The following is a 115,343-nucleotide window of genomic DNA, read 5'->3' on the forward strand; positions in this document are numbered from 1 at the left end:
TAACGGTTTGATCTTTTATTAATATTCCTGTAAATTGAGAAAGAAGGTAGTCAAAATGACTGAGGAAACAACGAAGCGTCCGGAGCTAGGCTGTTCATTTTGCGGGAAGAAAGAATCTGAAGTGAAGAAGCTAATCGCAGGTCCTGGCGTTTATATTTGTAACAATTGCGTAAGTCAAGCGCAAAAGCAGTTATAATGATCTTTAAGCGATAGTTTGATCGTGTGAGGCGCTACTGTTGTGCCCGCTTTTTTCTTGGAATTTTTGTAAAATCACGAATGAATTCTCACATCTCCACGTAAAGCTGTTGAAGAATGGGCAGTATAATTATGGTGGAAATCGAAAGATTTGACGCGGGGTCACAATTCGGTGTAGTCTACATTATACAATAGAGGGGTGAATAACATGATCAAGTTCAACGATGAGAAAGGTCAGTTGAAGTGTTCTTTCTGCGGGAAAACACAAGACCAAGTCCGTAAGCTAGTTGCCGGACCTGGTGTCTATATATGTGACGAATGTATTGAATTATGTTCGGAGATCGTTGAAGAAGAACTAGGAACGGACGAAGAAGTTGAGTTTGAAACTGTTCCGAAACCACAAGAGATTGATGCAATCTTAGATGATTATGTCATCGGGCAAGAAGGCGCGAAGAAAGCGTTGTCAGTAGCTGTTTATAACCATTATAAGCGTGTGAATTCAACGGTTAGTACGAGCGGAGACGATGTTGAAATTTCAAAGAGTAACATCTGTCTAATTGGACCTACCGGTAGCGGTAAAACGCTTATGGCCCAAACGCTCGCACGTATTCTTAATGTGCCATTCGCAATTGCGGATGCAACGAGTCTTACTGAAGCAGGCTATGTAGGTGAGGATGTTGAGAACATCTTACTTAAACTAATTCAAGCTGCCGATTACGATGTAGAGAAAGCTGAGAAAGGCATTATCTATATCGATGAGATTGATAAAGTTGCGCGTAAATCTGAGAATCCTTCAATTACTCGTGACGTATCTGGTGAAGGCGTTCAGCAAGCACTCCTCAAGATTCTTGAAGGAACAACAGCTAGTGTTCCACCACAAGGTGGTAGAAAGCATCCACACCAAGAATTTATCCAAATTGACACGAGCAATGTACTGTTTATCGTGGGCGGTGCATTTGACGGAATTGACCAAGTGGTCAAGCGTCGTCTCGGTAAGAAAGTCATCGGATTTGGTTCTGAAGGTGATAGCGGAGAAATGACCGCTGATGATTATCTAGGCAAGTTATTGCCAGAAGATCTTCTTCGTTACGGGTTAATCCCAGAATTCATCGGTCGTTTACCGGTGATTTCAAGCCTTCGCATGCTTGATGAAAATGCACTCGTTGAAATTTTGACAAAGCCAAAGAATGCACTCGTTAAACAATTCCAACGCTTGTTAGAGATTGACAACGTGGAGTTGGAGTTTACGGAAGAGGCGCTTCGTGAAATTGCAAAGAAAGCCATTGAGCGTAAAACGGGAGCAAGAGGACTTCGTTCGATTATTGAGGCAATTATGCAAGACGTTATGTACGACTTACCGTCTCAAGACAATATCAGTCATTGCCAAATTACAGCAGACTGTGTATTGCACGATGCATCTCCAATCCTTACGACAAAGGACGGAGAAAGCATTACACTCGATCAAGTTCAACCGAAAGAAAGTGCTTAAACGAGAGATAACCTGCAGATTCTAATCTGCAGGTTTTTTTATTTGGATAGAGACAAACGTCCAGAGTCATACTACCGATAAATGAAGCCGTGCACGAATCAAAGTGATTGTGCTCATTTAGGAGGAGAACTATGAACTGGACGTCAATCTTCATGGTTGTACAAGTCTTTTTTGGGGTAGTTATCGGCTTGTACTTCTGGAATTTACTTAAGAATCAACGTACACAAAAAGTGAGTGTAGACCGAGAATCAAGAAAAGAAATGATGCAACTGCAAAAGCTTCGGTCGATCTCTCTTAATGAACCACTAGCTGAGAAAGTACGTCCCCAACGACTTGATGACATTATCGGACAAGACCAAGGTATTCTTTCTCTTGAAGCTGCACTTTGTGGTCCAAACCCGCAACACGTACTCATTTATGGGCCGCCGGGTGTCGGTAAGACGGCTGCAGCTAGGCTGGTGATGAATAAAGCGAAAGAAAATAGCCAATCGCCGTTTGCGAGTGAAGCACCATTTATAGAGCTTGATGGAACGACGGCGCGTTTTGATGAGCGTGGGATTGCAGATCCATTAATCGGTTCGGTTCATGATCCGATTTATCAAGGAGCGGGATCGATGGGGCAAGCTGGAATTCCACAACCGAAGCCAGGTGCAGTTACAAAAGCCCACGGAGGCATGTTGTTTATCGATGAAATTGGTGAGCTTCATTCAATTCAATTAAATAAGATGTTAAAAGTGTTAGAAGACCGCAAAGTCTTTCTAGAAAGTGCTTATTACAACGAAGAAAACATGAACATTCCTAGACACATTCATGATATTTTCCAAAATGGCTTGCCTGCTGACTTTCGGTTAATTGGGGCAACAACACGTACACCAGACGAAATTCCGCCTGCCATTCGTTCAAGGTGCTTAGAAGTATTTTTTAGACCGTTAAAACAAAAAGAATTGTCAACGGTGGCGAAAAAAGCGTCTGAGCGCTTAAAAATGACAATAAATGAGAAAAGTCTTGAGACGATCTCAACGTATGTCACAAACGGTCGTGAAGCGGTAAACACTGTGCAAATTGCAGCGGGACTTGCGACGACTGAGAACCGTGAAGAGATCTTTGTTGATGATATCGAATGGGTTGTACATGCAAGCCGATTGACGAGGCGCCCTGAGCGTATGATCCATAATAAGCCTGCGGTAGGGCGAGTAAACGGCTTAGCGGTTTACGGAGCGGACCTAGGTATGCTGTTAGAAATTGAAGCGACTGCGAGGGAAACAGACCCTGAAAAAGGAATGTTAACCGTTACAGGAATTGCTGAAGAAGAAAATGCCGGAAATCAAATGCGGTCAATTCGACGTAAAAGTATGGCAAGAAGTTCAGTGGATAACGTGATGACGGTGTTACGTCGGTTGAAAGTGCCGGTTGATAGTTATGATATTCACGTGAATTTCCCTGGTGGCACACCGATTGATGGTCCTTCAGCTGGAGCAGCAATTGCAACTGCAATCTATTCGGCGGTTCATCAATATAAAGTGAAAAATGATATTGCGATCACAGGTGAGCTAAGCATTTGGGGAACGTTAAAGCCTGTAGGAGGAGTGCCTTCTAAAGTGGCTGCTGCATTAGAAGCAGGCGCGAAGACAGCCTATATTCCAGTGGACAATGATGAAACCGTTTTACATCGTTTAGAAGGAATTAACGTCATCCCTCTCACATCGTTAGATGAATTATTCGATGCCGTTCTTTTAGTAACGGAGCAACCGAACAAAACAGAGAATGTCATTTGGGACGAAAATCAATCATCATCAATGTAAAAACGCATTAACTGTGCGCCTTCGTGGACACCTGATAGCCGTTAAGCTACAATGGGTATCATGAGATCAACTCCGTCTGTGTATATACTATTAGAGAAACTTTTGAATAGATGCGATCGTTGATGTGAAATGGGGGATGACGTTGACGTCTAGACAAACTGAAAGACGATCGATTCCGCTTTTACCATTGCGTGGAGTGCTCGTATTTCCAGGCATGGTGCTTCATTTAGATGTAGGGAGAGCGAAATCAGTACGAGCTTTAGAGCAAGTAATGGTAGAAGACCAAGAAATTATTCTTGCAAGCCAAGTGGATTTATCTGTAGATGAACCGGCGAAAGAAGACCTTTATGAAGTCGGAACGCTTGCATATGTTAAACAAATGGTAAAGATGCCGAACGGAACGACGAGAATTCTCGTCGAAGGCTTAAAGCGAGCGACAATTGAACAATTTAATGAAAACGATGAGTACTATGATGTTTCAATCACAATTCCTGAACAATCATCAGATGTTGACGATGAGAAGGCAACAGCTTTAATGAGAACGGTACTTAAACAGTTTGAAAACTATACGAAACTGTCTACGAAAGTATCTAAAGACACGTTAAAGTCCGTGCAAGACATTGATGACCCAGGATATTTTGCTGACTTGGTCGCTTCGCATTTGCCACTTCAAATTAAGCGCAAGCAGTCATTGCTTGAAGCGTTTAGTGTTGAAGCACGTCTTGAGAAGTTGCTTGAGATTCTTGAGAACGAGCGGGAAGTACTCGGTCTTGAAAAGAAAATCGGCCAACGTGTAAAAAAGTCGATGGAGAAAACGCAAAAAGAATACTATTTACGTGAGCAAATGAAAGCCATACAAAAGGAGCTCGGCGACAAAGACGGCAAAGGTGGGGAAGTTGAAGAGCTTCGCTCAAAAATCGAATCCCTTAACATGCCAGGAAATGTTGAAGAGAAAGCTTTAAAAGAAGTCGCTCGCTATGAACGCGTGCCAGCAAGTTCTGCTGAGAGTTCGGTGATTCGCAATTATATTGATTGGTTAACATCCATTCCTTGGTCAGAGAAAACAGAAGACCGTCTTGATCTTGCTCATGCTGAGAAAGTTTTAAATGAAGATCATTTTGGTTTGGAGAAAGTAAAGGAACGTGTTCTTGAACATTTAGCGGTTCAACAACTTACGAATTCTTTACGAGGACCGATTCTTTGTTTATCTGGACCTCCAGGAGTTGGTAAGACGTCACTCGCGAAATCCGTTGCGCGCTCCATTGAACGTGAATTCGTAAGAATTTCTCTTGGTGGTGTTCGTGATGAGGCGGAGATTCGTGGCCATCGTAGAACGTATGTCGGTGCGATGCCAGGGAAGATGATTCAAGGAATGAAAAAAGCAGGTGTCATGAACCCAGTATTCTTACTCGATGAAATTGATAAAATGGCGAGTGATTTTAGAGGAGACCCATCTTCTGCAATGCTCGAAGTGTTAGACCCCGAGCAGAACAACCAATTTGGTGATCATTACCTCGAAGAAACGTATGATCTTTCAAATGTCATGTTTATTACGACAGCAAATCAAATCGCAAAAATCCCTGCGCCATTACGAGACAGAATGGAAATGATTCACATCGCTGGGTATACAGAGCTTGAGAAACAAGCGATTGCAACGGATCATTTACTTCCTAAGCAAATCGAAGCTCACGGTTTAACGAAGCAAGACATTCAAATTCGTGAAGCTGCACTTTTGAAAGTCATTCGTTACTACACGCGTGAGGCTGGGGTCCGTAACTTAGAGCGTCAAATTGCAACACTTTGCCGTAAAGCAGCAAAAATGATCGTTGCGAAAGAAAAGAAGCGTGTCATCGTAACGGAAGGTCTTGTTACGGAGCTACTAGGGAAACCGAAGTATCGTTACGGGAAAGCAGAAGAAGAAGACCAAGTCGGTACTGCAACTGGACTTGCCTATACGACGGCTGGTGGCGACACGCTTGCGATTGAAGTATCGCTTGCTAATGGTAAAGGTGGTCTAACGCTCACAGGTAAGTTAGGCGATGTTATGAAAGAGTCCGCTCGTGCCGCATTTAGCTATATTCGTTCGAAAGCCGAAGAGTTTGGCATTGATGAGCGTTTTCACGAAAAGTATGACGTTCATATTCACGTTCCTGAAGGTGCAACCCCGAAAGATGGGCCTTCTGCAGGAATTACGATGGCAACTGCACTATTGTCTGCGCTAAGTAATCGTCCTGTATTAAAAGAAGTCGGTATGACGGGTGAGATGACACTTCGAGGTCGGGTATTACCGATTGGCGGTTTAAAGGAAAAATCAATGAGTGCTCATCGCGCAGGTCTTACGAAAATCATTTTCCCGAAGGATAATGAAAAAGACTTAGATGATGTTCCTGAAAGTATCCGAGAAACGGTAGAATTTGTGCCGGTCACTCATTTCGATGAAGTGATTGCTCATGCATTAGGTGGTGTAATTGATGAACGTGAGTAAAGCAGAATTAAAGATAAGTGCAGTTGGTCCAGATCAGTATCCAGAAGAGAATTGGCCAGAACTTGCTTTTGCCGGTCGTTCTAATGTCGGGAAGTCATCGTTTATTAACACGATTACGCAACGCAAAAAGCTTGCTTATACGTCGCAGCAACCAGGTAAAACGAAAACCTTAAACTTCTTTAATATTAATGACCTCTGTTATTTTGTAGATATTCCTGGATATGGCTATGCAAAAGTCTCGAAGAAAGAAAGAGCAGCTTGGGGACGAATGATTGAGGAATATATAACATCAAGAGAGCAATTAAAAGGTGTCGTCTTACTTATTGATGCAAGACATGATCCATCTGAAGACGATTTAAAAATGTATGATTGGCTAAAGCATTTTGAAATACCAATTATGCTCGTTCTAACAAAGATTGATAAAATCAATAAAACGAAGCGTACGAAACATATTAAAAATATCATTGAAATTATAGATATTGATGAAGATGATGTATACGTTCCGTTTTCATCAGAAACTGGTGACGGAAAAGACGAGGCGTGGAAACAAATCCGCAAACTCCTTAACGTGTAATAACAAAAAGAAAAACGCAAAGGTTATCAGATGATAATGTTTGCGTTTTTCTTTTGTACATGTTTTCTTTCAGATTCGGTACACTAATAAAAAATGTAACAACCGAGCACGTTATTTGCAGTTCAGTGCGTTGTATGTTGTAATGGAAAAGATAAAATATCAGGTGTTGTGTCAGAGCTTGTTCACATTTTGAGTGAACCGAGCGTTTTTGATGCGTGTTATAATAGATAGTAGATATTCTTAGTACGGAAATGAGCGTAGACTAAGCAGAGCGATTGGAAAAGTGGGGTGGAGACGGATATGCATATAATCGTTGCTAGCATCGACTACAAAAGGGCCCCTGTCGATTTGCGAGAACAATTTGCATTTGATGAAGAAGAATTACCAAAAGCGTTAAGCATGTTACGAGATATGAAGAGCATTTTAGAGTGCACGATTATTTCAACGTGTAACCGTACGGAAATTTATGCTGTCGTCGACCAACTTCATACAGGTAGACATTTCACAAAGAAATTTATCTCACAGTGGTTTGATGTACAGCCCGAACAATTTCAATCCGTATTAGACATTCGTGAAAATGATGAAGCGATTGAGCATTTACTCAAAGTTTCTACAGGTTTAGAATCGATGATTTTAGGTGAAACTCAGATTCTTGGACAAGTGAAAAGTAGCTTCTCGATTGCTCAAGAGAATGATGCTACAGGAACTGTGTTTAATCAGCTATTTAAACAAGCAATTACATTCGCAAAGCGAGCACATCGTGAGACGTCAATTAACGATAATCCGGCTTCTATTAGCTATGCCGCGGTTGAGTTAGCGAAACAAGTCTTTGGGGATTTTACGAATAAACACATTTTAATTCTCGGTGCTGGGAAAATGAGTGAACTTACAGCAAAACATTTAGAAGCAAACGGTGCGGCGAGCATTACCGTGATGAACCGGACATTCGAACGAGCAGAATCCCTTGCTTCGACAATGAAAGCAGAAGCAAAGCCGATTGAAGAACTTAATGCGTACCTTGAAGAAGTGGATATTCTCATTTCTTCGACGAGTGCAGATCAATATGTCCTCACACAAGAGATGGTAGCACCAATTATGGAACGACGTTCTAAGAAGCCTCTCTTTATGGTCGATATTGCTGTTCCAAGGGACTTAGATCCTGAACTTGGCAAGCTTGAACCAATTTATCTTTATGATATTGATGATTTAGAAGGCATCGTTGCGGCTAATATGGAAGATCGTAAAGAAGCTGCCATTCAAATTGAGGCGATGATGACGCTTGAGATTGAAACGTTCAAGAACTGGATTGATCAGCTTGGCGTTGTTCCTGTCATCTCAGCTCTACGTGACAAGGCTTTAATGATTCAAGCAGAAACAATGGAAAGCATCGAACGCAAAATGCCCGATTTAACAGATCGTGAACGTAAAGTCCTTTCAAAGCATACGAAGAGCATCGTGAATCAGCTTCTGAAGGAGCCGATTACGAGAGCGAAGGAAATGGCTGGAGAAGACGACCGAGAGCAATCATTGTCACTATTTATTGAGATTTTTGGTCTTTCCGATGAAGTCGCAGAATCAAAGGTTGAGCGATTACAAAGCAATCAATCTTCCTCTTTTGCGAATGGAAATGCGTTTATGTCTGACGGTGAAACGAGAGTGTTGCAAGAGCTCTTGCAGTATCGTTATGCTAAAGACATGTCTGTATAGATCTTTTTTGAGACAACCGGAAGGCTCTTTGCTTTCTGGTTGCTTTCATGTTGAACCACGGACTACTGTCCGTACTTAGGAGGATTTAATCGATGAGAAAGATTGTAATCGGTACGAGAAAGAGTAATTTAGCAGTGAATCAAGCGGAGTGGGTACTGAGTAAGTTGGAATCACTAGGTTTACCTTATGAATTTGAACTAAAGAAGATCGTAACAAAAGGTGATCGCATCTTAGACGTAACACTTTCTAAAGTAGGCGGAAAAGCGCTGTTTGTGAAAGAGATTGAGCAAGCGTTACGTGACGGTGAAGTCGATTTAGCCGTGCATAGTATGAAAGATGTTCCTTCTGTATTGCCAGAAGATTTTACGCTAGCTGCAATTAGTGATCGTGAAGATCCTCGTGACGCACTCATCTCAACGAGTGGTAAAACGCTTAACGAACTTCCTGAGGGTTCAATTATTGGAACGAGCAGCTTGCGTCGTCAATCACAAATCCTCGCAGTGAGACCAGATTTACACGTAAAATGGATTCGCGGTAACATTGAGACGAGACTTAGAAAATTAAAAGAAGAGAATTTTGATGCCATTATTTTAGCAGCTGCTGGATTATCACGGATGGGTTGGAGCGAAGAAATCGTTACAGAATTTCTTGATCCAAACCTTAGCATACCGGCCGTAGGTCAAGGGGCTCTTGGTCTTGAGTGCCGGGTCGACGATGAAGAAGTAAAAGAAGTTCTTCGTCACTTACACAACGAAGAAGTGGCAAAAACGGTATCAGCAGAGCGTTCATTCCTTCGAAATGTTGAAGGTAGCTGTACGGTTCCAGTTGCAGCTCATGCAACCTTACTTGATAACGATCAAGTGTCACTAACGGCATTGATTGCTTCAACGGACGGCAAAACGTTACTAAAAGATGAAGTCACAGGTAGTGATCCAGATCAAATCGGTAAAATCGCCGCGGCTAACCTCTTTGAACGTGGTGGGAAAGAAATTCTAGCTCAAGTGAGAGCGGAGCAAGAAGATTCTTGAAGCCGACGGTGATTGTCACGAGGTCACAAGGAGACGTCGGACCTGATCCTTTAATGCATGTACTGTATCAGAAAGGAATTGATGCAGTACACATTCCCCTCGTCCAGCAACGAGCGGTTCACGTCGATGTGACAGCAATTGAATTGGAACGCTATGACTGGATTATTTTTACGAGTGCGAATGCCGTGAAGTATTTTCATGAACACTATAAAGCTACACATTTCCCGTCTTCAGTGAAGGTTGCAACAGTCGGTAAGAAGACGACAGATGTAGCAAAGCAATATGACTACCCAGTTTTAATTAACCCTGAGCAAAGGTTTACTGCAGAAAGCTTGTACGAGGAATTAGAGCCGCGTGTTAAGAAGGGCGACCGAATTCTAATTCCAAACAGCAAACAATCTCGCGATCTTCTAGAGACCAGGCTAACTGGATTAGGAGCACGTGTAGACGTACACGCGTTTTATGAAACTATACCGAGTACGAATTTAACTCGAGATCAGCTTAGTATGCTGAACAACCCAATCTACCCCATTGTGTTTACGAGTCCAAGTGCGGTGAAGGCTTATCATAGCTTTGCAAGGGAAAAAACGAACAGTAAGCGCCAAGCTTTTGTCATCGGACCGATTACAAAACGAGAAGCAAGGCATTGTGAGTTTAAACAACTCATTGCACCGAGTGAATATACATTTCAACATTTAGCAGAAGCCATTAATCAATACTTATAACGAGGTGAAGCGCAATGTCTCAACAAGCATTTAACCGCCACCGTAGACTTCGTGGCAGTCACAGTATGCGTAACTTAGTACGAGAAACAAAGCTTTCGAAAGAAGACTTAATCTATCCCCTTTTTGTCGTGGAAGGTCAGAATTATAAAAAAGAAGTCCCCTCAATGCCAGGTGTGTTTCACTATTCTTTAGACTTATTAGATGATGAGATTGACCAGATCATCACTCTTGGCATTGAGTCGATCATTTTGTTCGGTGTGCCAAAGCATAAAGATGACGTAGGTACACAAGCTTATGCAGAAGAAGGGATTGTTCAGCAAGCGATTCGCCAAGTGAAGGCCAATCACCCGCAACTCGTCGTTATTGCCGACACATGTTTATGTCAGTACACAGATCACGGTCATTGTGGTGTGATCCAAGACGGAACGATTGAGAACGATCAATCACTTTCTCTTCTCGTTAAAACGGCGGTTTCTCAGGCGCGAGCAGGTGCAGATGTGATTGCTCCTTCGAACATGATGGACGGCTTTGTCGCATCAATTCGACACGGCTTAGATGAAGCTGGATTTAGCAACACGCCGATTATGTCTTACGCTGTAAAGTATGCGTCAGCATTTTACGGTCCGTTCCGTGATGCAGCTCACAGTACCCCTCAATTTGGTGATCGTAAAACGTATCAAATGGATCCTGCAAACCGAATGGAGGCGCTTCGTGAAGCCCGTTCAGACATTCAAGAAGGTGCAGACTTTTTAATTGTTAAACCAGCGCTCTCTTACCTAGATATTATGCGAGACGTTAAAAACGAAAGTTTACTTCCAGTGGTTGCCTACAACGTATCTGGTGAATATTCGATGATTAAAGCAGCCTCCGCAAATGGATGGGTTGACGAAAAAGAAACGGTTCAAGAGAAGTTAACGAGCATGAAGCGTGCAGGTGCAGATTTAATCATCACGTACTTTGCCAAAGATGTGGCAAACTGGATCAATGAAGACTTAGAAAGGGGACGTCACTAATGCGTACGTTTGACCAATCACAATCATTATTTCAACAAGCAAAGCCACTCATGCCAGGAGGTGTAAGCAGCCCTGTTCGTGCGTATAGTTCTGTAGGAATGGATCACGGTCTATACATGAAGAAAGGCTCAGGTGCTTACATTACAGACCAAGACGATAACACGTACATTGATTACGTATTGTCATGGGGACCGCTCATTTTAGGTCATGCAGATGAACAAGTCGTAGAACGTTTAAAAGAAACAACTGAACTTGGGACAAGCTTTGGTGCGTCCCACGAAATGGAAATCAAACTAGCGAACCTCGTCATTGACCGCGTACCGTCTGTTGAAATGGTACGTTTCGTAAACTCTGGTACAGAAGCAACGATGAGTGCATTGCGTCTTGCTAGAGGTTTTACTGGACGTAGTAAGATCGTCAAGATGGAAGGAAACTACCACGGTCACGGCGATTCATTGTTAATTAAAGCGGGTTCAGGTGTGGCTACACTCGGTTTACCAGATAGTCCAGGTGTTCCAGAAGGAACGGCATCAAACACATTAACGGTTCCTTATAACGATCTAGATAGCTTAAAGCTTGTTTTTGAAAAATACGGGGATGATATTGCAGCCGTTATTTTGGAGCCAGTTGCTGGGAATATGGGTGTTGTTCTTCCGGAAGACGGCTTTTTACAAGGTGTTCGTGACATAACAACAGAATACAGTAGTCTGTTGATCTTTGATGAAGTTATGTCAGGTTTTCGTACCGGTTACAACTGTGCACAAGGAAAGTTCGGTGTGACACCTGACCTTACAACGCTCGGAAAAGTCATCGGTGGTGGCTTACCAGTAGGTGCCTTTGGTGGACGTAAAGATGTGATGGAGCAAATCGCACCGAGTGGTCCGATTTACCAAGCAGGAACATTATCAGGCAATCCGCTTGCAATGACTGCAGGATATGAAACACTATCACAAGTAACAGAAGCTGATTATGAGACATTTGAACGCCAAGGAAAGCGCCTTGAAGAAGGAATCTCAGAAGCAGCCAAAATGTATGACATCCCACATACATTTAATCGTGCAGGCTCTATGGTCGGGTTGTTCTTTACAAACGAACACGTAAAAGACTTCCCATCTGCTAAAACAGCAGATCTTGATCTTTTCGCCACATATTTTAGAGAAATGATGCAAGAAGGGATTTCAATCGCACCTTCACAATTTGAAGGGATGTTCCTTAGCACAAAACACACAGATGACATGATTGAAGAAACGATCGAAGCCGCAAAACGCGTCTTTGAACGTATCAAAGGATAAAAAACGCAACCCGCCATGAGTCTAATCACTTGGCGGGTTTATTGATGAATGAGGGGTGTAAACGGTGTGGTTGAATAAGAGTAGATCTATTGATGAAAATCACATTTGATTTATAGCAAGTGAGTTTAGAAAATGGTTGGTTCGTATGAAAGAAGCCATTGAAAAACTTCTGTTTTGCTTCTAAGAAAACAAAAGTAAATAAAAAACGGATGTGAGATTACTGAAAAGAATGAATTTCGCATCGTTTTATAAGGATGCCGTGTGATTTTGTATGCGGCATCGCCTCCTTATAACGAATATCCCAGATTGGAACGGAAGGCGGTGACGCCTGCGGAAGGGCGAGTCGAGACCCCGCAAGGCGAAGCCTGAGGAGGCTCGAACGCTCCTCCGCGGCAAGCATCCGCCTGCAGTGGAATCATGGCACTAGTATAGATTATTAAAAAAGAAACGGATTCCTGATTTAATTCGACCTTTCGTTCGTTATTCTTGAATGGGATCGTATGAAGTGAGCGTCTTTTGCATAGACATTATTGTAGAGTAACTCGAATATTTTGCTGTTTGGATTCATACGTTGATAGCGTACGCAAAAAATCTGCACGTAAGCATCGAGGATAGTCTTCTATGGTTGTAGGTTTTTCAAACAACTCTATGATAAAGGGGGAACGGTCTGTGACCCAAGAACAGCCTTCTGCGCTAACATTTAATCTAGAGGAATCAGTCTGGCTTGATCAAGGAGAGAGGATTCAGACGATTTTGGGTCTGGAACTGGAGCCAGAGCTTCTCATCGAGGAAGATGAGCATCAGGTGAGCATTAAAGGTGGCTTGCATTTATTTGGGCAATATGTTCCGTTTGAGCAAGAAGAAGTGTTTCAAGATTATGATGGTGGCGGAAAGCCTCATCGAATTGATAGCGTCCGAACGACAGAAAATGGCGAACGGGAGTTAAAACATTTCTTCCCGATTGAAGTGTCGATTCCGCTTAATCGCATTCAAAGTGTGGATGAGATTTATGTTCAAGTGGATAGCTTTGATTATGATTTGCCTGAGCCTAGTTGTATCCAACTGGCGGCAGATGTGACGATTAGTGGGATGAAAGATTTGCAAGAAACACATCAAGCGGAGAAAACGATTGCCGATCCACCTGAACCATTTCCAACCTTTAGTCACGAAGTAAAAATTCCAGATACCGAAGCTGAAGCAACTCGTGAAGCGGATGAAGAGGTAGAGGAAGAAGAATATGATTTTGAAGAAGAGACTGAGGTAGAAGGAACGTATCGAGCTTATGAAGAGGAGTCGTATGATGATGACTCGGAATTAGAAACAGCGGCCGATGTTGATGAAGAGCTTGAAGATGATCATATCGTTTCTGAAGAGGAACATGAAGATACGTATGTTCATCAAGTAGAGCAAGAAGTAGACTCAGACACGTCGTTTCCAGTTCGCTTGCATCAACGAGAGGAAGAAGCGGATGATGCAACGAATGCGTTAAGTGAAGCGTATGAAGAAGCATTGGAAGATGAAAATGTTCATCTGACAGACGATGAAAACAGAGATGAAGTTGAAGAAGAAGATTATGAAGCTCCCAAAGCTGAAAAGTCAGTAAAAGAAAAGAAGCGAGAAAACGCACTGTATTTAACAGAGATGTTAGACAAAGGTGATCGGGAAACGTTCACGAAAATGAAAATGTGCATTATTCAAGAAAATGAGTCGCTTGATACGATTGCTGAACGCTACGGGTTGTCGGTACAACAACTTCTCCGTTGGAATAACATGGATTTAAATCATGTAGAAGCAGGAGAAATCATATACATCCCGGTGCAAGTGAAACATGATTGAGCCGAATTGGTCTGAAGCGGTTCGTGCGATTGCCAACGATAAGAGTGATTGGTCTTGGGTGAGTGAACGTGTGATTAAAGTCGACCACCCTGAAGGACCGATGGCAATGAAACGTTGGCAGCGCACCGTTTCAGAGCGCGATACGTTTTTGCATCACCTACGGTACGGTGAACGTGCTGGTATTCAAGGAATTATCCCCTCATGACGGGCACGAGAGGGGATTTTCCGATTTTTGAACATGAAGGTGCCGACTATTATCTTGAACCGTGGGTTGAGGAACAATTGCTAACATCTCCTCCATCTAAAGAGTTGCGATTGCTCGCGATCTTAGCGGCAAATCACAAGCTCTCCGAAAATGAGCAGGCCATTGAAGAAGAAGCGATGACTGAATACGCACAAGAAGTTGATCTGCTTTGGAATCAACAACGTTTAACGATGGAACAGATGGCAGATCAAATGGAACAAGTACGCTTTCTCTCCCCGTTTACGATGACTTTTCTCCATGCTGGTCCTTTTTTAGAGCGAATGTTTCAAGCAGGTAGAACTGGATTTCAGCAATGGGTACGTCACGTAAAAGACCAAGGCAGTTATCGGTTTGTATTTTGTCATGGTCAGCCTTCTCTTGACCACGGCATTATAGCATCAGATGGAAATGCGTGGTGGACAAATTGGGAAGAAAGCGGTCCGAATCATATGGCTTATGACTTGGCTTACTTTTACCAAGACATTGCAAGGAACCAACCATTTCATGCGTTAGACCAGCAAGCCATCTTCGGAACATATGAAGCATATGGTCCTGTTTGGAGAGAAGCAGATACGTCTTTGTTGAAGGCGTTAATGTTAACTCCAACCCCGGTCATTGAGTTTGTTGAGTTGTATCGAACGAATCCAAATCGCTATGCAGAACACCAGTGGACAGCGATGTTGGAAGTGAAGTTAAATACACTTCGCTATTTATCTGAGATGGTTCGTTTTAAAGAAGACCAAGAAGCAGCCATGAGGCAAAGTTCAACCTAAGCCTCATGACTGCTTTTTTTGTCGTGTATGAACGACGTTACTTTTGGAAATACCAGAACATACAGATCAAGATAATGAGAATGAATACATCGAAGAATGTAGGAAAAAACAACAATCGTAACAGTTGAAAGCAGATGATCGGTAACAAGATTTGTAAAGCGGCCGCTCGCCATTTGTATACCCAATGGGGACGCTTCTTTTTCCCGTATGGATAGTGGGGCGGGGGATCGTAATAACGTGGCAAAATAAACACCCCTTTTCGTTCTTACGGTCAGTATTGACGGATGTTAGAGCAGTCGGTACAATAACAGAAGATATTCTATTACATGCAAAGATTGGGAGTAGTATGCAGGAATCCTCATCCAGAGAGAGAACCCTTGGCTGAAAGGTTCTTTGACTAGGAGACGTGCAGAAGTCGCCCATGAGCATTCTTCTCTGAACAAGAGTAGGAGAAGACGTTAACTTACGTTATAGTTCTTAATGAGTGTATGAGTGATTTATCGTTCATAAACAAAGGTGGTACCGCGAACACTTCGTCCTTTGCCTAAGGAGAAGTGTTTTTTTTATTGAATTTAATAAGGAGGAAACACAATGGCGAACAATTTAGACACGAAATATGATCCGAAACAAACCGAATCGAAATGGTATCCGTATTGGATTAACAACGGCTACTTTGAAGCATCAAAAGAAGGAGAACATAAGGGTGAGCCTCACTCAATCGTAATTCCACCGCCAAACGTAACGGGACGGTTGCACCTTGGGCATGCTTGGGATGTCACGCTTCAAGACATTATCGCTAGACAAAAGCGAATGGAAGGTCGCGACATGTTATGGTTGCCAGGAATGGACCATGCAGGGATTGCAACGCAAGCAAAGGTAGAAGCGAAATTAAAAGAAGAAGGGCGCTCTAGGCGAGAATTAGGGCGTGAGAAGTTTCTTGATGTGTCTTGGCAATGGAAAGATGAGTATGCGGAGTTTATTCGTGAACAGTGGGCGACGCTCGGTTTGTCTCTTGATTACACGAAAGAACGCTTCACACTTGATGATGGCTTGTCTGACGCGGTCAAAGAAGTATTTGTTCGTCTTTACGAAAAAGGCTTGATTTATCGCGGGAAATACATTATTAACTGGGACCCAGCTGCACAAACTGCTTTGTCTGACATTGAAGTAGAATACAAAGAAGTTGAAGGCGCGTTTTATCATATGCGTTACCCGTTAAAAGACGAAGACGGGCATATTGAAGTAGCAACTACACGACCTGAGACGATGCTTGGTGATACAGCGGTTGCGGTTCACCCGAAAGACGAGCGTTATCAACATCTTATTGGAAAGACGGTAATTCTCCCGATTGTCGGACGTGAAATTCCAATTGTTGCTGATGAGTATGTTGATCGGGAATTTGGTTCAGGTGCTGTTAAGATTACACCAGCGCATGATCCGAATGACTTCGAAATTGGTAACCGTCATGAACTTCCGCGAGTGCTCGTCATGGATGAGGCAGGGAAGATGAACGAAAATGCTGGCGATTATCAAGGACTTGATCGTTTTGAGTGTCGTAAGAAAATCGTTGCTGATTTACAAGAATTTGGCGTGCTTTTTGACATTGAAACGCACGTTCACTCAGTTGGACATTCTGAACGTAGCGGTGCAGTGGTGGAGCCGTATTTATCAACGCAATGGTTTGTTGATATGAAACCACTTGCTAAAGAAGCGATTGCGCTTCAGTCAAAAGAAGACAAAGTAACATTCGTTCCTGAACGTTTTGAGCGTACGTATTTGCAGTGGCTCGACAACATTCGTGACTGGTGTATTTCTCGTCAATTGTGGTGGGGGCACCAAATTCCTGCTTGGTATCACAATGAAACAGGAGAATTGTACGTAGGGAAGGAAGCGCCAAAAGACCTTGAAAACTGGACGCAAGATGAAGACGTATTAGACACGTGGTTTAGCTCTGCATTGTGGCCGTTTTCAACGATGGGTTGGCCAAATACGGATGCGGATGACTTTAAACGATTCTACGACAAACGTTCTTGTTACAGGGTATGACATCATCTTCTTCTGGGTATCTCGAATGATTTTCCAAGGCATTGAATTTACAGGTGAGCGTCCATTTAAAGACGTGTTAATTCACGGACTTGTGCGTGATTCAGAAGGTCGTAAGATGAGTAAATCATTAGGCAATGGTGTCGATCCGATGGATGTTGTGGAGAAGTACGGAGCTGATGCGCTTCGATTCACACTTGCAACGGGAACGACACCAGGTAATGACTTGAAATTCCAATGGGACAAAGTTACAGCGAATTGGAACTTCGGGAATAAGATTTGGAATGCGTCTCGTTTTGCCCTTATGAATATGGAAGGGTTCAAAAAAGAAGATATCGATTTGAGCACTGTTACAGCGGCTCATGATCGTTGGATTTTAGCGAAACTACAAAAAACAATTTCGTCAGTTACGAGATTAATGGATCGCTATGAATTTGGTGAAGCGGGTAAACTTCTTTACAACTTTATTTGGGATGATGTGTGCGATTGGTATATCGAGATGGCCAAATTACCTCTTTACGGTGAAGATGAACAAGAGCAAAACACGACAAAGTCTGTTCTTGCACACGTTCTAGACCAAACGTTGCGCTTACTTCACCCATTTATGCCGTTCATCACAGAAGAGATTTGGCAACACTTACCGCATGAAGGTGAGTCAATTACGATTGCAGCGTGGCCACAAGTGAAGAGAAGTGGCAAGATGAGCAGGCGTTTTCAGATATGGAAATGTACCAAGCTGTCATCCGTACCATCCGTAACACTCGTCAAGAGATGGATGTTGCACCGAGAAAGCCAATTCCACTTCACATGAAGCCTACGACAACAGAAGCGAGTGAGCAACTTCTTCGTGGGAAACATTATCTTGAGCATTTCTGTAGTCCGGAAACGCTTGTGATCGATGAACATTTAAGTGAACCAGACCAGGCTGTATCACATGTGTTAACAGGGGTTGAGATCTACATTCCTCTCGCAGGCTTAATCGATGTAGAAGCAGAACTTGATCGATTAAAAGGCGAAAAGAAGAAGTTAGACGGTGAAGTTAAACGCTTAGAAGGTAAGTTATCGAATGAAAAATTCGTAAGCAACGCTCCTGATTCGATTGTTGAAGCAGAAAAAGAGAAGCTCACTGACTATCAAATGAAACGTGAAAAAGTAGACGAGCGACTAGAGGAAATTGCGAAACTCAAGTAATTAAAGGAGTCAACGTGTTTATGAACAATTTTTCAGAGGCTTTTGATTGGCTCTTGAGTCATCGCAATTACGGAATAAAACCAGGTCTTGAACGAATTGAGGCAGTGCTTGAACATCTCGGGCATCCCGAACGTGTTTTCAATAGCATTCATATTGGTGGTACGAACGGGAAAGGTTCGACTGTTACGTATGTGCGCCAAATCATGCAACAAGCTGGATACAACGTGGGGACATTTACGTCCCCTTACGTTGTGCAATTTGAAGAGCGAATTAGCATAAACGGAACCCCAATTTCTGAAGAAGAGTTTACAGTTGCTGCGATTTCAGTAAGAGAAGCACTTGAGCGAGTAAATCATCCTTACGGTCCGGCAACGGAATTTGAGATTTTGACGCTCATTGCGATGGTTCATTTTGCGAATGTTAAGGAGCTTGATCTGGTGATCTTTGAAGTTGGACTTGGGGGGCGACTTGATTCAACGAACATCATTCATCCGCTCGTCTCAGCCATCACAAATGTCGGACAAGATCATATGCACATTTTAGGCAATACAATTGAGGATATTGCGTTTGAGAAGGCTGGCATTATTAAACAAAACGTTCCAATCGTAACAACCGTTGTAAATGAAGAAGCACTTCGTGTTATTCGAAGAATAGCTCAAGAAAAAAAGGCACCGATCACTATTGTTCATGATGAGTTGAATGTACACATTGCCAAGCTAGATGAAGAAGGATCAACATTTAGTGTCATCACGAAGCAATCGACGTATTCTGAGCTTACCATTCGTATGCGCGGGGCTCATCAAGTCGATAATGCACTTCTTGCAATTCGAATTGTAGAAGAGCTCACATCATTCAATTATCTCGTAAATGAAGATGAGGTTCGTAAAGGATTAGAACTTGCGTTTTGGCCAGGTCGTTTAGAATTAGTCCGTTCCAATCCTAGAGTATTGCTAGACGGTGCGCACAATCCGGAAGGGATTGAACGCTTATCGTCGTATTTACAAACGATCGTTCAAGGTCGTAAGCTCCATTTGATTATAGCTATGACCATAGAGAAAGACATTCAACAAATGCTGGAGCCACTAATTGTGCTACAGCCTGCATCGGTGACGTTTACGTCTTTTAATCATGTGAGGGCAATGGATCCCGAAGTGATCATTGAACAAGTGCCATTTGATGCCCGTGCGGAAATGAATAACCATAAAGCTGTTCAAGAAATGTTACGAGAAGCAGATGATCAAGATGTGATCGTTGTTGTCGGTTCGTTGTTTTTAATTTCTGAAGTTCGAGCTTTTTTCTGAAATTCGCCGTCGAATGAGAAGGGATTTTTTCTTCGACGGCGAATTTTTATTTATAAGTGGTGTATGCTTAGGTTGTTTACAGAAAGAAAGGTTAGAAGCTTTGGTCGTTGTCTTCGTTTTATTCGTAATTGGACTAGTATTTGGTTCATTCTTTACAGTTGTTGCAACAAGGGTTCCAAATGACGAGTCGATCATCACCCCAAGATCTCATTGTCGCCATTGTTTGCACACTCTTCGGTGGAATGAGTTAATTCCGCTAGTTTCCTATGTATGGCAACGTGGGAAATGTACACAATGCAAAGCGATCATTTCAATCCGCTATCCCCTCATTGAATGTACGACCGCGATTTTGTTTGTCCTTGCGTTTGTTCTTCAGCAATCACTTCCTCACTTTATGTTTCTATTACTTCTCTTCTCACTATGTATTCTTGTTACCGTAACAGATCTTTACAAAATGATGATACCTAATCAGATTTTACTCCTATTCTTTTGTTATTTTCTTTTACATCGAAGTTTCTTGGACCCTTTTCCGTTTTTTGGAGATCCATTTATATTAGCCTTCCTCGTATTTGTTGGTTTGTGGGTAATTATGGTTCTTTCTAATGGAGGAATCGGTGGTGGGGATGTGAAGTTGTTTACGGTGCTTGCGATTGCACTCGGTAGTACCCATTTTCTGTTCATGTTCATGCTAGCAACGTTGTTCGGCTCGATATATGGTGTGCTCGTTATTAAAAAGCGGAAAACACCCTTTCCTTTTGCACCTTGGATTGCACTAGCAACTTTATTTACAGTTTCAATTCAAGGATTGTTTTTAGGTTATTAACGCTAATCATGTCGACAAAACAATCAAAGTGACTGACAGGAATCATCAACGTTTGATTTTCACCTATGATACGGTAAGCCTATTCTATTACCGACATGGGGGAATGTCACTTGGAACGAGAAAACAATCGCATGACATTCAAATTTCCACAAAATAATGACGATCAACGAACTTCAAAAGAGCAAGAACACAGTCAAGAAGAAACAAATGAAGTAGAAAAAGAACAACAAAAAGACGTGCAGGAACATCAAGATGGCTATGAAGAAGCAACAGAAACAAACAATGAAGTAACATTAGAAACAGACAGTAAAGAAGTAAATAAAACGGACGGTCAAAACAAAGAAGAAGATGTAGTAGAAAATCAGAGTGCCTTGCACAACGAGACGATTAACGTTCAAGAGAAGAGAAGAGAATGGGAGCAACTAGAAGGGAATCATTACGACACGGTGTCAATGAAAAAAGCACCAGGATTACCGTTTCATAAAAAAAGGAAATTCAATTTCCCGAAGAAAAGGAACAAAATGACGATTCCTTTTCAACATATTAAGATGACAGGGTTAATAGTATTAGCGCTCGCCATTGGTTCTCTGTTTGGGTTGCCGCTGTTGCAAGTTGTGACAACTTCTTCGCCAACAGATTCTGCAGAGCAATGGATGTTAAGTAACGAAGAAGAGTCAGCTCCTGTACAAGCAACGGAGCAATCAGTCAGTGATCAAGACGTTCAACTATCAATTGATGTCGTACAAGCTGGTGCGTTTTCAACAGCTGAAGCGGGACAAAGTTCACAACAACAACTTGAAAGTGAAGGCTATTCAAGTGTGCTACATGCCCCAGCATCAAGTGAACATGTGTTTTTATATGTAGCGGTCGCAGCTTCTGGACAAGCAGCAGAAGAATATTTACCAGCGTTTGAAGCTGACGGACTTGATGTTTTTGTAAAGTCGCTCGATCTTCAAAGCACAAATGCGGAAGAAGAACAACAACAAGCAGCAGAAGAAGTAAAGCAAATTATTGAACAAGCATTAACAAGTTCAGAGATTAATTCTTCAATGACAGAACAATCACAATCCGTACTCCAATCCAGTGAAGAAGGCACCGCGCTTTACGAATCGTTATCAGGCGCACTTGAGAATGCGGAGCAAGAAGACGCTTGGATGCAAACGGTCGTGAATTTCGATGGATGGCTTTCGAGTCTTTAAGCTGAGATAATAGAAAGAAAAAGGAGTACAAGATGAAGTTAATTCTTGCCTCGAAGTCACCAAGAAGAATTCAATTGCTTGAAGAGATGGGCTACGAATTTGAGATCCGTACGCGTAGTGTAAAAGAGTGTTTTGATGATAGATCTTCTTCAAACAAAAATGCTGTTCGGTTAGCGAAAGAAAAAGCTGTTGCCCAGCGAGATGCGTTAAAAGAAGATGAAGTGATTCTGACTGCTGATACGATAGTTGATGGTGGCAAAATGCTCGGGAAACCAAGAACGAAAGAAGAAGCAAAACAAATGTTACGCACATTGTCAGGCAGTACACACCGTGTTGTGACAGGTGTATACATTGGAAGCTTCTTGACACATGTGCAATTTAGTGTGGAGACGATTGTGCATTTCAAACCATTAACAGAAGTAGAAGTAAACCATTACACGAATACAAAAGAACCTTACGATAAAGCTGGGGCCTATGGAATAAATGGATATGCCGCGTTGTTCATTGATCGAATTGAAGGCGATTATTATAACGTAGTAGGACTCCCGCTTTCACGTGTATACAAGGAACTACAAACGTTTGGCATTGTACCAACGTGGGCACAAGACGAGTAAAAAAGAGGTGTTGTGTTGCATCTTCCTATCATGAACATACCGAATGACGAGCGCCCTCGTGAGCGCTTATTATTAGAAGGTGCTGATAAGCTTTCGAACGTAGAGTTGTTAGCAATCCTCCTTAGAACAGGTAGTCGACAAGAGTCAGTAATAGAACTTAGTCAAAGAATCTTAACGGCATTTGGTGGATTGTTACCATTGAAAGAAGCGACTTTGGAAGAGTTACAAGCGATCAAAGGGATCGGTCGGGTAAAAGCGATTGAAATCCGTGCAGTATTAGAACTTGGTAAACGAATTCATACGACGAGTGACAAAAGTCGTGCGATTATTAGTAGTCCAAATGACGCTGTAGATCTCGTGATGGAAGATTTGCGGTTTTTAAAGCAAGAGCATTTCGTTGCCATCTACTTAAATACGAAAAATCAAGTCATTCACAAACAGACGTTGTTCATTGGCTCACTTAATAGCAGCATCGTTCACCCTAGAGAAGTGTTTAAAGAAGCGATTCGCCGCTCTGCTGCATCGGTCATTGCCCTACACAATCATCCTTCGGGCGACCCTGAGCCGAGTGAAGAGGATAAAGCTGTCACAAGGCGACTGTTTGAATGTGGCCAATTGTTAGGAATTGAATTCCTTGATCACATCGTCATTGGTGATCATAAATACGTAAGTTTACGTGAATTGGAAGTTATCTAATATAACCCGCCCTTTTTGCTATCGAAAAGGGCGGGTTATTTGTTACGATAAAAAAGTATTCGCAAACAAAGTTGCAAAAGTCCTGTAAATGACCTTGCATAATGACAATGTTTGTGACGAATTGAGGAAATTTGCGAAAGCAATTTTTTCAACTATGTTTTTAGAGTAAAGTTGCGTATAATAAGTAAGGGAAATTTAGATCGTTTAATTGCTTTGCTTCGCGTTGAAGTGCTTTTTTTAGTGAAAATGTAACGGACTGAAAATAAAAAACGATTAAGTATAGTGAAGGTAATGAAGGGAGATACATAGATGTTTGGTGGTTTTTCAAAGGATTTAGGCATTGACTTAGGAACTGCAAATACACTCGTATACGTAAAAGGAAAAGGGGTTGTCGTCCGAGAACCTTCTGTTGTGGCAACAAGATCGGACAATCAACAAATTGAAGCGGTAGGAAACGACGCAAAGAATATGATCGGTCGTACGCCTGGGAATATTGTCGCAATTCGCCCAATGAAAGACGGTGTAATTGCTGATTTTGATACAACAGCAACGATGATGAAATATTTCATTCGACAAGCACAAAAGAATCGTTCAATCTTTACTCGTAAACCAAATGTCATGGTATGTGTGCCATCTGGAATTACGGCGGTTGAAAAGCGTGCCGTTGAAGATGCGACAAAACAAGCAGGTGCTCGCGAAGCATATACAATTGAAGAGCCGTTTGCAGCAGCAATTGGTGCGGACTTACCTGTTTGGGAACCAACAGGTAGTATGGTTGTAGACATCGGTGGAGGTACGACTGAAGTTGCCATTATTTCTTTAGGCGGTATTGTTACGAGCCAATCAATCCGTGTTGCAGGTGATGAGATGGATGAGTCGATCATCCAATACATTAAGAAATCATACAACCTGATGATTGGAGAGCGTACGGCTGAAGCACTTAAGATGGAAATCGGTTCTGCTGAAAAGCAAGAAGAGATGGAGTCAATGGATATTCGCGGTCGTGACCTTGTTACTGGACTTCCAAAAACGATCTCAATCGATGCAGATGAAGTAGCACAAGCATTAGAAGATACAATTACAACAATTATTGAGACTGTTAAATCAACACTAGAACGTACGCCACCTGAGCTTGCGGCAGACATTATGGACCGTGGAATTGTACTCACAGGAGGCGGGGCGCTTTTAGAAGGCTTAGATAAGCGTCTTGGTGAAGAGACAAACATGCCAGTCCTAGTGGCAGAAGAACCATTGGATTGCGTAGCGCTTGGAACAGGTCGAGCACTTGAGAATTTGCACTTGTTCAGATCAAGAGCAGGAATCACAGCTCGTTCTAACCGTAAATAGAACGAGTAACGCAATTGGTAATGCATTTCTAAGACTGAGACATTCGTCATATCGGCGGATGTCTACGTCTATTCAGGATTGATTGAAACAGTTACTATAGTGAACGGAGCATGAGTTTGCTCTAGTTGCGAGAGTAGAAGGTGTCTTGCATGCCCCATTTTTTTTCTAACAAACGATTAATTTTACTTATGGTCGGCATCATTATTCTCGTTATTTTAGTTGGTCTTACGATGAGAGAACGTGAGCAGGCGACCATTCCTGAACAAATCATGCGTGATTCTGTTGGTGTTGTACAATCTGTGTTTCAACGTCCGGCTTATTTTGTTCGGGATATTTATGATGATTTTGTTAATATCCTAAACGTTCATGAAGAAAATGAACGACTAAAAGGTCAATTGAATGACTATGCGATGTTACGTTCTGAAGTAGATGGATTACGCGAAGAGAACGATAGTTTAACAAGCCTTTATGAAGGCATGGAAAGTTTAAGTTCATTTGATACGATTCCAGCACTTGTCATTGATCGTCAGCCGGATCGATGGACAGAAACAATTGGTATTAACCGAGGGACGCAACACGGTGTCGAAACGGACATGGCGGTCATAACCGAAGAAGGTTTGATTGGTAGAGTTCAGTATACGAGTGCGTTCACATCACAAGTTCAACTATTGAGCGATGGAGAGCGAACAAATCGGGTGTCTGCTAAAGTGAGCTCGGAAGAAGGCGACCCGGCTGTCGGTTTTATTGAAGGTTGGGACGTGGACCAAGACCTTCTCGTTTTACAAAAAGTAGACTCTGAAAATGAATTAGAGCCAGGACAGTTTGTTAGTACTTCTGGGCTTGGTGGCCTCTTTCCTGCTGACTTACCGATTGGTGAGATTGTAGACGTTCAAGTCGATGAATACGGGTTAACACAAAATGCGTACATCGAGCCGTCTGCGGACTTTTTCCACTTGAATCACGTCCTAGTGATTGAACGTAATGTTGATAATATTGAAGGGATTCAAGAAGAGTTTCTACAACAAGAAGAGGAAGAAGATGAAAGCGAAGGGAGTGACGATTAATGCGTTACTTGCTTCCTGCTTTTGTGGCATTCTTCTTCATCATTGAAGGAACTTGGTTTCAAGTCTTCTTCCCGCCGTCTACGGAACAAGATTTACATTGGGTGCCACGATTTGCATTCGTTACGGTCATTTTAATCTCGATCTATCGTGGCTCACGTTCGGGGATCTTTTATGGAATGGGTCTTGGGCTGTTTCAAGATGTCGTTTATTCAACGGTCATTGGTATTTACACGTTTTCGTATGCACTCGTTGGCTATATGGCAGGTTTAATTTTCGTGCAGTCCAATCAAGACCATTTGTCGTATTGCTCATTGTTGTTGTGGCTGTGGCGTCGTTAGAATCATTAATCTATCTTATGTACACGTGGACTGGAATTGCTCAAGTGACATTTGAAGAGTTTGCTGCAACCCGTTTACTGCCCTCAGTTGTTTTAAATGGGGCGTTTGGGATATTACTCATACTCCCACTTCGGAAATTCTTCTTAATGCTCGAAGATCGCGATCGTCAGCAGGAGAACGTATAATAAATGTTGAATTAGTTACGGATGAACTCTGTAGTCTAATGGAAACTAGGTCGGGGTGAGACGGTGAAAACAAGCGTTCAAAAGCAAAACGTAACGATAAAAGGAACGAAGGACGGAATCATCATACACCTGAATGATCAATGCGGTTATGATGCGATGATTACTGAACTCAAATCGAAATTGACGGAAAACCATTCCGCTTTCGATCCTAATAAAGATGTATCGGTGCGTGTTCATTTAGGTAAGCGATACTTAGAACAAGAGCAGCAGCGTGAAATCCAACAAATCATTGAAGAGTCCGGAGCGATTGTTGTTGATGAGCTAATTAGCGAAGTGATGACAAAAAAAGAAGCTAAAAAGCAACAAGAACAACAAGAATTAACGACATTTACTCGACTCGTACGCTCTGGACAAGTACTTAGGGTGAAAGGTGACTTGCTTATCCTTGGAGATGTGAATCCTGGTGGAGCTGTAGAAGCTGCAGGAGACGTTTACGTTTTAGGTGCATTAAAAGGAATTGCAAGAGCGGGTATTGATGGCAATGAAAACGCGATCGTAGCGGCATCTGTGATGGTGCCGTCTCAAATTACGATTGCCGATCGGTTGTATCTTACCGAAGCCACACGTGCAGAGCGTTCAATAGAAATGAAGAAAACCGAACCGAAGTACGCGTGTATCGAACATCAAGAAGAAGACATTGTTTTTCACGCAATGAGCGGACTTGCTGCTTTTAGACGTGATCGCAAAAATGAAATGGATTAGGAGGATATGCTGTGGGAGAAGCAATTGTTATAACATCCGGGAAAGGCGGCGTTGGCAAAACAACAACGTCAGCAAATATTGGAACAGCATTGGCACTACAAGGAAAACAAGTGTGCCTCCTCGACACAGATATTGGACTACGTAATTTAGATGTTGTGATGGGGCTTGAGAATCGTATTATTTATGACCTTGTGGATGTGCTGGAAGGGAAATGTGAGGTGCGACAAGCGTTAATACGTGATAAGCGGTTTAATTGCTTGCATTTGTTGCCGGCTGCACAAACGAAAGACAAATCATCGGTCACACCAGAGCAAATGAAACAAGTCGTAGATGAATTAAAGCCAGATTACGATTATTTAATTATTGATTGCCTGCAGGGATCGAACAAGGGTTTCGCAATGCCATTGCCGGTGCAGATCGAGCGATCGTTGTCACAACACCAGATATTCCTTCTGTTCGAGATGCAGACCGAGTAACTGGCCTTGTTGAACAAGAATTAGATAAGCCAATGCTTATCGTCAACCGGGTTCGTAAAGCTTCTAAAACAAATGAAAGTGAAGATCTACTCGATGTTGATGATGTTGTAGATACACTCTCATTGGATTTATTAGGTGTTGTTTTTGAGGATGAGAATGTTTTGAAAGCTTCTCACCGTGGTGAACCTGTAGCAACCACTCCAAATACTTCAGCTTCACTTGCGTACCGAAATATCGCAAGAAGAATTCTTGGAGAGTCTGTGCCTTTGTTGTCACAACAACAAAAGTTAGGCTTCTTTGCAAAAATAAAATCACTGTTTGGCTTACGAGCGAACTCATAAATTTTGTCTGCTGGGAATTATTCTCAGCAGATTTTTTTATGGGTGTTTTCAACTAGAGTCATAAAATTCAAGGATTTGCCTCATCAGTTAACATATCTAGCTTCCATCCTTCATACGTTTAATTAAATGTACAAGCGTTAGGAATGGAGGTAAGACATGGGTGATCAATTAGATCGAATTCGAAAAGAGGCAGAAAAGAAAAGAAAAAGAGAAACAACGGTTCAAAAAGCACAAGAACCTAAAAAAAATAATGAAAAAGAGTTACCGCTTTATTCGTATTATCCGAGTCGTGAGGAGATGAATGAGCACGAGCCTGAATTTTATATGTGGAGAAATGAAGAAATTTCTGAAGCGAAACAGAAGAAAAAAGAGAAGGTGAAGCAACGTTTTTTTATTCAATGGGTAGCAGCACTCGGGTTGTTTTTAATTACTGCGATTGTTGTTCAAGCCGACCACCCTTCACTTAACGAAACGAAACAAACGGCTTTATCACTCTATCAAGATGAGTTTCAATTTGCGGCAGTATCTTCATGGTATGAAGAACAATTTGGTCACCCGCTCGCACTACTTCCAGCAAACCCGAACGTAACAAACGAAGAGCCTTCATTCGATGGATATGCGATGCCAGCGGCAGGTGAAATTCAAGTAACGGAAAGCTTTTCTGAAAATGGGCAAGCCATTGTTGTTGAAACGATGGAAAATGCAGCTGTAACAGCGGTGAGGCCTGGTGTCGTTATACGGGCAGGTGAGAATGAAGGATTCGGCCAAACGATTGTCATCCAACATGAAGACGGTACAGAAGCGATGTACGGGTCTTTACAGACGATTGATGTCCACGTTTATGATCACGTTGCGGTTGGAGACTCCATCGGAACCGTATCCAGCGATAACGGTGGTGGCCAGTTTATGTTCGGGTTACGTAGTGATGATGAGTTTATTGACCCGAGTGAAGTGATGACATTTGATTGATGTTTTCAAACGGATTCGCATACACCCACTGTTTTGGGTCGTCATTGGTCTTGGGGTGGCTACGGGTTATTTTCGTGAGTTAATCATGCTTTTTAGCATTATTTTCTGTCATGAACTTGGTCATGCACTTGCAGCAAAGTATTTTGGATGGCGGATTGTTAAAGTGGAATTGCTACCGTTTGGGGGCGTATTAGAAACTGAAGAATATGGCAATCGGCCTTTCCGTGAAGAGTTCATCGTCACGCTTTCTGGACCAGTGCAGCATTTACATCTAATGCTGCTTTCTTACTTTGCCTACTCTTATTTACCGTTTTGGTCCTATGCGGATCATTCGCTTTTTATTTTGCACAACCTTACGATTTTGTTGTTCAATTTATTGCCGATTTTACCTCTGGATGGTGGACGCATGATGCAATTAGCGCTTGCGAAATTCTCACCGTATCGACTCGCATTGAAACAGTCGCTTTACTTGTCTTTAAGTTTTTTAGTCGTATGTGCTAGCGTAACAGTGATTTATTTTCCGCTGCATTTACAGTTGTGGTTCGTACTTAGCTTCTTGCTACTAGCAAACGTGTTAGAGTGGAAGCAACAACCGTTTGGTTACCAACGTTTTCTATTGGAACGAGTACGAAAACAGCGTTCACCAAAAGGTCAAATCGTTCGTTACGTTTCTCAAAGCATGCCGATTCAAGAAGCGTTAAAACGGCTCTATAAAGAAAAGCAAACAATTTACATGATCAAAGAAAAAGGGATACAAATTGAAGAGCACGATCTGTTGCGCTATTGGTATAATGATTATCGTAGCGAAATGTCGATTGGAGAAGGGATTATTACCCTTATGACGATTGACAGTAGCGCATCGGTATGGTAACATTTTTATGTTGTTTGGAACCCCCAAACTACAACCGCGCAGAAGGGGTACGAAGTTCACATTTGTTGAACACCTTGGATGGCGAGTCTTAGAAATCGGGAGGTGCAGTACATGTACGCAATTATTGAAACAGGCGGAAAGCAAATCAAGGTAGAAGAAGGTCAAACGATCTTCATCGAGAAGCTTATTGAAGACGCTGGTGAAACAGTATCGTTTGACCGTGTTATTTTTGTAGGTGGAGACGACACGAAAGTAGGAGCTCCTTACGTTGAAGGCGCGAAAGTAACTGGAACTGTTGAGAAGCAAGGTAAAAACAAGAAGGTTATGATCTACAAGTTTAAGCGTCGTAAAGGATATCGTCGTAAGCAAGGACACCGTCAACCTTATACGAAAGTTAAGATTGACAGCATCACTGTCTAAGTAGAACGATGATTGAATTAACGATTCATCGAAATCATAAAGATCGTACAGTAGTCTCGTTTGAATTAAGTGGTCATGCGAACGCAGCCGAATACGGTGAAGATATCGTTTGTGCCGGTGTCTCTGCTGTAGCAATTGGAGCCGTTAATTCCATTGCAACGCTATGTGACACCCCATTGGACGTTAAGACTGCAGGAGATGAGGGTGGCTACATTTATGCAGCTATTCCATCGACTTGGTCAGGACGAACGTTTGAAGATGGACAACTTCTTCTTGAAGGCATGGTCATAGCGCTTAAAGATATCGAAGCTGCGTACGGGGACTTTATAAATGTTACGGAAATCGTGGGAGGTGCAGACAAATGCTAAACATGAACCTACAATTTTTCGCTCAGAAAAAGGGGTAGGGAGCACGAAGAACGGTCGTGATTCCATTTCAAAACGCCTTGGTACAAAGCGTGGCGATGGCCAACACGTATCAGGCGGCTCAATCCTTGTCCGTCAACGCGGAACAAAGATCTACCCAGGAACGAACGTTGGTAAAGGCGGAGACGATACTCTCTTCGCTAAAATCGACGGCGTTGTTAGATTCGAGCGTCTTGGTAAAAAGAAAAAGCAAGTAAGTGTTTATCCTAAAGAAGCATAAGCACTTAAAAAGAACTCCTTAATGGGGTTCTTTTTTTTGTTTAATAGAGAAGTTTTATATGACGGTTTACTATATTTCTAAATTCTTGACCTTGCTTTGATCTAGAATTTTCTTATTGATTAACAATTGAAGTGTTGCTACATAGAGGAAAGAACGATAAATCGACTGAAACCCCGGAATAACCTTTACAAAGCTTTAATGTTTTTTTACATATCATCCATTTCTCCTCAACATCCAATCGCTATAGTAAGGCTGTAAAGATCAATAAGCCTTGTAGGGGGAAGAGAAACGATGAAAAAGAAAGCTCTATTTGCATTCTCAGGACTTATGCTAACATTTGCACTTGTCGCATGTAACGGTGACGAAGAAAGTAATGAAACGGTTGATGAAGCAGCAAGCGGAGGTAGTGACACTGATGCAGAGACAGATACAGAAGCAAGTGCAGCTACTAGCGGTACGGTAACTCTTGCAGGATCAAGCGCAATGCAACCACTTATTGGAGCAGCTGCAGAGATTTACATGGAAGAAGTAAATACAGAAGCTGATATCCAAGTGCAAGCGGGTGGCTCTGGAGCAGGGCTAAGTCAAGTTTCTCAAGGACAAGTTGATATTGGAAATTCGGATTTATTTGCTGAAGAAGAAGACAACATCCCACATGAAGACCTTGTTGATCACCGAGTAGCAGTCGTTGGTATGGGAGCTGTTGCGAACCCAGGAGTGGGTGTTGACGATTTAACGCAAGATGAACTGATTGATGTATGGACTGGTGAAGTAACAAACTGGTCTGAAGTTGGTGGAGAAGACGTTGATATCACACTCGTAAACCGTCCAGATTCATCAGGTACGAGAGCGACGTTCGTTGATTATGCATTAGAAGGTGCTGAACCTGCTGAAGGAATCACGGAAGACTCTTCAAACACAGTTCGTCAAATCGTTGCAGATACTGAAGGTGCAATTGGTTATCTTGCCTTCTCTCACATTGATGATAGTGTCGCAGCGTTAAGTATCGATGGAGTAGAGCCAAGTGCAGAAAATGTTCAAGCTGGAGAGTTCCCAATTTGGGCATACCAACACTCTTATACAAATGGTGAGCCAGACGGTCTCGTTAAGGAATTTTTAGATTACCTTCTTTCAGAAGAGATTCAAAGCACATTAATCCCTGAGCAAGGTTACATTTCTGTAACTGAAATGCAAGTAGAACGGGATGCTGAAGGCAACGAAACGCCTGTAGAGTAAAGATTAAGCAATGGGGTTAAGGTAGAAATTCTGATTAGAACAGGTGGTATATCGTATGGATCAGGGGCGAGCAAGTGAGCGATTACTCACCCAGCGAAAAGGGCAAAAGCGTCAATCAGAACGTAAAGGTAAAATCATCGTTTATACAGCAGCAACGATTACGATTGTTGCAACCCTCGCAGTTACATTCTTTCTAACTCAGCGCGGGTTGCAATCGTTCTTTGTAAGTGGCATTAATCCTTTAGAATTTTTCACATCAGCAAACTGGAATCCTTCAGGCGCTGACCCGAGTTATGGAGCATTAGCATTCATCTTCGGTTCCCTTGCGGTAACCTTATTGTCTGCCATTATCGTTGCACCTCTTGGAATTGGTACGGCAATATTTATGACAGAAATTGCTCCACGTTGGGGTAAGCGTATTTTACAACCGGTAATAGAAATACTCGTAGGAATTCCATCGGTCGTGTATGGCTATATTGGCTTGACCGTACTCGTTCCGTGGATTCGTGATACGTTTGGCGGCTCAGGATATAGTTTAGTCGCAGGGGTTGTTGTTGTATCGGTCATGATTCTTCCGACGGTTACAACGTTATCTGCAGATAGCCTTAAAAGCTTACCAGACGGTCTTAGAGATTCCTCTTACGCTCTTGGAGCTACGAGATGGCAAACAATTCGTCGTGTCCTACTACCAGCGGCGATCCCAGGATTACTCACCGCGGTCATTCTAGGAATGGCTCGTGCCATCGGTGAAGCACTGGCGATTCAGATGGTAATCGGAAACACACGAATTATACCTGACTCACTATTAGATCCAGCAGCAACGATGACGACGATTATCACGCTGAACATGGGCCATACAACGTTTGGAAGTGCAGAGAACAATGTGCTTTGGACGCTTGGATTATTGCTCATGGTGATGTCTTATATCCTCGTCTTAACTGTTCGGTATCTGGCTTCAAGGAGGAAAGTGTAATGCAGCGTAGAAAGCTAGCAGACAAAACTGCGACCGTTGTACTGACAATGTTTGCTGCCATCATCGTCATTATTTTAACCGCGTTACTCGGTTACGTATTATCACTTGGAATTCAACAAGTAAACTGGGACTTCTTAACGTCAAAGTCAAGTTCATTTAGAGCAGGCGGGGGAATTCAAGATCAACTGTTCAATTCCTTCTATATCTTGCTTTGGACGATGATTTTCACAATTCCACTCGGTTTAGCAGGTGGAATTTATATGGCCGAATATGCAAAAGACAATCGCATTACGGCATTTATTCGTATCTGTATTGAAACGTTAGCATCGTTACCGTCGATCGTACTCGGAATGTTTGGTTTACTCATTTTCGTTAATGCAACGGGAATGGGGTATAGCATCCTGGCAGGTGCGTTGACATTAACCATCTTCAACTTACCAATTATGATTCGTACGTGTGAGAATGCTTTGCGAGCCGTTCCCCTTGAATTAAAAGAAGGTGGGTTAGCGCTAGGCTATACTCACTGGCGCACGATCACAAGGGTACTTTTACCGAGTGCATTTCCGTCAATTTTAACAGGTATCATCCTTTCATGTGGTCTCGTATTCGGGGAAGCTGCAGCACTTTTATACAGTGCGGGGATGACGACACCGAAGCTAGATTTTGGAAACTTGAACCCATTTGCTTCAGATTCGCCACTTAACATTATGCGACCAGCTGAAACGTTATCGGTTCACATTTGGAAAGTAAACTCAGAAGGAATTATACCCGACTTAAGAGATGTTGCTGATGGTGGTGCGGCAGTTTTAGTAACCGTCATTCTCATCTTTAACATTAGTGCTCGGGTATTTGGAAGCTGGCTTCATAAGAAGTTAACGGCAAAATAAGCCTTTAAAGGAGGAAAAGTCATGCAAGCGGTATTGGAACGTGAGTTAGTTGAACAGCAGTGGACAAAAGAGCAACAAGAGGTGGATCTATGTCTAGACGTTACGGACCTTTCGATTTTCTACGGTCCGAAACAAGCGGTTAAGAATGTATCCATGCCGATTAAGCGTCATAGCATTACCGCATTAATCGGCCCTTCTGGTTGTGGGAAATCAACGTTTCTTCGTTCAATCAACCGAATGAATGACGGCATTAAAGGTTTTAAGGCTGAAGGAAACATTCTTTATGATGACGTAAATTTATTAGATGCCAATATTGATCCGGTTGCCCTGCGTAAAGAAATTGGAATGGTGTTTCAGCGTCCGAACCCTTTTCCAAATTCAATCTTAAAAAATTTAACGCTTCCGTTAAAAGAACATGGCCTTAAGTCAAAAGCGAAACGAGAAGAATACGCAGAAACGTATTTAAAGCAAGTCGGTTTATGGGATGAAGTGAAAGACCGTCTACATGAATCTGCTCTAAGTTTGTCTGGCGGTCAGCAACAACGTCTTTGTATTGCTCGTACACTAGCGATTCAACCATCCGTTCTTCTGCTGGATGAACCAGCGTCAGCATTGGACCCCATTGCAACGGCAAAGATTGAAGAACTTCTCTTAAAGCTAAAAGAAAAGTACACGATTGTGCTCGTGACACACAACTTGCAACAAGCGGCACGAGTCGCTGACGATACGGCATTCTTTTATCAAGGAGAAATTGTCGAGTTTACTGATACGAAGACATTTTTCCAAAGCCCGAAAGAAAAGCGTAGTGAAGACTATATTTCTGGTCGTTTTGGCTAAAATCCAGGGGGAATCGCAATGACAACAGGAACGTTACAAGACTTCGCTTATCGAATTGAAGATTTACGTATTTCATATGGAGATCATCAAGTCATTCACGGGATTGATTTAACGATTGAGAAGAACGAAGTGACTGCGTTAATTGGTCCTTCTGGTTGCGGGAAGTCTACATTTTTGAAAGCTTTAAACGGTATGGTACGCACAACATCAAACGCTACGTGGAGCGGTACGATTGAATGGAACGGGAAGAATATGATTCAAGAAAATGTCGATCCACTAGAGTTGCGTCAAAAGGTCGGTATGGTGTTCCAAAAGCCGAAGCCATTCCCGAAGTCGATTTATGAAAATGTCGCTTTTGGACCAAAGATTCATGGTGTGAAGAAAAAAGACATCCCTGTAATCGTTGAGCAAACGTTACGAGATGCGTATTTGTTTGATGAAGTAAAGGATCGTTTACACGAATCTGCACTTGGACTCTCAGGGGGACAACAACAGAGGCTATGCATCGCTCGGGCACTTGCGACATCACCTGATATTTTGCTTATGGATGAACCGACATCTGCACTAGATCCTCTTTCTACAATTGCAGTAGAAGAACTCATTCTCAAATTAAAAGAGAAATACACGGTCGTACTCGTCACACATCAAATGGAACAAGCAGCTAGAATATCGGATTCCACCGCTTTTTTCCTTATGGGTGAGCTAATTGAATTTAATCGTACAGACGCGTTATTTCAAAATCCAAAGTCCCAGCAAACGGAAGATTACATTACAGGCCGTTTCGGGTAAAAGGAGAGAATGATATGCAAAGATCAATGTTAGCTGAGAAAGTTGCACATTTGCACCGTGAGTTGCATCAGATGGGAATGGAATCGCTTCAGTCTTTAAAGTCAACGTTAATTGCGATTGATGATGAAGACGTGGAGCGATCCAAGCAAGTGATTGAACGAGATGCGACAATTAATCAATATGAACTTTCAATAAATGATGCCATTGTAGAAGTACTCGTCACGCAACAACCGGTTGCCACTGACTTACGTACGTTAACAGCAATGATGAAAGTGACCGCTGACTATGAACGACTTGGTGATTTATCTGTGGAAATCGCCAAGTCTAATTTACATCGCGCACCATTTCATTTTAGTGACTATGAAAAAGGCATCTTGCTTGAGATGGGTGAATATTGTATTGCGATGGCAGAAGAAGCGATGGAAGCTTTTCATGACCTCGATCTTGAAAGAGTTATGCGAATCGAGCAGAGCGACATCGTAGTAGATGATTTGTACGGCAGAGCGATTCGTGAGTTTATCTTAAATGGTCATGATGAACGTGCAGTGATCCAACTCGCTTACATTGCGCGATCATTGGAACGCATTGGAGACCATTGCACGAACATTGCCGAACAAGTGATGTACGTGAAAAAAGGTGTACACTTTGATTTGAATCGTCCGACAATTGTGTAAAAATATGGTGTAAAGCAAAAAGACTTTACAATTAGTGCGTTCTGAAATATAATAAATTCAGAAAATAACGAAAGGGTGAGCACACATGACAACGCTAGTGAAGAACAATCAACAATTGAATAAGCAAGTTGTATGTGTGTGGAATCCGTTCAATTGTAGTATGTGCTAATCGCTTAGTACGTTTATTACCATTGATTACGTATGCTGTGACCTCACGCAGAAATGTTGTGGGGTCTTTTTGTGTTCATTTTGCTTCTAAAAATGTATGTCGAAGCGTACACTCACTTTCGTGTGAAACGTTCATTTGAACGTTTTCATATACAACAACATATGACTTGAAAGGAGGAACCACCCGATGACAAAGAGCTTTATCAAACTGACAATGGGCAAAACAAATGAGGACAGATCGCCGTAGAAAACGAACGTTGAGAGGAGGCGGAGTTGACGATGCGCTTTCATTTATTACTCATTACTGTAACAATTAAGCGACGCTTCTACTCAGAAGACGAAACGAAACGTGCTTACAGAGAACAGAAAATTGAAGAGCAGTTCCAACAACATAGAGATCAGATTTATCGCCGATACTTTATGTAAGAAAGAGCCCCAGCTGAACACCGTTGTTCAGCTGGGGCTCTTTTCGTGAGAAAAGAATGCGAATAACGTTTATCTATCAACTATCGTTAGGTAAACCGATATAAGAACTAAGTAGTAATTACCGCAATGAGGTGAACGGGATGGCTCAACATGAGTATTTACATTTATTTATAGAAGAAAGCTTTGAACATTTACAAAATGTGCAACAGCATTTATTGGCACTTGAGCAAGAAGAAGAGGTTCTGCTACATATTGAAGAGATCTTCCGCTCTGCCCATACGTTAAAAGGTATGGCAGCGACGATGGAATATAAAACGATTACTGAGCTCACCCACACGATGGAGAACGTTCTTGACGGTCTACGCAAAGAAGAACTATCGTTGCAGCCAGCAATGATTGATGTGTTATTTCAAGCAGCAGATGCTTTAGAAGAAATGGTTCGCGATATTGAACGAGGAGAAGAAAATGATCGCGACGTCTCAACAATCGTCTTGCAGTTAGAACAAATGTCAAAGCATCCAACATCTTCAATGGAATCCGCGGCTGTGGCTTCTATGGAAATTGATTATTTTCCATTTGAGAGAACGGTTATTGAACAGGCAGTCACGACGGGGCTGAACGTCTATGAAATTACGGTAACGTTTGAAGCGAGCGCAGTGCTTAAAGCTGTTCGTGCTTTCATGGTTGTCCAAAAGCTTGATGAATACGGCGAAATGGTAAAATCAATCCCGAGTGCTGAAGACATTGAAAACGATCAATTCGATCAGTCAATTACGCTCGTCTATGTGACGGATACTGCAGCTGGAACGTTGCAAAACGAAGTGGAGCGAATTTCTGAAATTGAGCGCGTTTTTATTCAACCTGTACAACTAGCGAAGACACAACAAAAAGAAGCGCGTAGCAGTCAAAAAGAAAAGAAGCAAGAAGAAAAGGTAGAACTCACAAAGACTGTTCGAATTAATACGGATCGTATGGAGCTATTAATGAATTTGTTTGAGGAGTTTGTAATTGAGCGTGGACAACTCGAACAAGTGGCACATACAATCGACCATCCAGATTTAACGAGTAGCTAGATCGGATCAAACGTACGTCTTCACAATTACAAGAAGTGATTTTATCGATGCGAATGATGACCGTGGAGCGCGTGTTTAACCGTTTTCCAAGCATGATTCGAAAGTTATCAAAGGAATTAGGGAAAGACGTCGTCATTGACATTTCCGGCCAAGATACTGAACTAGACCGTTCGATTATTGATGAGATTGGTGATCCGCTCGTTCATTTATTAAGAAATGCGATTGATCACGGCATTGAGACACCGGACGTGAGAAAGCTAGTCGATAAACCTGAGAAAGGCCGCGTCACGCTTGAGGCGTATCATCGAGGAAATCACGTCTATATTGATATTAGTGATGACGGTGCTGGAATTAATCGAGAACGTGTCATGAAAAAAGCGATTGAAAACAACTTAATTAGTGAAAGTGATGCAGCTTCTCGTTCTGATTTTGATTTATTTCAATTGTTGTTTGCACCTGGATTTAGTACTGCTGAAGAAGTAACAGATGTCTCAGGACGTGGTGTAGGTTTAGACGTTGTGAAACAGACCTTTGAACAACTAGGCGGTAAAATTATCATTCAAAGTGAAGAAGGCAAAGGTTCTACGTTTTCTATTCAATTGCCATTAACGTTATCGATTATGGACGTACTATTCATACAGTGTGAAGAGGAGATCTATGGAATTCCGACTTCTCAGCTCATTGAGACCGCTATAGCACCACATGAAGATAAGATCGTAATGCAAGGACAAGTAATGTTGCAATATCGCGGACAAATCATACCCGTCATTGAGCTAAAAGAAGCGTTCCAAGTTCCTGTACGATCGACGGCTGCTGAAGAAGGCCATTTCGAAGATACATTTACGTCTTACCTGATTGTTAAGCATGATAAAAAAGCAGCTGCAATCGCCGTTGACCAATTTATCGGTCAACAAGATGTTGTCATTAAGCCACTCGGAAAACGATTATCCACTGTACGAGGCATTAGTGGAGCGACAATCTTAGGTAACGGTACGATTGCTTTTATTATTGATGCTACGCAATTGCTTGAAGAAAGAGGTCGATAAGGTGAAGTTGCTGCAATTTATAATGGGTGGAGAACAATATGTCGTCGATGTGTTAGCCATCCACTCAGTTGAAAATATTCAAGACATAACGAGAGTGCCAAATGCACCAGAAGGTGTGATTGGAGTCATCAATGTCCGAGGATTGATGACAACAATCGTAGATGTGAGAGGGAATCAGTCAGAGGAAACGAATGCGTATACGAAAGATACTCGGATCGTTTTAATTGAAGATCAAAACGATCCGTTAGGCTTTATCGTCGATCAAACGAGTAATGTGTTTACGATTGAAGATCAGTTGTATCATCAAGCGCTTGAAGCTAATGAACAAGAAGAGAATCGTCAATATAGCTGTGGCGTCATGTACATCCATGAACAATGGTATACGATTTTTGATTATCATTCGTTATTTCGTTCATAGAGTGGTTTTCGGAAAAGAATATCGATGCCAAACGTTGTTAACCAGATGATGAAGAGGACAAAAATAATGAGATAATACTCATCAACGATAATGAGTGTAAGAATGATTACAAGTCCATTTGCTGCCCAACTGTTATAAAACCAAAAGTTTGAGATCTTTTGAAACCATAAGACGTAGACGACGAGTGAAAGTACGATAAGATGCAAGGAAATGAGTACGGTTGGAATCGACGCTAAAGGAACGTAATAAAGCGTAATTGTAATTGCTGCTAGTATGTATACGACTAAAAAAACTAATCGGTCTCTCGTTTCCATTAAAAGTCCTCCTTTTTTTCTTTTTTACCAAATCGTACATATTATTGGTATGAAATCACAAGACTATAAAAAAGTATCTTGTGAAAGGAAGAAGAGATGTGCGGACGATCCATTGGTTATTAGCGATATGTTTAGTATTTGCCCCTTCCGTTGCGTTAGCGGAAACAGACGATGTTCCCCCATTACAAGGAGGAAGCGAAGAAGATGAAAGAGATCCAGATCCGTTAACGTTCACTCAATTAAAACAATCGTTTCCTGATTCATTTTACTACATGGGCGACCCGAGTTCACAGCAAATCGCCCTTACGTTCGATGATGGTCCTGATCCTAGACATACAACGCAAGTATTAGAAGTGCTTGAAAAGTACGACGTCCCTGCAACGTTTTTCGTGCTAGGATCAAGGGCAGAAGCTTATCCAGAACTGCTAACGACGATCGATGAACAAGGGCACGACATTGGATCGCATACGTTTTGGCACCCGAATTTAACGGATGATGAAGAGTCCGATGATTTAATCGGTCAACTTAATTGGGAAGTAACTCAGACCGAGGAAGTTATTGATGAAATTGTTGGTTATCGCCCGCGTTTATTCCGTGCCCCATATGGAGGTTTGAACATCGAGTTGATGGAACGCCTCGTCGCATTGAACAATGTTGCCATCGGTTGGGATGCCGATTCAAATGATTGGAGACAAATACCCGCGGAAGAGATTGTGGAGATCTTAAGAGAAGAGATTTCGCCTGGCAGCATCGTGCTCATGCATGACGGTGGCAACTGGGATCAGACGATTACATCAGCACAGGCGTTAGACATATTGATTCCTGAACTACAATCAGAAGGCTATGAGTTCGTAACCATATCTGATATGCTTGATATTGACCGAGCAAAATAATCGTTTAAACCGAATGCGTGTGACGCATTCGGTTTTCAATGTGATTATAGGGAAAATCGGTCGTATACGGACGCTTTTAAATCGTGTATGATGTAGAAATGAAAGTTGTTTTCAGGGGATGAAGATATGAAACCATATCAAAGTTACGAAAAGCAATACGACATCAATATGATGTTCGTTCTGTTTATTTTTGCAGTATTAAGTTGCTTGTACATTTATTTGGCTTCAGGTAATACAACGACAGTCGTAATGCAAGCAATCTTTTTTTTAGTTGCTTTTGCGATAGCGATTGTTGTAATGCATTTTGACTTTGAATATTATTTGAATTTGCACTGGGTTTTTTATGGATTTGGTTTATTTCTGTTAATTGTTCTCGCACTCTCGCCAGAGTGGCTAGCACCTGAGCGACAAGGGGCTACGCGTTGGTTTAACTTACGAGTTATTAACTTGCAACCCTCAGAATTTATGAAAGTCTTCATCATCGTAACGTTAAGTGCGATCGTCTACAAACATAACAATGAATGGACACCGAAGGAATTAAAGTCAGATCTGTGGCTATTAGCTAAAATGGGACTCGTTATTCTTCCACCAATTTTGCTGTTGCAACAGCAACCGGATATGGGAATGGTCATGATGATGCTCGCCATTACTGTCGGCTTGACGCTCGTATCAGGAATGAGTTATAACTCCTCGGCCTACTATACGGAATTCCAGCTGCGATTGGTGCGTCGTTCGTTATTGCTTATTTCCGCTTTCCGGATTTCGTGCAGACGTATTTCTTTAACCATATTGCACCGTATCAAGTGAATCGTTTTCACGGTTGGTTAAGGCCACTAGAGAACCCAGATCAAGCTATCAAGTTGCTCAAGCAATGACGGCCATCGGTTCAGGTGGGCTAACGGGAGACAATGAACATAACGTTTACGTACCTGAGGCACATACGGACTTTATTTTCTCGATTGTCGGACGAGAAACAGGCTTTTTAGGGTCTGCACTCGTCATTACGATGTTTTTTATTCTTTTCTACCAGATTATGATGACAGCGATTCGTACTCATCATAGTTTTGGAACGTATTTATGCTCAGGAGTCATTGCGTTATTTACGTTTCAAGTGTTTCAAAACATCGGGATGAACGTTGGTATTTTGCCAGTTACTGGGTTTACGTTACCGTTTATGAGTTATGGTGGTAGTTCATTACTTAGCTCAATGCTCGCGATTGGGATTGTGCTTGGTGTTCGCTACCATTCAAAAAGCTATGTATTCGAAGAAAAATAAATCCCTTGACCGCTTGGTCAAGGGATTTTCTTTATGCTTTAAGGTTGTGGATCTGGATTTGGTTCGTCATTGACAGTAACTTGTGGCTTGCGTGCCAAACACATGATTCCCGCAATGATTAATAAAACTGATTGAATTAATGTTGTACCGACTGTGAGTAGTAACATTCCACCACCTGCAACGAGTAAAAGAATACCGGCAGTTTTAGCGTTTTTAGTAATCTTAATAGCGCCAATAATACCAAGGACAGTTCCGATGATCATAACAATAAGAGCGAACCACGTCAGGCCGACAAACGTACTACCCATCATGCCAAACATGTCAGCTGCCATTTGTGCTTCCTCACCAGTGAATGCTGGATCGTTCTCAAGCTCCGTCATCATTTGTTGCTCAAAGTCGCCACCGATTGCGGAGAGCCCAATAGCCAAGAAACCTACGACAACGACCATTAAAATATTAATGACGTTACCGATCCAACTGAGTATTTTTTCCCCTGTTCGTTTCAACTTCCATCACCTTTCTTATGTTCGAGGTAAAGATTCTATCTTCTATACCCGTAATCCATACATGTAAAAACATATGTATCTAAATAGTATACTATGATTATAAATCGAAAAGCAGAAACTAAACAAATTTGTAATATGAGGTTTAAGGATGTGCTTAAACGTAAACATATATAGTAGAACAGCGTTTAACAACACATTAACCGGAGGCGAATTAACGATGGCAGATAAAGTATTCACAACGAGCGCAACAGCAGTAGGCGGACGTGAAGGACAAGTTAAATCAGACAATGGTGTGATTGAAGTTCAATTGTCGATGCCTAAAGGTGACGATATACCAAGTGATGCATCAAATCCTGAGCAATTGTTCGCATCAGGTTATGCGTCTTGCTTTGATGGTGCTTTAAATTTAATGGCTAGTAAAAGCAAAGAAGAAATCGAATCTGAAACGAAAGCTGAAGTGAGCTTACTGAAAGACCCACATGATGGTGGATTTCAACTAGGTGTTGCTTTGCACGTGTCCATTAAAGGTGTGGATCAATCGAAAGCCGAAGAACTCGTAGAAAAGGCTCATGAATTTTGCCCGTATTCGAAAGCGACTAGAGGCAATATCGATGTTTCATTACACGTTAAAGCTCAATAAATCAACGAAAAGTACAAGTAGACAACGTCTACTTGTACTTTTTTCGTTGTTCTTACCTGAATCCTACTTTAGTATCGATGACTTATGAAAGGATTTCAGTTATTATAAGTTTAAGTATAAACAGGTTCGAAAGTAGACATTCTAAATATGTACAAACCCACTGCATTTCATTGAAGTGCTCTGTAAGGGAGGGGTTCTTATTTCTATGAGTACGATTGCAAAAGAGTCCGTCTGGTTGTTAGAGTCGTTAAGGTTAAACACCGTACGTAAACCTGATATAGAATGCAACATCTGCGGCAAACCAATCGAGCGTCATTATTTGAAGCTAGGGACGAGACGTGGCTGTTACTACTGCTTGTTGAAATTTCTCAACCATACGAAGTTTGATAACTACCGTATGAAAGTAAAGAATGACCCAGCGAATCCAGGAATTGATACGGTTTTACTCATGGCGGATTTACGCTTTATCATTCAGAAACGTTCCATTGCGAGTCTTGTTAAGGATGATAGAAAAAAAGAAGATGATCATGTATTACATGATCTCGTAGAGACATATAAATCTCAGTAACTGTTTGAAGAGCACAGGCTTATGAATTTGTCATAAGCGTGTGTTTTTGTTCGTTATTGTTGGAAAGGAAGTTCACGATGATTCAGAGCATTGAACAATTTGTTCATACATTTGCAAGGCCCGAGACGATTCAACGTGCGAAAACGTATCATCGCCAAGGAAATGTACGCAAATTATTAAGTGATCGAAAAGGCGAGTGGAAAGCGGTCGTACTCGGGCATGAGATTTATGATGTTCACTTTACGATTGAAAATGACTTACCAAAAACGTATTCATGCACATGTCCTGCATATGAAGCATACCCAGGCTTGTGCAAACATTTGATTGCTTGTTTGTATGAATATGAAAACAGGCAAGCGCCAGTGAAAGAAGCACCTCCAAAAGAACAAAAAGGAGAACGAGACGTTAATCGTTTGATTGATTCTTTCGCTGATTTGTTTGAAGTAGAAGCAACCGCTGAAAAGGAAGAGTTGTTGATCGAGTACGTCGTGCACGTGCATCCTGCAAAAATGTTTGTCGGATCTGGTTTTGTCGAAATTGAATTAAAGGTCGGCATCGATCGTACGTACGTTGTTTTTGATTTACTCAAATGGTTAGAAGCTCTGGAAGAACAGCGAACGTATTTCTTTACGAAAAACTTTTCATATAATCCTGATGAACATAAGCTCTCAGACGAAGATCAAGAAAAAATGGACCTTTTATTAACGATTGTCCGAATGAGAGAAGATGATGTGAGCTTTCGTGGTGAAAGACGCTTGTTCGTTCCTGGTCCTGCTTTTTCCTCGTTATTATCGAATATCAATACAACGCAACTTTCACTCGTCATTCACCAAAATACGATGCCAATTAAACACATTCATTTCCCTGACGAACGGAATACTCCTCTACAAATTTCTGTCATGAAGACGGACTCTGGGGGAATGTTGCTTCATTGGACAAATATGGAGACGAGTTACTATTTCGGAAGCGATTATCGAGCCATTCTTACAGAAGATACGTTGTATATCTTGTCTGAGGAACAAAATCTCGTCTTTGTGAAGTTCTTTCAAAGGATGCAAAGAGAAGATGGGAAACTGCACATTCCACACCGTTTGTTTGAGCAGTTTTATTCGTACGTGTTGTTACAGCTAAAGAAAGTTGCAAAAGTTGTTATTGAGCCTGAAGTCGAACAAAAAATTCAGCAACACGACTTGAAAGCGACATTGTATGTGGATGAAGTGAACGAGCAACTGAATGCCAAGCTGCATTTCAGCTACGGAGAGCACACCTTTAATCCACATGAAGAGCAAGTCACAAACGATGATTATTATCAAATTCGCGATATAAAACAAGAAAATCAAGTGATGGCAGCAATTGAACAAGTTCCTTTCACGTACAATGAGCGAGGATTAACGATTCGTGGAGAAGATGAGATGGCGCATTTTCTGCTATTTGATTTAAATGAGCTTGCTAAATCGATGGACATCAATGTGAGTGAAAATGTGCAGGAGCGTATTTACACGCCAGCTGAGATGCCGACAGTTGAAGTGAATTACAATCAACAACATGATTGGTTAGATATTAACTTCCAGTTCTCAGGCTTAGGTGAGGAGGAAAGCATCAGCCTCCTCAAAGCGATGCGTGAAAAGCGTTCTTTTGTACAATTGAACAACGGACAATATGTCAACTTAACGCGTGATGAATTGAAAAACATGAGTGATGTTCTCGATCAACTCGGTCGTGAACATGTGGAGTCCACATCCGTTCAGGCGCCACTATATCAGGCATTTCAATTAAATGAAGAAGCAGCTGTTACGATCTCAGATAAAGTGAGCCGTTGCATTCAAGATATCGAATCACCGAAAGATTTGAACGTGACGGTCCCTACTAATTTAGAGAAGATTATGCGCGACTATCAAAAAAACGGTTTTCAATGGATGACGGCTTTATCCAAGTATGGATTTGGTGGCATACTCGCAGATGATATGGGGTTAGGGAAGACAATCCAGACAATCGCTTATTTAGCAAAGCAGTATGAAGGGCGACAAGAAGGGAAATCATTAATTATTTCTCCTGCTTCGCTCGTTTACAATTGGCAAAGAGAGATTGAGCGTTTTGCCCCCCAACTTGACGTTGTCATTATTGATGGAAACAAAGAAGAGCGAAAGAAAAAACTCACACAAGATGCGCAGTTGTTCATTACATCGTATCCTTTAATGCAACGTGATGAAGAATTGTATGCTCCAGTCGTTTTTGATCATTTAGTACTTGATGAAGCACAACACTTAAAAAATGAACAAGCGAAAACGACGAAAGTCGTACGGTCGTTGCGAAAACGACAAGCGTTTGCGTTAAGTGGAACGCCAGTAGAGAACAAAAAGGAAGAACTCTATTCGATCTTCTCGATCGTGATGCCAGAGTTATTCGGTTCGAAGCGGAAGTTCTCAGATTTAGATAACCGTGCTGTTCATCGAAGAATCAAGCCGTTTTTACTACGAAGATTAAAGACAGAAGTATTAAAAGAGCTACCGGAAAAACAAGAGATTATTCAATACACCGAACTGAGTGAGCTTCAAAAGCAACTGTACGTCACTCAAGTTGAGCAAATTTCGTCACACTTATCGAGGGCAGTGAAAGAAAATGCTTTCCAAGAGGAACGTTTTCACATTCTTGCTGGGTTAACGAAGCTCAGGCAAATTTGCTGTCACCCGGGCCTTGTCATGCAAGAAGAAGGTGGCAGGTCAGGGAAGCTTGACTTTTTACTCGACTATGTAGAACAAGGAATCGCTTCAGGCAAACGTATGGTCATCTTTTCGCAGTTTACGTCAATGCTTGCAATCATTAGAAAGCAGTTTGACGAGCGCAATTTTGGTTATCATTATTTAGATGGCAGTACACCTGTTGCGGATCGTTTATCGTTGACGCAAAAATTTAATGAAGGAGAGCACTCGTTGTTTCTCATTTCCTTAAAAGCCGGTGGGACGGGATTAAACTTAACGGGTGGCGATACAGTGATTTTATACGATTTATGGTGGAATCCAGCGGTTGAAGAACAAGCTGCGGATCGTGTTCATCGCTTTGGTCAGACAAAGCAAGTAGATATCGTACGACTCGTCACTACTGGAACCATTGAAGAGAAAATCGCGGCACTTCAACAAGATAAGAAATCATTGATTGATGATTTGATTCAACCTGGTGAAACGTTGATCCAATCAATGAATCCTGAGGAGTTACACCAATTAATATCTTTCAACTAGATGGTGGCTTAATAGCCCAACGGAATTTGTGTGCATGGACGGTAGTGTGACATGCTGCAGGTCATAAGACAGATGGAAGTAAAGAAGTTACTCGTTTGTGATCAGTTGTAGTGATAATGAATGACCTTATGCGCGTAAAGAGTCGAGAGAATTCCTTTAAATGAGCCTAAAGAACGTGAGATGTTATTCATCTCACGTTCTTTTTTAATGTTAATTGAAAGTTTTTCTCAATTACTCATTGACCTCATTTCAAAACATAGTATAATCAGAAGTGGCACTGTTGATAATGAATCTCATTTGCATCAGCACCCAACCTTAGTGAAGAGCGAGGAGGGGCGATTAAAGTGCTGTAGCCATTTTGATCAGACACCTTGATGAAGATTAAGTACTTAATACCTGCACTCATTTTACTATCGATCATTTCCTTGTTTGTCGGTGTGCAAGACTTGTCGATTTGGAACATACACAATTTCACCGAAGAACAATGGGAAACATTATTAATTAGCCGATTACCAAGCTTCTAGCGATTATTATCGTTGGTGTGAGCTTAAGTGTTGCTGGACTGATTATGCAACAACTAACACAGAACAAGTTCGTTTCACCAACAACTGCTGGGACGCTGGATTGGGCAAGGCTCGGAATTCTCGTCGCCATTATTGTGTTCGCTGGTGCGAGTACGATGGAGAGATTGTTCGTTGCATTTCTCTTTGCACTTGGCGGTACATTCTTGTTCATGAGAATACTTGAACGGATTCGTTATAAAAACGTCATTTTCGTACCACTTGTTGGGTTAATGCTCGGAAGTGTCGTAAATGCTGTAACGACGTTCTTCGCTTACCAGTATGACCTTATTCAAAGTTTAAATTCTTGGATGCAAGGAAGCTTCTCACTCGTGCTACGCGGGAACTTTGAGATTCTTTATATCGGAATTCCACTTGTGATCATTGCATTTATCTTTGCGAACCGGTTTACGGTTGCAGGGATGGGTAGAGATTTCTCACAAAGCTTAGGATTAAATTATAAGCAGATTATGAACATAGGCTTACTTATTGTTGCAGTCATTACAGCAGCAGTTGTCGTTACAATTGGTTCAATACCATTTCTTGGACTTATTATTCCGAACATCGTTTCGATTATGAGAGGCGATATCTACGAAACAGTTTGCCACATACGGCACTGTTTGGGGCGATCTTCTTACTTATATGCGACATTCTTGGCCGTGTGCTCATCTATCCTTATGAGATTCCGATCGGTTTGATGGTCGGAGTGATTGGAAGCGCACTCTTCCTATTCTTGCTGTTAAGGAGAAAGTCGTATGCAACGTAAGACGAAATGGATTTTTATCTCACTCATTGTATTGTCAATTAGCTTAATCGCGACGTTTTTATTTATCGGTTTAACGCCGACTGGATGGGATTATGCGTTACCGAGACGTGGTCGAAGTGTTGCGGCGATTATCATCGTCGGTTCAGCCATTGCGTTTTCAACGTTAATCTTCCAGACGATCACGAATAATCGAATCTTAACACCGAGTATCATCGGTTTAGATTCTTTATATATGCTCATTCAAACAGCACTTGTGTTTTTCTTCGGTACACTTGGACTTGTCTTTTTCTCTCCAGAAGCGAACTTTTTAATGTCCATTGTATTCATGGTGTTGTTCGCATTACTATTGTACGCGTTGCTCTTTAGAGGAGAACAACAGAACATTTACTTCTTATTACTTGTAGGAATTGTATTTGGTACGTTATTTGGAAGTCTTTCAACGTTTATGCAAGTGCTCATTGATCCAAATGAGTTCCAGTCAATTCAAAATCGGATGTTTGCAAGCTTTAGTAACATAAACGTCGATCTATTATGGTTATCAATTATTATATTGCTTCTAACGTTACTGTACGTATTTCCTTACTTGAAATATTTAGATACACTCGCACTCGGTCGAGACCATGCAGTGAACTTAGGAATTCCGTATGACAAAGTCATCAGACGCTTTTTAATTGTCATTGCGATCATGGTTTCTGTTTCAACGGCACTCGTTGGACCGATTATGTTTTTAGGGTTACTCGTTGTGAACGTGGCAAGAGAGATGCTGCCAACATTTAGGCACTCAACACTTGCAATCGGATCAATTCTCGTAAGTGTTGTTGCACTTGTAGGTGGAACGTTACTCGTAGAGCGTGTCTTTGCTTTTTCCGCACCGTTAAGTGTGTTTATTAACTTCATCGGCGGCGCATACTTTATTTACTTACTTCTAAGGGGGACGAAAAACTAATGGCTCTTAACATGCTAGAACGTCAAAAGTCACAATTCGAAACGGGCGACATTGCCCTTGAAGTGAAAAACGTCTCAAAGTCATTTGATGGAAAGAAAGTAGTAAAAGATGTATCCATTGGCGTTAGAAAAGGTTCAATTACGTCTTTTATCGGACCAAACGGTGCCGGGAAAAGTACGCTCATTTCCATGATGAGTCGTTTAATGGGTCATGACTCAGGCGAAGTTCTCGTCGAAGGAAAACCTATTAAAAGCTATAAAAGTGATGAGCTTGCAAAAAAGGTCTCAATCTTAAAGCAAGCGAATAACATTAATATCCGTTTGACGGTACGTGAGCTCGTTAGTTTCGGACGCTTTCCGCATTCTCGCAATCGCTTGTCGAAAGCTGATTGGGGATACGTTGAGAACGCCATTGATTATATGGAGCTTCGCGATATGCAAGACAAATACTTAGACCAACTAAGTGGTGGTCAAAAGCAGCGAGCGTTTATTGCCATGGTTTTAGCTCAAGACACGGACTACATCATTTTAGATGAGCCATTGAATAACCTTGATATGAAACATTCTGTCTCAATTATGAAGACGTTACGTAAACTTTGTGATGATTTAGGGAAAACGATTCTAATCGTTGTGCACGATATTAACTTTGCGTCTTGCTATTCTGATGACATTATTGCGATGAAAGATGGCGAGTTAGCGGCACAAGGGCACTGCCATGAAATTATTAATCCAACAACGTTAAAGAAAATTTACGACATGGACATTGGGATCGAAGAAGTAAATTGCAACAAGATTTGTGTGTACTTTACGTAAATGAAGTGACCAACTTGTAGGGGGTGGGGCCTGGGGCGCTCTTAGAAACATAATGCCACAATAGGTCTTACGATAAATGGGGAAATATCGTACGTAGAAAAAGGGAGATAATTAACGATGAAAAAGTTTTATGTATCTGTAGTATCGGTTGCAATGCTAACAGCACTAGCTGCTTGTGGAGCTGACGAAGAACAAAACGAAGGCGCAGACACAGGCGCGGAGGACACTGAAGAGACAGTAGAAGATGAAGCTGATGCTGAAGAAGACGCTGAAGGCGATGACGCTGCTGCAGGTGGAGAAGTAACAATTGAGCACGATCTTGGTGAAACAACAGTACCGGTAAATCCTGAAGTTGTCGTTTCGTTTGATAATGGTATTACAGATTCAATCCGTGCGATTGACGGAAATGTATCAGGAATTCCACAAGCAAACAACGTTCCAGGTTACTTATCAGATTTAGAAGGTACGGCTGAAGACGTGGGAAGTCTTTTTGAACCGAACTTTGAATTAATCAACGAAATGCAACCAGATGTTATTTTCATCTCAGGTCGCGCTTCAGATAACTACGATGAACTAAGTGAAATTGCTCCAACAGTTTTCCTTGCTGTAGACAACGAAAACTACATGGAGTCATTTGAGTCAAACATGAATGTACTTGGTGAGATCTTTGATGCACAAGATGAAGTTGACACGCAACTCTCTGAAATCAACGACATGATTGCAGGCATTAACGAGCGTGCTGAAGAAAGTGAACAAAACGCGCTTATCCTTTCAGCAGATGAAGGTGCGGCTAGTGCATACGGTATTGGTTCACGCTTTGGTTTCATTCATGATGTATTAGGAATTCCAGCTGCTGACACTGAAATTAGCGCTGAAAGCCACGGTGAGAACGTATCATTTGAGTACATTGCTGATGTTGAACCGGACTACATCTTTATTTTAGACCGTGGTGCAACGGTTGGAAGTGATGCTGAAGCAAGTGCAACAGAAGTGATTAACAATGAGCTTGTTGAACGTACACCAGCTCACCAAAACGATAACATCGTTGAACTTGACGGTGACTTCTGGTACCTAAGCGGTGGTGGACTTGAGTCTGTTAGAGGCATGATCGAGAACATCGAAGCAGGATACGAAGCAGAATAATGTAAAACGACCGGATCTCCGGTCGTTTTTTTTAAGAGGACATAAAGTCACCGCCGTTTACATGAATCGTTTGACCAGTCACGTAAGACGCGTCATCTGATGCCAAGTACACGTATGCTCCTGCCAGTTCTTCAGGTTGTCCTGCTCGCTTCATCGGTGTATTCGCGCCGAATTGTGAAACCTTTTGTGCGTCAAAAGAAGAAGGAATGAGAGGTGTCCAAATTGGTCCAGGGGCCACCGTGTTGACACGAATACCGTCTGTAACGAGTGACTTTGCCATACTTCTCGCAAATGCAGTGATTGCACCTTTTGTACTCGAATAGTCAATCAACGTTTCATTGCCAACGTGACCCGTGATTGAAGACGTACAAATGATCGAATCTCCTTGATTTAGGTGAGGCAATACTGCTTTCGTCATGTAAACATAAGAAAATACATTCGTTTCAAATGTTAATTGAAGCTGTTCATCGGTAATTTCTAATAGGGATTGTTTCGGGTATTGTACCGCGCAGTTGTTAACGAGAATGTTGATGTGCCCTAACGCTTCAATCGTTGATTGCACAGCTTTTTGACATTCTGTGGATTGTTTTAAGTCACCATGATGCAAATAACAACGTTTCCCAGTTTTTTCGACAAGCAACTGTGTTTCTTTTGCATCGTCATGTTCATCGTAATAAATAATTGCAACATCCGCACCTTCATTCGCAAATGCAATCGCAACGCTCCGACCAATGCCGCTATCCCCGCCAGTTATGAGCGCAACTTTTCCATGTAGTCTCCTTTCTTTATGCGTGATCGGTTGTGTGTGGAACGGCAGCGGGTCCATCGTGCTTTCGATTCCGGGTTGTTTCGGTTGGGTTTGTGGTTTAAATCCACCTGTTGGGTAAGTTTTCAAAAGTTTAACCTCCTCATAATCGAGTTTCCTCACGTAGTATCACCATTCAATCAAATTCTATTTTTGTGGTAGAATGAAGAGTGAAAGGGAGTCGGAAATGAGCGTATTAATAGCAGATGAACTGACGAAGACGTTTGGTGAGAAAAGCTTACTGAACAAAGTTTCTTTTACGATAGAAAATACGAGTAGAATTGGCATTATTGGTGCGAATGGTACAGGCAAATCTACTTTATTAAAAACGATTACTAAACAAGAAGATTTAGAGCATGGTTCGTTTACGCATGCGAAAAACTTTCGGATTCAATACGTAGAGCAAGAACCGCAATTTGATGAACAATTGACGGTTTTAGAGACGGTCTTTCAAGGGCCTTCTGAAGTGATGACCGTATTGCACGATTATGACCGGGCGTTAAAGCAATTTGAGAACGACCCTTCTTCATCAACAAATGAAAATCGATTGTTTCAAATGCAAGCAGAGATGGATCGATTGAACGCATGGGAAGCGGATACGAAAGCGAAAACAATCCTTTCTAAGCTCGGGATTAAAGAGACAAACCAAGAAATTCGTAAGCTATCCGGAGGACAAAAGAAAAGAGTGGCGCTCGCGCGCGCGCTTATTGATCGTGCCGATCTCTTGATACTTGATGAGCCAACGAACCATCTTGACTCCACATCAATTGCGTGGTTGGAATCATTTATTAGTCAATATAGTGGTGCACTAATGATGGTGACGCACGATCGCTATTTCTTAAATCGCGTGACGAACACGATTTTTGAGTTAGACCGAGGTAACCTTTATCAATATGATGGTAACTATGAAACGTATTTAGCAGAAAAAGCGAGACGGGAAGAAGAAGCGCTTAAAGCCGAAGATCGTCGTCAAAACATCTTAAGACGAGAATTAGAATGGTTACATCGTGGTGCGAAAGCGAGAACGACGAAGCAGAAAGCACGAATCGATCGCGTTCACGACTTGAAAGAACAAAAACAAGAGCAATCAACGGACACGTTATCGTTCGTTTCAGATCAAGCAAGACTAGGAAAGAAAGTAATCGAAGCCTTTTCTGTGTCAAAGCGTTTCGCAAATGAAGAGTGGTTATTTCAACACGTTGACGAGCGGGTCGATCGTGGAGAAAGGATTGGGATTACTGGTGAGAACGGTACTGGCAAGACAACCTTTCTAAATTTATTAGCTAAACGCATTCAACCGGATGAAGGCGCGGTTGAGCACGGAGAAACGGTACGAATCGGTTATTTTACTCAAGGTGAAACGGAAATCGATGGTGATTTACGTGTGCTTGAGTATATCCGCGAAGGGGCATCGGTCATCAAAACGAAAGATGGCACAACGATTACTGCTGAACAAATGCTTGAGCGTTTTCTATTTCCTAGAAGTGTACAGTGGTCATACGTTCAGCGCCTTTCTGGCGGGGAACGTCGTCGACTCTACTTGCTTAGAATCTTAATGGAAGAGCCAAACGTGCTGTTTTTGGATGAGCCAACGAACAATTTGGATATTCCAACCCTTCGATTATTAGAAGAATATCTCGTTGATTTCCCTGGCTCGGTCGTTACGGTTTCCCATGATCGTTATTTCCTTGACCGTATTGCGGATCGTTTGTTGATTTTCCAACAAGGGGAGCCAATTCTACGTTTTGTCGGTTACTTTGAAACCTATTGGCAAACGAAAGAGGAAAAGCCTGCGAAAGTAAAAGTGAAGAATGAGCCTCAACCAAAGCAGGTGAAATCACGTAAGAAGCTGTCATACAAAGATCAACAAGATTGGAACACAATTGAAGAGCGCATTGACATTCTAGAGCAAAAAAAGGCAGAATTAGAAGAGACCATGGCACATGCAGGTAGCGACTCCGGTCAGTTGCAAGATTTGATGCAAGAAGTGAAAGCAATTGAAGACGAAGTTGACCAACTCATGGAACGTTGGTCTTACCTAGCAGAACTCATGGAAGAATCATAATTAATGGAGGCACAAACAATGGCGAAAAAAGGATACATTGAAATGGAGAATGGCAACAAAATTGAAATGGAGTTTTACCCAGACGCAGCACCAAACACGGTTGCTAACTTTGAAAACTTAGCGAACACTGAGTTTTACAATGGCGTAACGTTCCACCGTGTTATTCCTGGATTTGTCGCACAAGGCGGAGATCCTACAGGAACAGGTGCTGGTGGTAGTGGCAAGAACATTAAGTGTGAAACAGAAGGTAACCCGCATAAGCATGTTGCAGGTGCCCTCTCAATGGCGCACGCTGGAAAAGACACTGGTTCATCACAATTTTTCCTCGTACATGAAGCGCAACCGCACCTTGACGGTGTTCATACGGTCTTCGGACAAGTGACGAGCGGAATGGACGAAGTGTTAGCAATTAAGCCAGGAGACAAGATGAAAGAAGTAAAAGTATTTAACGACTAATTCAAAAGCCCTTCGGGGCTTTTTTTTACTTGAAATTAATACGTGCCACGTGTTATGTTTGAATGAAAAAACTAGGAGGAGATTCCATGCGTAACGTAACGTTATTGGATATTTATACTCACCCAGTTGCAAGGAAATTTATAACACGTTCAGGATTAAGACACGCGATTGACACAGCAAATACGGCTTATAATCTCGCTGTTGAAATGGACGTAGATTCTGATTTGGCAACAAAGGCTGCATTCATGCATGATATTGGCCACTACACGTGGTATCGTGAGGATGGAAAGTGGGACTTTGATCGTTATAAAGAAAATGATATTCATGCGATAAAGGGCGCTGAGCGAGCGCATAAGTTACTCATTCGTCTCGGAGAGGATCGCTCGAAAGCGAAAGAAATTGCCCTTGCGATTTTACTTCATACAGATTCGTATTTACCAGAAGGTACACTTACACTAAATCCGTTACAACAAATTGTCGCTAAAGCGGATGAATTAAATGAACAACCGAATGGAAATCATCATTATTTAACGATTAATGAAAACGAAGCAAACGATTTGCTCACGCAACTTGATCAAAAAGTAGAAGAATATAAAGCTGTCGGGCAGAAAAAGACGAGTTAAACCTGAAAGGACTAGGGATGTTCCTTTCAGGTTTTTTCGTATTAACGTATAATTGTTGGGAGACTATGAGGAGGGTTACGATGGATACGTACAAACAAGTTTATGAACAGCTAAAACAAATGAAAGCGGTTGAAGAAGCAATCACTTTTTTGGCAAATGATGATACAAGAACGCTAGAGGAGCAAATTGTACTTGCAGAAATTCCAGCACCTCCATTCAAAGAAGAAAAGCGAACTGACTATATTTATGAGCAACTTGAACAACTCGGTTTAGTAGAAGTTCAAAAGGATGAGGAAGGCAACGTGTTTGGAACGTATGAGGTACTGAAGACGGACCAACATTGTTCGTAAGCGCGCATGCAGACAGTGTTTTTGCAGAAGATGTTGATACAACAGTAACGTATAAGGAAGGTACATACTACGGAGCAGGCATTACAGATGACGCTAGAGGGTTAGCGGCGATGTTATCGATTGTACGGGCGTTCACAACGAACAAGCTTTCAATAAAAGGGAAAATTATATTTGGGGCGACTGTTGGCGAAGAAGGTGTAGGTGATTTACGAGGTGTGAAAGCATTTTTTGATCAACATACTGAAGTTGATGGATTTATTTCAATTGATGCTGTATCCCCAACAGAGATTATTTACCTTGGTACGGGTAGTTATCGGTATGAAGTAACCATTTCAGGGCCTGGTGGACATAGCTTTGGGGCATTCGGAACGCCGAGTGCTATACATGTAGCTGCAAAAGCGGCAGCAAAATTAACCGAATATGATGTAACCGACGTACCTAAAACGACGTTTAATATTGGGAGTATCCAAGGAGGTACATCTCCAACTGCCATTGCAGAATTCGCGAGAATGACAATTGATTTACGGTCAAATGGCAACCTTCAATTGCAAGCCATTGACGATTATTTGCATCAAGCATTAGCAACTGCAATCAATGAAGAATCAATGCGTGCTCCACTAGGAAAGCTTACATATACCGTAACGAAAATTGGAGATCGACCTGTGGGAACGCAGTCGACGGATGCTCCAATCGTTCACGTGGCTGAAATGGCAACAAAATCTCTTGATTTAACGCCAAAGCTTGCAGGGCCTGCTAGTACAGATGCAAATCATCCGATTCATATAGGTGTTCCTGCCCTAACACTTGGAGCAGGTGGTGAAGCAGGCGCAGCGCACACCTTAAATGAATGGTACCGACCGACGAACAGTTATTTGGGACCACAGCGCGTGCTCTATACGATTTTAGGATTAGTCGGGACACATGAAACAGAATCATTGTTACCTCGTAGATTGGCAAAGTAGAAAGTAGGAATAACGTTTTGAAAATGAACCGACTCACAAAAACATTGCTTTATATTACCTTAACCGTCATCATCTCATTTTTGTTTCGACCACTCGCTTTACGTGTGGACGAGCTCATTTATGAGGCGCTAGAACCCGTGCATCGTTCAGAAGAGTGCATTGTATACATTTGCGGAATTGATTACGGTTCTTGGTGGTTCGACGGCATTTTTGCTTATCATTGCAACTTTCTCTGTTGCGTTTTATTGGAGAAAACAGTGGCAATGGTTTATATTTATGGTTGTCTTTTTTGTCGGTGGTGTACTCATTAATACCGTGCTTAAGCAAATTATTGCACGAGACCGGCCTTACGGAATTGAAAAGAGCATTGACTACATCGGTGAGGTGTTTAACCTCTTATCGTACAGCTTTCCAAGCGGACACTCGTTTCGGGCAATGATGCTTGCACTATTTCTTTCCTTTCTCGTTTATCAAAGTTACAAATTGAGTCGTTTTAAACTTATCATCAGTGTAGGGTTAATGATTTTAGCGATCGTAATTGCATTAAGCCGTGTCGTACTCGCTGTCCATTTCCCAAGCGATATTATTGCGGCTGTTCTGTATGCGTCGGTATGGTTTGTCATTTTGAAAATGTGGCTAAACCCCGGTGTTAAGGAGGATGAAAGTGAAAATCTTAATCGCTGAAGACGATTTGAAGATCAGTCGATTGCTCGTTCTTGAGCTTGAATATGAAGGCTATGAAACGACGGTTTGTCATGACGGAATGGAGGCAGTTCAAGCGGTTGAACAGAACCGCTTTGACTTGCTTTTACTTGATGTAATGTTACCAAAACTAAGCGGTTTAGAGATTTTACGGCGCTTTAGAAAAAACGACCGTACGACTCCAGTCATTATGCTAACTGCAAAAGCAGATGTAACAGATAAAGTAAGTGGGTTAGATTCGGGTGCCAATGATTATATAACAAAGCCATTTGAAAATGAGGAATTGCTTGCACGGATTCGAGTACAACTTCGAAAGTCAAAACAAGAAGACACTGAAAGTGAGAGTATGCTTACGTTAGCCGATGTTGTCGTCTATCCAGAACGACATGAGGTATATCGTAACGATCAGCTGATTGAGTTAACAGCGAAGGAATTTCGTTTACTCGTCTATTTACTGGAAAACCAAGGTCATGTACTTACGAGGGATCAGTTGCTGCAACACGTTTGGGGCTATGACTATATTGGAGATACAAATGTAACAGATGTGTACATTCGTTATCTTCGGAAAAAAATTGATCACAACGCAAGCGTATCGTTAATTCATACGGTTCGTGGCGTCGGTTATGTGATGAAAGTCGTTAAACCGTGAAGTTACGAACGAAAATTCAACTTCTTGCTTCCGTCGTTGTCGTTGTGTTTGTAAGCTTAACGAATGTGTCCGTCTATTTGTTTTACGAAAACCAAAGCTTTCAAAGTGAGGCAGAACGGGTACTCAATCAGACAGATGCGATGAGTCAAGCGGTGAGTACCGTTCCATACGATGAACTTATCCTCGTAAACGTTATTCAGTCATACATTCCGTCAGAAGGAATGATTCGACTTATTAATCAAGACGAAGAAAGTTTTCACACCTTTACGACGGACGAGTCATTTTCTTCTATTTCGACTTCGTTTACAGATTCTCAAACAGCCCAAACATTGACAACAGATGATCAAGAGCGATATGTCATTGCCTCAAAGCCATTAATTTGGGAAGACGGTGAAATTGTTACGCTTCAAGTCGTTGAACGATTGTATGGATTAGAAGAAAATATGGCGTTGTTGCGATATATTTTAATCGTAGCATCCATCATTGCTATCTTGCCTGCCGTTGTTGGAGGTTTTTTGCTTGCAGCAGTGATCGTCAAACCCGTACAACGGTTAAGTGAAACGATGGTGCACGTTGAAGCAGAAGGGAACTTTCAGAAGTTAAACGAACAAAACGTAACGAAAGATGAACTTGGACAATTGACGGTGGCATTTAATAAAATGATGGAGCGATTGCATCGGCAATTTAAGCAACAAGAGCAGTTTGTATCAGATGCCTCCCATGAGTTGCGAACGCCGTTAACCGTCATTGATGGCTACGCCAAATTACTACTTAGAAGAGACATTGATCGTAGTTCTCCACTATTTAAAGAGTCATTACTTGCAATTTCTGATGAGACAAAACAGATGCAACACTTAACAGAGCAGTTATTGATCCTTGCTAAAGATGATGAGCAATTGCACGTTGAGAAGACGACGTTTTTCGTTGATCAACTTCTAGAAGAAGTTCGTGATCGTTTTCAAGTCGCAACAAACCGTTCGATTAAACAGATTAATCAGCGGTCGTCTCAAACGGTGTATGCAGATCGTGAGAAAGTAAAGCAAGTTTTGTATATCTTAGTGGACAATGCTCTAAAGTATAGTGAAGGAGAAGTTGAGTTTGTCGTAGATCGCAAAAAAGACACGGTATACGTTCGAGTTCGTGATTATGGTGTTGGAATTGATGAGCAAGAGGTCGCCTACATATTTGATCGCTTTTACCAGATCGATGCAGGTCGAAATCGTCAAGCCACTGGTGTTGGGCTCGGGTTGTCTATTGCCAAGAAGTTGATAGGAGCACAACAAGCGACCATTTTTGTCGAAAGTAAACAAGGAACATCTACGACGTTCACAATTGGCTTACAAGCTGGAGAGGATTGTGGAAGCGATGAGTAAGAAAATGATTGCCCTTATTGTAGTTTTACTCATCGTGATGATCGTGATTGCGTTATTTCCGAATGACTCAGAAGTATTATCGATTGATGAGATGACATCTAAAGTGATTGATGAGTATCCAGGAGAAGTTGTTTATGAAGGACAATCGCAGATGGATAGTTCATCGTCAATGCATGAGTATTCTGTGAGGTTCCAAGGAACGGAGTATCAATTATTTGTCGATGAACATGTTGGAACGATTCACGGGCTCTCTAAAGTTGGAGACGCTGATCGTGACAACGATGAAGAAAAACGTTCACAAGATGTCATCATTACGAGTGAAGACGCATTAACGATTGCAAAAGGTCATTTTGATGGAGAACTTGATAGCATTGAGTTAGAAGAGGAAGATGGTCGGATCATCTGGGTCGTTGAACTTGAACGAAATGACTTAGAAGCTGAGATTGAAATTGACGCGTTTACGGGAGAGGTTCTGATTATCGCTTACGAAGATTAAAGTTGAAAGAGTAGTGAATAACTTTACGCTAAAAGTAAAAACTACGTTCAACCGCTGACATTTTTTACAGGATTTTTAATTAAATGGTTTTATTTTAGTAATAATCAACGAAATTGTAACAGCATTGAAACCGTATGCTAGAAATATTTCAGTATAATAAACGTATACTCATGGGCAGTACGTGTATTGAAACGAGTACTTGTCGTAAGAAAGTTGGGCAGGCTGTGATTACCCTTTTTGCAACCATAATATTAGTAGGGCTATTAGGTTTAGGTATTTATGAGAAACGAAAACATCAAGTAGAAGTGAACAAAGTTCCTCTGCGCATTAACGTGAACGGCAGCCGGGGGAAGTCTACGGTAACGAGGTTAATTGCTGGGGTTTTAATGGAGGATGGTATTAAAACGGTCGGTAAGATGACAGGGACGGCAGCCCGGATGTTCTATTGGGATACCGACGAAGAACGACCAATCAAACGGCGACCGGAAGGCGCCAACATTCGTGAACAAAAAGGCGCAATGAAAGAAGCGGCTGATCGTGGGGCGGAAGCATTTGTTAGCGAATGTATGGCCGTTGCACCAGATTATCAGCGCGTTCTTCAAGAGAATTGGATGCAAGCAAACATTACAGTGATCGTTAACGTCGTAGAAGATCATATGGAAGTAATGGGTCCGACTCTTGATCATATGGTCGATGCATACAAAGAGACGATTCCTTACAACGGGAAGCTAATTATTTCACCATCTCCGTATGTGGAGTATTTCAAGATTGAGGCACGTAAGCGAAATACCGAAGTATTTGTTGCCAACACTGATGCGGTTCCTAAATCATACTTAACGAAATTTGAGTACATGATTTTTCCTGAAAACGTCGCTCTTGCTCTCGCGGTAGCAAAAGCGTTAGACATTGATGAGAACACAGCAGGACGAGGAATGCTTAAAGCAAAGGCAGCTCCAGGTGTGACGAGAGTATTTCCATTTGATACAAAGACGAAAGGGAAAGCTTCATTCTTTGTTAATGGTTTCTCTGCAAACGAACCGGCCTCTACTTTAAAGATTTGGGAAAATGTCGTAGAACTTGGGTACCCTTCTGAACAGCCAATTATCGTTATGAATTGTCGTTCAGATCGACCTGAACGAACCGAACAGTTCGCAAAAGATTTATTACCAGAGATTGAGATGGATAAATTGATCGTTATTGGAGAGGGCATTGGACCGATTCAAAGTGCTTATGATGACGGCCGTCTACGAGTAAATGAACTTGTGAATTTCGAAGGATACGAAGCAAACGATGTGTTTGATTACTTAGAGCAAGTCGTTGACGGACAAGTTGTCTATGGCATTGGAAATTATCACGGTGCAGTACCATTAATAGAACGATTAGAAACGATAAAAAAGGAAGCATGACGTAAGGAGTTGCTGTCAGTTGTTTGGTACAGAGTTATATATCGCACTCGTGATCGGCGTAGTGCTCAGTTTGATTTATACAGAACGAACGGGAATTATGCCAGCGGGTTTAATTGTTCCGGGTTATTTAGCACTCGTCTTTGATCAAGTGATATTTTTAGTAATGATTTTCTTTTTAAGTTTTATTACGTACTTAATCGTAACTCAAGTCGTCGGTCGAGTTACGATTCTCTACGGTCGACGTAAATTTGCAGCGATGATGACAGTCGGGATCCTCGTTAAGATGATCTTTGACTATTTCTATCCCGTCTTCCCATTTGAGACCGTAGAATTTAGAGGGCTCGGCGTTATTGTCCCAGACTGATTGCAAACGCATTTCAACGTCAAGGGGTATTACCGACAACGTTAAGTACACTCGTTCTTAGCGGTATAACGTTTCTAATCGTGTCCTTACTTTATTTCTTATAAATTAAGGGCTTAAGAAATGGGATTTAAATGAGACGAGGGATTACTCGATGGAAAACGAGAAATTTACATTTAAAGAGAAGATGCTCGCATTTACGAAAAAGCACAAAAAAAGAGCATTGCCTCATAGCATTATCGGTGTTGTTGTCACGCTCGCTATATTACTAGCAGCCAATTGGTGGCCTTTACCAGAACGAGAATCATTAGCTGAGACAGGAAGCCAAGAAGAAGAATCAATCTTCACAGCTTCGATGGTGGGAGACATGATGTTAGGAAGATACGTGTCGAACGTCATTGACCATCGTGGAGGGGACTTTTTGTTGCATTACGCACAGCCTTATTTCGATGAAGCAGATTATGTCACGGGGAATCTTGAGAATCCGTTATTAATTGACGGTCATGATTATGTACCTGCAGACAAGGAAATCCACCTTGAGGCACCTGCAGAAACGGTACAGATCTTAGAAAACGCTGGTTTCTCAACGGTGAACATCGCAAACAATCATATTCTTGATTATGGTCAACAAGGTTTATACGATACGTTAGAAGTGTTAGACCGATCATCTGTAAATGCAGTTGGACAAGTCCAAAATCCTGCGATTGATTACCAGCAGATCAACAACATTACGGTCGCAACCATTGGTTTTAACGATGTGTATTATGGTGGCGGTCAAGAAGGAGTGCTGTCGGCGACACCTTCAGAATCACTAGAGTACATTAAAGCAGCCAAAAGTGGTGAAGATGCGGCTGATCTCGTCATCGCTCACGTGCATGCAGGTGTGGAATATACGAGTACCCCAACTGAGAGACAAGAGCAGTTAATGAAAGCTTACGTTGACGCTGGAGCAGACATTGTAATTGGGCACCATCCTCACGTGTTGCAATCCGTTGAGACATATAACGACGGCATTATTTTCTACTCATTAGGGAACTTTATATTTGATCAAGGGTGGACTCGTACACGAGATACTGCTCTTGCTCAATACCATTTGTATGAGGATGGACGAGCAGAAATAGAATTAGTTCCGTTTCGCGTTCATGAAGCACAACCTCGAGCAATTACAGGTCCAAGAGAAGAGTACTTCAAGCAACGGATTTTCCAACAATTAACAAAGGATACGACAGATGATCAAGCATACGAGATTCGAGATGGAAGGCTAATATTCGAAGTAGATCATCGTCATGTGGTAAACTAACACGAGCGAAATACGAGGTGTTTCGTCGTTCGCAGTGTGGGAGGAAATTAAATGTCCAAAAAAATGACGATAATCATGTCGATTGCAGCCGTCTTGTTGCTTGCGATTGCAGTCGTATTCAGTAACGTCACTGAAGAAGCACAACATGAAGAAGGACCTGTAACAGAAGGGGAGGACAACGGATCGTCGTCAGCCCCTACAGGAGAGCAAACTGAACTTGGCGACTACGGGGTTACAGCTTCACACCCAATCGCAGAAGAGGTAGGAGAGCAAATTCTCTCTCAAGGCGGTAACGCGGTTGATGCAGCCATTGCCATTTCATTTACACTCGGTGTTGTAGAACCTTACGGTTCTGGCATTGGTGGAGGTGGAGCAATGCTCGTGTTAGAAGACTTAGCTTCTGCACCTTCTGTATACGATTACCGTGAGATGTCACCTGCTGAGGGGAATGAGAATAACGCGGGTGTACCTGGGTTCGTTAAAGGAATGCAACACGTTCATGAGGCGCACGGAACGTTGCCAATTGAAGATCTCGTTACACCTGCTATTGAATTAGCGGAGAACGGATTTACCGTTGACGAGATGTTAGAAGATCGATTATACCGTGCGAACGTACGAATCGATGAGAGTTCAGCACAAGAGTTCTACCCGAGTGGCGTGCGCATTAAAGCCGGAATGGAGCTCGTACAACCGAGACTCGCTGACACGATGCGACGTCTTTTAGAAAATGGGTTTGAAGACTTTTATACTGGGGAAATGCTAATGAACTTGCTGGAGATCGTAACAGTATAACGCTTGCCGACTTACAAGCTTACGAGGTGCTTGAGACTGAAGCAGTATCTGGTCAATTTACGGACTACACGGTCTACTCAGCGCCTGCTCCGATGTCTGGGATCACAATGATCCAGCAGTTACAAATGGCAGAACTCGCTGGACTTACTGAGGCAGAACCTGGTTCTGCAGAGTTCGCGCATACGTTTGTTGAGATTACGAAAGAAGCCTATCGCGATCGTTCACGAAACATTGGTGATCCTACGTTTACTCCAGTAGATGCAGAACAACTAACGAGTATCGACTATAGCGAAGAACTGCTTTCGAATGTCGATTCCCTTGCGAACACATCGATTCATGAAGGAGCTGTAGCGAGTACAGATGATCAAGGCAATACGACTGCATTTTCAATTGCAGACGCAGACGGCATGGTCGTATCTGCAACGAATACGCTCAGTAACTTCTTCGGTGAAGGTGTCATGGTGAATCAAGGATATTTTCTTAACAACCATATGAACAACTTTGCACAAAGTGAAACGTCACCGAACCTTTATCAAGGTCACAAACGTTCACGTAGTTTTATTGCTCCAACACTACTCGTTAATCAAGAGAACCAAGAAGTGATTGGTGTTGGTAGCCCAGGTGGAAATCGTATTCCACAAATAATGAGTCAAGTGCTCGTGTATGGTTCGCAGTTGGGGAACTTCGAAGATGCCATGCAAGCACCGAGGGTGACGCACGGAACGCACCCAGAAACAAATGAGCAACAAATGATCATTGAACCAGCTTGGCCAGAAGAGAGTGAAGAAGCTCTATTAGAAAGAGGCCATGATGTTGATCGATATTATACGTCTGTTTTCTTTGGTGGTCTTCAAGTTCTAATTGCCGATTATGACAATGGGAACGTAAGCCGAATACAAGATCCAAGACGATAGTGAATTGCAATGGAGAGAGGAACGAATCAAACGATGAAAGTATTTAAAGCAATACTGCCTGTAGGAATTGTCGCAGTCATTGTGTTCAGTTTGTATGAACTTCAGTATGAAGACACGTTATCAGGAAAAGAAAAAGAAGCGATTGAGTACCACACGAACGACGAAATGGAACCACTTGTTGATTCTCATCATTAATGGTAAAACTGCCCAACATCGAAATGATTGGGCAGTTTTTTCGTTTTTGATATATGGAGTCATACGTCGTTTCTTGAAAAATTTGTTACAATCTAAAAAGACATGCGTAAAAAAGCATGTTCTGATATACAATAATAGAAGAAAGCTATTTGAAAAAGGGGGAAAAAGGATGGATGAAGTATCGCTCGGTGCAGCCTTTTTAGCCGGGATGGTAACTTTTTTCTCTCCATGTGTCTTCCCACTTGTACCAGCATACCTTGCTCAATTGACAGGTAGTAATGTACAAGGTGGTGCGATCAATGCGAACAGAGGCATCATTCTATCGCGTAGTCTAGGGTTCATTTCAGGTTTTACGATTATTTTCGTTTTACTTGGAGTTTCAGCTACTGCGATCGGAACTTGGTTTGCGATGTATGGAACGTTGATTGAACGCATAGGTGGTATTGTTATCATTCTTTTTGGATTACAAATGTCAGGTCTTATTTCGTTACGATCTTTACTTACAGAGAGAAAAGTGATTAAGCGTAAGCCGAAGAAGGTATCAAGTTTCTCTGGTTCTGTCGGTTACGGTCTTGTATTTGCTGCAGGTTGGACGCCTTGTATTGGATTGATTCTCGGTTCAATTCTTTATATGGCGAGTCGTGAAGAAACGATGTTTAGTGGCGTTGGTCTTTTGTTAATCTATTCTATTGGACTAGGAATTCCGTTTCTACTCGTTGCACTGCTATTCTCTCAGTCGTTGAATAAATTAAGTGTTATTAACCGTTACTTACCGCTCATTCAAAAAACGAGTGGTGTCATTATGATTCTTCTTGGAATTGCACTGTTTACTGGATTATTCTCTACGATTTCGGCATACTTCGGGAACTTTGTACCAAGCTGGCTATAACGAAAACAAAACCGCAAGAAGAGAGCTTATACTATCTTCTTGCGGTTTTTTTTATTGTATTTCTTTAAACCGTTCGAGTGTTTTTTGGCGCATTTCTTGGTGAGAGACGATTGGTTTTGGATAGTCACTTCCGATGATACAATGTGCGTCTTCTTGTTCAGATTCAGACATTTTACTAGGTTCGTGAATAAATGCTAGAGGAACTTCTTTTAATTCAGGTAAGTACGAAGTAATAAACGTACCGTCTGGGTCGAACCTTTCTGATTGTCTTGTCGGATTGAAGATCCGAAAGTATGGTACAGGGTCAGTGCCTGTAGAAGCTGCCCATTGCCATCCGCCAATGTTTGAGGCAGGATCATAGTCAATTAAATGATCTTGAAAATAACGCTCACCGAGTCGCCAATCCAGTTGGAGGTCTTTCGTCAGAAATGAAGCGACAATCATACGAAGTCGATTGTGCATCCAGCCTATTTCATTGAGTTGTCGCATTGCAGCATCGACAATTGGAAATCCAGTTGTACCATTCTGCCAATGATGATAGCGTTCCTCATCGTACGACCATTGTAGTTGTTGATACTTTGAAATAATTTCTTCGTCTTTGCTCGTTGGATAATGGTAATAAATCATATTGTAAAAATCTCGCCAAGCGAGCTCTTGAATGAATGTGTTCGCCCCTTCATCGTCGCCAGATTCATCAATGTATTCTTGTACAGCTGCATAAACGGTCCGAGGAGAAATTGCTCCTGTACGTAAATATGCCGAAAGCCGACTAGTCCCATCAAAGTCTGGTCGGTCTCGATCACTGTTATAACTCGTTAGTATACCGTTCGTGATGAAAGCTTGAAGTTGCTCGAATGCTCGATCGCTGCCAGCCATTTGTTTCCAAATGCCTGTTTTCTTTTGCATTAATGTTCCGAACTGCTTTTGACCTTCGGTAAAGTCATCGGTTCGTTTTTGAATAACATCACGTAGTTGACTCAGATCAATGTGATACGGTCGTTCTTTTGTACGATTGATCCATTGTTTATAATAAGGCGTAAACACTTGGTAATGACTGTGATCTTTTTTTACAATTTCTTGAGCGCCCTGTAGATGGGCATCTGTATAATCGTGGTAGCGAATGTTCTGCTTGTCAGCGAGTTGTTGCACAAACCGATCCCTTTCTCTAGCAAAAGGAGTATCATCAACGTTTAAATGAATCGCTGTACAATCATCAACGATCGAAAATAATGATTGAAAAGCATCTTCGACTGAACCTGTAATAAAATGAAGCGATCCACCTTGTTGCTCAATCTTCTGAACGTGATCATATAAAGCTTCATAATAGTAGTCGTGTCTCTTCGTAAACGCATCAGTAAGATCTGGGTGAATATGGTAGAGTAAAAGGAGCTTGTCATCTTCTTTGAGGTGTTCTAAAGCATAATATAACGCTTTGTTATCATGTATTCTTAAATCTCTACGAAACCAAACGATTTGAGTGCCCAATAACAACCATCCTTTCATATGGATTATTTACCCGAATTCGATCACGAACAATCGTAGAAAGTAGGCGTATATGAAAGATCAAATAGAAGTAACAAAACAGTACGTTCGATCGCTATTATTAAATGAACGTACTGGTCATGACTGGTATCACATAGAACGAGTAACCAAACTTGCTCACTATATTGCTGAACGTGAAGGGGCAAATTTGTTTATCGTTAAGATGGCAGCGCTTCTTCATGATTTAGCTGACGATAAAGTCGCGTCTGATGAAGAATCAGGATTAAAACAAGTGGAGGATTGGCTCAAATCACAAGAGATTCCTTTTGAAGATCAACAAAAGATCCTTTCGATTATTACAACAATATCGTTTAAAGGTGGAAATGGATTACCTGTTGAGTCATTAGAAGCAAAAGTCGTCCAAGACGCTGATCGTCTCGATGCCTTGGTGCCATCGGTATTGCTAGAACATTTGTGTATGCTGGCGCAAAAGGAGATCCGTTGTATGACCCAACCATTGATGTGCGAGATAAGATGACAAAAGAAGAGTACCGTCACGGAAAATCATCAGCGATTCATCATTTTTATGAGAAACTTTTAAAACTTCGAGGACTAATGAACACAAAAACGGGTAAACAATTAGCAGATGAACGTCACGAACAGCTTGAACAATTTTTAAAAACGTTCTTTCAAGAATGGGATGTGAAATTTTAGTAGGAAAATCAACGATTGACCTGACTTTATTGTGGGATTGTTTTACAATAGAACTATACTTATATACAAAGGAGATAATACTTTTGACACAGTTACAAGCTTTGTCCAAAGAAGAGTTACAGTCACGTCTTGAAGAGCTGACGAAACAATATGAAGACTATCAGGGCGAGAATTTAAACTTAAATATGTCAAGGGGTAAGCCAGCTCCAGAGCAATTGGATCTATCAATGGAAATGCTTGATTTATTTGATCAACATTCTACTTTACATGCAGAAAATGGAATTGATCTTCGCAATTACGGTGGATTGGACGGAATTCCAGAAGCAAAACAGTTTTTTGCACAAATGTTAGCCGTTGATACAAAGGAAGTCATTATTGGTGGAAATTCTAGCTTAACGTTAATGCATGATACGATTTCTCGTGCGATGTTCCATGGCGTTTCTGGTGGTGCTCGTCCTTGGAAAGACGAAGCGAAGATTAAATTTCTCGCACCTAGCCCTGGGTATGATCGTCACTTTGCCATTTGTGAACACTTTGGCATTGAACTGATTGTCGTCGAGATGCTAGAAGACGGACCGAACATGGATGAAGTGGAAGCACTCGTACGTGAGGACGAATTAATTAAAGGTATTTGGTGTGTGCCTAAGTATAGCAATCCAAGCGGTGCGATTTATTCTGATGAAGTTGTCGAGCGTTTAACGAACATGGAGACGAAGGCAGACGATTTCCGTATTTTTTGGGATGATGCGTATACGGTGCATCATTTAAGTGATGAAAAGATCGAAGTAAAGAACGTATTAGAAACGGCTAAAGCATTCGGAAACAGCGATCGTCCTTACGTCTTTGCTTCAACATCTAAAGTAACGTTCCCAGGATCTGGCGTTGCAGCATTTGCGGCTAGTGAAGAGAACATTGCAGATGCCAAAAAGCATATGAGCGTACAAACGATTGGTTATGATAAGATCAATCAACTTAGACACGTACGTTTCTTTACAGATGTTATTTCTTTAGAAGCGCATATGGAAAAGCATGCAGCGATTATTAAGCCAAAGTTTGACCTTGTGTATAACACGTTCCGTGAACAACTAGGAAACAAAGGCATTGCTTCTTGGTCGGAACCTAAAGGCGGTTACTTTATTAGTCTTGATACGCCAGCAGGAACTGCGACAGACATCGTTCAGATGGCAAAAGAAGCAGGTGTAACGTTAACAGGTGCGGGTGCAACATTCCCTTATGGAAAAGACCCGGAAGATAAGAACATTCGCATTGCCCCGACGTTCCCGACGTTAGACGAACTCGAGAAGGCGCTTGACGTTCTTTGTACGTGTATTGAATTAAAGAGTGTAGAAAAATTACTATCATAATTGTTGATCGCTTAGGGGTAAGTCCCTAGGCGATCTTTTTTGTCGTTGCAGACGAAAATCGTCTCGGTTAGTCGGTTAGAATATAACATTTTTAAAACGAGATTATCATAATATGTGATAGAAAGAAAAAGTAAATTCATATAAAGCCTGAGAGAATAAGGTTTTTACGATCAGTATTTGCAAAAATGAATGTGAAAAGATCTAACAAGCATTACTCTAAAATTCAGAATCAAGTAAAGATTTCTTTATTTTTTCTCACTTTATGGTACACTAAAGTGGATTTTAGTATTACTATATTCGGTATATTCTGTTAAGGGGGAGAAAAGATGAAGAAGAATCTATTGTTAACAGGTGTGCTAGGAGCTTCAATGCTAGCACTCGCAGCATGTGGAGATGACGAAGCAGGTACAGATGAAGAGCCTGCAGAAGAGCCAGCGGCAGATGTTGAGGACGAAGATGATGAAGCTGGCGCTGAGGCGGATGACACAGATGCAGATGATGACGAAGCAGAAGCTGCAGCTGGAGATGGGGACGATGTTTATGCAGATGTAGCTGGAGAAACGTATACCATTGCTACTGATAACGCATTCGTTCCATTTGCTTTCATGGATTTAGAGTCAGATGAAATGAGTGGCTTTGACATTGAACTTATGACGGCACTCGCTGAGGAAATTGGATTTACGCCTAATTTCCAAGCGATGGAATTCTCTGGAGCACTTGCAGGTATTCAGTCAGGTTCATATGACGCAGCGATCAATGCGATGTCCATTACTGAGGAACGCAAAGAAACAATCGACTTCTCAGACCCATACTACTTAGATGCAGGGATTATTTTCGCGGTCCATGAGTCTAATACAGATGAGTGGAGCTCATTTGAAGACTTAGATGTTGATGGAGTAACGATTTCAACAGTGCAAGGAACTACTTCTCATGAATTTTTAGATGAGAATCTTGAAAACGCAACGGTTCAAACGTATCCAGAGATTGCTGATGCGTATATGAACGTCATTCAAGGTCATAACGATGCTGTACTATATGACGAGCCAAACGTGGCTTACACGATTGAGCAAGCTCAAGACCAACTCGTTATGATTGGAGATACACTTCTTGCTGATGACTATGGCATTGGACTACCACAAGGTCACGATTTACTCGAGCCATTGAACCATGCACTAGAAGTTCTACAAGAGAATGGCGCGTATGATGATTTATACGAAGAGTACTTCGGCGAACGTCCTTTTGGAACATAATAACTAAAAAGTTTAGGCACTGCTCACGCGGTTTTCTATGGCGTGAGCAGTTTTATTACATAGTGCCTGAGAGGAGATTGTCATGGTTATTAATCCACAAGCATTTATAGACGTAATCCCCTTTCTAATTGACGGTTTATGGATTACGTTGTACATTACCATTTTTGGTGTTGCCATTGGTTGTGTTATTGGTACACTATTTGGTTTAATGAGCATCAGTCGCTTTAGAATTGTAAGGTTTATCGCAGTCACGTATGTAGAGGTTGTCCGCGGTACACCGCTACTTGCGCAAATCTTCTTCATTCACCTCGGGATCCCAGCACTTATTGGACATACATTCGATCCGTACATTACCGGTGTAGCAATTATCGGGATTAACTCAGGTGCATACATTGCTGAGATTGTACGTGGTGGAGTGAACTCGATTGATAAAGGTCAGATGGAAGCAGGTCGTTCACTTGGGCTAAATTCAAGACAGACGATGCGCTACATCATTTGGCCACAAGCGTTGAAAGTGATGATCCCGCCGTTTGGGAATCAATTTGTTATCAGTTTAAAAGATACATCGTTATTATCTTCCATTGCGGTAGCAGAGCTTATGTACTCAGGTCGACAATATATGACCATTACGTTTTCAGCGTTTGAGACGATGTTCATGGTCTGTATTTTCTATCTAATTATTACCATTCCAGCATCACTCTTGCTACGGTATCTTGAAGGGAGGATTGATAAATCATGATTAAAGTCAATGAGCTACATAAGAGCTTCGGCGATAATCAAGTGTTAAAAGGAATTACGACGGAAATTGGGGCTCAGGAAGTTGTTTGTGTTATTGGTCCGTCAGGTTCGGGAAAGAGTACATTTTTACGGTGCCTCAATCGATTAGAAGACATTACTTCAGGTGAGGTCATTATTGACGGGACCAACATTGCGGACAAAAGTGTGAATATTAATCGATATCGTCAAGATGTAGGGATGGTTTTCCAGCACTTTAACCTGTTTCCTCATAAGTCTGTTTTAGAGAACATTACGCTTGCCCCGAAGAAGCTCGGAAAAGGGCAAAAGGCAGAATTAAACGAGAAAGCGATGCAATTGCTTGATAAAGTAGGGTTAAGAGAAAAAGCGAATGCATATCCGTCAAGCCTTTCAGGTGGTCAGAAACAACGGGTTGCAATTGCAAGAGCACTTGCTATGAACCCGAAAATCATGTTGTTTGATGAACCTACGTCTGCACTAGACCCTGAACTTGTTGGTGACGTACTAGCAGTTATGAAAGATCTTGCAAATGAAGGGATGACGATGGTCGTCGTTACCCATGAGATGGGATTTGCAAAAGAAGTGGGCGATCGTGTTTTCTTTATGGATGAAGGACTTGTATTAGAAGAAGGTACACCAGAAGATGTGTTTACTAATACGAAGCATGAACGAACACAAGCGTTTCTTAGTAAAATATTATAGAGACAATAAAACTCCCCACATGCGGTAGTGACCCCAAAAAGTTAGAGTTTGTTAAACAACTGATTGGCTGGTTGATGTTCGATATTGAATCGGACTTTGACCAGCCAGTTTTAGTTTTATACGTCAAAACACCCCAAAAGTGAGTTTTTACTCTAACTTTTGGGGTGCGGCACCCTTCTAGGGGAGTTTTATTAATCAAGTGAGTTTGTTGCAATCTCTCGAAACAACCCGATCGTCTCCATTTCGTGTTTTTCAAAATCTGGATCAACACTCGTTTTGACGATAATTGTTTTTGACTTTGGATGAATATAAAGAAACTGTCCCCATACACCGAGTGCTAAATAGTCTTCGTTTTCTTTGTACGGAACCCACCATTGATATTGATAGCCAAGGTTCTTTTGTTTTCGAAGTGAACGAGTGGCGTCAATCGTTGTAGATTCTTTGACCCAAGCGCTCGGAACAATTGATTCACCTTCAGTTGCCTTCATGTAAAACAATCGTCCAAACTTTGCATAATCCTTTAACGTACCATTAAAGCCACAGAACGTATAATCGTTTCCTTGTCGATCTCCATTCCAAAATGCATCCCCCGTCGTCCCGATCTTTTTCCATATCTTTTCTTCAAAGTACATTGACGGTTGCATACCAGTGACGCATTTAATCAGCATCCCCAGTGCTTGCGTATCCATGCTTACATACTTGTATAGTTTTCCTGACGTTCGTTCAGACGTTAATTTTGACATGTAGTGATCAATGCTTTGATTTAGTGCAAGGGTTTGCTGGAATACCCGTTTAATATCAGAGGTTGGGCTACTATAATCTTCATTAAATCGAACACCAGAACCCATAAATAAAATATGTTCAATTGGAACATTGTCATAACCACTATGTCTTAGTTGTGGCACATAATCTGTAATTGGATCTTTAATGCTTTTTATGAGGCCTTCTTCTAACAGAATACCTATAAGGGAAGAAATCATTGATTTTGCGACGGACCAAGACGTGAAGGTTGAAGAAGATGTGCTCCCGAGACGATACGTCTCATAACGAATCTTATCATCTTGAATTACAATGAAACCTGTCGTAGTCGTCTGTGCTAAAAACGAACCAAGATCTTTTGTTTTGCTTTTATACGTGTAAGTAATTGGTTTCGTAATCTCATCACGGTCGAAATAGAACGGCTTGGTAGGAGGTGTTAGTGCTCGACTAGGCATGACTTCATTCATATGTTGAAAGCGGTGGATACGCTTTTTAGGATGAAAGAGGGTAAGTGCCTCGTAGTTTTGAATAAGTTTATATCCAACCATACTTGTCGCGAGTAGCGATCCAAAAAGTGCGAGTTTATTTATTCGTTTCATAATGAACTCCTTTTAGTTATTCAAGCGAAAAAGCATTTAAGTGTACAAATGTATAGCCGTTAGCTTGTAGGGTTGGTATTGCCCGTTTAACACCTTCTGAAACATCACTTTCAGGTTGATTTAAATGAAGTAATACAATTGAACCTGGTGAAACATTTTCAATCGCATGTTGGACTTGATCCGCCGAATACGTTGCTCCCGCATCCCCAACAACATCAAAATTCACGACCTCTATGCCTAACGCTTGGACAATTTCCACGCTCACTTCATCATAGTAAGCAGTTCCTGAACGGAAGAATGAAGGAGAAGAACCAGTACGTTTTGTAATAGTCCGTTGGTTGCTCAATACTTCTTCGGTTACTTCATGCGCATTTGTCGTTCCTTGAATGCCGTAAGCTTCTTGACCTGTGACAGAGAGTGGGACGTGCTCGCTACCGTGATTTTCGATTTCGAACAAATCATCATTCGCTAAGTCTAAAAATGCTGCCTCATTGTCTAAAATCCAGCGTTCATTCACGAACAAGGTTGCGGGAATTTGCTCATTACGTAGATAGTCAACAATATCTTCATCCAACTGATTTCCAAAAGGTCCACCACATAAATCAAAGGTAAGCGCGACTTTCAATTCGTCGGTGTGCATACGATTTTTCACCCCAGTAACGTGTTCGCCCCATTCTTGAGGTTCAGCGTTAAGATGGGAGTAGGGGTGTGAAGGAGATGACAAATCGTCTGAACGAATTGTTTTTGTATGTAAGTCGTCATGGTCTTCTTTTGCAGGCGTTTCACAGCTGACGAGTAAAAGCACAAAAAGAACGGTAAAGGTTAAAGTAACAAGTTTCATTAACATCCTACTTTCCTAAGTTCTTCCCTTCAGTGTAACAAATGGAAACAAAAGAAAGAAGCTTAGGAACCATTCCTAAGCTTCATCATTGGAATACGTCGTAAACCGATTACGGATTTTCTTAATGACTACTCCGTGTGTTGGTGAAAATAAGAACGCGAGTAAGAAGAAAAGTCCAGTCATGGTAGCCATCATACCAGCAATATTTGTGTCTAGTATGGCAGCGAAATAATAGCCTGATATTGCAGATAACACAGCAATTATTGCGCTATAGATGAACATTTTCCCTAACTGTTCGGTTAACAAATAGGCGGTAGCAGGCGGGGCGATAATCATAGCAACAACGAGAATGGCTCCGACCGCATCGAATGAAGCAACAGCTGTGATCGACGTCATCCCCATGAGTAAATAATGCAAAAAGACGACCGGGATGCCGAGTGCTGCGGCAAGATGAGGGTCAAATGAACTTAACTTAAATTCCTTGTAAAAGACAAACAGTAAAATAATATTAATGACGAGAACAATGCTAATCATCCAGACGGCTTGAGGTACACCTTCGATTCCGAGCCAATCAACTGTCGTCCATGGAATAAAGGCAAGCTCACCCATGATGGAGTGTTCCACATCGAGGTGAACGTCCCGTGCAAACATGGAGACGAGAATGACACCGATGGCAAATAAGAAGGTAAACACAATTCCAATTGCAGCATCCGCCTGAACGCCCGCAGAGTTAAGCAATTGGATAAAGACTGCGGTTAATATACCGGCAATTGCTGCTCCGATGAACATTGCTAACCCATCTAAACTTTGCGTAATTAAAAAAGCAGACACGAGCCCGAGCAAGACAGTATGACTGATCGCGTCAGAGATCATTGCCATTTTACGTAACACGAGAAGAACACCAACAATGCTACATGCAACACTAACTAATGAAGCAGTTAGTATGATCCACATCGTATAAGTCATTGATCTTCAGTCCTTTCTTGCAACACGCTCGGGAACAATTCGTGCTTTGATAGCAATTTGAAAAGAGGTTGTTGTTCAGAATTTGGGAGTGATAGAAAGTCCCAGTTGTTTTTCTCCATCGGTAAATGGGCGAACTGCATTTCATGCATGGAGTACATTTGTAACATTCGCTGATTTAACGTGATTTGATGTGCTTCTTTTATGCCTTTATCTGTGAATTGATACGTTTGTGTTGAGGATTGTAGCCAGTTTCTTTTTTGTAGTCGTTTGATCGTTTGTTGCAGGCGTAAACCGCTGAGCGGTTGTACACGGGTTAAATCGTCTAACGTAAGGTTGTTGCGACCGGTTTCTTCTATGAATTCATACATCCCTTGCATGACTTGATTCTGGCTCGTTGATTTACGTAATCGCATCAAGCGAATGGCTTTCGTCAACAATCCCTTTTTGGGAGCGAAGATGAGAGATAAGAAGAACAAAGAACATGACGAAACGATAATGAGTGGTCCGGTTGGCATCCCAGAAATCGGTGCACTAATGAGCGTTCCGAGTAAGCCAGAAAGCCCTCCTACAACCCCGGATAAGATCACCATGACGTCAAGTCTGTCGGTCCAATACTTTGCAGTAATTGCAGGTGCAATGAGCATAGCCGCCATTAAAACGACACCGACTGCCTGTAAGCCAATCACAACAGAAGCAACAATCATCGTCATAAGCAATCCGTTAATGAACACGGTAGGAAGCCCCAGTCCTTGGGCAAATTCACGGTCAAAAGTGATAATCTTAAGCTCTTTAAATAATAAGAAGGTAATCGTTAATAATGCAATTGCAGCAATGACAAATAAATTGACGTCACTTCGAACCATTGCGGCGGCTTGCCCGAAGATAAATTCGTTTAAACCACTTTGATTACCAGTAGCGTTTCGATTGATGTAAGTGAGTAAAACAATTCCGATACCGAAAAATACGGACAGTACAAGACCAATTGCTGTATCGGTTTTAATACGAGAATGCTTAACGAACGCTTGGATGAGGTATGTTCCGATATAAGCGGTTATACCTGCGCCGATAATGAGCGGTAACATTTCTTTAGAACCGACAATAATGAAGGCAATGCAAATCCCTGGAAGCGCTGCATGACTCATCGCATCGCCGAGGAGACTTTGCCTTCTTAGTAATGCAAAGCTTCCAAGGACTCCACTTGTAATTCCGAGCAACATTGTGCCAACAAGCACCCACTGTGTATTTGGATTGGCTAATAGATCAAGCAAGGGGATTCACCCCGTTTGATTCTTGATCTAAAAACGCTAATCGTCCACCGTACGTTTTCTGAAGATGTTCTTGTGTAAATACTTCTTCAGTTGGACCGAATGCGATTTTACGGATATTTAACAACATAACCCAATCAAAGTAATCTTTAACGGTTTGCAAATCATGGTGGACGACAAGAACGGTTTTTCCTTTTGATTTTAAGTCTGTTAACAATTGAATGATGGCTTTCTCCGTTGCAGCATCTACACCGACAAACGGTTCATCCATAAAATAAACGGAAGCATTTTGCGCAAGAGCACGTGCAAGGAATACCCGTTGCTGTTGACCGCCAGACAGTTGACTAATTTGACGGTTTGCAAAAGCTTCCATCCCAACTTGGGCAAGGCATTCAAGTGCTTCTTGTTTGTCTTTTTTATTGGGCCTACGAAATAAGCCAATTTGACCGTATTTCCCCATTAAAACGACATCAAGTGCATTCGTTGGAAAATCCCAATCAACCGAACCGCGCTGAGTACGTAACCAACGATTTGTCGTTGTTTTTATATGGTTTTCCATAGATCGAAATATTTCCTGAAGCTTTAGGAACAAGCCCAAGAATTGATTTAATAAGTGTAGATTTCCCGGCACCGTTAGGGCCGACAATTCCAATTAGCTTACCTTCTGGAGCTTCGAAGCTAACATTCTGAATGACTGGTTTTCGATGATAAGCGACAGTAATGTTGTTTGTTGAAACAGGATTCATGTTGTCGAACTCCTTCATTCCAAGTGTTAAACGACTTCGTTATTGTAGTGCGTCGACGATCTGAGATATGTTAGAACGGTACATTCCGATGTACGTAGCCTCGTCACTTCCAGATTCACCCATTGCATCTGAGTAAAGTTCTCCACCATGTTCAACTTCATGACCTTGTTCATTAGCGCCTTGAATAACAGCCTCAATTGAACTGTCAGAAACACTCGTTTCTCCAAAGACAGCATGAATGTCTCGATCGATCATTTCTGAGATCACTCGCTGAACATCACTTAGGCCATACTCTGCATCCGTTGAAATACCTTGAAGTCCTAGAACGTCAAAGTCAAAAGCTGCGCCGAAATATTGGAACGCGTCATGTGCAGTGACGAGTACTCTTTGATCTTCAGGGATCGTATCAACTTCTTCATATGCCCATTCTTGAAGCTCTCTTAATTCAGCTACATAAGCTTCTGCATTGGCTGTATAGTCCGCTTCATTTTCTGGATCTACTTCTATTAATCCTTCTTTTACAGCGTCAACAGCGTATACCCATAAATCAATATCAAACCAAATGTGTGGATCAGGCATGTTTGTTTCTTCTTCATCTTGCTTTATTAACTCTTCTGGAACGTGTTCGCCAACTGCATATACAGGCTTATCGTTGCCCATCTGCCTTAAAATATCTTCCATGTTCGCTTCTAAATTTAGTGCATTAAAAAAGACAAGATCCGCATCATCAAGACGTGAAATGTCACCTTGAGAGGCATTATAGCTATGTGGATCTACACCAGGACCCATTAATCCTTCAGCAGAAACGTGTTCGCCACCGACATTTTCTACAATATCGTTAAGCTGACCAATCGTAGAGACGACAGAGACCGTTTCGTCTTGATCAACGTCAGTTGACGACCCTGGTTCGTCACTTGAACATGCACTTATTATACCTAGACTTGCGATGGATGCGAAAAGAATTCCGAACTTTTTCATGTAATTTCTCTCCCTTATTATGATAAATCATTTATATATTTTTGATTAGGACAAACAAGTTTACGTAAGCTATGAAAGTTTCCCTAGGGCAAAACTTATAGCGCAATCTTACACTTTCTTAAAGGTTCTGTCAATTGTAAAAGTCTAACGCCCGTCAAGTCGGTATTTCAGCATGTATGCCTCATCGTATGATGGACATTTGTCGCATGTGACTAGTATAAAACGATGGACCTTAATTCATACGAATCAATGCTGACGCAATAATATTATAGAAGAATGCATGTCAAACTATGGAAATGGCAACAATGTAGTCGTAGTGGAGGGATGAACGTGCAAGTTTTCACAACGATTATTTTTTTATTATTGCTCGTCGTAATCGGGACGGTGTTGCATCGAAAGTTTAGCCGCATACCAGCTGCACTGTTTCAAGTGTTGTTAGGTGGGGTGTTTGGGGTTTTGATGCCGAGCTTACAATTTGATTTTGAACCGGAGCTGTTTCTTTTGGCTGTGATTGCGCCTATTCTTTTCTTTGATGGTTATCACGCTTCTAGAACAGCTTTTTGGACGTATCGATGGCCAATTCTTTTAATGGCTTTTGGTTTAGTTTTTATAACGGTTGTCGGTTTAGGGTTTACAATTCATTTGTTAATTCCTGAAATGCCGATGGCAGTCGCCTTTGCGTTAGCAGCTGTGTTATCTCCAACAGATGCAGTAGCCGTAAAGTCGATTACGAAAGGAATGTCGTTACCAAAAGGGTTAATGACGATTTTAGAAGGGGAGTCGTTAATTAACGATGCAGCAGGGATCGTTTCGTTTAAAATTGCACTAGCTGCGGCAATGACTGGTGTGTTTTCAATTTGGGAAGGGTCGTCGAACTTTCTAGTCGTTGCATTGGGCGGTGCACTGGTCGGTTTTATCGGGGCACTTTTGATCGTTCAGATCAGACTTTTATTACGGTCGTTTGGTTTTGAAGATGTCTATTCGCTCGTGTCGATTCAAATTATTACACCATTTGTGATCTACTTAATCGCAGAGGCTTTTCATGTTTCTGGAATACTTGCAGTCGTTACAGCGAGTATTGTCTACGGAATTGAACGAGATAAATTACAGCAGACCTCTTTACAAATGCAAGTCGTTGCGAACAATACATGGTCGATCGTCGGCTATCTATTAAACGGATTCGTCTTCGTTCTTTTAGGGTTTTTGCTACCAGAAGTGTGGACAGGGTTATGGCAAGCCCACGAGTATCCGTTCTTCTTTATTTTGATGCTCACATTCGTCATCGCTATGGCGTTATTTATGATCCGCTTTTTGTGGGTGTACGTGCTATATCCTATATTTCAAGGAAAAAAAGAAGTCTCGTTATGGTTTATGGAAGAGTTGAATCAAGAAGCTGCAAGTGGGGGTGTTCAATACCGCCGAGGCTACTATTCGTTATTTGCGGCTGTTTGTGGGATTCATGGGACCATTACGCTTGCAACAGCATTGCTTATTCCTGACACGATGAATGATGGCAGTACATTCCCGCTACGGGATACGTTTTTATTTATCGCGGCGGGTGTTGTGCTCATTTCCATGATTGCAGCAACGATTTTCTTGCCGATTCTTGGGAAGTCGGAGGTGAGGCCTGAAACGAAGCAACGTTCAATGACTGCCGTGCATGCGGATATGATTCAGTACATGATTGAACAAATGGAGAAAAAAGCAGAATCGGATCGTTGGCTGCTCACACAAACCGTCATCGCGAAGCTCAAGCGTCAATTAATTTATGTAGAACAAGGACTTGCATTTAATTATTCAAAAAAAGCGTTAGATGAATTACGGGATTTTGTTCACGTTCAAGAACGGGTTCTCGTGAAGAGCTATGTGAACAAAGGCAAGATCTCAAAGCGCTTATCAAGGATTTATCTCGCCTATAGGCAAAAGGTCGATGCTTATATACGAATGAATGTGATACGGCGTTATTGGCACAACATCAAATTGAGCATTTTACAAACAAAAATCCAGTCAGGCTTCAATGAAAAAGAAAAGCATGTGATGAACGTGGTGCATGAGTTGAGGTCGCTAGAAAAAGAAATCCAACCGCAAATTATGGACATGTTATCTGAACATGAGCGTGCGTCCAATCGAAGGGAGATGTTGCTCGTTAAAGAAGAGCAACAAGATCGTTTGAGATTGTTCGAACAAGTAAAGTATGTCGATGAGGAAGTGAGGAATCAGTTAAAAGCCATTCACCTCGAAGGCATTGAATATGGACGATCATTCATTACACGCGAGCGAGAAGTAGGGGCAATCTCTGTAATGGAAGCTCATGAACTTCGTGAACGTTTATTATATAGTGAAATGATTGTCATTAAAGAAGGTGAGGAGCTTGATGAAGAGTAAAGACCACGTCACTGGCGTGGTCTTTACAAGATAGTAGCACCTAGGCTGTTTTTAAAGTGATTCAGTGCAAAAGTATGTCCTTCGCTACTAAAGCTTTGTACAGCTTTTTCATGTACGACGATTTGATAACCTAAATTGTACGCATCAACGGCAGTGTGAAGAACACAAATATCGGTGCATACGCCCGTAAGGTGAACGGTTGTTATGTTTCTTGCACGTAGTTGCATGTCTAGGTCGGTTCCAGCAAAAGCACTATACCTCGTCTTGTCCAGATAGAGGACAGGTGAATGTGTTTTGATCTGTTCATATTGTTGTTGAAGCGAGCCGTATAGTTGTCGTCCGTCTGTTCCTTTAATATTATGAGGAGGAAACAGTTTCGTTTCGGGATGATACGGATCATTTTCTTCATGCAAATCGACAGCGTAAATGACGAGTTGTTTCTTAGTGGAGAATTGCTCAATTAGTGAGCGCATTGCAGGTTCAATTTGTTGTCCCGGTTTCCCACACGTCAACTTGCCGTGATCAGCAACAAAGTCCATCGTATAATCGATGACGAGTAATGCTTCTGACATAATGATTTTCACCCTTTTCTTTGTAGTATACTAAACATTTAAGAAGGCGGATAGCTCTTCAGCACACGAATAAGTGTGCAGAGTGGTTACCAAATTGTAGGCGAAATTGTTACAGTAAGTGTGAAGGCTTGATTACAATCCATGAAATATGAGATGCTAAACGATGAATAAGACTTTGAAAGATTGAGGTGGATTATGGAGAAACAAGACCGTATAAAGCGAAAACGTCGCAGGTTGTTTATGCGCGCGGCCATTTTGTTTTCCATTGTCGCTGCAGTCGGCTATGTGTTTGTTACGAACTTCTTTATGGCCGAAGCAAGCATTGTAAATGAAGGAGACGACGCTCCAAACTTCTCTCTCGTTAATATGGAAGGAGAAGTGGTTGAACTGGCTGATTATGAAGGTCAGGGTGTTTTCTTAAATTTCTGGGGAACATATTGCCCGCCATGTGAAGACGAAATGCCTTACATGGAAGCAGAATGGCAAAATTATAAAGACAAAGACGTTGAAATTTTAGCGGTAAACGTTGGTGAGAGTGAACTTCAAATCGACCGTTTTGCCAATCGACATAGCTTAAACTTTCCAATACTAAAGGATAGTAATCGTGACGTACTTAACGCTTATGGTGTAGGGGTATTGCCTGCAACATTTCTCATTGATGAGCATGGGGAAGTGATTCTTAAGCGTGAAGGCGGAATGAGTCAAGAGCATGTCGAGAATTTCATGGGAATGATTGACCCAGCTGCCTCTTAGTGAAGGGGCAGCTTTTATTAATTTATACGCGTGTATAAGGAACCTACAAAAAGAGGGATCACAATGAATGAGTCGATTGATAGGAAGTTATTATTCGCAGTCTGGCAAGGCTTCGGTCTCATGGTTCTGGTTGGTTTTATTCTTATTATTGTTTTTCGTTTTGGAGAAGTGTTACCGTTTGTACTTGACTTGTTCGACACATCAGACTTCGGAATTATACTAGCGTTAGTGATCGGATTAGTCAGTGGGCTTTTGATGGCGTTACTTGTAACAGGGGTGATGGTGCTAACAGGTACCGAGTTACCGAAAAACGAGATGACCGAATTGCTCGAACAGATCGTCCGAATGCCAGGGGGACTTTTGACGATCAGTTTAGGAGCGGGATTTGCTGAAGAGTTCTTGTTTCGAGGTGTGCTCGTTGGATTAGTGATTGACGTGTGGCCAGTGTGGCTCGTGTTAACGTTAAACGCACTGTTATTCATGGCTGTACATGTTCCTCAATATCGAGGGAAACCGTTGATGCATCTGACAATCTTTATTATGGGTCTGTGGCTTGCATTTCTGTTTTATTGGACGTCTTCATTACTCGCACCGATTATTGCACATGCGATTTACAACGGTGTATTAGGGTATCACCTGAAAAAGCAAGGAAAAGCAGAAGACAACTAGTGCACAGCTATGTGCACTAGGGTTATACGAGCATTCGAGTAACAATTCCACAGACCATCCCAATGATTAAGGCGAAAGGTAAGGATTTAGAGAAGAACATCGTAACTCCACTTGAGATTGCTGCGACTGTAATTGGAATGGAGACATATGTTAAGCCTCCTTCAGGAGTCATAATCTGTATAACAACAAGAGCTGTGATGATGCTGATTGGGACGAATTGTAAATACGTTTTAATAGCAGGGGTAACATGAATCTTAGTCATAACTTCCAGTCCGATGAGCCGCGACAAGTAAGTAATGATTGCGAGTGTAATTATGAGTAGAATCGTATCATTCATCGTCAAGTTATCGTCCTTTCCTAGAAAGGAATAGTCCAAGAAAAGGTGCGACAATTCCTACAATTATAATTGTGAATTGATTCGTTGGAAATAGTGCTTCGAGACTAATGGTGAGTAAAGCCGCAAGCACCATTGTTGCAAAAGCCGGATAATTGGTTATCGATTGCACGAGCAATGCGGCAAATGTTACAGGGAAAGCTAAATCTAATCCATAAGCGACGGGATCAATGACATTTCCTAGACTTGCACCAACGATCGATGATAAAAGCCAGCTCACATAAAACGTAATTGCTGCTCCGAGGAAAAAGCGTGGAGCAGGACCAATCTCTTTAAATTTACTTGTGCTAAGTACGAACGACTCATCATTAATCCCAAATGCATAAAGAAAGCGAGTCGAACGTTTGAGTTGGTGAAATCCATCAGAAAGCTGCGCCATATAGAAGATTCCGTAAATTCAAAAGCGATGTTGCAATCACTAGGTTCATAAACGGTGCGCCAGAAGCTATCATAGCAACAGCAACGAGCTGTACGGAGCCTGAAAATACGAGGATCGACATGAGAATTGTTTCAAAGTAACTCATCCCAGCTCCAATCGCAAGTACACCGTAAGACACCCCATAGGTTGCAATGGCGAGTGCTAAAGGTAAAGCGATGATGATGCCATATCGAAAGTAAGACGTCAAAAAATACCCTCCTTATATATTATAATATACTTTTGATTAATTATAATATAACTTAAGCATTATGGTATACTGAAAATCGAACATAAAACTATAAATCTTAGGTTGGAGTAGACAATGGACGATCAGCGAGCAGAACATTTATCAAGAAAACTCGGCGAATCGATTCGAAAAGTTAGAACCTCACGTAAAGTAAGTATGGAAATGATGGCAAAAGAAATAGGCATTAGTAAATTAACGCTATTAAAAATAGAAAAAGGCGAAGGTAATCCAACGCTTGCAGTCGTTTGGAAGATTGCAAATGCCTTACAGTTACCGATTGCTAGCTTATTGCAAGAACAAGAAGAAGGAGAAGTTGTGAAACGAGGTGGATCGTTTACGCTATCAAGTGTGCACGAAGATTTTACAGCAGAGCTTTTGTTCCAAACGAAAAACACCGAAGTTTACCAAGGCTATATCAAAGCAAATAGCGTGTATCAATCAGAACCTCACCGCGAAGGCGTCGTTGAATGCGTAACGGTACTAGCTGGGCGGATTACAATTAAAGTAGAAGATCGAACGTATCAACTGGAAACGTATGATAGCATTCGTTTTGATGGTGATCGTAGTCATTCTTATTGCAATGAAGAAATCGAGGGAGCAAAGTTGCACTTTGTCATCACACATTCATAATTTCAGCATCTGGAAGCAATGATTTGCGTTTAAAATGAGAAGAGATTCCACGAACAGGGGTGCCATACGTTGAAACAAGTATTTATTTTAGTAAGTAGTGCAGCTATATTGTTTCTACTACTTCCTTCGTTTGACGCTTATGCAAACGAACTGACCGAATTTACAGCGCAAGGAAATAATGAAGAAGATGGTACGATTCCTTATATTGTTGCAAATATCTCATCGATGGTCGGGGCAATGATTCTTGCTGCGATTACGTTATATTTCCTTATACGACGAGAACGTAAAAATAAAAAAGATTGAGCAGGCATTACGTGCCTAGCTCAATCTTTTTATTTTTATAGGTAATCACGGATGCTTAGCAATGCACCATTTTCATGGGTGTCTTTTAGAACACCATGGATGATGCGGTCACTCACAACTTCAGGTTTTACAAGATTACCATCTTCTTTATATGCCTTAAATTTATCAACATGTTTAAAACGACTTTGATCTGCATTGCGAATCGTTGATTGCATATTCGTATCAATAATTCCCGGTGCTAAGGAATAGAAACGAATCGGGTTTGTGGCTTCTTCTTGTTCAACCGCAGCTGTTTTCGTGAACATATCCAGACCAGACTTCCCGCTACAATAAACATTCCAGCCGTCCATAGGACTTCTTCCAGCACCAGAGCTGATATTGAGGACAGTTTTTGGTACTAAATAGGATTCACTAAGTTTCACGAACAGGTTCGCCAAAATAACAGGTGCTGTTAAATTCACGGTGAAATGGCTCGCGATCTCTTCATTTTGTAGAGAACCGACGCGACCGACAGGTTCAACGACCCCTGCATTGTTAATGAGTAAAAGCTCTGTAACGTTGCCTTGGAGTTGATCAAAAATCGTCGTCATAACGTGTTCTAATTGATCTAACTGACTGATGTCAACTTGGTGAGCATTCACGTCTTCAAGTGAGACTTCAGAGCGAGAGAGCGTATGGACGACAGCACCTTCTTCAACGTATTGTTTTGCAAGTGCAAAACCGAGTCCTTTTGATGCGCCAGTAATGATCACGTGTTTCATTGTAAATTCCCCCTACGTACGATTAGATTGTTGGTTCGTTAAGTTGCGAACAACAAAGATGGCTAAGATTCCTGCAATAAACAAGGTGAACTCAGACAAGCTTGTTGTGAGTGCATCATTTTGAATCATGCTAATCGTTGCATTCTCGACGGTGAAGAACCCACTTGACATCGTCATCAACATAGAGAAGAGGAAAAATACCCACCAAAAGATAATGAGAGAATTCTGTTTCTTATCTTTTTCTCCGAGTTGCTTAATTGCCATTTTCTTTGAAACATCGAGAAACGCAAGCAGTGGCAAGAAGAAGTTCATGAACGGGATAATGAAAAAAGTAACGATCCAACCGGCGTTGTTCACTTCACCGTCTTCAAGGTTCTTCTTCGCTGCACTAAATACTAAGTATGTCCAACGTAAAAAAACGACCGCTGTTATGAGAAATAATACGAGTCGAGGAAAAATGACAAATAAAGTCATTTGTCCGAGTGTTTCTCTCAAATCGTGAGGGATCGATTCCGCACTATTTTCTGAAGGAAGAGATTGAAGTGATGTGTACTCATAGATGCCAACAATCGCTGTGAGTAAAGCGAAAAGCGATGTAATCAACAAGAGGACAATCGTAAAGCGTTTTGTGCTATGTAGCTTTTGTAGTTCATTCATGGTTACATGCATCCTCATTTCTAACGTGCTAGGTTAACTATAGCATTTCCACATTTGATGTGTAAAAGTTTCTTCTATCGGGAAAAAGAACGGCATGAAAGGAAGTGGCAAATCATGAATAAACTATATATAAATGGCGATTGGGTAGAAAGTACATCAAATGAAATAATCACGGTTTTAAACCCGGCAACAGAAGAAGTCATTGGTGAAGTGCCGAAAGGAACGAAAGAGGATGTTGATCGAGCGGTCGATGGTGCCTTTACCGCGCAAAAGAAATGGGCAAAAGAGTCAGGCGCTACGCGTGCGGAAGTTGCAAGGAAAATCGGCGAGGCGATTGAACGAGATAAAGAAGAATGGATTCGTTTGCTCGTGCAAGAACAAGGGAAAACGATGGCTTATGCACGAGGTGAGATCGACAAGTCCATACAGTATTGTCACTATATGGCAGGCTTTGGATTACGTATGGAAGGTGACACGCTACCTAGTGAACGAGAAAACGAGATGCTTCTCGTTTTGAAGAAGCCGATCGGTGTTGTAGGTGGCATTGTTCCTTGGAACTTCCCGGTGTTTGTAATGCTAAGAAAGGTTATTCCGCCTCTTGTAGCAGGCTGTTCAGTTGTTATCAAACCGAGTACAGAAACGCCACTAACTGCTTACAAATTTGCAGAACTCGTACATGAATTAGGTTTAGCGCCAGGGTTGTTTCAACTCGTGCCAGGCTCAGGTTCAGAGGTCGGTAATGCAATTGCAGCTCATGAGAAGGTGAGTCTAGTTACGATGACCGGGAGCTTTCCAGCAGGTTCTAAAGTGATGGAAGCCGCAGCTACCAACGTAAAGAAAGTGAACCTTGAATTAGGTGGTAAAGCTCCTGTCATCGTAACGCAAAATGCGGACATCGATGAAGCGGTTGAGCATATTGTGCAATCTAGAATCGTGAATACGGGTCAAGTATGTACGAACGCTGAGCGCGTCTACGTTCAAGAGAGTGTGATTGACACGTTTAATGAGAAAATGGCTGAGCGGATGAAAGCTGTGAAGTATGGTGATCCGTTAAAAGATTCGTCCGTTGAAATGGGACCACTCATTAGTCAAGATCAATTGGATGATGTTGTTTCTGCGGTTCAAGAAGCGAAAGAAGAAGGCGCAACGATTGTCGTCGGTGGACAAGCAGTCACAGACCGCAAAGGATTCTTCTTTGAACCGACGGTAATTACAAATGCGAAGCATGAGATGAAGATTATGACAGAAGAGATCTTCGGTCCTGTTCTTCCGATTACGTCCTATGAAACGCTAGATCAAGTGATTGATTGGGCGAATGACTCGGAGTACGGGTTATCTTCTTCAATATTTACGAATGACTACAATGAAATGATGCGAGCGATTAATGAACTAAACTTTGGAGAAGTTTATGTGAATCGTGAGCATGATGAAGCCATTCATGGTTATCATGCTGGGTGGAGAAAGTCAGGTGTTGGCGGTGCCGACGGTAAGTATGGATTCGAAGATTATTTAGCGACAACGGTTGCTTATTTGCAATATGATCGAACGAAACAATAGATGAACGAACAAAACGAGCTGTATGATCAGCTCGTTTTGTTTAGGATTGTCGTTTTTTATCCATCGGGTTCACAATGGATGGTCGATTGTTTTTGTATGGCTGTGGAATTCGGAATAAGAAGTCAGCAGCAGCACGTGCATTAAATGGGAGAAAAGGCCACATGTAAGGCGTGTTTAGCGTTTTCGTTTTGACAAGTGTGATTAAGAAGAACATACAAGTAACCATAAACCCAATTGGCCCAAAGAACCCGACACTCAGTACTAAGACGAGACGAATGATGCGGTTACATAACCCCATCTCATAACTTGGCGTTGCATAGCTGCCATTGCTACGACGGCTGTATAGAGAACAACTTCTCCCGTGAAAACCCCAACTTCAATGGCAATTTCACTAATGAGAATTGCAGCAACGAGACCGAGTGCTGTTGCTAACGCATTTGGCGTATGAATGGCTGCCATACGTAATACTTCTAAGCCAAATTCAGCAATTAAGACTTGGACAAAAATCGGAATCGTATAATCATCACTTACCCCGATGAAATCCCACGTTGTCGGTCCAAGAGCTGCATATTCTTCAAGCAGAAACCAACCTGGCAATAAAAAGATCGAAAAAAATACTGCAATAATTCGTATCCAGCGTAAAAACGCACCGACGATCGGTTCTTGGCGGTATTCTTCAGCATGTTGCATATGATGCCAATAGGTTGTCGGGAAGATCATGACGCTTGGAGAGCCATCCGTAATGATAATGACATGGCCTTCTAACATGTGAGTGGCTGCCGTATCAGGTCGCTCTGTGTAGCGAACGCGTGGATACGGAGAAACTGATTCTTTGAACAGAAATTCTTCAAGGGTTTTTTCACCCATTGTGAGTCCATCAATATTGACGGATTTTAATTTCTTTTTTAGGCGCTTGGCAATTTCTGGATCTGCAACGGAACTAATATAGCCGATCACAATGTCAGTTTTTGAGCGAGTTCCAACTTGCACATGCTCCATAATTAACGAAGGGTCTCGTAACCGTCTTCGAATGAGGGCGCTGTTGAAAACAAGGGTTTCCACAAATCCGTCACGTGGCCCTCGGACAACACGCTCAAGATCTGGCTCCTCTGGAGAACGAATGGGATATTCCCTTGCGTCAATCATGAGTGCTTCGTCGTAACCTTCAACGAGTAAAGCGCTTTGACCTGCGAGGATATTCGTTAGAATTTCATCAAGGTCATTTGAACGTTCAATTTCAGATTGGGGAATAAACCGATGCTCAAGGTGCGCCATCACATTATCCTTGATGTTATCGATTCGTGATAAGTTTTCTAACGTGTGTATGATTGCTAAATCATTTCCGAAGCCGTCAACGAGAAACATACAGAGTTTGATGTCGCCAATTTGAAAGTTGTGTTGAACGAGGTCGAAGTTTTTATCAACACGTAGTTCTTTGCTTAACGTCTCGACATTTTGTTCGAAATCATTGCTTAACGTGCGTTTTCGTTTCATCGCTCGCCTCCTTATCAGGTTTATTATGAGCGGAGAACGGGTAAGCAATTCATGTTGAGGAGATTTATTACATTTATGGTTGACAGTTTTCTTAGACAAAGGTATAGTCGGAAACGGTATGAATTTCATAAACAACCTCGTTAGGTGAGGCTCCTGTACGGAGATATGCTGCTGCCCAAAAATGTCCAAAGACGCCAATGGGTGAACAGGAATTATCGAGCTAAGGTAATTTTTAATGTAGCTGGCAATGGTCCTATGCCGTACAGTGCTAAAGCTCTACGACGGAGACGTATATAAGAAAAAGCTGCACGTGTGTGCACGCTTAACTTTGGTGAGCCGTCTTCTCGTAGAAGATGGCTTTTTTGTATGAGTAGAATCGAGTTTTGGTAACTTATAAAGGAGGTGAGGGAACGTTGCGTCCCAGGATGAAGAGTGTTGATGATGAAGATAGGTATTGGATAACAACTAAGAAGATCGCTGTCCCTCACCTTATACGTGAAGGTACGGCTGATTAGGAGGTTTAGCGATGGTTAAATTAAATGAAGAAACTCGCGCTGCCTACAGCCGCTATTTACTTGAATTACTTGAAGCAGAACAAACGACGGTATTTCGCTTGAAGTTCTTAGATCTACACCCGGTTGACCAAGTTGAAGTGTTTCAACAAATGGATCAAGCACAAAAAGAAAAGTTCTACAAATTGATGACGCCATCAGAACTTGCCGACATCTTCGAAGAGCTTGAACTTGAAGAACAAAAAGACGTCGTGAATGACTGGGAAGACCAAGAGATGGGCGACGTTTTTAATCATATGAACGCCGATGATGTCGCTGACTTTTTAGGGGAGCTTCAAGAAGACCAACGTCAAGGCATTTTGACATCGATGGACGATGAAGATGCAAAAGACGTACAAGAATTATTAACGTACGAAGAAGAAACCGCTGGTGCAATTATGACAAAGGAAATTGTCAACTTGCATGAGTTAGAAACTGTACATTCGGTATTAGATCGACTCCGTAATGAAGCGCCTGATGCGGAAATGATCTATTATTTATATGTTGTGGATGAAGAAGAGAAATTAACTGGGGTTGTTTCCCTTCGTGACTTAATGGTTGCGCAACTTGATGCCAAAATTGGTGAAGTGATGAGTCGCCGCGTCGTCTCTGTGCATGTTAACGAAGATCAAGAAGATGTAGCGCAACTCATTAAGAAGTACGACTTTCTCGCGGTACCAGTCGTGTCAACGAGTGAGGAACTGTTAGGGATTGTAACCGTTGATGATGTCATGGATGTATTAGAAGAAGAAGCGACCGAAGATTTGGCCGAGTTCTCAGCTACTCGTGGTGCGACGGATGTCAACATTACTGCTTTTCAGGCAGCTAAAAAGCGTTCGCCTTGGATTATTCTTCTCATGTTGTTTGGAATGATTACAGCAGGAATCATTGGTTCGTTTGAAGAAACGCTCGAGCAAGTCGTCTTACTGTCTGCGTTTATTCCGATGCTCATGGGTTCAGCGGGTAACGTCGGAACACAATCTCTTGCGATTGTTGTACGTGGTCTAGCACTTGGCAACTTCGAGAAAAAAGGGTTGATGCGTGCGCTCGTTCGTGAATTTGGTACGGGTCTATTGATCGGACTAAGTTGTGCAATCGTACTTTTATTAATCATTCCGATCTTTTTTGATGATAGTCTTTATTTAGCTGGGATTGTTGGCGTGTCATTACTCGTATCCTTAGCGATGGCAGCGGTAGTTGGATCAATCGTTCCGCTTGTAATTAACAAGTTCAAATTAGACCCTGCAATCGCATCTGGTCCATTTATTACGACATTTAACGATATCGTTTCAATTACAATTTACTTTTCGATTGCAACGACGCTATTGCAATTTCTATAAAAAGAAGGCCTGGTGAGATGCCAGGCCTTCTTGTATGCGTAAAAGCAGGAGAGATTGTTGCTTGAATTCATTGACTTTTTTGTCAAATGAGCTAAAATAAAAGGACTTTTACAATCTACTATGAAAAAAGACAACTAAGGAGACGGGTTTGAACATGAAATATGCCTTTGCAAAACGTGTGCGTCATTTGCAGTCATCTGCGGTGCGAGATATTTTGAAAGTAGTCAACCAAGGGAACGTTCTTTCATTTGCTGGGGGCCTTCCAGATGATGAGTTGTTTCCTGTAGAGGCGATTGAAGATTCGTTTCGTCGTGCATTATCAAAAGGAAAGAAAGCGATGCAATACGGAGAAACAGAAGGGTATTATCCACTACGAGAGGTCATTATTGAACGGATGAAAAAGAAACAAATAAGCGAATTTACACCAAATCACGTGTTACTCACGACAGGCTCACAACAAGCGATTGATTTGTTTTCTCGTGTGATGATTGGACCGGGCGATGTCATCTTTACAGAAGAACCAACGTATTTAGCTGCGTTGCAAGTGTTTCAATCCTATGAGGCAAAGATCGTACCAATTCGTTGTGATGAGTTCGGAATGGATTTTGAGGATTTGCAAGAAAAAGTGAAAGCATACCGACCTAAAGTTGTGTACGTCGTTCCTACGTTTTCAAATCCGACTGGCCGTGTATGGAGTTTTGAGCGAAGAGAAGCGCTCGTTCGACTTGCTCACAGACAGAATTTCGTCATTTTTGAAGATGATCCGTATGGCGATATTCAGTACACACCAGGTGCTATACGCCAATGGCGGCACTTGATGATGGAACACATGTCGTCTATACGAGTACGTTCTCTAAGACGGCCGTGCCTGCACTTCGAACAGGGTGGATTGTCGGCCCTTATCAGATCATTCGTATGATGTCTCAAGCGAAGCAGGCGAACGATCTTCATTCAAATTCACTTGCTCACCAAGCGTTGTATGAGCTTTGTATGAATTTCGACTTAGATGAGCATATCAAAACGATTAGTAAGTTGTATGGTCATCGCAAAGACGTTATGGTTGATTCACTACGTTCATCTGGACTTGAAACGATGTCGTTTGTTGAGCCAGAAGGTGGGATGTTCTTATGGTTGGAAGTAGATCCGCAAATTAACACAGAGGAATTGCTTCAAGAAGCGGTTTCAAGGGGGATTGCGTACGTTCCAGGTGCACCGTTTTATGCAGGGACACCTCAATACAACACGTTGCGATTGAATTATACCCATGCGACCGATGATGACATTCGTTTCGGAATGAAAACGATGACGGAGTTGTTTAAGGAAGTGGAACAAAAGCAAACTGATAAAGTTTCGCTGAGTTAAAGGTAGGCGATTTGGTGTCTTGGTTTCAATATTCTGGGCAAACCCTGATTTCGTGTGGTTTGGACCAGCGCATGTTGCAATACTGATTGGTCTTTTGATCATCTGTAGTTGCATTACAAAGGCGCGTCGTTCAATTCGAACGAACAAAGGCGTCGATCGTTCCTTGCGTCTAGGCATGGTTGCAACATTGATCATTTTAGAAGTGATGTATCAGACATGGTATGTCGTAAATGGTGAGTGGGGAGCTCATTTTGCATTGCCCTTGCATTTGAGTAGTATTACGTGGATTACGGCTGTTATTATGTTGCTTACCCTTCATAGACGCTGGTTTGAAGTGACGTTCTTTGCCGGAGTGAGCAGTGCGCTGTTAACGATGATTACACCGGACATTGGGAATTTTGGATTTCCGCACTTTCGTTTTTTCCATTTCTTTTGGACGCACGGTCTTGTTATCGTAGCAGCATATTACGTACTCGTCGTTCATCGAACCGAGCTTACGCTTCGGTCGGTGGTAATCGTTTGGGGATATTTAAATGCGTATGCCGTAGTCGTTTTTGTTATAAACCTTATCATTCCTAATGCGAATTACATGTATTTAATGACGAAGCCGCCAAGCCCTACTCCGTTCGATTGGTTCGGTCCTTGGCCGTATTATATTTTCGTACTACAACTCGTTTCGTTGCTCTTGTTCTTGCTCATGTACGCTAGTTATCGGTGTATTCAGTGGCTCGTCATTAAATCTTCGACTCGTTTGCCATGAAGATACAAGCTCATGCATTCACTCGTCTGTCGCTTCAAGTTTGCGTTTACGTATCGGTTTTGACCTTCATATCGACCGCAAACGTATCCGTAACTTGAGAACGTTTCATCAGAATCAATTCGGTAAATGCGTAAGTTACGAGAATGCTGTTCTTTTTTTAGCTGGCGTAAGTCAAGGTGTAAAAGGGAAAGAGCTTCATCAATCAATTCGATGTAAGGTTCATGTACTCGGAACATTTCGGGCACTTGCTGCAGATTTTCTTCGAAAGACCGTTTAACGAGCGGTAAGATAATCGCATAATGGATGAGCGTGAGGTCGTCATTTTGTAGTGGCATAGGATCGTCTCCTTTTCCAACTCGTATGTTCAGTATACGAATGCACGTTCGTATTTACAACCGGGAATCAAAGGAAATAAAAAAATTGATCAAAAAAAGCAGGAATGAAAGCAACAAAAGTCAAATAAAATAACAGCACACCTTTCTTGATCAATGTTTGAAATTGTCGGAATAAGGGTAATGACTGACAAGGATGAACGTCTCATACTACGTTTAAAAAATGATGAAGAGAATAGGGAGGGAGCATCAATGGCAGGTTCAACTTACGAGAACGAACTCTTTGAGAAATTGAAAATGATCCGTCAAGGATATCGAGCACCGAGACAAGTGCTACAATCACTCTACGCACGCATGATGTTGGAGTACTCTGTATACGAGTTTACGAAGGCTCGATTTGAACGGCTCATTGACAAGGCTCTCGATGACAAAGACGAGGATGCTTTTCATACATTAACGAGTCAATACAATGACTGGGTTGTGAAGTATCAATCGGGTAATACGATCTCTGAACATGGGTATGAACTAGAATGTAATTTCGAAGCTGTGAAACCTCCAATCAGTAGCTAACGATTAGCTACTGATTTTTGTTTTTTTTCACGAGCAGATCAGGTATAATTGGGATAGTAATTTCAGGAGGTAAGACGCGTTGATATTATCTGACACAACTATTAAGAAGATGATGGCCGAAGATGAACTACGAATCGATCCGGTTGATGAGACTCAAATCCAGCCGGCATCGGTCGATATTCGACTCGGTACTCACTATTTGAAGATCGATGAAAACGCCATCGAGTCTATTGCATTAGACGCACCTGCGCAGTATGTAGAGTTTGAAGCAGATGAAGTGATTGTTCCACCGAACTCATTTTTACTTGCGACGACGAAAGAATACATTAAGCTTCCAAACGATCTAACAGCTTTTGTTGAAGGGCGAAGTTCAATTGGTCGCATGGGCTTATTTATTCAAAATGCAGGGTGGGTCGATCCAGGCTTTGAAGGTGAGATTACATTGGAACTATACAATGCCAATCGCTTGCCCATCCGTTTGAAATCGGGGAGAAGAATTGCTCAACTCGTTTTTGCTCGTATGGACCAACATGCATCTGCTCCATATGATGGAAAGTATCAGAAGCAAAGAAAAGCGGTCGGAAGTCGTGTTTATAAGGACGTAAACTAACGAGAAGCCGCTACCTTTATGAAAAGGTCGCGGCTTTTATTATGGAGGACGGGGAAACGTGATGTATGATACGAAGATTGTAAATGGAACAATTGTGAATGGACAAGCGTCTTTTCTTGGAAATATCTACATAACAGATGGTAAAATTAGTGCCGTAACTGAGCCTGAAGATAATCGTGAGGCAGTGGAAGTGATTGACGCAAAAGGTCAATACGTCTTGCCTGGTCTCATTGATACGCATGTTCACTCTAGGGATCCTGGTCCAACACATAAAGAAGATTTTTATACGTCAACTCAAGCTGCAGCAGCTGGAGGGATTACGACGATTTTTGAAATGCCAAATACGACACCACCAGTGAAAGACCAAGACACGTTTGATGCACAAGTTGAGAACTTAAATGAAAAAGCGGTCGTAAATTACGGGCTATGGGGCATTTGTTTAGGGCCATTAAATCGTCATGCTTTTGCAGAACTTTCTGAGCGTGGTGTTATTGGGTTCAAATACTTCTGGGGGTACGGCATTCATCAAGAGACATTCCAGCTCCTTTATAATGTCGATGCCAAAGATGAGCAAATTATTGAACCTTACGATGACGGTGAAGTGTTCGCAATGATGCGAGAAGTGGCAAAAACAGACCAAGTATTTGCTGTTCACGCTGAAAACCATGAGTTAATCCGGCAATTAAGTGAAGAAAAAGATCCAACAGACGAGTCATACGATGCCCTTCTCCGCTCAAGACCTGCACTGGCTGAGACGTTAACCGTCAATACGGGATTGTCGCTCGCAAAAGAAGCTGGTGTCCATTTTCATGTGTTGCACGTGAGTGCAAAAGAAAGCGTAGAGTCCATTCGTGCAGCAAAAGCAAACGGTCAGAAGGTCACGGTTGAGACGTGTCCACATTATTTATTTTTAACGAATGAAGATTATGAAACGGTCGGTCGTGACATGAAGATCTTCCCGCTCGTAAAAGAACAAAAAGACCAAGATGAGATTTGGAAAGGTATTCAAGACGGAACGATTACAATCGTTTGTTCAGACCATGCACCTCATACCGCGGAAGAGAAATATTCTGGATCTTTAAGTGAAATACCAGCTGGAATGTGCGGAGTCGAAACGCTTGCACCTCTACTATTAAATGAAGTTCATACCGGACGTTTGACGATTAATCAAGTCGTGCAACTGTTATCTGAAAATCCAGCGAAGTTATATGGGATTGACAATCAAAAAGGAACGTTAATGCCAGGGACGGATGCAGATATTACGATCGTTGATTTAAAGAAAGAAGGTACGATCCAAAAAGCAAACCTTCACAGCAAAAGTAAAATCTCTGCCTATGATGGTCGGAGTATTACCGGCTGGCCTGTACGCACGATCGTTCACGGTCATACGGTGATGGAAGATGGCAACATTGTTAATGATCAACCAAAAGGACAGCTTGTGAAGCCTGGGAGGTAATGATGATGAAGGAAACAAGAGATCTAATCCAAACACACCAATCGATTCGTAAATATAAGCAAAAAGAAGTTTCAGAGGAAATCGTTCAAGATTTGATTGAATCTGCACGTTGGGCACCGAGTTCCCATCACGTTCAAGCTTATACGGTAATTCGTGTAACAGATGTAGAAAAGCGCAAAGCACTTAAAGAAATTACCGGGGGGCAAAAATGGGTAGAAGAAGCACCCCTATTCCTCGTGTTCGTAGCGGATTGGCACAAACATAAAGTAAATAACGAGAAATGGGACGCTTCGTTTGAAATGGAAGAAACAGAAAACGTCATCGTTGGTGCCGTAGATGTTGCATTAGCTGCCCAAAATGCATTGCTTACTGCCCGCTCTTACGGTCTCGGTGGCGTAATGATCGGAGGAATCCGAAACGATTTGCACGAAGTTGCGAACATTTTAGATTTGCCAAAGCATACATTCCCAGTGATGGGGATTTGTCTTGGGTATCCAGATCAAGACCCTGGTCAAAAACCACGTTTTCCTAAAGAAGTCGTACTGCATGAAGATCGCTATGATGGAGAGCGAATTACTGAAGGGCTTGAGCCGTACGAACAAGAGACGAGCGCATACTATGAGCGTCGTACAAAAGGGAAGCGTACAGCCGGCTGGGGAGAGAATATGGCTGAGTATTTGAACAAACCTCGCCGTCAACAAGTAACGACGTTTTTGAAAGACCAAGGATTTACGCTTAAATAAACGTACATGTACTGACTAAAAGCATGCGGAATATGACTAAGCTCGGATCAAAGTAGAGTAACTTTGATCCGAGCTTTTTTTCTTTAGTCTAGCACCACGCTCCTCATGTCTAGCGCCACGCCTCTCGAGTCTAACACCGCGCTCATCATGTTTTACCCAAAACTATCCGGTTTTTAATCTTCGTGACTAAGGGGGAATTGGACTTCGGTTAACCACCGTGTAGGCTCAAGTTCATTCCAGATGCCGTCAATGACAGCTTCTCTAGGTGGACCAGCAAGTGAATAATCACTTTCTTCAAGCCACTGGTAAAGTTTTGCGTGGGATTCGCCAATCGTCTCGTACGGTCCGCGGTGCAAGAGGCAGGCAGCAAAGGGTACTTTGGCAATATCTTTGAAAATAAGCCCATCATGATTGTCTTTCTTTTCGGTTACTGCTTCACAAATTTCAAGGTTGATGTTCGTCTCTTTGAATTCACCGTCGTAAAAACGTGTGAAGCAGTATTGAATGGGATCGACTACTGAATTGGTTGCACGCATTTTATCTCCCATGCTGGATAAGCCACGAATAAATCATCGTAATGGGGCAACGTCAGCCTCATGGACGCTACCGTAACTTCTGGTAAACTTTTTACGATGATTTGTGGTGGGGAATGGTCGAGCAAGTAATAGTTCGCTTGTTGTAGTTGGCGATTTAATAGAACAGACTTTTTTTCTAGTTCTTCTTTTTTCTTGCCAATCATGGTTTGCCAATTTTGTTGTTTTGATATCACTTCTTGAATTTCTGCAATTGAAAAGTCGAGCTGGCGCATGGCCAGTACTCGATGCAGTGTTTCAATTTGGTTAGAACTATAGTAGCGATAACCTGTATTGGGATCGGTGTAAGCAGGCGTTACAATGCCGACTTGATCATAATATCGTAGGCGTTTAACAGTAACTCGATTCATTTTGGAAAATTGACCGATGCTGTACATCGACTGAACTCCTTTCTTATTCCCACCTGAAAAATCGCAAGGAGAGAGTTGTAGCGATCGTCGTAATTACTAATAAAAGCAGCAACGAAGAATAGGAGGTAAACGGTGTCCCTAAGGCTTGACCTTGCAATAACTCGATACCATGAGTTAATGGAAGAAGTTGCGCAATCGATTGTAAAACGCTCGGTAATAAATCAAATGGAATGGTCGCCCCGGATAAGAGGAACATGGAAAAGAACAATAAACTGCTCATTGCAGCCGTTGTCTTCTCGCGTGGAGAAGTACTTGCGATTAGCATACCAATCGAATGAATGCTGATCATCACAAACAGATAGGAAATAAGGAAAAGTCCGATTGAGCCAGGGAAGATCATGTTAAAGCCAAATGTTGCAACGAGAAAAACGGCAAACATAGACAAGATACTTAAGCTAAAACAATAAAAAACATGGGCAACGAGTAACTGTACTGGGCTAATCGGTGTAACTTTGTATCGTTTTAACACTTTCTTTTCACGATAAGAAGAAAGGGAAAGGGGTAAGCTCATGACACCTGTAGATACGAGCCCGAGCGTTGCGACGGCAGCAAATGTTGTCACAAGTTCTTCATTCGTAGTGGAGAGATAGCCCATAATCACCATAATACCGACAGGCAGGAACAACCCGAAGATAAAGGACGACATTTCCCGAAATGATAGTTTAAACTCTGCGACGTAGAGTAACCAAAATGTTCTCATCGTATTCCCTCACCGATTAGTTGTAAATAAGCGTCATCCATCGATTTTGTTCCACTTTTTGATAACACTTCCTGAACAGTTCCTTCCATAAAGACGTCGCCATCTTTGAGTAGCAAAATTCGGTCACAAAGTGTTTCAATCTCATGCATATCATGAGAGGTTAATAGAATGGTGACACCCTCATCGTTTAATTGACGTAAATTGTTCCAAATCTGTCTTCTAGCAACGGGGTCTAATCCGGTCGTTAATTCATCTAATACGAGTAGTTTTGGTTGACCCATTGTAGCGAGGAGGATGCACAGTTTTTGGCGTTCACCACCTGAGAGGGTAGAAATGGACGAGCGTACGTGGTGTTCAAGTTGATAGTCCGCTAGTTTCACTCTCCAATCAATTGGATTTTTGTAAAGAGAGTGTGTGATTTCACAAATTTCTTTAACAGTTAGGCCGTTTTGAAACGCACTTTCTTGAAATTGAACACCGATTTGCTCAAAGTGAGATTTTTGCTTTGGATTAGGTGAGGCCCCGAGAATGTTCACCGTACCTTGATCAAGTTTTTTCGTGCCGAGCACACAATCAATGGTTGTTGATTTGCCGGCACCATTGGCGCCGATTAGACCGAAGATTTCTCCAGCCTTTACGTTCATGTGAAGACCTTGTAAAACTTGCTTGTTGCCGTAAGATTTCACGAGTCCCTTTGCTTCAAGTGCGTATGTCATAGAATCCCTCCAATGTGATTTGCTATTGAAGTGTAGACCCTCCCTTAACAGGAGAGTCAACTCGTGAACAAAAAAACCCGTAATGGAAAAATTCCATTACGGGTTTTGCGTTGCTGCATTGTATTCTTTTTTCTTCTGATTTAAGAAATAAACAAATGCTGCGAGACCATATAGACCGCGAAGGTCTTTGTTATCAGTCATTTTTGCAGCTGCGTTCGTTTGTTTGCGCATGCTTTCTGTAAAGTCAACGAGACTTGATGAAACTTTGCGTGATGCCGTTCCGGCGTCTTCAACCATTCCAAAGATAGGGTTGAGCGTTTTAATCTTTTCATTAAGGTCAAGAATGGTTTCGTTTGTGTTGTGCAAAATTGTTCCAGTTTCTTTACTGAGTTCATCAAGTTGGTCAGGTAACTTACCGATCGTATCTCCGGTTTTAGAAAGTACATCACTGAGATTGTTCAATACTTTCCCGAGAAAAATGACAAGTACAGCAAAAGCGATTGCAGCGATGAGTGCGGCAATTCCTAAAAAGTCCATGTGTGTTTGCTCCTTTCTATTGCATTAGTCTTGTAAGCGTTCAACTTGATTTTGTAAACTAACAATCCATTCCCCAATCAAAGGCATGTCAATAAATAGGGTAGCTATGTAAGCAAATAATGCAAGGACGACGGCCGTACCGAGCGTAAGACCAACGCCCCTTGCAACCCCTGCGATAATGTTAACTTTAATGACTTCTTTTTTATCTGTAAAGTGGTATGCGATATCTTTGAGTCTAGCGCTTGTCGTCATGTCTTCTAATCGGTCGATTAACTGTTCTAATTTAGTGATGTCTTCACTACGCTTCTCATCATCACGCTCTTTACTCGGTAACTTCCGCATAGCAGCCTCCTTACTGTCCGTTTGCTTGATAAAGATTGTCCGCCGCATGAGCGCCGTGGATGTCTTTATCCGTTAATTTACCTTCATCAACCGTCGTCCACACAATCGTAACGTTCGTATGGTCAATGGTGATCTGAGGGTGGTGTTGGACAGCTTCAGCAAAAGCTGCAAGTCGTTCTACGAATAGTATACCCGTTAAGTAGGCATCAAAGCCAAACGTTTTGGAAATTTGTTCTTGATGACGTTCCCAACCGTCTAATTTTTGCAATTGTTGTTCAAGTGTATTCATACGTTCACCTCCAAAGGATTCTTGTTACATATTCCTTTTATCCTTTGAAGGCAAACCTGAAATTAAATTAATGTTTGTTGAGCGTTGTAGAGTCTGCTGTAATGACCACCTTGAGCAAGTAGCTCTTCGTGGTTACCTTCTTCAGCAATTCCTTCTTTTGTAATGACAACAATGCGATCAGCATGTTTAATCGTCGTCAGGCGGTGAGCGATGACGAGTGTTGTGCGACCGACGGATAACTTCTCTAATGCACGTTGGATGGCAGCTTCTGTTTCCGTATCAAGTGCAGAAGTGGCTTCATCTAAAATGAGAATCGGTGGGTTCTTTAAGAACATTCTTGCGATCGACAGACGTTGTTTTTGTCCACCGGACAGTTTGACGCCTCGTTCTCCTACGACCGTATCCAGTCCGTCTGGTTGATCTTGAATGAAATCTTCTAGCTCTGCTAGACGAGCAGCTTCCATGACTTCTTCATCACTTGCATCAAGGTTTCCGTAACGGATGTTATCTCTTAGTGTGCCAGAGAACATAAATACGTCTTGTTGTACGACGCCGATTTGTTCCCGAAGCGATGTGAGTGTAATATCTTTAATTGAGTGTCCGTCAATTGTAATATCACCGTCCAACACATCATAAAAACGTGGTAGAAGACTACAAAGTGTCGTTTTCCCTGCACCAGATGGACCAACGAAGGCAATCGTTTCACCTTGCTCAATGTCTAGGTGAATATTTTTTAGCACTGGACGCTCTGCATCGTATCCGAATGTCACGTCTTTGTATTGGATGTTTCCTTTTAGTCCTTGAACGTCTTCTGCTTCAGGCGGTCTTGAATCTCTGGCTCTGTGTCCATAATTGCAAGGTAACGTTTAAAACCAGCGTAGCCTTTCGGGTAGCTTTCAATAATGGCATTGATTTTCTCAATCGGACGGAAGAAAATGTTCGTAAGAAGAATAAACGCCATGAAATCACCGATCGACAATTGGTCTTGAAGCATAAAATACGCACCAGTGAGTAGAACAAACAGCGTCATAATTCGCATCATCATGTAGCTTAAGGAGTTGTTAACGCCCATGATCTTGTAGGAGCGAATTTTAGCTTCTCGGAAGTTCTCGTTGTCTTCTTTGAACAGTTTTTGCTCATGCTTTTCATTTGCAAAAGCTTGCACGAGACGGATGCCTCCGAGCGTATCTTCAACACGAGCGTTGAAATTCGCCATTCGTTGAAACATGAGACGCATTGCTCCAGACATTTTTCGGTTGCAATACACAACAATCCAAGTTAACAATGGAACGACAATGAACGTAATGACGGCTAATTGCCAGTTAATGTACAGCATAACACCAAAGGAACCGAATAACGTCATGATGGCCGTGAACACATCTTCTGGTCCGTGGTGAGCAACTTCACCGATTTCAAATAAGTCATTTGTTAAGTTTGATAATAAATGTCCAGTTTTATTATTATCATGATAGCTGTAAGATAAATTTTGGACGTGAGCGAATAATTCGCGTCTCATATCGGTTTCGATATTGATTCCAAGTATATGTCCCCAGTATGTAACGATATAATGAGCACCAGAGTTAAAAATATAAATGACAAAAAGTGCGATGCAGGCGAGGATGATAATGGAAATTTCTCCTTGAGGGAGAAGGCGGTCGACGACTTGGTTGACGATGATTGGAAACGCAAGCTCTAAAAGTGCGACAAAGATGGCGCTAATAAACGTAATCGTAAAGAGCTTCTTATAAGGTTTATAATAAGAAAAGAAACGACGAAGCATAAGTACCTCCACTGAACATTAATTGATAATGATTTTCAATTACCTATTACATTCTATGAAATATTTGCGTGATAGTCAATCGTTTCTCATTACAGTCATTGACGGATGGGTGGGTTTTTTTACACTTTAAAAAGATGGTGAAGTTGTCTTGCTTGACTCACCCTTCCAAAGTTTGGAAGCAGGCGGTTTGCCTGATATCAAGAAGGGAGCTCCATGAAATGATTAATAAGGTACTAATTGCGAATCGTGGGGAAATCGCGGTTCGTATTATTCGGGCATGTCGCGAACTAGACATTGAAACGGTAGCAGTATATTCAGAGCCTGATCGCGAATCATTACACGTTGTAATGGCGGATGAAGCGTATTGCATCGGACCGAGTACTGCGACTGAAAGTTACTTAAAGAAAACGAATATTATAGCTACGGCTCTAAAAACAGGCTGTGACGCCATTCATCCAGGATATGGTTTCTTAGCAGAGAACGCTGAATTTGCAGAGATTTGTGAAGATCACGGTCTCATATTTATCGGTCCTTCACCGACTGCGATTAACCGAATGGGTGATAAATCGCAAGCAAGAGACACGATGAAGGCAGCAGGGGTGCCAATTGTTCCTGGAAGTGATGGCTCATTGAGCGTGAAGATGAAGCGATTGAGATTGCCAAAGACATTGGTTACCCAGTCATCATTAAAGCAACTGCAGGGGGCGGCGGAAAAGGAATGCGCGTCGCGCAAAATCGTGATGAGCTCGTCCGCTCGATTCAAACTGCAAGACGAGAAGCTGAATCAAACTTCGGTAATGCGGGTATTTATTTAGAGAAGTTTATTGAAGAGCCTCGTCATATTGAAATTCAAATTGTCGGTGACAGATATGGGGATGTTGTACATTTCGGTGAGCGAGATTGTTCGATTCAGCGTCGTCACCAGAAGCTGATTGAAGAAGCGCCTTCACCAGCATTGAATGAATCAATTCGCGAAGAAATGGGTCAAGCTGCAATTGCTGCTGCAAAAGCGGTAGAGTATTGTGGCGCAGGAACGGTTGAGTTTTTACTCGACAAACATAAAAACTTTTATTTCATGGAAATGAATACGCGGATTCAAGTAGAACATCCGGTTACAGAAGAAATTACCGGAGTTGATCTCATAAAAGAGCAAGTGCTCGTTGCAAACAAACAGCCTTTGTCTGTGAAGCAAGAAGAAGTCGTTGTACGTGGACACGCAATTGAGTGCCGTATTAATGCCGAGAATGCTCGTAAAGGGTTCAGGCCTTCCCCTGGGAAGATTTCAATGTGTGTACCTCCAGGTGGGCCGGGAGTGCGTGTTGATAGTGCTGCGTATACAGGCTACACAATTACACCATTCTATGATTCAATGGTTGCCAAACTCATCGTCCATGCAAGTACGAGAGACGAGGCGATTGCACGAATGAAACGTGCGTTATCAGAGTTTGTCATTGAAGGGGTCGATACGACTATCCCATTCCATTTAAATCTAATGGATCATGATGTGTTTAAATCGGGAGAATTTGATACAAGTTTTCTAGAAAATATACGGTGTAATGTAAAGGAGAGCGAACATGTATAGCATTAAAGAAATAAAAGAACTCATTGAAGCAGTCAATGCATCGGAGATTACACAATTGGAAGTACAAGGCGAGAAAGATACTTCGATTACGATCAAGAAAGAAACGAAAACGGTTGTTGAAACAACACCTGCAGTAGCGGCACCTAGCGCACCAGCAGTATCACAACCTGTTGCAACACCTGAACAAAAACAAGAACAAACTCAAGCAGAGAAACCAAAAGCAGCTGACGATTCTGTTGAAATTACATCACCGATGGTCGGTACGTTCTATCGTGCATCATCACCAGATGCTGATCCATACGTACAAGTTGGCGATCAAGTTCATTCAGAATCGATTGTTTGTATCGTTGAAGCAATGAAACTAATGAATGAACTAGAAGCTGAAACAAAAGGTGAAATCGTAGAAATCCTCGTTGAAAATGGTGAACTCGTCGACTACGGTCAACCACTTTTCCGTGTGATAGTTTAAAAACCTCTATAGTAGCAAAACCTAAGAAACGATGATCATCATCGTTTCTTTTTTTTACACTTAGGAGGATTTATGAGCCGCTATTTAGATGATTTATATAAACGTAGAGAAGGCGTCTCTCTTGGAGGCGGTAAAAATAAACAAAACAAACAACGACAACAAGGCAAACAATCGGCAAGAGAGCGGATTGAACAACTGTTAGACGATGGTACATTCCGAGAACTCCAGCGTTTCGTTCGCACTTCTGGTACTGAGTACCAATGTGAAAATGTCATTACCGGTTATGGCAAAGTTTTCGGTCGAACGGTTTGTGTTTACGCGCAAGACTTTACGATTCAAGGCGGTTCGCTAGGGGAGATGCACAGCCTTAAAATTACAAAATTAATGGATTATGCATACAACTTAGGTGTACCGATTGTCGGACTTTGTGATTCGGCAGGAGCAAAGATTCAAGAGGGGGTAAAGGCTTTAGAAGGATACGGGGAACTTTTTTATCGCAATGCGAAATACTCGGGGAAGATTCCACAAATCTCTGTGATTATGGGGCCGTGTGCTGGGGGTGCGGTCTATTCTCCAGCGTTGACTGATTTTGTGTTTATGGTAAAGCAAACGTCACATATGTTTCTGACAGGCTCTAAGGTCGTAAAAGCAGTAACAGGGAAGCATATGAGTCATGAAGAGTTAGGTGGCAGTCAGCTACATGCAACGAAAAGCGGAGACGTTCATTTTGTTTCTGAAAATGAAACCGATTGTTTGCGGCAAGTGCGCAAATTACTATCGTATTTACCGCAAAACAACAAAGGTTCAAAACCGATTGCATCCAATTGGGTTACTGAGCAAAAACAAAGCCAAATGGAAAGCGTCGTACCAGATGATCCAAAAAAAGCCTACAATATGCTTCACGTTATTTCTGCTCTGTTTGATACCGGCTCTTATATCGAAGTGCAAGCGGCTTTTGCAGCGAACATTACAATTGGATTTGCGAAGCTTGATGGAAACACAGTAGGTGTTGTTGGAAACAATCCGAAGTACAAAGCAGGCGCATTAGACGTGGATGCGTCGGACAAAGCTGCACGCTTTATCCGGTTTTGCGATTGCTTTCACATTCCCATTGTGACACTTGAAGACGTTTCTGGCTTTATTCCAGGCGTATTACAACAAGAAAGTGGCATTATTCGTCACGGTGCGAAACTGTTATACGCGTATGCAGAAAGTTGTGTCCCGAAAGTGACGGTTATTTTACGGAAAGCGTATGGAGGTGCGTACGTTGCGATGAATAGTAAATCAATCGGAGCTGATTTGGTGTTTGCGTGGCCTACAGCTGAAATTGCCGTCATGGGAGCGGAAGGTGCCGTCGATGTGTTGTATGGCAAAGACATTCAGCAAGACGATCAGCCAGAATTAAAGCGAGAGCAATTAATCGAGCAATATAAGAAAGAAGTGATGCATCCGTACATTGCTGCTGAGTTAGGGGTTGTAGATGATGTGATTAGTCCCTCTGAAACGAGAAGTGTACTCATTGAGAGTTTGGATATGTTACGATCAAAAACAAGGAATGATGACTGTCATGGCAATATTCCACTTTAGGAAACGATGTTAAATCGTGCTTGCCATGATCATCGTAAGGACACCGCTGCAACCGATGAATAGCGATAAACTGTTTGCAAGTTGCACTCCCCCTGATTTTTCACCTAGAAGGATAATGCGCGATCGACAAGGAAGAACAGCAATGTGGCGACAACTGCGAGAATGGTCAAATCAATATTTGCAGTTGCGAAATAAACGATCATACCTCCAGCAATATGAATGCTTAACGACATTGTTTCGCGGAAGCGAGTATAATGTTTGGCGATCCAATCTGCCATAAAAGATAAGAATCCACCATAAAAAACGATCGGAATTAAGGAAAAGAAACCATAAATCGTATAACTGTGTAACACTTGAGTTACATCGCTCGCACCGTTTGTTAATTCAATTGGGAACATCACACCTGAAATGAAGATAAAGATGGCCCACACAGCAAGTGCTGTTGAGAACTTATGCATAAGGACACCTCTTTAATTTATTTGCATTGTTAATCTATCTATAACCGATATTTTTGTAATCGAAACAAAAATATAGAAAGGAAGTTGCAAGATGCACTATATTATTTACATGCACCCATCGAAAGATAGCTTTAATGGACAAGTGTTACAGACGTTTGAACAAGCGCTTAAACAGAAAGGGAATAAAGAGGTTTACGTTAAACATCTGTATGAATCGTTTACAGATGTCGTTCTTTCAGAAACTGAATACGAAGACACCCTTAAGGGGGTGTATGCGGATGATGTACACGCGAGCATCAAATGCTACGAGCAGCAAAAACGATCACATTGATATTTCCGATTTGGTGGGGAAGTTTTCCGGCAATCGGTAAAGGATATTTGGACCGCGTGTTGTCTTACGGATTTGCGTTTGAGTTAGAGAATGAAACGCCAGTTCCTAAAATGAACAATAAGCCGTTGGGATTAATCTACACGACGGGCTCACCAGAAACAGAGTGGAACAAGGCTGAAAAAGATCATTTCGAAGGGGTTGTGAAACACTCAATTAGCGATTTTTGTGGATTCGATCTCCTTAAGCCGTTACACTTAGGATATGTTGTCCAAGCAAGTGAGAAAGAGCATCAAGCGATGTTGCAGCGAGTGAGCGATTACGCTGAGCACTATGAATAGGAGAGGGTTTTATGCACTTATTAGTGATTTCACACGAAGGAATTGAAACGTTAGCTGCAAAGCAAGTGTCAAGCGACAAAGTATTACTGTTAGAGAAAGCATTTCAACTATACAGCCCAGGAACGGAATGCCCTGCAGATATGATATCAGCGATTTCACTTGGTGAGCCTTTCCTCACTACAGTTGATTCGGTATATGAGCAAGCGATACATAACGAAGCTATTAACAACGATGTATTTGTAAAAGACGGAGAATTTCAAACGCTCACACCAATAAAGCACCCTCCAAAAAATGTCATGTGTGTAGGCAAAAACTATGCAGCGCATGCAATTGAAATGGGTTCTGCTAAAGACATCCCAGATCATCCTTTAATCTTTACGAAAGCTCACACGACGATCTGTGCACATCAAGACGACGTCTCGCTTCACAGTGACGTGACAGAGCAAGTTGACTATGAAGGTGAACTTGCCATCGTTATTGGTAAAAAAGGTACGAAGATCGAGCGAGAAGACGTTTGGGATTACATTTTTGGATTTACGTTATTAAATGATATTACAGCTCGCGATTTGCAAGCGAGACATAAACAGTTTTTTGTTGGTAAGAGCTTGGACGGATTCTGTCCTATAGGTCCATCAATCGTTACACGTTTAAGTGAAGAAGAATTGCTTAAAGAGACGATTACGACGACTGTGAATGATGAGGTGCGCCAACAAGCGCCGCTTACGGATATGATCTTTGATGTTCGCGAATTAATTCACGTATTGTCAAAAGGAATGACGCTCGAGCCCGGTGATATTATCGCAACGGGTACTCCGTCAGGTGTTGGGAAAGGAATGAAGCCACCGAAGTTTCTAAAAGCCGGAGACGAAGTGGTCATTACGATTCCTGCAATTGGTGAGTTACGTAATCAGATGGTGTAAAACGTATAGAACATGTAAACGCCACATCCTAAGCACTTCGTTTGAAGTGTCAGGATGTGGCGTTGATGGTTATTAAGAGGTTTTAGCTTTACGCTTTTTTTTCTCTGGCATGTCAGACATTTGGTTGACGCTTGCAACGTCTTCGACTTTCTTCTTAGGCATCTCCCAATGAGCTTCGCTTCCTGGTAAATCATCAAACCAAGCAGCATCATCTGGACAATCTAAAACCATAAACTTCCCATAATTCCCATCTCGTGACTGGTGGTATTTTAAATACGCCTTTCCATCTTCAATGGCAAGAATTTCAATTTTCCCAGACGTATGACTCATCGACAGACGAATCCGTTTGCCAAGACCACTTGTAATTGCTTTTGCTTTCTCAACGGCTTCATAAGCCTCTTTTAGAGTGAGCACAAAATCATTATTACCAGCAACTGGACGGTTAATAAAGAAGTAATAAGGGGTGACACCGGCCCATGATAAACGATTGAGTAGTTCACCTAAATCTTCAGGGTTATCATTAATTCCCTTTAATACAGGTGTCTGGTTTACAACGATAACACCAGCATCGTGAAGTGCTTCAAATGCTTTTTTCGCTTCAGCGGTAATTTCACGCGGATGATTAACGTGAGCCATCACATAAATCCGGTTGTCAGGTGTTGAGTACTCCCTGAAGAGATCAAGCAACTCTTGATCTTCATAAATACGCATCGGGTTAAATACAGGTAATTTTGAGCCAATTCGGATAATTTTTACGTGCGGAATGCTGCGCAATTCTTCAATAATGTATCGCAGCTTCTTTGTAGCCAAAATCATCGGGTCTCCGCCTGTTAACAGGACGTTGTTAATCTCTGGGTGATTACGAATGTACTCAATACCAGGATCAACATCGCTCATTGCTTCTTTTACGTCGTTTCTAAATAAGCGCTTTCTAAAACAATAACGACAATAAGCACCACAAACTTCAGAACATATTAAAAGGGCAGTCGTTTCATATTTATGCTGGCATCCAGAAACAACATAGTTCGTATCTTCATCAGAAGCATCCCAACGACCGTATTCAGAAAGCTCTTGTTCATTTGGGATTACGAGGTTTTTAATAGGATCATTTGGGTCTTCCCAATCAATCAGACCTAAATAATAATCATTTACTCTAAAAACAAATTTATCAGTGATCTTACGGAGTTTTTCTTTTTCTCTCTCTGGAATTTCTGGAATTTTATCAATATTAGTAATATATTTTGGCTGTGCCATAAACATCCTCCTTTAGTATTGATCATTGATAGAATGAGCTTAGTATAACAAGAGGAGTGTACAAGGTCAAAAAAGAATAAAAAGATTCAAAATAGTTTCAAATGAAAGATCTCCTTCATATTTTTTGAAATAAAAATTTCACAAAATGAATAATTTGAAATAATGGGTTCACAAAAAAGGAGTTTTCGCTTAAAATGAAGTAAATCATTCATTTTATCATTTTTGTGAAATTAATATTTTATTACTGGAGGAGAACAATGGGGATAGCGAACAATCGCCTTTCTTATGAAGCGCAAACAATGATGTCAAAACGACATATGGAGCGTGCAAAACAAGTCATGCCTGGAGGAATGACTGCGAATATAAAGCATTTTGAGCCATATCCGATTGCAATTAAGCGAGCGCACGGCAGTCGAATGTTTGACGTTGATGGTCATGAATACATCGACTATTTAATGGGATACGGGGCCTTAATGCTAGGTCACGGTCATGAAGAAGTGAAATCCGCAATTCAGCAACAAATTGAACAAGATGGTACGTGGCTGTTCGGAACGCCTCACGAAAAGGAAGCCGCATTTGCAGAACGATTGTTACGTTATTTCCCTTCAATGGAAAGCGTACGATATACGAATTCAGGAACAGAAGCGAATTTACTTGCCCTACGTTTAGCGATGGCGCATACAGGTAAATATAAGATTGCGAAGTTTGAGGGTCATTACCACGGAGCGATCGATTCTCTACTCATTAGTGTAAGCCCGAATGAACAGGATGCAGGCACTGCACATGAGCCAAATCGTGTTGCAGATTCTTACGGTATGGATGAGTTAGCGATGCAAAATACGTTCGTCCTTCCGTTTAATCAGTATGAGCACTGTGAGAAAATCTTAACTGAACATGCAGATGAAATTGGAGCACTTATTGTTGAACCGCTTGAAGCGGGGATCATTGCACCTACGAACGATTTTCTACAGAAGCTCCACACATTGACGAAGAAGTTAAACATCGTCTTGATCTTTGATGAAGTGAAAACCGGATTTAGAACCGGTATGGGTGGTGTTCAGAACCTCTACAATGTTGAACCAGACTTAACGACGATGGGGAAAGTCGTCGGTGGAGGGTTTCCTTTCGGTGTTGTTGGTGGGAAACAAGAAATTATGGGGCGTACGTCTCCGCTCACTGGATTTGATTTCTTTGCCGACCAAGACCAGACCGACCGTAAGCAACTCGCGTTGTTTCATAGTGGAACGTATAACGGCCATCCGCTCGTTCTAGCGGCAGGTTTAGCGACGCTAGATGTTTTAGAAGAAGAGATGAGTGACTTATTAATTCGCACAGAACAGTTCAAATCGGAACTTGAATCGATATTTAAGAAACACAGTCTTCCTATGAAAGCGGTTGGCATAGGTTCATTGTTTAGTGTATTATTTACAAATAAGGAAAGTCTCAGTAACTATCGATGCTTCGAACACGTAGATAAGAAGCTTCGTACAGAAATGGATCGTGCCCTATTCCAAGAAGGAATTTATGTTAAGCCTGGTAATCGCTATAGTATGTCAGTTGCACATGATGATGAAGCAATTGAGAAAACGATCATGGCTTATGAAAAGGTAGTTCCAACCCTTTTTCCTTCAAACGATTAACAGGTAGGGTTTCGCGGTCTGAAGGGGGATCTTGAATTGTCTGATGTATATGAACAAATGATCGCGAGACAGCATGAGATGAGTAAATCTCAATTAAAGATCGCCAACTATTTGATCGATCATCAAGAGACCGCACCGTTTCTTACCGCATCAAAACTAGCCAAAAATGCAGAAGTAGGCGAGGCGACCGTCGTGCGCTTCGCTTTCTTTTTAGATTATAAAGGCTATCCAGATTTGCAACGCCACATGCAAGCTGCATTGCAACGGAAATGGACCTCTGCAGAAGTGTTTGCGTCAACGACTGAGCGAGGCGATTCTCCAAAGGATACAATTCGAGAAGTGCTCGCTGATGATATGAACAATTTAAGTACAACGCTCCAACAAATTGATGTTGAACAGTTTCAAGGTGCCATCGATGATATTGTTAACGCAAAGCGAATTTACATTATCGCTTACCGAAGTGCGATGAGCGTAGGGTTATTTCTTGAATTTTATTTGGATCTCGTATTACAGAATACTGAGATGCTTCGGAGTGCAGATGGGGTATCAGAACATTTGATTGATATAGAAGAAGATGATCTGGTTATTGCCTTTGGCTTCTCTAGGTATACGAAACGAACGGTAGAAGTATTGAAATCTGTGAAACAAAAAAATGCGAAAACACTCGTTATTACAGACCATATGTTATCTCCACTCGTTCCTTACGGTGATCGGAAGTTGCTTGCTGCAACTGAAATTAATTCTTTTATTGATTCGTTTTCAGCGCCTCAAAGCATCGTTAGTGCATTGATTACAGCTGTAACACGATCACAACATGAAAAGGTTGAAAAGCGATTAGAAAGTTTAGAAGAACTTTGGGATGCATTTGACGTCTTCCATAAATAACACGTTTTTAAAAAGAATTTTAAGGTAATACAGAGGATATAGGTGTCTAGTGATCTTAGGAGGATATCTATGTCAAAACTGGAGAGGTCAATGTTTCTAAGAGACTTAGACTTTCTACGGCAATTGCAGCAGAAAGTCACAGACAAGGAGCGACAATTAGAGGTTGGTCTTAACGACCAAATTGCGCATCTTGAACAAGTCCTAGAAGAAACAAGACAAAGGAATTATGATTAGTTTATAGGATGGAGTTTCCTCCATCCTACATACTGGGTGTGTGTCGCTCGGTTGCTAGTCTACGTAGACTCTCCATTACATTGTTAAAGAGCCCGTCCTCTTAAGGACGGGCTCTTTAACGTTTGATTAAGCTTCAACTGTACGTTCAGGCGTACGTGGTGTTTGGTTACGTTTATTGCGAATGTGTTGAACGAGGGCGATCAAGGTAAGAATACCAATTCCAGCCAATGAAATTGGAATACTATTTGGATAAACAGCCATAATTCCACCAACTATTAGACCGAGACGTTCATAGATTTTAGGTTTTGCGACAAAGTAGTTCATGATCGCAGCGCTAATTGCAATCATTCCGATAATGGCTGTAATTAGCGGTGGCATAAGTGTCATAAACGTAGCATCTTGCAAGAGCAACACAGGGTTTGCTACAAACACATATGGAATGATAAAGGCGGCAATGGCCAATTTGAAAGCGATGATCCCTGTTTTCATCGGATTGGCTCGGGCAATACCTGCACCTGCATACGCTGCCAAGCAGACCGGAGGCGTAATGTCTGCTGCTAGACCGAAATAAAATACAAACATATGTGCAGCGATTGGTGGAACATCAAACATTAAAATCGCTGGTGCTGCAACGGTTGCGGTAACAACGTAATTTGCAGTTGTCGGCAGACCCATACCGAGTATAATACAAGCAATCATCGTAAAGAACAGAACAAGGAAGAACTGGCCATCAGCAAGTACGATAATACCTCGTGCTAATACGCCACCAAGTCCAGTAAATACAACAATTCCGACAATAATCCCGGCAGAAGCACAAGCAGCAATGACTGGAACGGCAGTTCTTGCACCTTTCTCCATCATATCAAGGACACCGAGCAGCGTCGGGCGTGTATCTTTTCGAAATAAACTGATGACAAAAGCTGCTAGAATGCCCCATAATGCAGCGAAAGTTGGGGTAAAGCCTATAAGCATTAAGCCGATAATCGTTACGAGTGGCAAAATCATATCAATTCTCGTAATAAATGAACGTATTTTTGGAAGTTCAGACACTGGCACACCGACAATTCCTTGTCGTTTTGCTTCAAAGTGAATTCCAAAAAATACACCCATAAAGTAAAGCAAAGCCGGAATGATGGCATAAATAATAAGTTCACTATATGGAATACCTACATACCCCGCCATAATAAAGGCAGCTGCCCCCATAATCGGAGGCATAATTTGTCCACCCGTTGATGCAGAAGCTTCTGCCGCACCTGCAAACTCAGGTTTAAACCCAGAGCGTTTCATCATTGGGATCGTAAAGGAACCTGAACCGACCGTATTGGCTACTGAACTTCCTGTTACCATTCCTTGTAAACCACTTGCTGCAACAGCTGCTTTAGCGGTTCCCCCTGTGTAGCGACCAGTAAGTCGAAAAGCAATGTCGTTGAAGAACTGGCCAATGTTTGTTCGGACTAAAATGACACCAAAGAATAAAAACAAGTAAATAAACGTCGAGGACACTTGAATCGGTGTACCGAAAATTGCCTCAGTCGTAAAAAACAATTGCGTAGCCATTCCGGTCCACGTAAAACCAGGATGAGCAAATGTCCCGAGCCATGACCAAGAACCATACACACCGTAAAGGAGTGCAAGAATGGCAATAACGACGATTGGCATACCGACAGCTCGTCTTGTTGCTTCAAGTAAAAGAGCGATCGCGCCTAGTGCTACGAGTTGATCATGAAGTGAAAAACCAAAAATGACTGCACTTGTCAAATACTCGTAATTCCAAACGATATAAAAACAACAGTACAGTGAAAGAAGTGCTAAAATTGCATCGTAAAATGGCACACCGACTTTTTTATCTGCTTTTTTACTAATGGGATATAATATGTAAATTAATGCAAGACCACTACCAACGTGAACAGCTCCTTGCATTAATGATCCATAGCCCCCGCGAAGACCGGTGTACAAGTGAAATGAGGTGAGAGAGATTCCGATAATGAACGCAATCCAAATCCACTTACCAAGATCGGTTCTCGTGTTCGATTCTTTGTCGTATTTTTTGAGTAGTTCCTCTTTTTCCTTTTCGGTCAATTCTCGTTCTGGTGCGTCATTGAGATGAGCGTTGGCATCAGCCATCGCAGGTCACCACCTTTCTTCAATAACGAGAGCCGGGCTCTAAGCGCCCGGCCCTACATTTTTTTAATTTAACAAGCCTGCTTCTTCAAAGTAACGCTCGGCTCCTGGATGCATCGGAAGACCTTCATTACCGAGTAATAAGTTGTCGGTGTCTTCCATATGCTCCCCTTGATTGTGAGTGATGCTACCTGCATTTTCGTAAAGGGCTTTCGTAATTTCATAACCTAAGTCTTCATCGATCGTTTCATTAGAACCGATGAGGACTGCGTAAGCAGCAATTGCATTGACATCTTCCTCTAAAAACTCATACGTATCAGCTGGAATGACAATTCGCTCATACATGCTATTCGCTTCAATTGTGTCGAGTGCTTCTTCATCAATTGACAGTAGTTCAATGTCAATTTGGCTATCTAACTCTGTAATATTATCAGCAGGTAAGCCTAAGAGACCAAATGTAGCATCAATGTTACCGTCTTGAAGCATGCCTGCTCCATCACCAAATCCTTCTTCATACACTTCGATATCGTCCTCGGTCATACCGTATGCTTCGAGTATCATTAAAGAAGCCGATTGTGAAGCTGAATTTGGCGGACCGAGGTTTACTCGCATACCTTCTAAATCTTCAATCGATTCAATGCCACTATCTGCTCGTACGGCGATCTGATTCGTTTCTGGATAGATGTAACCCATGTAACCAAATTGATCGAATTCGCCTTGTCCTTCAAAGTCACCAGCACCTTCTAAGGCATCAAGTGCAGGGATATGGACGGTCATCCCTAAGTCAAGATCACCGTTATGTACACGGGCGATATTCTCATTAGAAGCACCTGTCGAAACCGCATTCACAGTGACGCCGTCTGCATTGTCTGAAATGACGTTTGCCATTTCCTGACCTAATGCGTAATACGTTCCTCCAGTAGAACCGGTACCAATTTGTAGTTGTGTTCCGTCCCCGCTTGAAGCGGCATCATCACCACCATCACCATCATCGTCACCGGCATCTGTATCCCCGACGTTAAGATCATCTTCGTCAAGTTCATCAACATCAATGTCGCTGTCGCAAGCGGCGAGGATGGCAACAGAGAGAAACGTCCCCGAAAGTAAAGCTGTTTTATACTTGTTCATCAAAAAACCTCCCACATCATAATAATGTATTTTCGTCTATTTAACCAAAAGTTAAGACTATTGTCAAAGTTTGTATTACTTTGACGCGGTGAAGGTAAATGTTTGTTTATGAGGAAATTATTGAGTATAATAAATGATTAGGACAGGAAACATATTGGATAAATTGGAGTGATGAAAGTGCCTGACGGTAAGTATTTCCGCTTTGGCTATGCAGTGGCTTTAATTTTGCTGATTATTTTTTTAGGAACACTCGTTGATTTTATATTCACTCCAGTCGTTATTCTCATTCAAACGGTGTTCGCACCGCTTGCGTTAGCTGGTGTACTTTTTTACTTATTCAGGCCCGTTGTTAAACTACTAGCAAACAAGATGCCGAAAGTACTTGCCATTACTGTCATATACCTAGTATTTATCGGGTTGTTGACACTTCTTGTAATTTTAGTAGGTCCTGAGATTCAACGGCAGTTTTACAGTCTCGTTGATGTGGCACCTCGTTTCATTAACCAAGCTCAAAATTGGTTTAATGATTTTATGCAGAGTGATATCATGCAACGCTTCCAAGAAAATGAAACATTTAGTTTGGAAGAGATTATTCAAAATGTCGGTAACTATTTGAGCGATGCTTTTGCGGATATCGGTTCAAATATCGCAAGCTTTATCGGTGCGATTACTAGCGCAGTCATTGTCATTGCGATTGTACCTTTTATTCTATTTTATATGTTAAAAGAAGGAGAAAAGGCGCCACAACAAATTCTACGTCTACTTCCTTCAAAACAACGTAATGAAGGTAAGCGAATTCTTAGTGACATGGACGGTGCGTTAGCGAACTTTATTCAAGGGCAAATTATCGTTAGTTTTTGTGTAGGTGTGCTCGTTTATATTGCGTATTTAATTATCGGAATCGAATATTCCTTAGTCCTTGCTTTGATTGCGATGTTCACAAACTTGATTCCATTTATTGGTCCGTGGATTGGTACAGCACCAGGTGTTATTGTCGCCTTGTTTGACGGTTGGTTGACCGCAATTGCAGTCATTGTTGCTGTCGTCATCATTCAACAATTTGAAAGCAT

The 115,343-nt window shown here is 41.8% G+C and carries 115 protein-coding genes, 11 pseudogenes, 1 riboswitch and 2 other annotated features (1 of these 129 running past the window's edge); of the genes and pseudogenes, 96 read left to right on the forward strand and 30 right to left on the reverse strand.

What is annotated here, in order from left to right; translation table 11 throughout:
- Positions 1-55: 55 nt before the first annotated feature.
- The 13 genes from JCM19038_RS21945 to JCM19038_RS14465 all read left to right on the forward strand — a co-directional run bounded on the left by JCM19038_RS21945 (position 56) and on the right by JCM19038_RS14465 (position 15,163).
- The gene (locus JCM19038_RS21945) at positions 56-196 is read left to right on the forward strand and encodes a ClpX C4-type zinc finger protein (RefSeq protein ID WP_081831817.1); all 141 of its coding nucleotides are present in this window, start codon (positions 56-58) and stop codon (positions 194-196) included.
- A 207-nt stretch (positions 197-403) separates the two neighbouring features.
- Positions 404-1,684, forward strand: coding sequence for an ATP-dependent protease ATP-binding subunit ClpX (clpX, locus tag JCM19038_RS14410; RefSeq protein WP_042419345.1), 1,281 nt, complete (start codon positions 404-406; stop codon positions 1,682-1,684).
- Between the two features lie 131 nt (positions 1,685-1,815).
- On the forward strand, positions 1,816-3,486 hold the full coding sequence (gene lonB, locus JCM19038_RS14415) for an ATP-dependent protease LonB (RefSeq protein ID WP_042419348.1): 1,671 nt from the start codon (positions 1,816-1,818) through the stop codon (positions 3,484-3,486).
- 142 nt (positions 3,487-3,628) lie between these two features.
- Positions 3,629-5,971: an endopeptidase La gene (gene lon, locus JCM19038_RS14420; RefSeq protein WP_238554434.1), complete on the forward strand. Its 2,343-nt coding sequence runs from the start codon at positions 3,629-3,631 to the stop codon at positions 5,969-5,971.
- A complete protein-coding gene (yihA, locus tag JCM19038_RS14425; protein WP_042359540.1) occupies positions 5,958-6,545 on the forward strand; it encodes a ribosome biogenesis GTP-binding protein YihA/YsxC in 588 nt (195 codons plus the stop codon). The genes lon and yihA overlap by 14 nt, the downstream gene beginning before the upstream one ends.
- Positions 6,546-6,845: 300 nt before the next feature.
- Positions 6,846-8,252 carry a glutamyl-tRNA reductase gene (gene hemA / locus JCM19038_RS14430; protein ID WP_081831818.1) on the forward strand — a complete coding sequence of 469 codons (1,407 nt, stop codon included), beginning with the start codon at positions 6,846-6,848 and terminating at the stop codon, positions 8,250-8,252.
- Positions 8,253-8,344: 92 nt separating this feature from the next.
- Entirely contained in the window at positions 8,345-9,280 is a 936-nt protein-coding gene (gene hemC / locus JCM19038_RS14435) for a hydroxymethylbilane synthase (protein ID WP_042419352.1), read from the forward strand.
- On the forward strand, positions 9,277-10,005 hold the full coding sequence (locus JCM19038_RS21070) for a uroporphyrinogen-III synthase (protein WP_052361712.1): 729 nt from the start codon (positions 9,277-9,279) through the stop codon (positions 10,003-10,005). Before hemC ends, JCM19038_RS21070 begins: the two co-directional genes overlap by 4 nt.
- A 14-nt stretch (positions 10,006-10,019) precedes the next feature.
- Positions 10,020-11,018, forward strand: a complete 999-nt coding sequence (gene hemB / locus JCM19038_RS14445) for a porphobilinogen synthase (protein ID WP_042419354.1) — start codon at positions 10,020-10,022, stop codon at positions 11,016-11,018.
- Positions 11,018-12,310 carry a glutamate-1-semialdehyde 2,1-aminomutase gene (hemL, locus tag JCM19038_RS14450; RefSeq protein ID WP_042419356.1) on the forward strand — a complete coding sequence of 431 codons (1,293 nt, stop codon included), beginning with the start codon at positions 11,018-11,020 and terminating at the stop codon, positions 12,308-12,310. The genes hemB and hemL overlap by 1 nt, the downstream gene beginning before the upstream one ends.
- Positions 12,311-12,979: 669 nt before the next feature.
- Positions 12,980-14,146, forward strand: coding sequence for a stage VI sporulation protein D (gene spoVID / locus JCM19038_RS14455; protein WP_042419359.1), 1,167 nt, complete (start codon positions 12,980-12,982; stop codon positions 14,144-14,146).
- Positions 14,139-14,351, forward strand: coding sequence for a hypothetical protein (locus tag JCM19038_RS14460; protein ID WP_042419362.1), 213 nt, complete (start codon positions 14,139-14,141; stop codon positions 14,349-14,351). Before spoVID ends, JCM19038_RS14460 begins: the two co-directional genes overlap by 8 nt.
- On the forward strand, positions 14,348-15,163 hold the full coding sequence (locus JCM19038_RS14465; protein ID WP_042419364.1) for a hypothetical protein: 816 nt from the start codon (positions 14,348-14,350) through the stop codon (positions 15,161-15,163). Before JCM19038_RS14460 ends, JCM19038_RS14465 begins: the two co-directional genes overlap by 4 nt.
- Before the next feature lie 37 nt (positions 15,164-15,200).
- Here JCM19038_RS14465 and JCM19038_RS21950 read toward each other — a convergent pair whose 3' ends face one another.
- A complete protein-coding gene (locus JCM19038_RS21950; RefSeq protein WP_081831820.1) occupies positions 15,201-15,407 on the reverse strand; it encodes a hypothetical protein in 207 nt (68 codons plus the stop codon).
- Positions 15,408-15,485: 78 nt separating this feature from the next.
- Positions 15,486-15,707: a binding site (T-box leader), on the forward strand.
- Between the two features lie 47 nt (positions 15,708-15,754).
- Here JCM19038_RS21950 and JCM19038_RS14470 point away from each other — a divergent pair.
- The 27 genes and pseudogenes from JCM19038_RS14470 to JCM19038_RS21085 all read left to right on the forward strand — a co-directional run bounded on the left by JCM19038_RS14470 (position 15,755) and on the right by JCM19038_RS21085 (position 38,975).
- Positions 15,755-18,397 (forward strand): annotated as a pseudogene (locus JCM19038_RS14470) (valine--tRNA ligase).
- Positions 18,398-18,417: 20 nt separating this feature from the next.
- Positions 18,418-19,698, forward strand: a complete 1,281-nt coding sequence (locus JCM19038_RS14475) for a folylpolyglutamate synthase/dihydrofolate synthase family protein (protein ID WP_042419366.1) — start codon at positions 18,418-18,420, stop codon at positions 19,696-19,698.
- A gap of 100 nt (positions 19,699-19,798) precedes the next feature.
- Complete coding sequence (locus JCM19038_RS14480; RefSeq protein WP_042419368.1) at positions 19,799-20,521, forward strand: A24 family peptidase; 723 nt, start codon at positions 19,799-19,801, stop codon at positions 20,519-20,521.
- A gap of 110 nt (positions 20,522-20,631) precedes the next feature.
- Complete coding sequence (locus JCM19038_RS14485; RefSeq protein WP_042419370.1) at positions 20,632-21,720, forward strand: hypothetical protein; 1,089 nt, start codon at positions 20,632-20,634, stop codon at positions 21,718-21,720.
- Between the two features lie 32 nt (positions 21,721-21,752).
- Positions 21,753-22,334 (forward strand): nucleoside triphosphate pyrophosphatase, encoded by a 582-nt coding sequence (locus JCM19038_RS14490; RefSeq protein ID WP_042419372.1) that lies wholly within the window; start codon positions 21,753-21,755, stop codon positions 22,332-22,334.
- A gap of 30 nt (positions 22,335-22,364) precedes the next feature.
- Positions 22,365-23,030 carry a DNA repair protein RadC gene (gene radC, locus JCM19038_RS14495; RefSeq protein ID WP_042419578.1) on the forward strand — a complete coding sequence of 222 codons (666 nt, stop codon included), beginning with the start codon at positions 22,365-22,367 and terminating at the stop codon, positions 23,028-23,030.
- A 309-nt stretch (positions 23,031-23,339) separates the two neighbouring features.
- Positions 23,340-24,377, forward strand: coding sequence for a rod shape-determining protein (locus JCM19038_RS14500; protein WP_042419374.1), 1,038 nt, complete (start codon positions 23,340-23,342; stop codon positions 24,375-24,377).
- Between the two features lie 149 nt (positions 24,378-24,526).
- Complete coding sequence (gene mreC / locus JCM19038_RS14505; RefSeq protein ID WP_042359550.1) at positions 24,527-25,441, forward strand: rod shape-determining protein MreC; 915 nt, start codon at positions 24,527-24,529, stop codon at positions 25,439-25,441.
- Positions 25,441-25,779 carry a rod shape-determining protein MreD gene (gene mreD, locus JCM19038_RS14510; RefSeq protein ID WP_042419376.1) on the forward strand — a complete coding sequence of 113 codons (339 nt, stop codon included), beginning with the start codon at positions 25,441-25,443 and terminating at the stop codon, positions 25,777-25,779. Before mreC ends, mreD begins: the two co-directional genes overlap by 1 nt.
- Positions 25,767-25,964, forward strand: a complete 198-nt coding sequence (locus tag JCM19038_RS22410; protein ID WP_152549465.1) for a hypothetical protein — start codon at positions 25,767-25,769, stop codon at positions 25,962-25,964. Before mreD ends, JCM19038_RS22410 begins: the two co-directional genes overlap by 13 nt.
- A 63-nt stretch (positions 25,965-26,027) precedes the next feature.
- Positions 26,028-26,726 (forward strand): septum site-determining protein MinC, encoded by a 699-nt coding sequence (gene minC, locus JCM19038_RS14515; protein WP_042419379.1) that lies wholly within the window; start codon positions 26,028-26,030, stop codon positions 26,724-26,726.
- Positions 26,727-26,737: 11 nt separating this feature from the next.
- Positions 26,738-27,543: pseudogene (gene minD, locus JCM19038_RS14520) on the forward strand (septum site-determining protein MinD).
- A gap of 156 nt (positions 27,544-27,699) precedes the next feature.
- Positions 27,700-28,512, forward strand: coding sequence for a M23 family metallopeptidase (locus tag JCM19038_RS14525; RefSeq protein WP_052361714.1), 813 nt, complete (start codon positions 27,700-27,702; stop codon positions 28,510-28,512).
- Positions 28,505-29,383, forward strand: a complete 879-nt coding sequence (locus JCM19038_RS14530) for a M50 family metallopeptidase (protein WP_042419382.1) — start codon at positions 28,505-28,507, stop codon at positions 29,381-29,383. The genes JCM19038_RS14525 and JCM19038_RS14530 overlap by 8 nt, the downstream gene beginning before the upstream one ends.
- A gap of 22 nt (positions 29,384-29,405) precedes the next feature.
- Positions 29,406-29,482: a sequence feature (ribosomal protein L21 leader region), on the forward strand.
- A gap of 12 nt (positions 29,483-29,494) precedes the next feature.
- Positions 29,495-29,803 carry a 50S ribosomal protein L21 gene (gene rplU / locus JCM19038_RS14535; RefSeq protein ID WP_042419384.1) on the forward strand — a complete coding sequence of 103 codons (309 nt, stop codon included), beginning with the start codon at positions 29,495-29,497 and terminating at the stop codon, positions 29,801-29,803.
- 8 nt (positions 29,804-29,811) lie between these two features.
- Entirely contained in the window at positions 29,812-30,171 is a 360-nt protein-coding gene (locus tag JCM19038_RS14540; RefSeq protein WP_042359553.1) for a ribosomal-processing cysteine protease Prp, read from the forward strand.
- A pseudogene (gene rpmA / locus JCM19038_RS14545) lies at positions 30,165-30,448 on the forward strand (50S ribosomal protein L27). Before JCM19038_RS14540 ends, rpmA begins: the two are co-directional and overlap by 7 nt.
- Before the next feature lie 291 nt (positions 30,449-30,739).
- Positions 30,740-31,684 carry a phosphate ABC transporter substrate-binding protein gene (locus tag JCM19038_RS14550; protein WP_042419386.1) on the forward strand — a complete coding sequence of 315 codons (945 nt, stop codon included), beginning with the start codon at positions 30,740-30,742 and terminating at the stop codon, positions 31,682-31,684.
- 43 nt (positions 31,685-31,727) lie between these two features.
- Positions 31,728-32,657, forward strand: coding sequence for a phosphate ABC transporter permease subunit PstC (pstC, locus tag JCM19038_RS14555; RefSeq protein ID WP_042419389.1), 930 nt, complete (start codon positions 31,728-31,730; stop codon positions 32,655-32,657).
- On the forward strand, positions 32,657-33,544 hold the full coding sequence (gene pstA / locus JCM19038_RS14560) for a phosphate ABC transporter permease PstA (protein WP_042419391.1): 888 nt from the start codon (positions 32,657-32,659) through the stop codon (positions 33,542-33,544). Before pstC ends, pstA begins: the two co-directional genes overlap by 1 nt.
- A 21-nt stretch (positions 33,545-33,565) precedes the next feature.
- The gene (gene pstB / locus JCM19038_RS14565; RefSeq protein ID WP_052361716.1) at positions 33,566-34,381 is read left to right on the forward strand and encodes a phosphate ABC transporter ATP-binding protein PstB; all 816 of its coding nucleotides are present in this window, start codon (positions 33,566-33,568) and stop codon (positions 34,379-34,381) included.
- 12 nt (positions 34,382-34,393) lie between these two features.
- Positions 34,394-35,170: a phosphate ABC transporter ATP-binding protein PstB gene (gene pstB / locus JCM19038_RS14570; protein ID WP_373903129.1), complete on the forward strand. Its 777-nt coding sequence runs from the start codon at positions 34,394-34,396 to the stop codon at positions 35,168-35,170.
- A 14-nt stretch (positions 35,171-35,184) separates the two neighbouring features.
- Positions 35,185-35,844: a phosphate signaling complex protein PhoU gene (gene phoU / locus JCM19038_RS14575; protein ID WP_042419397.1), complete on the forward strand. Its 660-nt coding sequence runs from the start codon at positions 35,185-35,187 to the stop codon at positions 35,842-35,844.
- Positions 35,845-36,291: 447 nt separating this feature from the next.
- Positions 36,292-36,438: a YrzI family small protein gene (locus JCM19038_RS21955; protein ID WP_152549467.1), complete on the forward strand. Its 147-nt coding sequence runs from the start codon at positions 36,292-36,294 to the stop codon at positions 36,436-36,438.
- Positions 36,439-36,578: 140 nt separating this feature from the next.
- Positions 36,579-37,511, forward strand: coding sequence for an Hpt domain-containing protein (locus JCM19038_RS23810; protein WP_052361718.1), 933 nt, complete (start codon positions 36,579-36,581; stop codon positions 37,509-37,511).
- A 47-nt stretch (positions 37,512-37,558) separates the two neighbouring features.
- Positions 37,559-38,557, forward strand: coding sequence for a chemotaxis protein CheA (locus JCM19038_RS23815; protein WP_052361719.1), 999 nt, complete (start codon positions 37,559-37,561; stop codon positions 38,555-38,557).
- 1 nt (position 38,558) lies between these two features.
- Complete coding sequence (locus tag JCM19038_RS21085) at positions 38,559-38,975, forward strand: chemotaxis protein CheW (protein WP_193745142.1); 417 nt, start codon at positions 38,559-38,561, stop codon at positions 38,973-38,975.
- Here JCM19038_RS21085 and JCM19038_RS14590 read toward each other — a convergent pair.
- Complete coding sequence (locus JCM19038_RS14590; RefSeq protein WP_042419399.1) at positions 38,954-39,289, reverse strand: hypothetical protein; 336 nt, start codon at positions 39,287-39,289, stop codon at positions 38,954-38,956. The two genes, JCM19038_RS21085 and JCM19038_RS14590, sit on opposite strands and share 22 nt — an antisense overlap.
- Before the next feature lie 98 nt (positions 39,290-39,387).
- Between JCM19038_RS14590 and JCM19038_RS14595 the strand changes: the two genes are divergently transcribed.
- From JCM19038_RS14595 to JCM19038_RS24545, 3 genes are all read left to right on the forward strand, one after another.
- Positions 39,388-40,182: a polysaccharide deacetylase family protein gene (locus tag JCM19038_RS14595; protein WP_042419402.1), complete on the forward strand. Its 795-nt coding sequence runs from the start codon at positions 39,388-39,390 to the stop codon at positions 40,180-40,182.
- A 126-nt stretch (positions 40,183-40,308) separates the two neighbouring features.
- Positions 40,309-40,989 (forward strand): FtsW/RodA/SpoVE family cell cycle protein, encoded by a 681-nt coding sequence (locus JCM19038_RS24540; protein ID WP_052361723.1) that lies wholly within the window; start codon positions 40,309-40,311, stop codon positions 40,987-40,989.
- 13 nt (positions 40,990-41,002) lie between these two features.
- Complete coding sequence (locus JCM19038_RS24545) at positions 41,003-41,458, forward strand: FtsW/RodA/SpoVE family cell cycle protein (protein WP_081831824.1); 456 nt, start codon at positions 41,003-41,005, stop codon at positions 41,456-41,458.
- 38 nt (positions 41,459-41,496) lie between these two features.
- Here JCM19038_RS24545 and JCM19038_RS14610 read toward each other — a convergent pair whose 3' ends face one another.
- Positions 41,497-41,964 (reverse strand): DUF4064 domain-containing protein, encoded by a 468-nt coding sequence (locus tag JCM19038_RS14610; RefSeq protein ID WP_042419405.1) that lies wholly within the window; start codon positions 41,962-41,964, stop codon positions 41,497-41,499.
- Positions 41,965-42,181: 217 nt separating this feature from the next.
- On the opposite strand from JCM19038_RS14610, the gene JCM19038_RS14615 reads away from it, so the two are divergent.
- From JCM19038_RS14615 to JCM19038_RS14645, 9 genes are all read left to right on the forward strand, one after another.
- The gene (locus tag JCM19038_RS14615) at positions 42,182-42,604 is read left to right on the forward strand and encodes an organic hydroperoxide resistance protein (RefSeq protein WP_042419407.1); all 423 of its coding nucleotides are present in this window, start codon (positions 42,182-42,184) and stop codon (positions 42,602-42,604) included.
- Between the two features lie 205 nt (positions 42,605-42,809).
- Entirely contained in the window at positions 42,810-43,172 is a 363-nt protein-coding gene (locus JCM19038_RS14620; RefSeq protein WP_042419410.1) for a hypothetical protein, read from the forward strand.
- A 77-nt stretch (positions 43,173-43,249) separates the two neighbouring features.
- Positions 43,250-46,408, forward strand: a complete 3,159-nt coding sequence (locus JCM19038_RS14625; protein ID WP_042419413.1) for an SNF2 helicase associated domain-containing protein — start codon at positions 43,250-43,252, stop codon at positions 46,406-46,408.
- A 374-nt stretch (positions 46,409-46,782) separates the two neighbouring features.
- Entirely contained in the window at positions 46,783-46,932 is a 150-nt protein-coding gene (locus tag JCM19038_RS23825; RefSeq protein WP_238554435.1) for a hypothetical protein, read from the forward strand.
- A 44-nt stretch (positions 46,933-46,976) separates the two neighbouring features.
- On the forward strand, positions 46,977-47,666 hold the full coding sequence (locus JCM19038_RS14630) for an iron chelate uptake ABC transporter family permease subunit (protein WP_238554436.1): 690 nt from the start codon (positions 46,977-46,979) through the stop codon (positions 47,664-47,666).
- Positions 47,618-47,734: a hypothetical protein gene (locus tag JCM19038_RS23830; protein WP_238554447.1), complete on the forward strand. Its 117-nt coding sequence runs from the start codon at positions 47,618-47,620 to the stop codon at positions 47,732-47,734. Before JCM19038_RS14630 ends, JCM19038_RS23830 begins: the two co-directional genes overlap by 49 nt.
- Positions 47,724-48,680, forward strand: a complete 957-nt coding sequence (locus JCM19038_RS14635; protein ID WP_042419414.1) for an iron chelate uptake ABC transporter family permease subunit — start codon at positions 47,724-47,726, stop codon at positions 48,678-48,680. The genes JCM19038_RS23830 and JCM19038_RS14635 overlap by 11 nt, the downstream gene beginning before the upstream one ends.
- Positions 48,680-49,492, forward strand: a complete 813-nt coding sequence (locus tag JCM19038_RS14640) for an ABC transporter ATP-binding protein (RefSeq protein ID WP_081831825.1) — start codon at positions 48,680-48,682, stop codon at positions 49,490-49,492. Before JCM19038_RS14635 ends, JCM19038_RS14640 begins: the two co-directional genes overlap by 1 nt.
- 117 nt (positions 49,493-49,609) lie before the next feature.
- Positions 49,610-50,635, forward strand: coding sequence for a siderophore ABC transporter substrate-binding protein (locus JCM19038_RS14645; protein ID WP_042419417.1), 1,026 nt, complete (start codon positions 49,610-49,612; stop codon positions 50,633-50,635).
- 31 nt (positions 50,636-50,666) lie between these two features.
- Here JCM19038_RS14645 and JCM19038_RS14650 read toward each other — a convergent pair whose 3' ends face one another.
- A complete protein-coding gene (locus JCM19038_RS14650; protein ID WP_042419420.1) occupies positions 50,667-51,530 on the reverse strand; it encodes an SDR family oxidoreductase in 864 nt (287 codons plus the stop codon).
- A 97-nt stretch (positions 51,531-51,627) separates the two neighbouring features.
- Here JCM19038_RS14650 and JCM19038_RS14655 point away from each other — a divergent pair, with 97 nt between their 5' ends.
- The 16 genes and pseudogenes from JCM19038_RS14655 to JCM19038_RS14720 all read left to right on the forward strand — a co-directional run bounded on the left by JCM19038_RS14655 (position 51,628) and on the right by JCM19038_RS14720 (position 64,973).
- Positions 51,628-53,505 carry an ABC-F family ATP-binding cassette domain-containing protein gene (locus JCM19038_RS14655; protein WP_042419422.1) on the forward strand — a complete coding sequence of 626 codons (1,878 nt, stop codon included), beginning with the start codon at positions 51,628-51,630 and terminating at the stop codon, positions 53,503-53,505.
- Positions 53,506-53,523: 18 nt separating this feature from the next.
- On the forward strand, positions 53,524-53,961 hold the full coding sequence (locus tag JCM19038_RS14660; RefSeq protein ID WP_042359569.1) for a peptidylprolyl isomerase: 438 nt from the start codon (positions 53,524-53,526) through the stop codon (positions 53,959-53,961).
- 86 nt (positions 53,962-54,047) lie between these two features.
- Complete coding sequence (locus JCM19038_RS14665; protein WP_042419426.1) at positions 54,048-54,584, forward strand: HD domain-containing protein; 537 nt, start codon at positions 54,048-54,050, stop codon at positions 54,582-54,584.
- Between the two features lie 80 nt (positions 54,585-54,664).
- Entirely contained in the window at positions 54,665-54,934 is a 270-nt protein-coding gene (locus JCM19038_RS23835) for a hypothetical protein (protein ID WP_238554437.1), read from the forward strand.
- Entirely contained in the window at positions 54,925-55,896 is a 972-nt protein-coding gene (locus JCM19038_RS14670; RefSeq protein WP_238554438.1) for a M20/M25/M40 family metallo-hydrolase, read from the forward strand. The genes JCM19038_RS23835 and JCM19038_RS14670 overlap by 10 nt, the downstream gene beginning before the upstream one ends.
- Positions 55,897-56,055: 159 nt before the next feature.
- Entirely contained in the window at positions 56,056-56,580 is a 525-nt protein-coding gene (locus JCM19038_RS14675) for a phosphatase PAP2 family protein (RefSeq protein ID WP_042419429.1), read from the forward strand.
- Positions 56,555-57,247: a response regulator transcription factor gene (locus tag JCM19038_RS14680; protein WP_042419432.1), complete on the forward strand. Its 693-nt coding sequence runs from the start codon at positions 56,555-56,557 to the stop codon at positions 57,245-57,247. Before JCM19038_RS14675 ends, JCM19038_RS14680 begins: the two co-directional genes overlap by 26 nt.
- Entirely contained in the window at positions 57,244-58,620 is a 1,377-nt protein-coding gene (locus JCM19038_RS14685; RefSeq protein ID WP_042419435.1) for an ATP-binding protein, read from the forward strand. Before JCM19038_RS14680 ends, JCM19038_RS14685 begins: the two co-directional genes overlap by 4 nt.
- Positions 58,613-59,116 (forward strand): PepSY domain-containing protein, encoded by a 504-nt coding sequence (locus JCM19038_RS14690; RefSeq protein WP_042419438.1) that lies wholly within the window; start codon positions 58,613-58,615, stop codon positions 59,114-59,116. The genes JCM19038_RS14685 and JCM19038_RS14690 overlap by 8 nt, the downstream gene beginning before the upstream one ends.
- 134 nt (positions 59,117-59,250) lie before the next feature.
- Positions 59,251-60,522, forward strand: coding sequence for a poly-gamma-glutamate synthase PgsB (gene pgsB, locus JCM19038_RS14695; protein ID WP_238554439.1), 1,272 nt, complete (start codon positions 59,251-59,253; stop codon positions 60,520-60,522).
- A 19-nt stretch (positions 60,523-60,541) separates the two neighbouring features.
- Positions 60,542-60,990: pseudogene (gene pgsC / locus JCM19038_RS14700) on the forward strand (poly-gamma-glutamate biosynthesis protein PgsC).
- A 47-nt stretch (positions 60,991-61,037) separates the two neighbouring features.
- Positions 61,038-62,183, forward strand: a complete 1,146-nt coding sequence (locus JCM19038_RS14705) for a CapA family protein (protein ID WP_042419441.1) — start codon at positions 61,038-61,040, stop codon at positions 62,181-62,183.
- Between the two features lie 51 nt (positions 62,184-62,234).
- A complete protein-coding gene (locus JCM19038_RS24550) occupies positions 62,235-62,975 on the forward strand; it encodes a gamma-glutamyltransferase (protein WP_052361727.1) in 741 nt (246 codons plus the stop codon).
- Positions 62,976-63,001: 26 nt separating this feature from the next.
- Entirely contained in the window at positions 63,002-63,889 is an 888-nt protein-coding gene (locus JCM19038_RS24555) for a gamma-glutamyltransferase (RefSeq protein ID WP_052361729.1), read from the forward strand.
- Between the two features lie 33 nt (positions 63,890-63,922).
- Positions 63,923-64,084, forward strand: a complete 162-nt coding sequence (locus tag JCM19038_RS22930; RefSeq protein ID WP_169961770.1) for a hypothetical protein — start codon at positions 63,923-63,925, stop codon at positions 64,082-64,084.
- Between the two features lie 169 nt (positions 64,085-64,253).
- Positions 64,254-64,973, forward strand: coding sequence for a cytochrome c biogenesis CcdA family protein (locus JCM19038_RS14720; protein ID WP_042419444.1), 720 nt, complete (start codon positions 64,254-64,256; stop codon positions 64,971-64,973).
- A gap of 51 nt (positions 64,974-65,024) precedes the next feature.
- On the opposite strand, the gene JCM19038_RS14725 is transcribed toward JCM19038_RS14720, so the two are convergent.
- Entirely contained in the window at positions 65,025-66,458 is a 1,434-nt protein-coding gene (locus tag JCM19038_RS14725; protein WP_052361731.1) for a deoxyribodipyrimidine photo-lyase, read from the reverse strand.
- A gap of 70 nt (positions 66,459-66,528) precedes the next feature.
- Between JCM19038_RS14725 and JCM19038_RS14730 the strand changes: the two are divergent.
- The 5 genes and pseudogenes from JCM19038_RS14730 (at position 66,529) to JCM19038_RS14750 (ending at position 71,241) form a co-directional block, all read left to right on the forward strand.
- Positions 66,529-67,169: pseudogene (locus JCM19038_RS14730) on the forward strand (HD domain-containing protein).
- Positions 67,170-67,252: 83 nt separating this feature from the next.
- Complete coding sequence (locus JCM19038_RS14735; RefSeq protein WP_042419451.1) at positions 67,253-68,533, forward strand: aminotransferase class I/II-fold pyridoxal phosphate-dependent enzyme; 1,281 nt, start codon at positions 67,253-67,255, stop codon at positions 68,531-68,533.
- A gap of 326 nt (positions 68,534-68,859) precedes the next feature.
- Positions 68,860-69,783: a transporter substrate-binding domain-containing protein gene (locus JCM19038_RS14740; protein WP_052361732.1), complete on the forward strand. Its 924-nt coding sequence runs from the start codon at positions 68,860-68,862 to the stop codon at positions 69,781-69,783.
- Positions 69,784-69,865: 82 nt separating this feature from the next.
- Positions 69,866-70,522, forward strand: a complete 657-nt coding sequence (locus JCM19038_RS14745; protein ID WP_042419454.1) for an amino acid ABC transporter permease — start codon at positions 69,866-69,868, stop codon at positions 70,520-70,522.
- Positions 70,519-71,241 (forward strand): amino acid ABC transporter ATP-binding protein, encoded by a 723-nt coding sequence (locus JCM19038_RS14750; RefSeq protein WP_042419457.1) that lies wholly within the window; start codon positions 70,519-70,521, stop codon positions 71,239-71,241. Before JCM19038_RS14745 ends, JCM19038_RS14750 begins: the two co-directional genes overlap by 4 nt.
- A gap of 191 nt (positions 71,242-71,432) precedes the next feature.
- Here JCM19038_RS14750 and JCM19038_RS14755 read toward each other — a convergent pair whose 3' ends face one another.
- From JCM19038_RS14755 to JCM19038_RS14780, 6 genes and pseudogenes are all read right to left on the reverse strand, one after another.
- Entirely contained in the window at positions 71,433-72,599 is a 1,167-nt protein-coding gene (locus tag JCM19038_RS14755; RefSeq protein ID WP_042419460.1) for a serine hydrolase, read from the reverse strand.
- Between the two features lie 16 nt (positions 72,600-72,615).
- Positions 72,616-73,440: a polysaccharide deacetylase family protein gene (locus tag JCM19038_RS14760; RefSeq protein WP_238554440.1), complete on the reverse strand. Its 825-nt coding sequence runs from the start codon at positions 73,438-73,440 to the stop codon at positions 72,616-72,618.
- Positions 73,441-73,515: 75 nt separating this feature from the next.
- On the reverse strand, positions 73,516-74,406 hold the full coding sequence (locus JCM19038_RS14765; protein ID WP_042419468.1) for a metal ABC transporter permease: 891 nt from the start codon (positions 74,404-74,406) through the stop codon (positions 73,516-73,518).
- Positions 74,403-75,674, reverse strand: a complete 1,272-nt coding sequence (locus JCM19038_RS14770) for a metal ABC transporter permease (protein ID WP_052361734.1) — start codon at positions 75,672-75,674, stop codon at positions 74,403-74,405. The genes JCM19038_RS14765 and JCM19038_RS14770 overlap by 4 nt, the downstream gene beginning before the upstream one ends.
- Positions 75,667-76,417, reverse strand: a pseudogene (locus JCM19038_RS14775) (metal ABC transporter ATP-binding protein). The gene JCM19038_RS14770 and the pseudogene JCM19038_RS14775 overlap by 8 nt, the downstream one beginning before the upstream one ends.
- 39 nt (positions 76,418-76,456) lie before the next feature.
- Positions 76,457-77,395, reverse strand: a complete 939-nt coding sequence (locus JCM19038_RS14780; protein ID WP_042419472.1) for a metal ABC transporter solute-binding protein, Zn/Mn family — start codon at positions 77,393-77,395, stop codon at positions 76,457-76,459.
- A gap of 330 nt (positions 77,396-77,725) precedes the next feature.
- Between JCM19038_RS14780 and JCM19038_RS14785 the strand changes: the two genes are divergently transcribed.
- Complete coding sequence (locus JCM19038_RS14785) at positions 77,726-79,780, forward strand: Na+/H+ antiporter (protein WP_042419474.1); 2,055 nt, start codon at positions 77,726-77,728, stop codon at positions 79,778-79,780.
- Positions 79,781-79,803: 23 nt separating this feature from the next.
- On the opposite strand, the gene JCM19038_RS14790 is transcribed toward JCM19038_RS14785, so the two are convergent.
- Positions 79,804-80,352: a cysteine hydrolase family protein gene (locus tag JCM19038_RS14790; RefSeq protein ID WP_042419476.1), complete on the reverse strand. Its 549-nt coding sequence runs from the start codon at positions 80,350-80,352 to the stop codon at positions 79,804-79,806.
- 195 nt (positions 80,353-80,547) lie between these two features.
- Between JCM19038_RS14790 and resA the strand changes: the two genes are divergently transcribed.
- Both resA and JCM19038_RS14800 read left to right on the forward strand, forming a co-directional pair.
- On the forward strand, positions 80,548-81,105 hold the full coding sequence (resA, locus tag JCM19038_RS14795; RefSeq protein ID WP_042419478.1) for a thiol-disulfide oxidoreductase ResA: 558 nt from the start codon (positions 80,548-80,550) through the stop codon (positions 81,103-81,105).
- A 63-nt stretch (positions 81,106-81,168) separates the two neighbouring features.
- Positions 81,169-81,774 carry a CPBP family intramembrane glutamic endopeptidase gene (locus tag JCM19038_RS14800; protein ID WP_042419480.1) on the forward strand — a complete coding sequence of 202 codons (606 nt, stop codon included), beginning with the start codon at positions 81,169-81,171 and terminating at the stop codon, positions 81,772-81,774.
- Positions 81,775-81,796: 22 nt separating this feature from the next.
- Here JCM19038_RS14800 and JCM19038_RS14805 read toward each other — a convergent pair whose 3' ends face one another.
- Together JCM19038_RS14805 and JCM19038_RS14810 are read right to left on the reverse strand one after the other, a co-directional pair.
- On the reverse strand, positions 81,797-82,111 hold the full coding sequence (locus tag JCM19038_RS14805) for an AzlD domain-containing protein (protein ID WP_152549469.1): 315 nt from the start codon (positions 82,109-82,111) through the stop codon (positions 81,797-81,799).
- Positions 82,112-82,118: 7 nt separating this feature from the next.
- Positions 82,119-82,725: pseudogene (locus tag JCM19038_RS14810) on the reverse strand (AzlC family ABC transporter permease).
- 183 nt (positions 82,726-82,908) lie between these two features.
- Here JCM19038_RS14810 and JCM19038_RS14815 point away from each other — a divergent pair.
- Both JCM19038_RS14815 and JCM19038_RS14820 read left to right on the forward strand, forming a co-directional pair.
- Entirely contained in the window at positions 82,909-83,463 is a 555-nt protein-coding gene (locus JCM19038_RS14815) for a helix-turn-helix domain-containing protein (RefSeq protein ID WP_042419485.1), read from the forward strand.
- Positions 83,464-83,532: 69 nt separating this feature from the next.
- Positions 83,533-83,766: a hypothetical protein gene (locus JCM19038_RS14820; RefSeq protein ID WP_042419488.1), complete on the forward strand. Its 234-nt coding sequence runs from the start codon at positions 83,533-83,535 to the stop codon at positions 83,764-83,766.
- A gap of 35 nt (positions 83,767-83,801) precedes the next feature.
- Here the strand turns inward: JCM19038_RS14820 and JCM19038_RS14825 are convergent, their stop codons facing one another.
- Positions 83,802-84,527, reverse strand: coding sequence for a (S)-benzoin forming benzil reductase (locus JCM19038_RS14825; protein WP_042419491.1), 726 nt, complete (start codon positions 84,525-84,527; stop codon positions 83,802-83,804).
- 12 nt (positions 84,528-84,539) lie between these two features.
- The gene (locus JCM19038_RS14830) at positions 84,540-85,184 is read right to left on the reverse strand and encodes a DUF4328 domain-containing protein (RefSeq protein WP_042419493.1); all 645 of its coding nucleotides are present in this window, start codon (positions 85,182-85,184) and stop codon (positions 84,540-84,542) included.
- Positions 85,185-85,298: 114 nt separating this feature from the next.
- Between JCM19038_RS14830 and aldA the strand changes: the two genes are divergently transcribed.
- Entirely contained in the window at positions 85,299-86,741 is a 1,443-nt protein-coding gene (gene aldA / locus JCM19038_RS14835) for an aldehyde dehydrogenase (RefSeq protein ID WP_042419496.1), read from the forward strand.
- 40 nt (positions 86,742-86,781) lie between these two features.
- Here the strand turns inward: aldA and JCM19038_RS14840 are convergent.
- Positions 86,782-88,364 (reverse strand): annotated as a pseudogene (locus tag JCM19038_RS14840) (spore germination protein).
- Positions 88,365-88,529: riboswitch (M-box (ykoK) riboswitch) on the forward strand.
- Positions 88,530-88,761: 232 nt separating this feature from the next.
- On the opposite strand from JCM19038_RS14840, the gene mgtE reads away from it, so the two are divergent.
- From mgtE to JCM19038_RS14855, 3 genes and pseudogenes are all read left to right on the forward strand, one after another.
- The gene (gene mgtE, locus JCM19038_RS14845) at positions 88,762-90,126 is read left to right on the forward strand and encodes a magnesium transporter (protein WP_042419499.1); all 1,365 of its coding nucleotides are present in this window, start codon (positions 88,762-88,764) and stop codon (positions 90,124-90,126) included.
- Positions 90,127-90,280: 154 nt separating this feature from the next.
- Positions 90,281-91,488 (forward strand): annotated as a pseudogene (locus JCM19038_RS14850) (PLP-dependent aminotransferase family protein).
- 19 nt (positions 91,489-91,507) lie between these two features.
- Complete coding sequence (locus tag JCM19038_RS14855) at positions 91,508-92,248, forward strand: TIGR02206 family membrane protein (protein WP_042419502.1); 741 nt, start codon at positions 91,508-91,510, stop codon at positions 92,246-92,248.
- On the opposite strand, the gene JCM19038_RS14860 is transcribed toward JCM19038_RS14855, so the two are convergent.
- On the reverse strand, positions 92,209-92,583 hold the full coding sequence (locus tag JCM19038_RS14860) for a hypothetical protein (RefSeq protein WP_042419504.1): 375 nt from the start codon (positions 92,581-92,583) through the stop codon (positions 92,209-92,211). The two genes, JCM19038_RS14855 and JCM19038_RS14860, sit on opposite strands and share 40 nt — an antisense overlap.
- A 249-nt stretch (positions 92,584-92,832) precedes the next feature.
- Between JCM19038_RS14860 and JCM19038_RS14865 the strand changes: the two genes are divergently transcribed.
- The 4 genes from JCM19038_RS14865 to nfsA all read left to right on the forward strand — a co-directional run bounded on the left by JCM19038_RS14865 (position 92,833) and on the right by nfsA (position 95,959).
- Positions 92,833-93,150 carry an IDEAL domain-containing protein gene (locus JCM19038_RS14865; protein ID WP_052361736.1) on the forward strand — a complete coding sequence of 106 codons (318 nt, stop codon included), beginning with the start codon at positions 92,833-92,835 and terminating at the stop codon, positions 93,148-93,150.
- A 79-nt stretch (positions 93,151-93,229) separates the two neighbouring features.
- Complete coding sequence (gene dcd, locus JCM19038_RS14870) at positions 93,230-93,760, forward strand: dCTP deaminase (protein WP_042419507.1); 531 nt, start codon at positions 93,230-93,232, stop codon at positions 93,758-93,760.
- Between the two features lie 61 nt (positions 93,761-93,821).
- On the forward strand, positions 93,822-95,216 hold the full coding sequence (allB, locus tag JCM19038_RS14875) for an allantoinase AllB (RefSeq protein WP_042419600.1): 1,395 nt from the start codon (positions 93,822-93,824) through the stop codon (positions 95,214-95,216).
- A gap of 5 nt (positions 95,217-95,221) precedes the next feature.
- The gene (gene nfsA, locus JCM19038_RS14880; protein WP_238554443.1) at positions 95,222-95,959 is read left to right on the forward strand and encodes an oxygen-insensitive NADPH nitroreductase; all 738 of its coding nucleotides are present in this window, start codon (positions 95,222-95,224) and stop codon (positions 95,957-95,959) included.
- Positions 95,960-96,132: 173 nt separating this feature from the next.
- Here the strand turns inward: nfsA and JCM19038_RS21100 are convergent, their stop codons facing one another.
- The 8 genes and pseudogenes from JCM19038_RS21100 to JCM19038_RS14915 all read right to left on the reverse strand — a co-directional run bounded on the left by JCM19038_RS21100 (position 96,133) and on the right by JCM19038_RS14915 (position 101,326).
- Positions 96,133-96,495 carry a GyrI-like domain-containing protein gene (locus JCM19038_RS21100; RefSeq protein WP_052361741.1) on the reverse strand — a complete coding sequence of 121 codons (363 nt, stop codon included), beginning with the start codon at positions 96,493-96,495 and terminating at the stop codon, positions 96,133-96,135.
- A complete protein-coding gene (locus tag JCM19038_RS21105) occupies positions 96,474-96,929 on the reverse strand; it encodes a MerR family transcriptional regulator (protein ID WP_052361743.1) in 456 nt (151 codons plus the stop codon). The genes JCM19038_RS21100 and JCM19038_RS21105 overlap by 22 nt, the downstream gene beginning before the upstream one ends.
- A 16-nt stretch (positions 96,930-96,945) precedes the next feature.
- A complete protein-coding gene (locus JCM19038_RS14890; protein ID WP_042419515.1) occupies positions 96,946-97,662 on the reverse strand; it encodes an ABC transporter permease in 717 nt (238 codons plus the stop codon).
- Positions 97,659-98,378: an ABC transporter ATP-binding protein gene (locus JCM19038_RS14895; RefSeq protein WP_042419518.1), complete on the reverse strand. Its 720-nt coding sequence runs from the start codon at positions 98,376-98,378 to the stop codon at positions 97,659-97,661. The genes JCM19038_RS14890 and JCM19038_RS14895 overlap by 4 nt, the downstream gene beginning before the upstream one ends.
- Before the next feature lie 96 nt (positions 98,379-98,474).
- On the reverse strand, positions 98,475-98,915 hold the full coding sequence (locus tag JCM19038_RS14900) for a DUF948 domain-containing protein (protein ID WP_042419521.1): 441 nt from the start codon (positions 98,913-98,915) through the stop codon (positions 98,475-98,477).
- Between the two features lie 24 nt (positions 98,916-98,939).
- Positions 98,940-99,257 carry a DUF5665 domain-containing protein gene (locus tag JCM19038_RS14905; protein ID WP_042419524.1) on the reverse strand — a complete coding sequence of 106 codons (318 nt, stop codon included), beginning with the start codon at positions 99,255-99,257 and terminating at the stop codon, positions 98,940-98,942.
- A gap of 10 nt (positions 99,258-99,267) precedes the next feature.
- Positions 99,268-99,546 carry a 4a-hydroxytetrahydrobiopterin dehydratase gene (locus JCM19038_RS14910; protein ID WP_042360749.1) on the reverse strand — a complete coding sequence of 93 codons (279 nt, stop codon included), beginning with the start codon at positions 99,544-99,546 and terminating at the stop codon, positions 99,268-99,270.
- 62 nt (positions 99,547-99,608) lie between these two features.
- Positions 99,609-101,326, reverse strand: a pseudogene (locus tag JCM19038_RS14915) (ABC transporter ATP-binding protein).
- Positions 101,327-101,544: 218 nt separating this feature from the next.
- Between JCM19038_RS14915 and accC the strand changes: the two are divergent.
- From accC to JCM19038_RS14930, 3 genes and pseudogenes are all read left to right on the forward strand, one after another.
- Positions 101,545-102,908, forward strand: a pseudogene (accC, locus tag JCM19038_RS14920) (acetyl-CoA carboxylase biotin carboxylase subunit).
- A complete protein-coding gene (gene accB, locus JCM19038_RS14925) occupies positions 102,901-103,377 on the forward strand; it encodes an acetyl-CoA carboxylase biotin carboxyl carrier protein (RefSeq protein ID WP_042419527.1) in 477 nt (158 codons plus the stop codon). Before accC ends, accB begins: the two are co-directional and overlap by 8 nt.
- 72 nt (positions 103,378-103,449) lie before the next feature.
- Entirely contained in the window at positions 103,450-104,964 is a 1,515-nt protein-coding gene (locus tag JCM19038_RS14930; protein ID WP_042419529.1) for an acyl-CoA carboxylase subunit beta, read from the forward strand.
- Between the two features lie 104 nt (positions 104,965-105,068).
- On the opposite strand, the gene JCM19038_RS14935 is transcribed toward JCM19038_RS14930, so the two are convergent.
- Positions 105,069-105,422 carry a hypothetical protein gene (locus JCM19038_RS14935; RefSeq protein ID WP_042419532.1) on the reverse strand — a complete coding sequence of 118 codons (354 nt, stop codon included), beginning with the start codon at positions 105,420-105,422 and terminating at the stop codon, positions 105,069-105,071.
- A gap of 91 nt (positions 105,423-105,513) precedes the next feature.
- On the opposite strand from JCM19038_RS14935, the gene JCM19038_RS25565 reads away from it, so the two are divergent.
- The 3 genes from JCM19038_RS25565 to JCM19038_RS14945 are packed head-to-tail and all read left to right on the forward strand — an operon-like array spanning position 105,514 to position 107,011.
- The gene (locus JCM19038_RS25565; RefSeq protein ID WP_052361745.1) at positions 105,514-105,753 is read left to right on the forward strand and encodes an NAD(P)H-dependent oxidoreductase; all 240 of its coding nucleotides are present in this window, start codon (positions 105,514-105,516) and stop codon (positions 105,751-105,753) included.
- Positions 105,723-106,091, forward strand: a complete 369-nt coding sequence (locus tag JCM19038_RS21110) for an NAD(P)H-dependent oxidoreductase (protein ID WP_052361748.1) — start codon at positions 105,723-105,725, stop codon at positions 106,089-106,091. Before JCM19038_RS25565 ends, JCM19038_RS21110 begins: the two co-directional genes overlap by 31 nt.
- 11 nt (positions 106,092-106,102) lie before the next feature.
- Positions 106,103-107,011 (forward strand): fumarylacetoacetate hydrolase family protein, encoded by a 909-nt coding sequence (locus JCM19038_RS14945; RefSeq protein WP_081831833.1) that lies wholly within the window; start codon positions 106,103-106,105, stop codon positions 107,009-107,011.
- A 72-nt stretch (positions 107,012-107,083) separates the two neighbouring features.
- Here the strand turns inward: JCM19038_RS14945 and JCM19038_RS14950 are convergent, their stop codons facing one another.
- Complete coding sequence (locus tag JCM19038_RS14950) at positions 107,084-108,265, reverse strand: KamA family radical SAM protein (protein WP_042419535.1); 1,182 nt, start codon at positions 108,263-108,265, stop codon at positions 107,084-107,086.
- A 257-nt stretch (positions 108,266-108,522) separates the two neighbouring features.
- Between JCM19038_RS14950 and JCM19038_RS14955 the strand changes: the two genes are divergently transcribed.
- The 3 genes from JCM19038_RS14955 to JCM19038_RS22935 all read left to right on the forward strand — a co-directional run bounded on the left by JCM19038_RS14955 (position 108,523) and on the right by JCM19038_RS22935 (position 111,024).
- A complete protein-coding gene (locus JCM19038_RS14955) occupies positions 108,523-109,905 on the forward strand; it encodes an aspartate aminotransferase family protein (protein ID WP_042419536.1) in 1,383 nt (460 codons plus the stop codon).
- Positions 109,906-109,962: 57 nt separating this feature from the next.
- Positions 109,963-110,790 (forward strand): MurR/RpiR family transcriptional regulator, encoded by an 828-nt coding sequence (locus JCM19038_RS14960; protein ID WP_042419606.1) that lies wholly within the window; start codon positions 109,963-109,965, stop codon positions 110,788-110,790.
- 69 nt (positions 110,791-110,859) lie between these two features.
- Positions 110,860-111,024: a hypothetical protein gene (locus JCM19038_RS22935; protein ID WP_193745143.1), complete on the forward strand. Its 165-nt coding sequence runs from the start codon at positions 110,860-110,862 to the stop codon at positions 111,022-111,024.
- A 126-nt stretch (positions 111,025-111,150) separates the two neighbouring features.
- Here JCM19038_RS22935 and JCM19038_RS14965 read toward each other — a convergent pair whose 3' ends face one another.
- Positions 111,151-113,148, reverse strand: a complete 1,998-nt coding sequence (locus tag JCM19038_RS14965; protein ID WP_042419537.1) for a TRAP transporter permease — start codon at positions 113,146-113,148, stop codon at positions 111,151-111,153.
- Between the two features lie 63 nt (positions 113,149-113,211).
- Positions 113,212-114,273 (reverse strand): TAXI family TRAP transporter solute-binding subunit, encoded by a 1,062-nt coding sequence (locus tag JCM19038_RS14970; protein ID WP_042419539.1) that lies wholly within the window; start codon positions 114,271-114,273, stop codon positions 113,212-113,214.
- 177 nt (positions 114,274-114,450) lie between these two features.
- Between JCM19038_RS14970 and JCM19038_RS14975 the strand changes: the two genes are divergently transcribed.
- On the forward strand, positions 114,451-115,343 hold the 5' portion of the coding sequence (locus tag JCM19038_RS14975; RefSeq protein ID WP_193745144.1) for an AI-2E family transporter. 211 nt of this gene lie beyond the right edge of the window; the window shows 893 of its 1,104 coding nt (coding positions 1-893); its start codon is at positions 114,451-114,453; its stop codon lies beyond the right edge, outside the window.

The sequence above is a fragment of the Geomicrobium sp. JCM 19038 genome, assembly GCF_000698125.1.
Classification (GTDB): domain Bacteria; phylum Bacillota; class Bacilli; order Bacillales; family Marinococcaceae; genus Geomicrobium_A.

Bases quoted from the DNA above. Each gene is read 5' to 3' on its own strand.
- allB (WP_042419600.1), top strand. From the start codon at position 93,822: ATGTATGATACGAAGATTGTAAATGGAACAATTGTGAATGGACAAGCG.
- JCM19038_RS14760 (WP_238554440.1), bottom strand. From the start codon at position 73,440: ATGAAACTTGTTACTTTAACCTTTACCGTTCTTTTTGTGCTTTTACTC.
- JCM19038_RS21110 (WP_052361748.1), top strand. From the start codon at position 105,723: ATGCTACGAGCAGCAAAAACGATCACATTGATATTTCCGATTTGGTGG.
- JCM19038_RS14815 (WP_042419485.1), top strand. From the start codon at position 82,909: ATGGACGATCAGCGAGCAGAACATTTATCAAGAAAACTCGGCGAATCG.
- JCM19038_RS14750 (WP_042419457.1), top strand. From the start codon at position 70,519: ATGATTAAAGTCAATGAGCTACATAAGAGCTTCGGCGATAATCAAGTG.
- accB (WP_042419527.1), top strand. From the start codon at position 102,901: ATGTATAGCATTAAAGAAATAAAAGAACTCATTGAAGCAGTCAATGCA.
- hemC (WP_042419352.1), top strand. From the start codon at position 8,345: ATGAGAAAGATTGTAATCGGTACGAGAAAGAGTAATTTAGCAGTGAAT.
- lonB (WP_042419348.1), top strand. From the start codon at position 1,816: ATGAACTGGACGTCAATCTTCATGGTTGTACAAGTCTTTTTTGGGGTA.
- JCM19038_RS14805 (WP_152549469.1), bottom strand. From the start codon at position 82,111: ATGAATGATACGATTCTACTCATAATTACACTCGCAATCATTACTTAC.
- yihA (WP_042359540.1), top strand. From the start codon at position 5,958: ATGAACGTGAGTAAAGCAGAATTAAAGATAAGTGCAGTTGGTCCAGAT.
- JCM19038_RS21955 (WP_152549467.1), top strand. From the start codon at position 36,292: ATGCGCTTTCATTTATTACTCATTACTGTAACAATTAAGCGACGCTTC.
- JCM19038_RS14590 (WP_042419399.1), bottom strand. From the start codon at position 39,289: ATGGAAACGAGAGACCGATTAGTTTTTTTAGTCGTATACATACTAGCA.
- JCM19038_RS14615 (WP_042419407.1), top strand. From the start codon at position 42,182: ATGGCAGATAAAGTATTCACAACGAGCGCAACAGCAGTAGGCGGACGT.
- aldA (WP_042419496.1), top strand. From the start codon at position 85,299: ATGAATAAACTATATATAAATGGCGATTGGGTAGAAAGTACATCAAAT.
- JCM19038_RS14740 (WP_052361732.1), top strand. From the start codon at position 68,860: ATGAAGAAGAATCTATTGTTAACAGGTGTGCTAGGAGCTTCAATGCTA.
- JCM19038_RS14800 (WP_042419480.1), top strand. From the start codon at position 81,169: ATGAATGAGTCGATTGATAGGAAGTTATTATTCGCAGTCTGGCAAGGC.
- JCM19038_RS14830 (WP_042419493.1), bottom strand. From the start codon at position 85,184: ATGAATGAACTACAAAAGCTACATAGCACAAAACGCTTTACGATTGTC.
- nfsA (WP_238554443.1), top strand. From the start codon at position 95,222: ATGAAGGAAACAAGAGATCTAATCCAAACACACCAATCGATTCGTAAA.
- JCM19038_RS24550 (WP_052361727.1), top strand. From the start codon at position 62,235: ATGTCCAAAAAAATGACGATAATCATGTCGATTGCAGCCGTCTTGTTG.
- JCM19038_RS14825 (WP_042419491.1), bottom strand. From the start codon at position 84,527: ATGAAACACGTGATCATTACTGGCGCATCAAAAGGACTCGGTTTTGCA.
- JCM19038_RS14690 (WP_042419438.1), top strand. From the start codon at position 58,613: ATGAGTAAGAAAATGATTGCCCTTATTGTAGTTTTACTCATCGTGATG.
- JCM19038_RS22930 (WP_169961770.1), top strand. From the start codon at position 63,923: ATGAAAGTATTTAAAGCAATACTGCCTGTAGGAATTGTCGCAGTCATT.
- hemB (WP_042419354.1), top strand. From the start codon at position 10,020: ATGTCTCAACAAGCATTTAACCGCCACCGTAGACTTCGTGGCAGTCAC.
- JCM19038_RS14705 (WP_042419441.1), top strand. From the start codon at position 61,038: ATGGAAAACGAGAAATTTACATTTAAAGAGAAGATGCTCGCATTTACG.
- JCM19038_RS14635 (WP_042419414.1), top strand. From the start codon at position 47,724: ATGCAACGTAAGACGAAATGGATTTTTATCTCACTCATTGTATTGTCA.
- hemA (WP_081831818.1), top strand. From the start codon at position 6,846: ATGCATATAATCGTTGCTAGCATCGACTACAAAAGGGCCCCTGTCGAT.
- JCM19038_RS14620 (WP_042419410.1), top strand. From the start codon at position 42,810: ATGAGTACGATTGCAAAAGAGTCCGTCTGGTTGTTAGAGTCGTTAAGG.
- mgtE (WP_042419499.1), top strand. From the start codon at position 88,762: ATGGTTAAATTAAATGAAGAAACTCGCGCTGCCTACAGCCGCTATTTA.
- JCM19038_RS14720 (WP_042419444.1), top strand. From the start codon at position 64,254: ATGGATGAAGTATCGCTCGGTGCAGCCTTTTTAGCCGGGATGGTAACT.
- JCM19038_RS14865 (WP_052361736.1), top strand. From the start codon at position 92,833: ATGGCAGGTTCAACTTACGAGAACGAACTCTTTGAGAAATTGAAAATG.
- mreC (WP_042359550.1), top strand. From the start codon at position 24,527: ATGCCCCATTTTTTTTCTAACAAACGATTAATTTTACTTATGGTCGGC.
- JCM19038_RS14640 (WP_081831825.1), top strand. From the start codon at position 48,680: ATGGCTCTTAACATGCTAGAACGTCAAAAGTCACAATTCGAAACGGGC.
- JCM19038_RS14660 (WP_042359569.1), top strand. From the start codon at position 53,524: ATGGCGAAAAAAGGATACATTGAAATGGAGAATGGCAACAAAATTGAA.
- JCM19038_RS14630 (WP_238554436.1), top strand. From the start codon at position 46,977: ATGCAACAACTAACACAGAACAAGTTCGTTTCACCAACAACTGCTGGG.
- JCM19038_RS14960 (WP_042419606.1), top strand. From the start codon at position 109,963: ATGATCGCGAGACAGCATGAGATGAGTAAATCTCAATTAAAGATCGCC.
- JCM19038_RS14970 (WP_042419539.1), bottom strand. From the start codon at position 114,273: ATGAACAAGTATAAAACAGCTTTACTTTCGGGGACGTTTCTCTCTGTT.
- JCM19038_RS14475 (WP_042419366.1), top strand. From the start codon at position 18,418: ATGAACAATTTTTCAGAGGCTTTTGATTGGCTCTTGAGTCATCGCAAT.
- JCM19038_RS14790 (WP_042419476.1), bottom strand. From the start codon at position 80,352: ATGTCAGAAGCATTACTCGTCATCGATTATACGATGGACTTTGTTGCT.
- JCM19038_RS14460 (WP_042419362.1), top strand. From the start codon at position 14,139: ATGATTGAGCCGAATTGGTCTGAAGCGGTTCGTGCGATTGCCAACGAT.
- JCM19038_RS14765 (WP_042419468.1), bottom strand. From the start codon at position 74,406: ATGACTTATACGATGTGGATCATACTAACTGCTTCATTAGTTAGTGTT.
- radC (WP_042419578.1), top strand. From the start codon at position 22,365: ATGAACATACCGAATGACGAGCGCCCTCGTGAGCGCTTATTATTAGAA.
- JCM19038_RS14950 (WP_042419535.1), bottom strand. From the start codon at position 108,265: ATGGCACAGCCAAAATATATTACTAATATTGATAAAATTCCAGAAATT.
- rplU (WP_042419384.1), top strand. From the start codon at position 29,495: ATGTACGCAATTATTGAAACAGGCGGAAAGCAAATCAAGGTAGAAGAA.
- JCM19038_RS14965 (WP_042419537.1), bottom strand. From the start codon at position 113,148: ATGGCTGATGCCAACGCTCATCTCAATGACGCACCAGAACGAGAATTG.
- JCM19038_RS14500 (WP_042419374.1), top strand. From the start codon at position 23,340: ATGTTTGGTGGTTTTTCAAAGGATTTAGGCATTGACTTAGGAACTGCA.
- JCM19038_RS14625 (WP_042419413.1), top strand. From the start codon at position 43,250: ATGATTCAGAGCATTGAACAATTTGTTCATACATTTGCAAGGCCCGAG.
- JCM19038_RS14645 (WP_042419417.1), top strand. From the start codon at position 49,610: ATGAAAAAGTTTTATGTATCTGTAGTATCGGTTGCAATGCTAACAGCA.
- JCM19038_RS25565 (WP_052361745.1), top strand. From the start codon at position 105,514: ATGCACTATATTATTTACATGCACCCATCGAAAGATAGCTTTAATGGA.
- JCM19038_RS14550 (WP_042419386.1), top strand. From the start codon at position 30,740: ATGAAAAAGAAAGCTCTATTTGCATTCTCAGGACTTATGCTAACATTT.
- hemL (WP_042419356.1), top strand. From the start codon at position 11,018: ATGCGTACGTTTGACCAATCACAATCATTATTTCAACAAGCAAAGCCA.
- clpX (WP_042419345.1), top strand. From the start codon at position 404: ATGATCAAGTTCAACGATGAGAAAGGTCAGTTGAAGTGTTCTTTCTGC.
- JCM19038_RS21100 (WP_052361741.1), bottom strand. From the start codon at position 96,495: ATGCGTGCAACCAATTCAGTAGTCGATCCCATTCAATACTGCTTCACA.
- JCM19038_RS14935 (WP_042419532.1), bottom strand. From the start codon at position 105,422: ATGCATAAGTTCTCAACAGCACTTGCTGTGTGGGCCATCTTTATCTTC.
- JCM19038_RS23825 (WP_238554435.1), top strand. From the start codon at position 46,783: ATGAAGATTAAGTACTTAATACCTGCACTCATTTTACTATCGATCATT.
- JCM19038_RS14755 (WP_042419460.1), bottom strand. From the start codon at position 72,599: ATGAAACGAATAAATAAACTCGCACTTTTTGGATCGCTACTCGCGACA.
- JCM19038_RS14665 (WP_042419426.1), top strand. From the start codon at position 54,048: ATGCGTAACGTAACGTTATTGGATATTTATACTCACCCAGTTGCAAGG.
- resA (WP_042419478.1), top strand. From the start codon at position 80,548: ATGGAGAAACAAGACCGTATAAAGCGAAAACGTCGCAGGTTGTTTATG.
- pstA (WP_042419391.1), top strand. From the start codon at position 32,657: ATGCAGCGTAGAAAGCTAGCAGACAAAACTGCGACCGTTGTACTGACA.
- JCM19038_RS14680 (WP_042419432.1), top strand. From the start codon at position 56,555: ATGAAAGTGAAAATCTTAATCGCTGAAGACGATTTGAAGATCAGTCGA.
- JCM19038_RS14905 (WP_042419524.1), bottom strand. From the start codon at position 99,257: ATGCGGAAGTTACCGAGTAAAGAGCGTGATGATGAGAAGCGTAGTGAA.
- JCM19038_RS24540 (WP_052361723.1), top strand. From the start codon at position 40,309: ATGAAACCATATCAAAGTTACGAAAAGCAATACGACATCAATATGATG.
- mreD (WP_042419376.1), top strand. From the start codon at position 25,441: ATGCGTTACTTGCTTCCTGCTTTTGTGGCATTCTTCTTCATCATTGAA.
- JCM19038_RS14900 (WP_042419521.1), bottom strand. From the start codon at position 98,915: ATGGACTTTTTAGGAATTGCCGCACTCATCGCTGCAATCGCTTTTGCT.
- JCM19038_RS14890 (WP_042419515.1), bottom strand. From the start codon at position 97,662: ATGAGAACATTTTGGTTACTCTACGTCGCAGAGTTTAAACTATCATTT.
- pgsB (WP_238554439.1), top strand. From the start codon at position 59,251: ATGCTAGAAATATTTCAGTATAATAAACGTATACTCATGGGCAGTACG.
- JCM19038_RS21945 (WP_081831817.1), top strand. From the start codon at position 56: ATGACTGAGGAAACAACGAAGCGTCCGGAGCTAGGCTGTTCATTTTGC.
- JCM19038_RS14780 (WP_042419472.1), bottom strand. From the start codon at position 77,395: ATGAAAAAGTTCGGAATTCTTTTCGCATCCATCGCAAGTCTAGGTATA.
- JCM19038_RS14540 (WP_042359553.1), top strand. From the start codon at position 29,812: ATGATTGAATTAACGATTCATCGAAATCATAAAGATCGTACAGTAGTC.
- JCM19038_RS23835 (WP_238554437.1), top strand. From the start codon at position 54,665: ATGGATACGTACAAACAAGTTTATGAACAGCTAAAACAAATGAAAGCG.
- JCM19038_RS14910 (WP_042360749.1), bottom strand. From the start codon at position 99,546: ATGAATACACTTGAACAACAATTGCAAAAATTAGACGGTTGGGAACGT.
- JCM19038_RS14490 (WP_042419372.1), top strand. From the start codon at position 21,753: ATGAAGTTAATTCTTGCCTCGAAGTCACCAAGAAGAATTCAATTGCTT.
- JCM19038_RS23810 (WP_052361718.1), top strand. From the start codon at position 36,579: ATGGCTCAACATGAGTATTTACATTTATTTATAGAAGAAAGCTTTGAA.
- pstB (WP_052361716.1), top strand. From the start codon at position 33,566: ATGCAAGCGGTATTGGAACGTGAGTTAGTTGAACAGCAGTGGACAAAA.
- JCM19038_RS14745 (WP_042419454.1), top strand. From the start codon at position 69,866: ATGGTTATTAATCCACAAGCATTTATAGACGTAATCCCCTTTCTAATT.
- JCM19038_RS21105 (WP_052361743.1), bottom strand. From the start codon at position 96,929: ATGTACAGCATCGGTCAATTTTCCAAAATGAATCGAGTTACTGTTAAA.
- JCM19038_RS14655 (WP_042419422.1), top strand. From the start codon at position 51,628: ATGAGCGTATTAATAGCAGATGAACTGACGAAGACGTTTGGTGAGAAA.
- phoU (WP_042419397.1), top strand. From the start codon at position 35,185: ATGCAAAGATCAATGTTAGCTGAGAAAGTTGCACATTTGCACCGTGAG.
- JCM19038_RS22935 (WP_193745143.1), top strand. From the start codon at position 110,860: ATGTCAAAACTGGAGAGGTCAATGTTTCTAAGAGACTTAGACTTTCTA.
- JCM19038_RS14860 (WP_042419504.1), bottom strand. From the start codon at position 92,583: ATGCCACTACAAAATGACGACCTCACGCTCATCCATTATGCGATTATC.
- JCM19038_RS14930 (WP_042419529.1), top strand. From the start codon at position 103,450: ATGAGCCGCTATTTAGATGATTTATATAAACGTAGAGAAGGCGTCTCT.
- JCM19038_RS23815 (WP_052361719.1), top strand. From the start codon at position 37,559: ATGCGAATGATGACCGTGGAGCGCGTGTTTAACCGTTTTCCAAGCATG.
- JCM19038_RS14895 (WP_042419518.1), bottom strand. From the start codon at position 98,378: ATGACATACGCACTTGAAGCAAAGGGACTCGTGAAATCTTACGGCAAC.
- JCM19038_RS14955 (WP_042419536.1), top strand. From the start codon at position 108,523: ATGGGGATAGCGAACAATCGCCTTTCTTATGAAGCGCAAACAATGATG.
- JCM19038_RS14465 (WP_042419364.1), top strand. From the start codon at position 14,348: ATGACGGGCACGAGAGGGGATTTTCCGATTTTTGAACATGAAGGTGCC.
- JCM19038_RS14525 (WP_052361714.1), top strand. From the start codon at position 27,700: ATGGGTGATCAATTAGATCGAATTCGAAAAGAGGCAGAAAAGAAAAGA.
- JCM19038_RS14945 (WP_081831833.1), top strand. From the start codon at position 106,103: ATGCACTTATTAGTGATTTCACACGAAGGAATTGAAACGTTAGCTGCA.